Annotated in this window: 84 protein-coding genes, 1 tRNA gene, 2 pseudogenes and 1 riboswitch; of the genes and pseudogenes, 58 read left to right on the top strand and 29 right to left on the bottom strand. The window is 65.8% G+C overall.

Features of this window, described 5'->3' with window-relative positions; all coding sequences use genetic code 11:
* Positions 1-109: 109 nt before the first annotated feature.
* Together DDZ14_RS13105 and glyA are read right to left on the bottom strand one after the other, a co-directional pair.
* Entirely contained in the window at positions 110-616 is a 507-nt protein-coding gene (locus tag DDZ14_RS13105; RefSeq protein WP_109425441.1) for a hypothetical protein, read from the bottom strand.
* 161 nt (positions 617-777) lie between these two features.
* Positions 778-2,073, bottom strand: a complete 1,296-nt coding sequence (gene glyA / locus DDZ14_RS13110) for a serine hydroxymethyltransferase (protein WP_109425442.1) — start codon at positions 2,071-2,073, stop codon at positions 778-780.
* 186 nt (positions 2,074-2,259) lie between these two features.
* Here glyA and DDZ14_RS13115 point away from each other — a divergent pair, with 186 nt between their 5' ends.
* The 9 genes from DDZ14_RS13115 to DDZ14_RS13155 all read left to right on the top strand — a co-directional run bounded on the left by DDZ14_RS13115 (position 2,260) and on the right by DDZ14_RS13155 (position 13,550).
* Positions 2,260-3,027 carry an NAD kinase gene (locus DDZ14_RS13115; RefSeq protein ID WP_109425443.1) on the top strand — a complete coding sequence of 256 codons (768 nt, stop codon included), beginning with the start codon at positions 2,260-2,262 and terminating at the stop codon, positions 3,025-3,027.
* A 61-nt stretch (positions 3,028-3,088) separates the two neighbouring features.
* Positions 3,089-4,156 (top strand): AI-2E family transporter, encoded by a 1,068-nt coding sequence (locus tag DDZ14_RS13120; RefSeq protein WP_109425444.1) that lies wholly within the window; start codon positions 3,089-3,091, stop codon positions 4,154-4,156.
* Between the two features lie 3 nt (positions 4,157-4,159).
* The gene (locus DDZ14_RS13125; RefSeq protein ID WP_109425445.1) at positions 4,160-4,846 is read left to right on the top strand and encodes a DnaA ATPase domain-containing protein; all 687 of its coding nucleotides are present in this window, start codon (positions 4,160-4,162) and stop codon (positions 4,844-4,846) included.
* 41 nt (positions 4,847-4,887) lie between these two features.
* The gene (locus DDZ14_RS13130) at positions 4,888-7,065 is read left to right on the top strand and encodes an RNA degradosome polyphosphate kinase (protein ID WP_109425446.1); all 2,178 of its coding nucleotides are present in this window, start codon (positions 4,888-4,890) and stop codon (positions 7,063-7,065) included.
* Between the two features lie 46 nt (positions 7,066-7,111).
* Complete coding sequence (locus tag DDZ14_RS13135) at positions 7,112-8,677, top strand: Ppx/GppA family phosphatase (protein WP_109425447.1); 1,566 nt, start codon at positions 7,112-7,114, stop codon at positions 8,675-8,677.
* Positions 8,678-8,732: 55 nt separating this feature from the next.
* Entirely contained in the window at positions 8,733-9,533 is an 801-nt protein-coding gene (locus DDZ14_RS13140) for a crotonase/enoyl-CoA hydratase family protein (RefSeq protein ID WP_109425448.1), read from the top strand.
* A 101-nt stretch (positions 9,534-9,634) separates the two neighbouring features.
* Positions 9,635-10,984 carry a proline--tRNA ligase gene (proS, locus tag DDZ14_RS13145; RefSeq protein WP_109425449.1) on the top strand — a complete coding sequence of 450 codons (1,350 nt, stop codon included), beginning with the start codon at positions 9,635-9,637 and terminating at the stop codon, positions 10,982-10,984.
* Between the two features lie 606 nt (positions 10,985-11,590).
* Positions 11,591-12,877, top strand: coding sequence for a lipoprotein-releasing ABC transporter permease subunit (locus tag DDZ14_RS13150; protein ID WP_109425450.1), 1,287 nt, complete (start codon positions 11,591-11,593; stop codon positions 12,875-12,877).
* Positions 12,870-13,550, top strand: a complete 681-nt coding sequence (locus DDZ14_RS13155; RefSeq protein ID WP_109425451.1) for an ABC transporter ATP-binding protein — start codon at positions 12,870-12,872, stop codon at positions 13,548-13,550. The genes DDZ14_RS13150 and DDZ14_RS13155 overlap by 8 nt, the downstream gene beginning before the upstream one ends.
* Before the next feature lie 19 nt (positions 13,551-13,569).
* Here the strand turns inward: DDZ14_RS13155 and DDZ14_RS13160 are convergent, their stop codons facing one another.
* Genes DDZ14_RS13160 through clpS form a run of 3 tightly spaced genes read right to left on the bottom strand, consistent with a single transcriptional unit; the run spans position 13,570 to position 15,784 of the window.
* The gene (locus DDZ14_RS13160) at positions 13,570-14,379 is read right to left on the bottom strand and encodes an SDR family NAD(P)-dependent oxidoreductase (RefSeq protein ID WP_109425452.1); all 810 of its coding nucleotides are present in this window, start codon (positions 14,377-14,379) and stop codon (positions 13,570-13,572) included.
* Positions 14,380-14,383: 4 nt separating this feature from the next.
* Positions 14,384-15,442, bottom strand: coding sequence for a class I SAM-dependent methyltransferase (locus DDZ14_RS13165; RefSeq protein WP_109425453.1), 1,059 nt, complete (start codon positions 15,440-15,442; stop codon positions 14,384-14,386).
* A gap of 21 nt (positions 15,443-15,463) precedes the next feature.
* Positions 15,464-15,784: an ATP-dependent Clp protease adapter ClpS gene (gene clpS, locus DDZ14_RS13170; protein WP_199221344.1), complete on the bottom strand. Its 321-nt coding sequence runs from the start codon at positions 15,782-15,784 to the stop codon at positions 15,464-15,466.
* 119 nt (positions 15,785-15,903) lie between these two features.
* Here clpS and DDZ14_RS13175 point away from each other — a divergent pair, with 119 nt between their 5' ends.
* Complete coding sequence (locus DDZ14_RS13175) at positions 15,904-16,617, top strand: HAD family hydrolase (RefSeq protein ID WP_109425455.1); 714 nt, start codon at positions 15,904-15,906, stop codon at positions 16,615-16,617.
* A 180-nt stretch (positions 16,618-16,797) separates the two neighbouring features.
* The gene (locus DDZ14_RS13180; RefSeq protein WP_109425456.1) at positions 16,798-18,366 is read left to right on the top strand and encodes a D-alanyl-D-alanine carboxypeptidase family protein; all 1,569 of its coding nucleotides are present in this window, start codon (positions 16,798-16,800) and stop codon (positions 18,364-18,366) included.
* Positions 18,367-18,382: 16 nt separating this feature from the next.
* On the opposite strand, the gene DDZ14_RS13185 is transcribed toward DDZ14_RS13180, so the two are convergent.
* The 3 genes from DDZ14_RS13185 to DDZ14_RS13195 are packed head-to-tail and all read right to left on the bottom strand — an operon-like array spanning position 18,383 to position 20,517.
* Positions 18,383-19,384: a P1 family peptidase gene (locus DDZ14_RS13185; RefSeq protein ID WP_109425457.1), complete on the bottom strand. Its 1,002-nt coding sequence runs from the start codon at positions 19,382-19,384 to the stop codon at positions 18,383-18,385.
* A gap of 4 nt (positions 19,385-19,388) precedes the next feature.
* Positions 19,389-19,739 (bottom strand): cupin domain-containing protein, encoded by a 351-nt coding sequence (locus DDZ14_RS13190; protein ID WP_109425458.1) that lies wholly within the window; start codon positions 19,737-19,739, stop codon positions 19,389-19,391.
* Positions 19,740-19,749: 10 nt separating this feature from the next.
* Positions 19,750-20,517, bottom strand: coding sequence for a glucose 1-dehydrogenase (locus DDZ14_RS13195; protein WP_109425459.1), 768 nt, complete (start codon positions 20,515-20,517; stop codon positions 19,750-19,752).
* A 310-nt stretch (positions 20,518-20,827) separates the two neighbouring features.
* Between DDZ14_RS13195 and DDZ14_RS13200 the strand changes: the two genes are divergently transcribed.
* From DDZ14_RS13200 to panC, 4 genes are all read left to right on the top strand, one after another.
* Complete coding sequence (locus DDZ14_RS13200; RefSeq protein ID WP_109425460.1) at positions 20,828-22,042, top strand: aminopeptidase P family protein; 1,215 nt, start codon at positions 20,828-20,830, stop codon at positions 22,040-22,042.
* Positions 22,043-22,207: 165 nt separating this feature from the next.
* Positions 22,208-22,471 (top strand): hypothetical protein, encoded by a 264-nt coding sequence (locus DDZ14_RS13205; RefSeq protein WP_233252577.1) that lies wholly within the window; start codon positions 22,208-22,210, stop codon positions 22,469-22,471.
* Positions 22,472-22,553: 82 nt separating this feature from the next.
* A complete protein-coding gene (panB, locus tag DDZ14_RS13210) occupies positions 22,554-23,390 on the top strand; it encodes a 3-methyl-2-oxobutanoate hydroxymethyltransferase (protein WP_109425462.1) in 837 nt (278 codons plus the stop codon).
* Positions 23,387-24,241, top strand: coding sequence for a pantoate--beta-alanine ligase (gene panC, locus DDZ14_RS13215; RefSeq protein WP_109425463.1), 855 nt, complete (start codon positions 23,387-23,389; stop codon positions 24,239-24,241). Before panB ends, panC begins: the two co-directional genes overlap by 4 nt.
* A gap of 61 nt (positions 24,242-24,302) precedes the next feature.
* Here panC and DDZ14_RS13220 read toward each other — a convergent pair whose 3' ends face one another.
* Complete coding sequence (locus tag DDZ14_RS13220) at positions 24,303-25,592, bottom strand: acetylornithine deacetylase/succinyl-diaminopimelate desuccinylase family protein (RefSeq protein ID WP_109425464.1); 1,290 nt, start codon at positions 25,590-25,592, stop codon at positions 24,303-24,305.
* Between the two features lie 130 nt (positions 25,593-25,722).
* On the opposite strand from DDZ14_RS13220, the gene DDZ14_RS13225 reads away from it, so the two are divergent.
* Positions 25,723-26,313: a DUF1523 family protein gene (locus tag DDZ14_RS13225; RefSeq protein ID WP_109425521.1), complete on the top strand. Its 591-nt coding sequence runs from the start codon at positions 25,723-25,725 to the stop codon at positions 26,311-26,313.
* A gap of 12 nt (positions 26,314-26,325) precedes the next feature.
* On the opposite strand, the gene DDZ14_RS13230 is transcribed toward DDZ14_RS13225, so the two are convergent.
* From DDZ14_RS13230 to DDZ14_RS13250, 5 genes are all read right to left on the bottom strand, one after another.
* Complete coding sequence (locus DDZ14_RS13230) at positions 26,326-28,266, bottom strand: aldehyde dehydrogenase family protein (protein ID WP_158275526.1); 1,941 nt, start codon at positions 28,264-28,266, stop codon at positions 26,326-26,328.
* 5 nt (positions 28,267-28,271) lie between these two features.
* Positions 28,272-29,282: a deoxyribose-phosphate aldolase gene (gene deoC, locus DDZ14_RS13235; protein ID WP_109425466.1), complete on the bottom strand. Its 1,011-nt coding sequence runs from the start codon at positions 29,280-29,282 to the stop codon at positions 28,272-28,274.
* 80 nt (positions 29,283-29,362) lie between these two features.
* Entirely contained in the window at positions 29,363-30,157 is a 795-nt protein-coding gene (locus tag DDZ14_RS13240) for a metal ABC transporter permease (RefSeq protein ID WP_109425467.1), read from the bottom strand.
* The gene (locus tag DDZ14_RS13245; RefSeq protein ID WP_109425468.1) at positions 30,157-30,948 is read right to left on the bottom strand and encodes a metal ABC transporter ATP-binding protein; all 792 of its coding nucleotides are present in this window, start codon (positions 30,946-30,948) and stop codon (positions 30,157-30,159) included. The genes DDZ14_RS13240 and DDZ14_RS13245 overlap by 1 nt, the downstream gene beginning before the upstream one ends.
* On the bottom strand, positions 30,945-31,430 hold the full coding sequence (locus DDZ14_RS13250) for a transcriptional repressor (RefSeq protein ID WP_109425469.1): 486 nt from the start codon (positions 31,428-31,430) through the stop codon (positions 30,945-30,947). Before DDZ14_RS13250 ends, DDZ14_RS13245 begins: the two co-directional genes overlap by 4 nt.
* An 81-nt stretch (positions 31,431-31,511) precedes the next feature.
* On the opposite strand from DDZ14_RS13250, the gene DDZ14_RS13255 reads away from it, so the two are divergent.
* Together DDZ14_RS13255 and DDZ14_RS13260 are read left to right on the top strand one after the other, a co-directional pair.
* Positions 31,512-32,525 (top strand): zinc ABC transporter substrate-binding protein, encoded by a 1,014-nt coding sequence (locus DDZ14_RS13255; RefSeq protein ID WP_109425470.1) that lies wholly within the window; start codon positions 31,512-31,514, stop codon positions 32,523-32,525.
* 70 nt (positions 32,526-32,595) lie between these two features.
* The gene (locus DDZ14_RS13260) at positions 32,596-33,438 is read left to right on the top strand and encodes a 2-dehydro-3-deoxygalactonokinase (RefSeq protein WP_146193141.1); all 843 of its coding nucleotides are present in this window, start codon (positions 32,596-32,598) and stop codon (positions 33,436-33,438) included.
* Between the two features lie 125 nt (positions 33,439-33,563).
* On the opposite strand, the gene DDZ14_RS13265 is transcribed toward DDZ14_RS13260, so the two are convergent.
* Genes DDZ14_RS13265 through DDZ14_RS13275 form a run of 3 tightly spaced genes read right to left on the bottom strand, consistent with a single transcriptional unit; the run spans position 33,564 to position 36,057 of the window.
* Complete coding sequence (locus DDZ14_RS13265; RefSeq protein ID WP_109425472.1) at positions 33,564-34,547, bottom strand: threonine/serine dehydratase; 984 nt, start codon at positions 34,545-34,547, stop codon at positions 33,564-33,566.
* Positions 34,529-35,368 carry an alpha/beta fold hydrolase gene (locus tag DDZ14_RS13270; RefSeq protein ID WP_369915028.1) on the bottom strand — a complete coding sequence of 280 codons (840 nt, stop codon included), beginning with the start codon at positions 35,366-35,368 and terminating at the stop codon, positions 34,529-34,531. Before DDZ14_RS13270 ends, DDZ14_RS13265 begins: the two co-directional genes overlap by 19 nt.
* The gene (locus DDZ14_RS13275) at positions 35,368-36,057 is read right to left on the bottom strand and encodes a haloacid dehalogenase type II (RefSeq protein ID WP_109425474.1); all 690 of its coding nucleotides are present in this window, start codon (positions 36,055-36,057) and stop codon (positions 35,368-35,370) included. The genes DDZ14_RS13270 and DDZ14_RS13275 overlap by 1 nt, the downstream gene beginning before the upstream one ends.
* Positions 36,058-36,236: 179 nt before the next feature.
* Between DDZ14_RS13275 and DDZ14_RS13280 the strand changes: the two genes are divergently transcribed.
* The gene (locus DDZ14_RS13280) at positions 36,237-36,665 is read left to right on the top strand and encodes a peptidylprolyl isomerase (protein WP_109425475.1); all 429 of its coding nucleotides are present in this window, start codon (positions 36,237-36,239) and stop codon (positions 36,663-36,665) included.
* A 73-nt stretch (positions 36,666-36,738) separates the two neighbouring features.
* Here DDZ14_RS13280 and DDZ14_RS13285 read toward each other — a convergent pair whose 3' ends face one another.
* Genes DDZ14_RS13285 through fabA form a run of 3 tightly spaced genes read right to left on the bottom strand, consistent with a single transcriptional unit; the run spans position 36,739 to position 39,296 of the window.
* Entirely contained in the window at positions 36,739-37,527 is a 789-nt protein-coding gene (locus tag DDZ14_RS13285; RefSeq protein ID WP_109425476.1) for an enoyl-ACP reductase, read from the bottom strand.
* 4 nt (positions 37,528-37,531) lie between these two features.
* On the bottom strand, positions 37,532-38,755 hold the full coding sequence (fabB, locus tag DDZ14_RS13290; protein WP_109425477.1) for a beta-ketoacyl-ACP synthase I: 1,224 nt from the start codon (positions 38,753-38,755) through the stop codon (positions 37,532-37,534).
* Positions 38,756-38,789: 34 nt separating this feature from the next.
* Positions 38,790-39,296: a bifunctional 3-hydroxydecanoyl-ACP dehydratase/trans-2-decenoyl-ACP isomerase gene (gene fabA / locus DDZ14_RS13295; RefSeq protein WP_109425478.1), complete on the bottom strand. Its 507-nt coding sequence runs from the start codon at positions 39,294-39,296 to the stop codon at positions 38,790-38,792.
* Positions 39,297-39,467: 171 nt separating this feature from the next.
* On the opposite strand from fabA, the gene irrA reads away from it, so the two are divergent.
* Both irrA and DDZ14_RS13305 read left to right on the top strand, forming a co-directional pair.
* Positions 39,468-39,884: an iron response transcriptional regulator IrrA gene (gene irrA, locus DDZ14_RS13300; RefSeq protein ID WP_109425479.1), complete on the top strand. Its 417-nt coding sequence runs from the start codon at positions 39,468-39,470 to the stop codon at positions 39,882-39,884.
* Between the two features lie 92 nt (positions 39,885-39,976).
* Complete coding sequence (locus tag DDZ14_RS13305) at positions 39,977-40,711, top strand: glutamine amidotransferase (protein ID WP_109425480.1); 735 nt, start codon at positions 39,977-39,979, stop codon at positions 40,709-40,711.
* A 22-nt stretch (positions 40,712-40,733) separates the two neighbouring features.
* Here the strand turns inward: DDZ14_RS13305 and DDZ14_RS13310 are convergent, their stop codons facing one another.
* A complete protein-coding gene (locus DDZ14_RS13310; RefSeq protein WP_109425481.1) occupies positions 40,734-41,597 on the bottom strand; it encodes a hypothetical protein in 864 nt (287 codons plus the stop codon).
* Between the two features lie 161 nt (positions 41,598-41,758).
* On the opposite strand from DDZ14_RS13310, the gene miaB reads away from it, so the two are divergent.
* The 18 genes from miaB to trpB all read left to right on the top strand — a co-directional run bounded on the left by miaB (position 41,759) and on the right by trpB (position 58,852).
* On the top strand, positions 41,759-43,081 hold the full coding sequence (gene miaB, locus DDZ14_RS13315; protein WP_109425482.1) for a tRNA (N6-isopentenyl adenosine(37)-C2)-methylthiotransferase MiaB: 1,323 nt from the start codon (positions 41,759-41,761) through the stop codon (positions 43,079-43,081).
* Positions 43,082-43,301: 220 nt separating this feature from the next.
* Positions 43,302-43,877: an OmpA family protein gene (locus DDZ14_RS13320; RefSeq protein WP_109425483.1), complete on the top strand. Its 576-nt coding sequence runs from the start codon at positions 43,302-43,304 to the stop codon at positions 43,875-43,877.
* A 15-nt stretch (positions 43,878-43,892) separates the two neighbouring features.
* A complete protein-coding gene (locus DDZ14_RS13325; protein WP_109425484.1) occupies positions 43,893-44,192 on the top strand; it encodes a hypothetical protein in 300 nt (99 codons plus the stop codon).
* Positions 44,193-44,344: 152 nt separating this feature from the next.
* Complete coding sequence (locus DDZ14_RS13330) at positions 44,345-45,364, top strand: PhoH family protein (RefSeq protein ID WP_109425485.1); 1,020 nt, start codon at positions 44,345-44,347, stop codon at positions 45,362-45,364.
* Positions 45,357-45,860 carry an rRNA maturation RNase YbeY gene (ybeY, locus tag DDZ14_RS13335; protein WP_109425486.1) on the top strand — a complete coding sequence of 168 codons (504 nt, stop codon included), beginning with the start codon at positions 45,357-45,359 and terminating at the stop codon, positions 45,858-45,860. The genes DDZ14_RS13330 and ybeY overlap by 8 nt, the downstream gene beginning before the upstream one ends.
* 38 nt (positions 45,861-45,898) lie before the next feature.
* Positions 45,899-46,792 carry a hemolysin family protein gene (locus tag DDZ14_RS13340; RefSeq protein WP_109425487.1) on the top strand — a complete coding sequence of 298 codons (894 nt, stop codon included), beginning with the start codon at positions 45,899-45,901 and terminating at the stop codon, positions 46,790-46,792.
* A gap of 2 nt (positions 46,793-46,794) precedes the next feature.
* Positions 46,795-48,336, top strand: a complete 1,542-nt coding sequence (gene lnt, locus DDZ14_RS13345) for an apolipoprotein N-acyltransferase (RefSeq protein ID WP_233252578.1) — start codon at positions 46,795-46,797, stop codon at positions 48,334-48,336.
* Between the two features lie 34 nt (positions 48,337-48,370).
* A riboswitch (SAM-SAH riboswitch) is annotated at positions 48,371-48,420 on the top strand.
* 6 nt (positions 48,421-48,426) lie between these two features.
* Positions 48,427-49,593, top strand: coding sequence for a methionine adenosyltransferase (metK, locus tag DDZ14_RS13350; protein ID WP_109425488.1), 1,167 nt, complete (start codon positions 48,427-48,429; stop codon positions 49,591-49,593).
* Positions 49,594-49,625: 32 nt separating this feature from the next.
* Entirely contained in the window at positions 49,626-50,375 is a 750-nt protein-coding gene (locus DDZ14_RS13355) for a tRNA (guanosine(46)-N(7))-methyltransferase TrmB (RefSeq protein WP_109425489.1), read from the top strand.
* A 32-nt stretch (positions 50,376-50,407) separates the two neighbouring features.
* Positions 50,408-51,487, top strand: a complete 1,080-nt coding sequence (locus DDZ14_RS13360) for an amidohydrolase family protein (protein WP_109425490.1) — start codon at positions 50,408-50,410, stop codon at positions 51,485-51,487.
* A 137-nt stretch (positions 51,488-51,624) separates the two neighbouring features.
* The gene (gene aroA / locus DDZ14_RS13365) at positions 51,625-52,977 is read left to right on the top strand and encodes a 3-phosphoshikimate 1-carboxyvinyltransferase (protein WP_109425491.1); all 1,353 of its coding nucleotides are present in this window, start codon (positions 51,625-51,627) and stop codon (positions 52,975-52,977) included.
* Complete coding sequence (locus DDZ14_RS13370) at positions 52,974-53,384, top strand: GFA family protein (protein ID WP_109425492.1); 411 nt, start codon at positions 52,974-52,976, stop codon at positions 53,382-53,384. The genes aroA and DDZ14_RS13370 overlap by 4 nt, the downstream gene beginning before the upstream one ends.
* Positions 53,381-54,022, top strand: coding sequence for a d(CMP) kinase (locus DDZ14_RS13375; protein WP_109425493.1), 642 nt, complete (start codon positions 53,381-53,383; stop codon positions 54,020-54,022). The genes DDZ14_RS13370 and DDZ14_RS13375 overlap by 4 nt, the downstream gene beginning before the upstream one ends.
* Positions 54,023-54,291: 269 nt before the next feature.
* A complete protein-coding gene (rpsA, locus tag DDZ14_RS13380) occupies positions 54,292-55,977 on the top strand; it encodes a 30S ribosomal protein S1 (RefSeq protein ID WP_109425494.1) in 1,686 nt (561 codons plus the stop codon).
* Positions 55,978-56,290: 313 nt separating this feature from the next.
* Positions 56,291-56,578 (top strand): integration host factor subunit beta, encoded by a 288-nt coding sequence (gene ihfB / locus DDZ14_RS13385; RefSeq protein ID WP_109425495.1) that lies wholly within the window; start codon positions 56,291-56,293, stop codon positions 56,576-56,578.
* Between the two features lie 22 nt (positions 56,579-56,600).
* Positions 56,601-56,942: a LapA family protein gene (locus DDZ14_RS13390; RefSeq protein WP_109425496.1), complete on the top strand. Its 342-nt coding sequence runs from the start codon at positions 56,601-56,603 to the stop codon at positions 56,940-56,942.
* A 28-nt stretch (positions 56,943-56,970) separates the two neighbouring features.
* On the top strand, positions 56,971-57,618 hold the full coding sequence (locus tag DDZ14_RS13395) for a phosphoribosylanthranilate isomerase (protein WP_109425497.1): 648 nt from the start codon (positions 56,971-56,973) through the stop codon (positions 57,616-57,618).
* A gap of 1 nt (position 57,619) precedes the next feature.
* Positions 57,620-58,852 carry a tryptophan synthase subunit beta gene (gene trpB / locus DDZ14_RS13400; protein WP_109425498.1) on the top strand — a complete coding sequence of 411 codons (1,233 nt, stop codon included), beginning with the start codon at positions 57,620-57,622 and terminating at the stop codon, positions 58,850-58,852.
* An 82-nt stretch (positions 58,853-58,934) separates the two neighbouring features.
* Here trpB and DDZ14_RS13405 read toward each other — a convergent pair whose 3' ends face one another.
* Genes DDZ14_RS13405 through pth form a run of 4 tightly spaced genes read right to left on the bottom strand, consistent with a single transcriptional unit; the run spans position 58,935 to position 61,515 of the window.
* On the bottom strand, positions 58,935-60,092 hold the full coding sequence (locus tag DDZ14_RS13405) for a serine hydrolase (protein WP_109425499.1): 1,158 nt from the start codon (positions 60,090-60,092) through the stop codon (positions 58,935-58,937).
* Between the two features lie 52 nt (positions 60,093-60,144).
* Positions 60,145-60,549: a DUF2237 family protein gene (locus tag DDZ14_RS13410; RefSeq protein ID WP_109425500.1), complete on the bottom strand. Its 405-nt coding sequence runs from the start codon at positions 60,547-60,549 to the stop codon at positions 60,145-60,147.
* A gap of 1 nt (position 60,550) precedes the next feature.
* Positions 60,551-60,793, bottom strand: a complete 243-nt coding sequence (locus tag DDZ14_RS13415; protein ID WP_109425501.1) for a CDGSH iron-sulfur domain-containing protein — start codon at positions 60,791-60,793, stop codon at positions 60,551-60,553.
* Positions 60,794-60,828: 35 nt separating this feature from the next.
* On the bottom strand, positions 60,829-61,515 hold the full coding sequence (pth, locus tag DDZ14_RS13420; RefSeq protein ID WP_109425502.1) for an aminoacyl-tRNA hydrolase: 687 nt from the start codon (positions 61,513-61,515) through the stop codon (positions 60,829-60,831).
* A 102-nt stretch (positions 61,516-61,617) separates the two neighbouring features.
* On the opposite strand from pth, the gene DDZ14_RS13425 reads away from it, so the two are divergent.
* Positions 61,618-62,295, top strand: coding sequence for an FkbM family methyltransferase (locus DDZ14_RS13425; protein ID WP_233252579.1), 678 nt, complete (start codon positions 61,618-61,620; stop codon positions 62,293-62,295).
* A gap of 89 nt (positions 62,296-62,384) precedes the next feature.
* On the opposite strand, the gene DDZ14_RS13430 is transcribed toward DDZ14_RS13425, so the two are convergent.
* Complete coding sequence (locus DDZ14_RS13430; protein WP_109425504.1) at positions 62,385-63,056, bottom strand: 50S ribosomal protein L25/general stress protein Ctc; 672 nt, start codon at positions 63,054-63,056, stop codon at positions 62,385-62,387.
* Between the two features lie 229 nt (positions 63,057-63,285).
* Here DDZ14_RS13430 and DDZ14_RS13435 point away from each other — a divergent pair, with 229 nt between their 5' ends.
* Together DDZ14_RS13435 and bfr are read left to right on the top strand one after the other, a co-directional pair.
* Entirely contained in the window at positions 63,286-63,537 is a 252-nt protein-coding gene (locus tag DDZ14_RS13435; RefSeq protein ID WP_109425523.1) for a bacterioferritin-associated ferredoxin, read from the top strand.
* Entirely contained in the window at positions 63,527-64,012 is a 486-nt protein-coding gene (gene bfr / locus DDZ14_RS13440) for a bacterioferritin (protein WP_109425505.1), read from the top strand. The genes DDZ14_RS13435 and bfr overlap by 11 nt, the downstream gene beginning before the upstream one ends.
* 19 nt (positions 64,013-64,031) lie before the next feature.
* Here bfr and DDZ14_RS13445 read toward each other — a convergent pair whose 3' ends face one another.
* From DDZ14_RS13445 to DDZ14_RS13455, 3 genes are all read right to left on the bottom strand, one after another.
* A complete protein-coding gene (locus tag DDZ14_RS13445; protein WP_109425506.1) occupies positions 64,032-65,195 on the bottom strand; it encodes an alpha-hydroxy acid oxidase in 1,164 nt (387 codons plus the stop codon).
* 82 nt (positions 65,196-65,277) lie between these two features.
* Positions 65,278-66,069 carry a tryptophan synthase subunit alpha gene (gene trpA, locus DDZ14_RS13450; RefSeq protein ID WP_109425507.1) on the bottom strand — a complete coding sequence of 264 codons (792 nt, stop codon included), beginning with the start codon at positions 66,067-66,069 and terminating at the stop codon, positions 65,278-65,280.
* A gap of 88 nt (positions 66,070-66,157) precedes the next feature.
* Positions 66,158-66,640 (bottom strand): acyloxyacyl hydrolase, encoded by a 483-nt coding sequence (locus tag DDZ14_RS13455; RefSeq protein ID WP_109425508.1) that lies wholly within the window; start codon positions 66,638-66,640, stop codon positions 66,158-66,160.
* 158 nt (positions 66,641-66,798) lie between these two features.
* Between DDZ14_RS13455 and ychF the strand changes: the two genes are divergently transcribed.
* From ychF to DDZ14_RS13530, 16 genes and pseudogenes are all read left to right on the top strand, one after another.
* Positions 66,799-67,896 (top strand): redox-regulated ATPase YchF, encoded by a 1,098-nt coding sequence (gene ychF, locus DDZ14_RS13460; RefSeq protein ID WP_109425509.1) that lies wholly within the window; start codon positions 66,799-66,801, stop codon positions 67,894-67,896.
* A gap of 113 nt (positions 67,897-68,009) precedes the next feature.
* Positions 68,010-68,099: transfer RNA gene (locus DDZ14_RS13465), tRNA-Ser, on the top strand.
* Positions 68,100-68,247: 148 nt separating this feature from the next.
* On the top strand, positions 68,248-69,459 hold the full coding sequence (locus tag DDZ14_RS13470) for a site-specific integrase (RefSeq protein ID WP_109425510.1): 1,212 nt from the start codon (positions 68,248-68,250) through the stop codon (positions 69,457-69,459).
* A gap of 103 nt (positions 69,460-69,562) precedes the next feature.
* Complete coding sequence (locus tag DDZ14_RS13475) at positions 69,563-70,384, top strand: hypothetical protein (RefSeq protein ID WP_109425511.1); 822 nt, start codon at positions 69,563-69,565, stop codon at positions 70,382-70,384.
* 88 nt (positions 70,385-70,472) lie between these two features.
* Entirely contained in the window at positions 70,473-70,682 is a 210-nt protein-coding gene (locus DDZ14_RS13480) for a helix-turn-helix domain-containing protein (RefSeq protein ID WP_109425512.1), read from the top strand.
* Positions 70,682-71,107: a hypothetical protein gene (locus tag DDZ14_RS13485; protein WP_109425513.1), complete on the top strand. Its 426-nt coding sequence runs from the start codon at positions 70,682-70,684 to the stop codon at positions 71,105-71,107. The genes DDZ14_RS13480 and DDZ14_RS13485 overlap by 1 nt, the downstream gene beginning before the upstream one ends.
* Before the next feature lie 51 nt (positions 71,108-71,158).
* Positions 71,159-72,217, top strand: a complete 1,059-nt coding sequence (gene xerC, locus DDZ14_RS13490; RefSeq protein WP_109425514.1) for a tyrosine recombinase XerC — start codon at positions 71,159-71,161, stop codon at positions 72,215-72,217.
* Between the two features lie 20 nt (positions 72,218-72,237).
* Entirely contained in the window at positions 72,238-74,103 is a 1,866-nt protein-coding gene (locus DDZ14_RS13495) for a site-specific DNA-methyltransferase (RefSeq protein ID WP_109425515.1), read from the top strand.
* Complete coding sequence (locus tag DDZ14_RS13500) at positions 74,103-76,712, top strand: DEAD/DEAH box helicase (RefSeq protein WP_109425516.1); 2,610 nt, start codon at positions 74,103-74,105, stop codon at positions 76,710-76,712. Before DDZ14_RS13495 ends, DDZ14_RS13500 begins: the two co-directional genes overlap by 1 nt.
* A gap of 353 nt (positions 76,713-77,065) precedes the next feature.
* On the top strand, positions 77,066-77,821 hold the full coding sequence (locus tag DDZ14_RS13505) for a DUF5131 family protein (RefSeq protein WP_109425517.1): 756 nt from the start codon (positions 77,066-77,068) through the stop codon (positions 77,819-77,821).
* Entirely contained in the window at positions 77,818-78,699 is an 882-nt protein-coding gene (gene tcmP, locus DDZ14_RS13510; RefSeq protein WP_158275527.1) for a three-Cys-motif partner protein TcmP, read from the top strand. The genes DDZ14_RS13505 and tcmP overlap by 4 nt, the downstream gene beginning before the upstream one ends.
* A 1,029-nt stretch (positions 78,700-79,728) precedes the next feature.
* Positions 79,729-80,187 (top strand): annotated as a pseudogene (locus DDZ14_RS13515) (transposase); the annotation flags it as partial.
* Positions 80,188-80,285: 98 nt separating this feature from the next.
* Entirely contained in the window at positions 80,286-80,762 is a 477-nt protein-coding gene (locus DDZ14_RS19410) for a hypothetical protein (protein WP_146193143.1), read from the top strand.
* A gap of 188 nt (positions 80,763-80,950) precedes the next feature.
* A pseudogene (locus DDZ14_RS13520) lies at positions 80,951-81,657 on the top strand (IS6 family transposase).
* 103 nt (positions 81,658-81,760) lie between these two features.
* On the top strand, positions 81,761-82,186 hold the full coding sequence (locus DDZ14_RS19415) for a hypothetical protein (RefSeq protein ID WP_146193144.1): 426 nt from the start codon (positions 81,761-81,763) through the stop codon (positions 82,184-82,186).
* A gap of 68 nt (positions 82,187-82,254) precedes the next feature.
* Positions 82,255-82,959: an IS6 family transposase gene (locus DDZ14_RS13530; protein ID WP_109425520.1), complete on the top strand. Its 705-nt coding sequence runs from the start codon at positions 82,255-82,257 to the stop codon at positions 82,957-82,959.
* The last annotated feature ends 320 nt before the right edge of the window (positions 82,960-83,279 follow it).

Raw genomic sequence — 83,279 nt, forward strand, 5'->3', positions numbered from 1 at the left:
GCCCGACAAGCACCTCAACCTGCCTCAGTTTCGTGACAATCTCCTCAGGCTTGTGCCGCTTCGTAGCCATTCCGGTCCTCCGTTTTCCTAAACATTACGGCGGACCACTTTAGTGGGGGAAGATCACTAGACTGCCCGGTTCGCGCAGAATTCTCGCGTTGAATGCCTGCTGTGTCCGTGTTCTCGCCTCTGATCGTAGAGCATAATAATAAAGAACATTGTCTGACAAGACCAACCCCAATTCAGAGAAGTACTCCAAGCAACCCATGGATGCGGCGCAATCGCGATAATTGTCAATACGTACTAACCCACACCTGCCCAGTCCCTTGTCTTTCAGACGCAGCAACGCCTGATACGAGCGGTTCGCAGCCGCCCTTTGGGTTAAGTCCGGCCTGACCTGCCGCATGGCCTCACCTAGCTGCGTGTACGTCCTGGGGCCGTCCCTGAGCGCGGCCAGAACGATCCGCTTGGTCTCGCCCCGCCGCAACGGGCTGTCCTGGTAATAGGCGGGCGGCTTAACACCCCGCATGTCCAGCAGCACGTCCGCCAGCTTGCCTTGGATTCCGCCCTGCTTTCTCAGCGCCAGCAGCGCATTGTCTATCGTCTTGTCCTGCATGGGGGAAGACTAGCGCAAGAGGTTGGAAGGCCGTAGGATTTCCTTGGTGCGCTTGATACATAAGGCCGGATATTTGGAGCAAGAAGAAAGCGGGGTTGCGCCGGCACGCCCGGCGGTGCGCGTGCGGCGCGGGGGACGTCCCGCGCCGCCGCGGCGGTGTGTCAGAGCGTTTCGTAGATCGGAAAGCGCGCGCATAGGTCGAGGGCCTTCGCCTTCACCGCCTCTTCGACGGCGCTGTTGCCGTTCTCGCCATTGGCGGCGAGCCCGTCCACGACCTCGACGATCATCCGGCCGATCTGGCGGAACTCGGCCTCGCCGAAGCCCCGCGTGGTGCCCGCGGGCGTGCCGAGCCGCAGCCCCGAGGTGACGGTCGGCTTTTCGGGATCGAAGGGGATGCCGTTCTTGTTGGCGGTGATATGGGCGCGGCCCAATGCCTTGTCGGCCTGGTTGCCCTTCACGGCCTTGGGCCGCAGGTCGACCAGCATGACATGGGTGTCGGTGCCGCCGGTGACGATGTCGAGACCGCCCTTCATCAACTCGTCGGCCAGCGCCTGGGCATTGGCGACCACCTGTTGCTGGTAGGACTTGAACTCGGGACGCAGCGCCTCGCCGAAGGCCACCGCCTTGGCGGCGATCACATGCATCAGCGGGCCGCCTTGAATGCCGGGGAAGATGGCCGAGTTGACCTTCCTGGCGATCTCCTCGTCATTGGTCAGGATCATGCCGCCGCGCGGGCCGCGCAGTGTCTTGTGCGTGGTGGTGGTGGCGACATGGGCATGCGGGAAGGGCGAGGGGTGCACGCCCGCGGCCACGAGCCCGGCGAAATGGGCCATGTCCACATGCAGCCAGGCGCCGACCATGTCGGCGATTTCGCGGAACCGGGCGAAGTCGATGTGCCGCGGGATGGCCGAGCCGCCGGCGATGATGATCTTCGGTTTGTGCTCCCTGGCCAGCGCCTCCACCTGGTCGTAGTCGATCCGGCTGTCCTGCTGGCGCACGCCGTACTGAATCGCGTTGAACCACTTGCCCGACTGGTTGGGCGCCGCGCCATGCGTCAGATGCCCGCCCGAGGCCAGGTTCATGCCCAGGATCGTGTCGCCGGGCTGGATCAGCGCCTGCATCACGCCCTGGTTCGCCTGGCTGCCGGAATTGGGCTGCACATTGGCGAAGCCGCAGCCGAAAAGCTCCCTGGCGCGCTCGATCGCCAGATTCTCGGCCACATCGACGAACTGGCAGCCGCCGTAATAGCGCCGTCCCGGATAGCCTTCCGCGTATTTGTTGGTCATCACCGAGCCCTGCGCCTCCATCACGGCGCGGCTGACGATGTTCTCGGAGGCGATCAGCTCGATCTCTTCGCGCTGGCGGCCGAGCTCATCGGTGATGGCGCCGAAAATTTCGGGGTCGCGGGTGCTGAGCGGTTCGGTGAAGAAACCGGTGGAGCGGTGCGGAGCGTTCATAGGCGGGACTCCTTTTGGAGAATGGGAGGGATAAACCAATGATCGGCTGTTTAGCGCAGCAGGGGCGCTGTCAAAACCCTGAAAGCGACCACGGCGGCGATATGCGCGCCATATCGCGGGGCTTGCGGGCCTTGTGTTTCCGATAGTCGCAGGTGAAGACTGGCAGGCATGAAACGGGGATTGCCGATGGCCGAGAGACGCCGGATTGCCTTCATGGCAAGCAATGTCGATATTGCCCAGGCCGCCGAGGCGCGCCTGACGGCGCGCTACGGCTCGGTCGCGCCGGGCGACGCGGAGGTGATCGTGGCGTTGGGCGGCGACGGGTTCATGCTGCACACGTTGCACGACACGCAGGCGATCGACGCGCCGGTCTACGGGATGAATTGCGGCACGATCGGCTTCCTGATGAACGAATATGCCGAGGACGAACTGCTGGAGCGTCTGGCGGAAGCGGAACTGGCGACGATCAATCCGCTGCGGATGCAGGCCGAACACGCCGACGGGCGCGTGACCGAGGCGCTGGCGATCAACGAGGTGTCGCTGCTGCGCGCCGGTCCGCAGGCGGCGCGGCTGCGGATCAGCGTGGACGGCAAGATGCGCATGGAGGAGCTTGTCTGCGACGGCGCGCTGGTCGCCACGCCGGCCGGGTCCACCGCCTATAACTACTCCGCCCACGGGCCGATCCTGCCCATTGGCGCGGATGTCCTGGCGCTGACCGCGATGTCGGCCTTCCGGCCGCGGCGCTGGCGCGGCGCGCTGCTGCCCAAGACCGCCCATGTGCGCTTCGATGTGCTCGACCCGGTCAAGCGCCCGGTGATGGCCGATGCCGACAGCCGCAGCGCGGGCATCGTCACGGCGGTCGAAATCCGCAGCGCCGCCGACGTGACGCATGAGATCCTTTTCGATCCCGGCCACGGGTTGGAGGAGCGGCTGATCCGCGAGCAGTTCACGTGAGGCGGGGCTTGCAAATCGTGCCTCTCGCGGCCAGATAACGCGCGCAGACGAGGGGAGAGATATGGGCCTGCCGGTTCAGCAACAGGCGAAATACTGGGGGATCGCTGCGGCGATCTTTCTCGGTCTGCTGTGGTTCCTGGGCGACGTGATCCTGCCCTTCCTGGTGGGTAGCGCGATCGCCTATTTCCTGGACCCGGTGGCCGACCGGCTGCAACGGATGGGGCTGGGGCGCACGCTCTCGACAGTGGTGATCTCGCTTGCCGCGATCTTGGCCTTCGTGGTGATCGGGCTGCTGGTCATCCCGCTTCTGGTGCAGCAGCTCGGCGACCTGATTTCCGCCGCACCGCGACTCTCGAGAAGCCTTCAGGACTTCCTGTCGGAACGTTTCCCCGCGCTGGTCGACAGCGAATCGGTGCTGCGCCGGTCGCTCGACGGGCTGGGAGAGACGATTCGTTCCAAAGGGGGAGAGTTGATCAACGGCGTGCTGGCCACGGCCGTGTCGGTTATCAGCGGGCTGGTCTTCCTGGTGGTGGCGCCGGTCGTGGCCTTCTACATGCTGCTCGACTGGGACAACATGGTGGCGCGGATCGACGATCTGCTGCCGCGCGACCACGCCCCGGTGGTCCGCCGCCTGGCGGGCGAGATCGACGCGGTGCTGGCCGGTTTCGTGCGCGGCCAACTTTCGGTCTGCCTGATCCTGGGTACCGCCTATGCGGTGGCGCTGATGGTGGCGGGGCTAAATTTCGGGCTGGTGGTGGGGCTGGTGGCGGGGCTGCTGACCTTCATCCCCTATGTTGGCTCCATCGTCGGCGGCACTCTGGCGATCGGACTGGCGCTCTTCCAGTTCTGGGGCGACCCGCTGATGATCGTCGCGGTTGCGGCGATCTTCGCCGCGGGCCAGATGATCGAGGGCAATCTCCTGACCCCCAAGCTGGTCGGCGGCTCGGTCGGACTGCACCCGGTCTGGCTGCTCTTCGCGCTTTCGGCCTTCGGGTCGCTCTTCGGCTTCGTGGGGATGCTGGTGGCCGTGCCGGTCGCCGCGATGCTGGGCGTGCTGACCCGGTTCGGGGTGGAGCAGTACAAGGACGGGCGGCTCTACCGCGGCCTGTCGGGCGGCGGCGAGGGCTGATCCATGGGCCGCCAACTCGCCTTCGATCTGCCCGTGCGGCCGGCGCTGGGACGCGCCGAGTTCTTCGTCTCGCCTGCGAACGCGCTGGCCGTCCATGCGGTGGACGGCTGGGCGGGCTGGCCGCTGGGCAAGCTGGTGCTGACCGGGCCGCCGGGTTCCGGCAAGACCCATCTGGCGCATGTCTGGGCCGCCGAGGCGGGGGCGCGCATCGTCGCCGCGCGCGATCTGGCGGGCATGGACATCCCCGCGCTCGCTGCGGCGCGCCGCGTCGCGGTCGAGGACGTGCCGGACATTGGCGGCGACGCCGCGGCCGAGGAGGCGCTTTTCCATCTGCACAACCTGCTGGCCGAGGCGGGCGGGCGTCTCCTGCTGACGGGTGCGGGCCAGCCCGCGCGTTGGCCCATCGCGCTGCCCGACCTAGCCAGCCGCGTACAGGGGGCGTCGGTTGCGACGCTCGAGGCGATGGACGACCAGCTTCTGACCGCGCTTCTGGTCAAGCTCTTTGCCGACCGGCAGCTCAATGTCGGCCACGGCGTGATCGCCTGGCTGGTCAGGCGTATGGAACGCTCCTTCGCCGAAGCGCGGCGGATCGTGTCGGAGCTGGACCGCCGGGCCTTGGCCGAGAAGCGCAAGGTCACGCGGGATATGGCCGCCGCCGTGGTGGACAATCCCGGCGATGAAGCGCAATAACTGTCATCGTTTTGTCACGTCCCCGACCGATAAGGCACCGCATGGTGGATGCAGATTTCCTGAAGGCGCCCTTCGCCACCGCCGTCGAGCTTCCGGCGGACGAGACCGAGGGCCCGAAACGCTTCTTCAACCGCGAGCTGAGCTGGGTCGCGTTCAACTGGCGTGTGCTGGAAGAGGCGTCCAATCCCAGGGTGCCGCTGCTGGAGCGGCTGCGCTTCCTGTCGATCTCGGCCACCAATCTCGATGAATTCTACACCGTGCGCGTGGCCGGTCTCTGGGAACTGGCGCGCGCCGGCAACACAACGCCCGCCGCGGACGGGCTGAGCCCGGCCGAGCAGCTTATCCTGATCGACAAGGATGCGCGCGAACTGATGAAGACGCAGCAGGATGCCTGGATCACCCTCAAGGCGGAGATGGAGGAGGCCGGCATCAGCCTGCTGGCCCGCGGGGACATGACCAAGGCCGACCGGCAGGAGATGGAGAGCCATTTCCTAGACAAGGTGTTCCCGGTTCTCTCGCCGCTGGCGATTGACCCGGCGCATCCCTTCCCCTTCATCCCCAATGCCGGGTTCTCGCTGGCGCTCCAGATGGAGCGCAAGGCCGACGGGCGGCTCTTGCAGGCGCTGCTGCCGATCCCTAACCAGATCGACCGTTTCGTGGCCCTGCCGGACGGCCCCGAGGGCCAGCACCGCTTCCTGCCGCTGGAGGAGCTGCTCCTGCAGCATCTTGGCGATCTCTTTCCCGGCTACACCGTGAAAGGGCATTGCGCCTTCCGGGTGCTGCGCGACAGCGACCTGGAGGTGGAGGAGGAGGCCGAGGACCTGGTGCGCGAATTCGAGACCGCGCTCAAGCGCCGCCGCCGGGGCGAGGTGATCCGCCTCACCGTCTCGGCCGGCGCGCCCGAGAAGCTGCGCTGCCTGGTGACCGAGGCGCTGCATGTCAGCGACGGCGAAGTGATCGAGATGGCCGGGATGATCGGTATCGCCGATGTCAGGGAACTGGTGATCGACGCGCGGCCCGACCTGCAATGGCCTTCCTTCACGCCGCGGGTGCCGGAACGGGTGCAGGACCATGACGGCGACATGTTCTCGGCCATCCGGCAGAAGGACATGCTGCTGCACCACCCCTACGAGACCTTCGACATGGTGGTCCGGTTCCTCGCGCAGGCTGCGCGCGATCCGGACGTGGTGGCGATCAAGCAGACGCTCTACCGAACGTCGCGCGACAGCCCGATCGTCGAGGCGCTTTGCGAGGCGGCGGAGGCGGGCAAGTCCGTCACCGCGCTGGTGGAACTCAAGGCACGTTTCGACGAGGCGGCGAATATCCGGCAGTCCCGCCGGCTGGAGCGCGCGGGCGCGCATGTGGTCTATGGCTTCATCAACTACAAGACCCATGCCAAGATCAGCACGGTGGTCCGCCGCGAAGGCGAGAACCTGGTGACCTATTCGCATTTTGGAACCGGCAATTACCACCCGATCACTGCGCGCATTTATACCGATCTGAGCCTCTTCACCTGCGATCCGGCGCTGGGCCGGGACGCCACGCGGGTCTTCAACTATGTCTCGGGCTACGCGACCCCCGCGGCGCTGGAGAACCTGGCGATCTCGCCGCTGACGCTCAAGACGCGGCTGATCGAGAGTATCGAGGCCGAGATCGAACATGCGCAGGCCGGCCGCCCGGCGGAGATCTGGGGCAAAGCCAATGCGCTGGTCGAGCCCGACGTGATCGACGCGATGTACCGCGCGAGCCAGGCGGGGGTGCGCATCCACCTGGTGATCCGCGGCATCTGCGGGCTTCGGCCCGGCATCAAGGGCCTGTCGGAGAACATCCGGGTGAAATCCATCGTCGGCCGCTTCCTGGAACATTCGCGCATCATCTGCTTCGGCAACGGTCACGGCCTGCCGTCGAAGAAGGCGCGCGTCTACATGTCCTCGGCCGACTGGATGGGCCGCAATCTCAACCGCCGGGTGGAGACGCTGGTGGAGATCACCAACCCCACCGTGCATGCCCAGATCATGAGCCAGATCATGGCCGCCAACCTGGCCGATCAGGCGCAAAGCTGGGTGTTGCAGCCCGACGGGCGCTTTCTGCGCCACGATGCGGAGCCGGGCGCGCATCTCTTCAACTGCCATCGGTTCTTCATGGAGAACCCGTCACTTTCCGGGCGCGGCTCGGCCGGGGCCAAGGACGCGCCCAAGCTTGCCCATTCCAGAGATTGACGCGCCCGCGCCCGTCAGGGCAGGCTGCGTCACGCGGAGGACGGTCATGGATGGCGCATCGGACGGGCATCGCGGCAACGGCGGCGGCATATTCGACAAACCCCTGTTCGAGGACCCGTCCGCGCGGGCACTTTCGCGCGTTGGCGTCGTGGATGTCGGCTCCAACTCGGTCCGTCTAGTCGTCTTCGACGGCGCCGCGCGATCGCCCGCCTATTTCTACAACGAAAAAATCCTTTGCGGGCTGGGCACCGGGCTGACGCAGACCGGGCGGCTCCATGCCGAGGGGCGGGTGCGCGCGCTGGCGGCGCTGCGCCGCTTCGCCGCCGTGGCCGAGGCGATGGACATCGCTCCGCTGACCGGCGTGGCCACCGCCGCCGTGCGCGAGGCCGAGGATGGCCCGGATTTCTGCGCCGAGGTGGAGCGCGAGACCGGCCTGAAGCTCTGGGTCGCAAGCGGCGAGGAGGAGGCGCGGCTCTCGGCGCAGGGCGTTTTGCTGGGCTGGCCGGGCGCGCGCGGGCTGGTCTGCGACATCGGCGGCGGCTCGATGGAACTGGCGGAGCTTTCGGGAGGCGATACCGGGCGCTGCCTGACCAGCCCGTTGGGACCGTTTCGCCTGGAAGCCGTTCCCGGCGGCAAGAAGGGGCTCAAGGCCTATCTCAAGGCCACGATGGCCGATCTTCGCGCGCGGATGGATGGCGAATACGGCACGCTCTACCTGGTCGGCGGCTCCTGGCGGGCGATCGCGCGGCTCGACATGGAGCGGCGCAATTATCCGCTGAAGGTGCTGCATGAATACGCGATGACGCCGAAATCGGTGCGCGATGTCGTCAAATGGATCGAAAAAACCGATCTGGACGCCGCCCGCGCCCGCACCGGTACCTCCGCAGAACGCATGCGGCTCGTTCCGACGGCTGCGCAGGTGCTCAAGGTGCTGGTGCAAACATTCAAGCCCAAGCGCATCGCGATCTCCAGCTATGGCATCCGCGAAGGGCTGCTCTACGGGCAGATGCCCGAGCGGCTGCGCGCCCGCGATCCGCTGATCGAGGCGGCGCGTTTCGCCGAGGCGACCTCGGCCCGGATGCCGGGCTTCGGCAAGACGCTCTACCGGTTCCTCCAGCCGCTCTACCGCAATGCGCGGCCCGACCGGCTGCGGCTGGTGCGCGCGGCCTGCCTTCTGCACGATACCACCTGGCGCGCGCATCCCGACTATCGCGCCGAGGTCTGTTTCGACAATGCCACCCGCACCAACCTTGGCGGGCTCAACCATGCCGAGCGTGTCTTCCTGGGTCTGGCGCTGCTGCATCGCTACAAGAACTCCCGATCCGAGAGTTTCGATGCCGTGGCGGGGCTTCTGAGCCCGCGCGTGGTGCAGGAGGCCGAGGTTCTGGGCAAGGCGATGCGTTTCGGCGCGATGATCTCGGTCAACCGGCCCGAGGATATGGGTCAGCTCAGATACTACCCGAAGAAGAAGGTGCTGGAGCTGGTGGTGAACCCCGCTTCCGAGGATCTTTTCGGGGAGGTGGTGATGGCGCGCTTCGCCTCGCTCGCCGTGGCGCTGGGCTGCGAGACGAAGGTCTCGAAACGCCGGGTGCCGCCGCCCCGGCAGGCTTGACCGCGCCGCCCGTGCGGCGTCTGATCGGGCAGCGCCGCGATCGGGAGGGGAACGCATGCCGGACAAGCTGGTACTGGTCGAGCACGCCGAGGATCCGGTCGCGCATGTGCGCCTGAACCGCCCGGCCAAGAAGAACGCGATGACGCTGGAGATGATGGACGCGCTGGTGGAGGCCGGACGCGGCCTGATGCAGCGCCCCGGCTTGCGGGCGGTCATCCTTTCGGGGGCGGGCGGGGATTTCTGCGCCGGGCTCGACACCGGCGCACTGATGGGCATGGCCACGCAGATCCACGCGCTGAAGGCACAGATGCTCAATCCCGCGCCGGGCGAGCTTGCCAACCGCTTCCAGCTTCCCTGCACGATCTGGTCGGCCCTGCGCGTTCCGGTGATCGCGGCACTGGATGGCGTCTGTTTCGGGGCCGGCGCGCAGCTCGCGCTGGGCGCCGATTTCCGGATCATGGCGCCGGGCGGGCGCTTCTCGGTGATGGAGGCGAAATGGGGCCTGATCCCGGATATGGGCATCACCCAGTCGCTGCCTGCGCTCGTGTCCGCGGATCGCGCCAAGGAGCTGATCCTGACCGCCCGCGTGCTCGATGCGGCGGAGGCGCAGGAGGCGGGCCTGGTGACGCGGCTGGCCGACAACCCGTATATGGCTGCGCGGGAGCTGGCGGACGAGATCGCCGCGCGCTCGCCCGACGCGGTGGCCGCGGGCAAGCAGCTTGTCGATGCGGTGTGGGGCCGGGACACGGCGGGCCTGCGGCTGGAGGCGGAATTGCAGGCCGCGCTGATCGGCGCCCCCAATCAGGTGGAGGCCGTGATGGCCAACATGCAGCGCCGCGCGCCCGTCTGGAAATAGCGCTCGCCGCGGGGCCGCGCGGAAAACCGGGTCTTGTCCGCGGCCTGTGGCTCGCCTAAACCGCCCCCTAGCCGTTTCACACTGTCCGAAGGACCCAAGCGATGCGCCTGTCCCGTTACTTTCTGCCTGTCCTCAAGGAAAACCCCGCCGAGGCGCAGATCGTCAGCCACCGCCTGATGCTGCGCGCGGGCATGATCAAGCAGGCGGCCTCGGGCATCTATTCCTGGCTGCCGCTGGGCTACCGGGTGCTGCGCAATATCGAGCGGATCGTGCATGAGGAACAGCAGCGCGCGGGCCATATCCCGATGCTCATGCCGACGCTGCAATCGGCCGATCTGTGGCGCGAGAGCGGGCGCTACGACGATTACGGCGAGGAGATGCTGCGCGTCACCGACCGGCACGGGCGCGACATGCTCTACGGACCCACCAACGAGGAGCTGATCACCGACATCTTCCGCTCCCATGTCGGCAGCTACCGCGACCTGCCGCTGACGCTCTATCACATCCAGTGGAAATTCCGCGACGAGGTGCGCCCGCGTTTCGGCGTGATGCGCGGCCGCGAATTCTACATGAAGGACGGCTACAATTTCGACCTGACCGAGGCCGACGCCAAACACGCCTATAACCGCCATCTGGTCAGCTACCTGCGCACCTATGAGCGCATGGGGCTCCAGGCGATCCCGATGAAGGCCGAGGGCGGGCCGATCGGGGGCGACTACACGCATGAATTCCTGGTGCTGGCGGAGACCGGCGAGTCCGGCGTCTTCTACGACAGCGAGATCACCGATCTCCGCTTCGGCCACCGCGAGATCGACTATGACGACGCCCCGGCCTGCCAGGCGGTGCTGGAGGAGTTCACCTCGCGCTACGCGCGCACCGACGACACCCATGACGAGGCGGTGTTCAACGAGCGCGTGCCCGAAGCACGCCGCCGGCAGGCACGCGGGATCGAAGTGGGGCAGATTTTCTATTTCGGCACCAAGTATTCCGAGCCGATGGGCGCCACCGTGGCCGATAAGGACGGCAACCGCGTGCCGGTCCACATGGGCAGCCACGGCATCGGGGTCAGCCGTCTCACCGGCGCGATCATCGAGGCCAGCCACGACGACAAGGGCATCATCTGGCCCGAGGGTGTCACGCCCTTCCATTGCGGGATCGTCAACCTCAAGCAGGGGGACACCAAGGCCGACGCGGCCTGCGAGGCGCTCTATGCCTCTGTCGCGGCACTGGGGCTGGAGGCGCTCTATGACGACACCGAGGAACGCGCGGGCGCGAAATTCGCCACCCAGGACCTGATCGGTCTGCCGTGGCGGATCACGGTCGGCCCGCGGGGGCTTAAGAACGGCGTCGTTGAACTGACCAGCCGCCGGACCGGCGAGAGCGAGGAAATGCCGCCCGCGGCCGCCATCGAACGGATCGCGCAGGTATACGGCAAGGCGGCTTCTATCTGATCCGCAACATATGGTCTTGGGCGGAGATACGTCTTTTGCCGCCCGCGCGGATCAAGGCCGCAGACCGCCCCGACGGGCTGGCGATATCGTGACGCCCGGTCAAAGCCTCGATCATTTTCGGATGCAACTGGGATAAAGCGCGCGGCTCAGGCGTTGGATCGCCATCCCGCGATCTGGCGACCGCTCGGCTCGTCTCCGGGCGGGCCAGTGCCCGAAAGAGCCGTCGACACTGGGCCTGCCTCTGGGGCGGGCTGCTCCCGGCGGATCGGCACGCTAGTGGCAGTGAACCCGGCCGGTACTCGTCTGCATGTGGCAGCATTGCCCCGGCGGCGAGCTTTTCCGGCATCCGCCGCCATGTCCTGCCTCGCGTGGCGCGTCCGTCTGGACACCTGCCGCAGGCAGCGCGGCCAATACGGCGCAGATCATGTATTTCAACATCGGGCGGGCCCCCCCATCCCTTGGCGACGCCGGGAAGCTTGACAGTTCGAAGCATTATGTCAATGACGCCGCCACGCGATTTGCGGGCCGGCAGGGTCCCCCGCGAGACGCCCTTGACCCCGGTCGCTGCCCGGCGCAGTGTCCCGCAACTTTTCTTCGGGAGGTCCGATGAGCGGCCGCACACGCCCCTTCGCGGGTTTCGAATGGATGATCGCCGCCCGTTACTTGCGGGCGCGCCGCGCCGAGGGCGGGGTCAGTGTGATGACCTGGATCAGCTTCATCGGCATTGCGCTGGCGGTCTTTGCGCTGATCGCCACGCTGGCGGTGCGCTCGGGCTTCCGGCATGAATTCGTGGCGACAATCCTGGGCGCGAATGCCCATGTCACGGTTTATTCCGCAACCCGCGTTACCGATACCGGCCAGGAGGTCCGCGTGCTGGAGGATTTCGACGCCGCCGCCGCGCGGGTCGCGGAACTGCCCGGCGTCACCCGCGTGGCGCCGCTGATCAAGGGACAGGTGATGGCGGCCAGCACCAGCCGCAACGCCGGGGTCGAGGTCTTCGGGATGCGCGCGGAGGATTTGCGCACGCTGCCGCTGATCTCCGATCCGCCGGAATCAGCCGGCGATCTGGACCGCTATGGCGAGGGCATCGCCATCGGCTCGGGCGTGGCGCGCGAACTTGGCGTCGGCGTGGGAGACCGGGTGCGGCTGATCTCGCCCAACGGGGTGAAGACGGCGTTTGGCACCTCGCCCCGCGTCAGCGCCTACGAGGTGGTCTATATCTTCTCGGTCGGCCGCTACGACATCGACCGCACCCGCGTCTACATGCCCTTCTCCGAGGCGCAGAGCTACTTCAACCGCGAGGGCGTGGCCGACGAGCTGGAGGTGATGGTGGCCGACCCCGACCGTGTCGACGCGATGGCGCCGCAGCTTTTGCAGGCGGCGGGCGAACATGCGCTGGTCTGGACCTGGCGCGACGCCTCGGGCGCCTTCCTGCGCGCGCTGGAGATGGAGGACAACGTGATGTTCATCATCCTGTCGATCCTGGTGCTGATCGCGGCGATGAACATCGTCTCGGGGCTCATCATGCTGGTGAAGAACAAGGGCCGCGACATCGGCATTCTGCGAACGATGGGCCTGACCGAGGGCGCGGTGCTGCGCGTATTCTTCATCTGCGGTGCGTCGGTGGGCGTGGCGGGCACGGTGCTGGGCGTCCTGCTGGGCTGCCTCTTCGCGATCTATATCGACCCGATCTTCAACGCCGTGAACTGGTTCGCCGGCGGCGGCGTCTGGGACCCGTCGGTGCGCTTCCTGTCACGCCTGCCCGCGCGGCTGGAATGGGGCGACGTGCTCTCGGCGGTGGCGCTGTCGCTGGGCCTGTCTTTCGGGGTGACGGTCTTTCCCGCGCGCCGGGCGGCGCGGATGAACCCGGTGGAGGCCCTGCGCTATGAATGACGCGCCGATGCTGCGGCTCGACGGGATCGGGAAGGTCTTCAACCGCGGCCTGCCGGGGGAGGTGCGCGTGCTCGATGGCGCGAGCCTCGACGTGGCCAAGGGCGAAGTCGTGGCGCTGGTCGCGCCGTCGGGCGCGGGCAAGTCAACGCTCCTGCATATCGCCGGGCTGCTCGACACCTGCGACCGGGGGCAGGTCGCCATCGGCGGGCAGGCGATGACGGGCATGAACGATGCCGCGCGCACCCGCGTGCGCCGACAGGCGGTGGGCTTCATCTACCAGTTCCATCACCTGTTGCCCGAGTTCAGCGCGGCCGAGAATGTAATGCTGCCGCAACTGGCCAACGGCGCCACGAAATCGGAGGCCGCAGCGCGCGCGGCGCGGCTGCTGGACCGCGTCGGTCTGGCGCCGCGCGCTGGCCACCGCCCGGCCGAGATGTCGGGCGGTGAGCAACAGCGCACCGCCTTTTGCCGGGCGCTGGCCAACAGCCCGCGCGTGCTGCTGGCGGACGAGCCCACGGGCAACCTCGATCCGGCCACCTCGGATCAGGTCTTCGACGCGCTGATGGAACTGGTGCGCGAGACCGGGCTCTCGGCGCTGATCGCCACCCACAACGCCGATCTGGCGGCGCGCATGGACCGCGTCGTGCATCTGGAGGACGGGCGGGTCTTGTGACGCACCACGCCCGCGCGCGTCAATGCGCCGAGGCCACCACCGCGTCCAGGATCGACCGGCCGCCATCCACCCGCAACACCTCGCCGGTGATGAAGCACGCGCTGTCGGAGGCCAGGAACTGCGCGGCCTCCGCGACCTCGCTGGCCGGGGCGATCCGCCCCAACGGGGTCGCGTCGCAGATCGCGTCGCGCAATCCCTTGTCGTCCTTCAGCGCCTTTTGCAGGCTGGCGCTCATCACCGAGCCGAAGGCGATCGCATTGACGCGGATGCGGTGCGGGGCCAGCGCCACGGCGAGTGAGCGCGTGGTCTGGTCCAGCGCCGCGCAACTGACGGAATAGGCCATCAGGTCTGGCCGGGTGCGCTGCCCCGCGACCGAGGAGAGGTTGACGATCGCGCCCACGCTGCCCTCGGTCTCGCCGGCTTCTTCGGCCTGCTGGATCATCCGTTCCGCCACCAGTTGCGAGAGCCGCAGGTTTGACAAGAGGTTCTGTTGCAGGAGGATGTCCATCGACTCGTCATTGCGGTCGAGCGGATCGGAGAACAACACCTGCCGGCTGCCGTTCACCAGGATGTCCACATGCTCGAACGCGTCGATCGTGGCCGAAAGCAGATTGGCCTGGGTCAGCTTCTCGCGGATGTCCCCGGCGAAGTAGCGCGCGGTGGAGGCGTCGGCGTCGGATTTGCCGATCTCGTCGCGCAGGCGCTCCTCGTCCATGTCGGCGAACATGACGTTGGCCCCGGCGTCGAGGAACTTGCGGGCGATGGCCAGGCCCACGCCATTGGCGGCCCCGGTTACGATGGCCGTCTTTCCGGCGATGGAGAAGGACATGGGATCAGGCTCCTGCTTTGTGTCCGCGGGGCGAGCTTACGGGCTTGCCGGCGCCCGCGCGAGAGGCGGATTTCGGGCGCCCGGCCTGGAGGATCTTGAAGGCGGGCGTTTCCCGCAGCGTGGCGAGTTCGGAAAAGCACTCGGCCAGCGTGCGCTCATAGGGCAACTGGCGGTTGGCGACCATCAGGAAGCGTCCGCCGGGGCGCAGCACGGCGGCGGCGGTCCGGATGAAGGCCTGACCCAGCCCCGGATCGGCGGCGCGGCCCTGGTGGAAGGGCGGATTGGAGATCACCCAGTCATAGGTAGCGCCGGTCCGCCACCCTGCCACGTCTTCCCAGAGAAACCGCGCGCGGGCGTCGCTGACGTTGCGGCGCGCGGCCTCCAGCGCGTCGTGCTCGCCCTCCACCAGGTCGAGCCCGGTAACCCCCGGATGGGCCAGCACGGCGGGCGCCAGCGCGCCCCAGCCCGCGCCCAGATCGGCCACAAGGCCCTTGAGCGATTGCGGCAGGCACTCGGCCAGCAAGGCGCTGCCCGCGTCGAGCCTGCCGGCCGAGAAGACGCCAGCCTGCGTCACCGCGCCGTCCGCGCCCGCGGTGGGTGCCGCGGCCGTGGCCCAGTCGGCGACCGCACCGGGCAGGGCGGCGGGGCGGGTCAGAACAAAGAGCTTGCCATGCGCCTTGGCGACCACGGCGGTCTCGCCCAGCGCGCGCTTGCAGGTCTTGAGCAAACTGTCGATCCCGTCGGTCTTCTGCCCGTCCACCGCGATGGGCGCATCGGCGGGCACCAGATGCAGCGCCGTGGCGATCAACCCCAGCGTCTGGGGCTTGGACCGGGTCGCGGCGACCAGCGCTGCGGCGTAAGGCCCCTCGGGCGCCACGGCACAATCGAAGCGGCGCGCCAGCGCGTCGAAATGCGGGCGGAAGCCCTGCACCACATGTAGCCGCTCGGCCGGAAGCGCCGAGAGGTCATGGTCGGGCCGCACGCGCAGCGCCGCAATGCGCCCTGCCGGTGGCACCGGGAATGTGCCGGTTTCCACGGCGAGGCTGATTCGGGAGGCTGTCATGGCCGGACGGCGCGGCGGCGCCTATTCCTTCTCCATCGTGCATTGCAGCGGATGCTGGTTGCGGCGTGCGAAATCCATCACCTGTGCCACCTTGGTCTCGGCGATCTCGTAGGAGAACACGCCGACCACCGCCACGCCCTTCTTATGGACGGTGAGCATGATCTCGACCGATTGCGCGTGGTTCAGGCCGAAGAAGCGTTCGAGCACATGCACAACGAACTCCATCGGCGTGTAGTCGTCGTTGAGCAGCAGAACCTTGTAGAGCGGCGGACGCTGGGTCTTCGGCTTGGTCTTGGTGATGACGGCCGATTCGCTGTCGCCGTCGCCGTCTTTGTCAGACATCAGGATCGGGGACAGTTTCACGCTGAGTTCTCCGTGGTAAAGGCTGCGAGTCACAAGGCCACTATATATTCTCGGGGAAATCCCTGAAAAGGGGCAGTGAAAGATTAGCCGGAGGTCCGATGCCCGCCCTCACCACGATCGGCTTCGACGCCGATGACACGCTTTGGCATAACGAGCGGTTCTTCCGCATGACGCAGGACCGCTTTCGCGCGCTGCTGGCAGATTTCGCCGCACCCGAGGATCTCGACGCGCGGCTCCTGGCGGCGGAGCGGCGCAACCTCGGCCATTACGGCTTCGGGGTGAAGGGTTTCACGCTTTCCATGATCGAGACCGCGGTCGAGGTGACCGAGGATCGCGTGCCCGCCGCAGTGATCCGCGAGATCATGTATTCCGGGCGCGAGATGCTGCGCCACCCGATCGAGCTTCTGCCCCACGCGGCAGAGGCCGTCGCGGCGCTGGCGGGCGAATTTCGGCTGGTGCTCATCACCAAGGGTGATCTTCTGGACCAGGAGCGCAAGCTCGCTCAGTCGGGGCTGGGGGAGATGTTCGATGCCGTCGAGATCGTGTCGGAGAAGACTGCCGGGACCTATACTCGCGCCTTCGCTACGCATGGCGACGGCGCGGAGCGTGCGATGATGGTGGGCAACTCGCTGCGCTCGGACGTGGTTCCGGCGATCGCGGCGGGATCCTGGGGCGTTCATATCCCGCATGAGATGACATGGGAGCTGGAGCACGATGAGCCGCCGCATGGCGCGCCGCGCTTCCGGGAACTCGGCGATCTGGGCGACTTGCCCGAACTGATCGGAACGCTCACCGGCCGATCGCCCATCTAGAGGTGACGCGGCCGGGAGTGCCCAGATATTGAAGTTGGGTGAGCGTTGGGTCAAAACCCATTGAAATTTAATATTTTCGCCCCTCTCTTCCTGTGCTAGTGTAATTTCAAATCAATGCGCCCACCGCGGCAAACGCGGGGGCCGAGGCAGGAACGAGCAGGTGCCTTGAAAAATCGGTGTATGCAGATTGCCCGTTGCGGGCTGATGGTCGTTGCGTTCTGCGTGGCGGCCGCGTCGTCACAGGCCGCACCCTATGCGGCAATTGTCATGGATGCGCGCAGCGGCGAGGTGCTCCATTCCCGCAATGCCGATACGCGGCTGCATCCGGCGTCGCTGACCAAGATGATGACGCTTTACGTGGTGTTCGAGGCAATCCGCAACGGCGAGATCACGCTCGACACGGAGGTGACGATCTCCCGCAAGGCCGCGGCCGAGCCGCCCTCGAAACTGGGTCTGCGCGCCGGGCAGAAAATCAAGCTGCGCTACCTGATCCGCGCGGCCTCGGTGAAATCCGCGAATGACGCCGCTACGGCGCTGGGCGAGGCCATCGAGGGCAGCGAGGCGGCCTTCGCGCGGCGCATGAACCGCACCGCGAAGGCGCTGGGAATGACGCGCACCACCTTCAAAAACGCCCACGGGCTGACCGAATCCGGGCATCTCTCCACTGCACGCGACATGACGATCATGGGCCGCAGCCTGTTCTACCATTACCCGGAATACTACAATCTCTTTTCACGCCATTCGACCCATGCCGGGTTGAAGACCGTCTACAACACCAACCGCCGTTTTCTGGCCGCATATCGTGGCGCCGACGGGATCAAGACCGGATATACGCGCGCGGCGGGCTTCAACCTGGTCTCCTCGGCCGAACGCGGCGGCGAGCGGATCATCGCCACGGTCTTCGGGGGACGCTCCACCGCCGACCGCAATGCGCGGGTGGCGGAGTTGCTGGACATGGGCTTCAAGCGCGCGCCAACGCGCGTCGCCGTGCGCGAGCCCGCGCGGCCCTCCTATTCCGGCAGTGGCACCCGGTACGCGCTGGCCGTCCCCCAGAGCCGCCGTCCCGCGCCGCGTCCGGTGGCACCCTCGGCGGTGCTGGCGGCGATGCAGAGCGATATCGAGAGGGCCGTGGCCGAGGCCGCAGCCGCACCGGCGCCCGCCGCGGTGGCGCAGGCGGCCGAATCCGACGCGCGGCCCGAAAGCGTGGTCGCCGAGGTGGAAGCGGTCGTGCAGGTCGAGGTGGCCGAAGCGGCACCTTCCGATCCGGCGCCGGAACCGCGTCCGTCGGACACGGCCTCGACGCAGGACGCGCCGCTGGTGGTCGTGCAAGCCGCCACGAAAAACTCGCCCAGCCCCGCGCCGCGGCCGCAGCGGATCGCCAGTGCCGAGCCGGTGGAGGCCCAGGGCAGCGCGCAGCCGCAGCCGGTCGCCCGGCCGGAGGAAGAGGCGCTCGTCCAACAGGCCGCGCTCGCCGAGCCCGAGCAGGAGGTTGTTACCCGCGCTTCGTCCTCCGGCGGGCGGCTCTGGGCGATCAACCTGGGCGAGCAGCCCTCGCGCTACCATGCCGAGAAACTGCTGCTGAAGACGGCGCTTCAGGAACTCGACACGCTCGACGAGGCGCTGCGCAAGGTCGTCAAGCGGCCCGGCGGCTACGAGGCGCGTTTCGTAGGGCTGAGCCAGACCGAGGCCGAATATGCCTGCGCGCGGCTCTCGGCGCGTAGCGTGAGTTGCAGCACCGACGGGCCCTGAGCCGCCGAGCCCGCCCTCAGTTCTCGGAAAACCGCGCCTGCCAGCACGGCACGGTATCGCCTGGCGCGGGCCGGGCTGCGTGAACCCCGCGCGCGATCGCCCGAGTCAGGCAGAGCGCCGCCGCATGGCCGAGCCGCAGCGTATCGCCGGCGGGATCGCCCAGCGCCCGCGCCCCCGTCGCCGCCACGAAGACCAGATCGCCGTCGAAGGGCGTGTGACTGGGCACAATCGCGCGCGACATGCCGTCATGGGCGGCGATGGCCAGGCGCGTGGCCTCGGCCTTGCGCAGCGCGGCATCGGTGGCCACGATGGCAATGGTCGTGTTGCCGCCCGCCGCACCCGGTCCGGGCAGCGCGGGTTCGGCAAAGGGATTCCAGCTTGGCGCGGGGCCCAGGCCGCCGAATTCCGTGCCCATCTCGAAAGGCGCGGCCCAGAAATTGCGCTGCCCCTGCTGCACCACCGAGCCCAGCGCGTTGACCGCCACCAGCGCGCCCACGGTGTGGCCGCTCTCCAGCACCACCGACGCCGAGCCGAGCCCGCCCTTCAGATCGAGCGTCGTGGCCCCCAGCCCGGCGCCGGCACTGCCGATCTCGAAGGTCTCCGCGGCGGCCTCGAGCGCGGCGGCGCCCAGCGCCTTGTAGGGGTTCTCCGTCCAGTTCTTGTCGCCGCCATTGAGTAGGTCGAAAAGGATCGCGCCGGGTACGATGGGCACCCGCGCCGCACCCACGGGGAAGCCCCGTCCCTGTGCGGCCAGCGCGTCGGCTACGCCCGAAGCCGCGTCGAGCCCGAAGGCCGAGCCCCCGGCCAGCACCAGCGCGTCGGCCTTCTGCACCAGCCGGTCGGGAGCAAGGAGATCCGTCTCCCGCGTGCCGGGCGCCCCGCCCATCACATGCACGGCGGCGGTGAAGGGCGCGTCGCCCACCAGCACGCTGACCCCGGATTTGAGCCGCTCGGATCCCGCGTTGCCGACCTTCAGGCCGGGCACGTCGGTAATCAGGTTGCGCTGTCCGGGGCGCATCGGTTCAGATCCGCGGCTTCGGCGCAGCGGTGGCCGGATCGCCGGTATTGGGCGTGCCGCGCGGCTCGATCAGTAGAAGCTTTGCCTCGGTCTCGGCGCGGGGCCGGTGGCGAACGCCCGCGGGGACCACGAAAAGCTCGCCGGGGCCGAGCCTGTGGGTCGCGTCGGCCACATCCAGCAGCACCTCGCCTTCCAGAACCAGGAAGAAATCATCGGTGTCGGGATGTTCGTGAAACGGAAATTCCCCCTGGACCTTCACCACCATCACGTCATTGCCATTGAAATCCGCGACCACGCGGGGGCTCCGGTGGTCGTCGAACGCGGCCAGTTTGCGGGCCAGGTTCACTTTCTCCATGGTCTCTTCCTCATATGCAGCGCCCGCCGTCCACTTCCAGCACCGCACCGGTGATCATGGATGCCTCGTCGGAGCACAGGAACACCGCCGCATTACCCATGTCGGCGGGGGTGGAAAAACGTCCGAGCGGGATCGTGGCGAGGAACTTCGCGCGCATCTGTGGCGTATCCTCGCCCAGGAATTGCGGCAGAAGCGGCGTGTCCCCGGCCACCGGGGCCAGTGCGTTGACGCGGATGCCCGCTTCCGCAAGCTCCACAGCCATCGTCTTCGTTGCAGTGATCATCCAGCCCTTGGAGGCATTGTACCAGTTCAGCCCGGTGCGCGGGCTGATCCCGGCGGTCGAGGCCATGTTCAGGATCGCGCCGCCCCCCGTCGCCTTCATCGCCGGCACCAACGCCCGCGCGGCCAGGTAGACGGATTTGCAGTTCACCGCGAAGACCCGGTCGAAGGCGTCTTCGTCCACCTCTTCCAGCGGGCCGCGGCGATGGGTGATCCCGGCATTGTTGACGAGGATATCCATCCGGTCCCAGGCCGCAAGCGCGGCACGCGCCAGTCCCGCCATGCTTTCGCCATCGGCCACGTCTACCGTCTGCGCCCGCCCGCCGATCTCCGCCGCGACGGCGGCGGCAGATTCGGCGTCGATATCGGCCACCATGACACTTGCGCCCTCGGCCGCGAACTTGCTTGCGATCCCGGCGCCGAAACCCGACCCGCCGCCGGTCACGATCGCGGTCTTTCCGGCAAGCCGTCCTCTACGGGGGGCGCGGGTCTCAGTCATCGTCGGTCACCTGCCAGGTCTCGGGGCTGAGCGTGGGTGTGGGCCCGCAGCGGGGAGGGTCCGGTGCCGAACCTAGCAGCAACGCGCCGCTGCCGTCCATCTTATCGAACCTGGCCATGGTCCGCGTGGCGCATGTCGCAAACAGGCTTGCGCGCTTGTGCAGCCCGGTCTAGATCGGCCCCGAGCCTGTGGCGATGGCGTCGCCACACCGGACATGTCCGGCAGCTCGCGGGCCGCGCGCCCGCCTGCGTCCTGAACGCCGGGACCTCTTCAATGGGGCCCGGTGCGGCCTCGATACCGGAGGTCGAACATGACTGATACCCAACGTCCCGAATTCTACCGTTTCCACAATGGCGAGAAGGCCCCGCTGCCCTTCGAGGCCGTGGAATACGAGGCCCGTCTGGACGGGCTGCGCCGGATCATGCGGGCCGACGGGGTGGAGGCCGCAGTGTTCACCTCGATGCACAATATCGCCTTTTACTCGGGCTTTCTCTACTGTTCCTTCGGGCGGCCCTATGGCCTTGTAGTGACGGAAAGCGATTGCGTCACGATCAGCGCGGGCATCGACGCGGGCCAGCCCTGGCGGCGCTGCCACGGCGACAATCTCACCTATACCGACTGGGCGCGCGACAATTACTGGCGCGCGATCCGATCGGTCACGGGCGAGGGGCGCGTCGTGGGATATGAGGGCGATCATCTGACGCTGATGCAGCGCGACAAGCTGGAGGGTTTCCTGAAACCCGCCGCCATGCACGATCTGGCCCCGGCCACCATGCGCCAGCGAATGCGCAAATCCGAGGCCGAGATCGCGCTCATACGTGCCTGCGCGCAGGTGGCGGATGTGGGCGGCTATGCAATCCGCGACGCGGTCACGATCAGCGCGCGCGAGATCGACATCGCCATGGCCGGGCGCGACGCGATGGAACTGGAGATCGCGCTTCGCTTTCCCAATGCCGAATATCGCGACACGTGGGTCTGGTTCCAGTCCGGCATCAACACCGACGGCGCGCATAATCCGGTGACGGCGCGCAAGATCGAGCGCGGCGATATCCTGTCCCTCAACACCTTCCCGATGGTCTCGGGCTATTACGTGGCGCTCGAACGCACCATGTTCGCGGGTGAGGTGGACGCGGCCAGCCTGAAGATCTGGCAGGCCAATATCGCCGCCCATGAATACGGTATGTCGCTGCTGAAACCCGGTGTGAGTTGCGCCGAGGTGACGTATCGGATCAACGCCTTCCTCGCCGAACGCGACCTGCTGCAATACCGCACCTTCGGCTACGGCCATTCCTTCGGCATCCTCAGCCATTACTACGGCCGCGAGGCGGGGCTGGAACTGCGCGAGGATATCGACACGCTGCTGGAGCCCGGCATGGTCATCTCGATGGAGCCGATGCTGACGCTCGGCGCGGACCTGCCGGGCGCCGGCGGCTACCGCGAACACGATATCCTGGTGATCACTTCGGATGGCAACGAGAACATCACCGGTTACCCCTACGGCTCCGGGTTCAACGTGGTTGGGTGATCCACGGCGTGCGCGGGTCCCGCATGCGCTTAGGCGAAGCCTCGCTTGTGTGGTAAGATAGCGGGCCGCCTTTGCCGCGGCCCGTTTCCCATTTCCGTTGTGTGGTTCTTTTCCAATCATCGAGAGAGCGAGGACGCCATGTTTGCACGCGTAACCGAATACCGCATGAAACCGGATTCAATCGAAGCTGCCGAAGCCCTGCTCAACAAGCTCAAGTCGCGGATCATGTCGATGAAGGGCATGCATCAGTTCATCAACGTGATGGGCGAGGATGGCCGCGGCTATGTCGTGGCCCTCGTCGAGAGCAAGGAAACCTCCGACGCCAACCTGGAAACCGTCCGGGCCATCTGGGGAGAGTTCGCCGACATGCTGGCGGAACCCCCGAAGCCTGCAGGCTTTCATGTGCTGATGAACGAGACGCGGGCCTGACCAATCCCGCGCTGGGCTCTGGTTTCTTCTGCGCCGCGGCGTTAAAAGGGCGGTAAGCAGACGCATGCCCCGGAGCCTTTCCATGAGCGTATCGAAGAGCCTGCGCGCGCCGACCCCGGCGGACATTCTCGCCCGCAAGGGCGGCGACCCCCTGGTGGTGCTGACCGCCTATACCACGCCGATCGCGCGGCTGGTGGACCCGCATTGCGACATCGTGCTGGTGGGCGACAGCCTGGGCATGGTCGTGCACGGGATGGACAGCACGCTGGGCGTGACGATGGAAATGATGATCCTGCACGGCCAGGCCGCCGCGCGCGGGACGAAATCGGCGATGCTGGTCATCGACATGCCGTTCGGCAGCTACGAGGAAAGCCCCGAGCAGGCCTTCGCCAATGCCGCCGAAGTGATGCGGCAGACCGGCTGCGCCGCGGTCAAGCTCGAAGGCGGGCAGCACATGGCCGACACGATCCGTTTCCTGACCGCCCGTGGTGTGCCGGTGATGGCGCATGTGGGGCTCACCCCGCAGGCCATCAACACGCTGGGCGGCTACAAGGTGCAGGGCCGCGACGCGGATGCCGCGCGCGTGCTGGAGGATGCCCGCGCCGTGGCTGCCGCCGGCGCCTTCTCGGTGGTGCTGGAGAAAGTCACCGCGCCGCTGGCCACCGAGATCACCCGCGCCATCGCCATCCCCACGATCGGCATCGGCGCCTCGGTCGATTGCGACGGGCAGGTTCTGGTGGTCGATGACATGCTGGGGCTCTTCACCGAGTTCAAGCCGAAATTCGCCAAGCGCTACGCTGAACTGGGCGATCACGCCTCCGACGCCATCGCGCGCTACGCCGCCGAGGTGCGCGCCCGCACCTTCCCCGCGCCGGAGCATGTCTACGGCCTCGAGACGTCCGGGGCGCCGAAGCCGTGAGCGTGCCGATCGAGCGCAGTCGCGCGCGCCTCAGGGCGGCGGTCGCGGGCTGGAAGGCTGCGGGCGCGCGGGTCGGCGTGGTGCCCACGATGGGGGCGCTCCATGCCGGTCACATAAGCCTGGTGGAGGCCGCCCGCGCGGCCTGCGACCGGGTTGTCGTGACGCTCTTCATCAATCCCCGGCAGTTCAACAACCCCGCCGACCTGGAAAGCTATCCGCGCACCGAGGTCTCCGATGCCGCCAAGCTGGCGCCGCTCGGGGTCGATCTGCTCTATGTCCCCGACCCCGACCAGATCTATCCCGAGGGCTTCGCCACGAATGTCTCTGTGGGGGGGATCAGCGACGGGCTGTGCGGTGCGCACCGGCCCGGCCATTTCGACGGGGTGGCCACGGTCGTCACCAAGCTCCTGTTGCAAACCGGGGCCGAGCGCGCCTTTTTCGGCGAGAAGGACTACCAGCAACTCCTGATCGTGCGCCGGCTGGTGCGCGACCTGGACATTCCCTGCACGATCACCGGCTGTCCGACGGTGCGTGAGCCCGACGGTCTGGCGCTGTCATCGCGCAACGCGCGCCTCGACGCGACCGCGCGCGCCATCGCGCCGGCGCTCAACTGCGCCATGCTTGGCGCGGCGGCGGCGCTGGCACAGGGCGCAGCCGCGGCGCCCGCGCTCGCGGCCGCCCGCCAGGACATCCGCGCCGCCGGCTTCGACGAGGTGGAATATCTGGAGCTGCGCGATGCCGCCACGCTCGCCCCCGTCGAAACCGCCGACCGGCCCGCCCGGCTCCTCGCCGCCGCCTGGGTGGGCGGGGTACGGCTCATCGACAATATCGCCGTGCCGCCGGACACCTGACCTCCCTTCATCTTTCCAAAAATACTCAAACCCGCGGCCGCCTCCCGCGCGACGGGGAGGATCAGCGCACGAGCAGTTCCGCCAGCGTCAGCGCCATGACCCCGGCGCTGTCGACCATGTCGTCGATGCCGACCCATTCGTCGGGCTGATGCGCGAGGTCGAGGATGCCCGGCCCGTAGGCGATGCAATTATGCATCCGCCCGATCCGGTCGATGTGCTTCTGGTCATAGGTGCCGGGCGAGACCACGTATTCGGGCGCGCGCGCCAGAACCCGCTCGATCGCGGCGGCCACGCTTGTCACGATCGGTGCCTCGCGCGCGGTCATGCTGGGCAGCACCTCGAACATGTCCCGGATCTCGTAGGAAAAGTCGGGTCGCTCGGCTTTCACATGCTCCATCATGGCGGCGATCTCGGCCTTGACGGTGGCGATATCCTCCTCGATCAGGAAGCGCCGGTCGATCACGATGCGGCAGCGGTCGGGCACGCAGGGCGCCGGGAAGCCGTCATAGCCCGGTTCCGGTTCCGGCTCGCCGCCATGGATCGAGTTGATGTTGAGCGTGGAGTGCCGCGCGCCCTCGGGCACCACCGGCATCGCCGTGCGGCGCGAAGCCAGGAGCGGCATGAGGTGGCGCTCGATCTCCTCCAGGACGGCGCCCATGTGGCGCACCGCGCAATCGCCCAGGAACGGCATCGAGCCATGCGCGATCCGGCCCTGCGTCTCGATCTCGGCCCACCAGACGCCGCGATGCCCCAGGCAGATGCGATCCTTGCCCAGCGGTTCGGGGATGATGACATGCTGCACGCGCTCCGGTGTGAAATAGCCTTTCTCGGCCAGCCAGGCGACACCGCCATAGCCCCCCGATTCCTCGTCCGCCGTTCCCGATATCTCGATCGCGCCTGCGAAATCCGGGTGCCGCGCCAGGAAGGACTCGGCCGCCACGATGGAGGCGGCGAGCCCGCCCTTCATGTCGCAGGCACCGCGGCCGTAGACGCGGCCGTCCCTGAGTTCGCCGCCGAAGGGATCGACGCTCCAGCCGTGGCCGACCTCCACCACATCGGTATGACTGTTGAAATGCACGCAGTCGCCGGGTCGCGCGCCGTCGCGCCGGGCGATGATGTTCCAGCGCGGGTGGCGGTCGCTGTCGGCGCGCGCGCCGGTGGCGCGGACAAGTTCGGTCTTGAAGCCCGCGCGCCGCAGCCGCGCATCCAGATATTCGCAAATATCGCGATAATGCCGCCCCGGCGGGTTCAAAGTGGGGATGCGGATCAGTTCCTGCGTGAGCGTCACCAGATCGTCGCGCCGCCGCGCGATCTCGGCCAGGAGCGGGTCTTGGGGTCTGTCGGCATCCATGGTCCGAACCTAGCCCCGCGCCCGTCCTGCGACAATCGCCTTCTTCCCGATCGCCGCGCCGACCCCATATCGCCCACTGGCGGAGATGCGGGCGCTCTGGTATCGAACGCGGCAAGGCATGGAGGCGTCGATGCGTTACGTGAAATTCGGAATATCCGCGGTCCTGATCCTGATCGTGGCAGGCTTCCTGCATTACATCCTGCCGCAGCGCGACGTGGTGCAGATCGTCGGCACCGATGTCATCCGCCGCGACGTGGAAAGCTCAGATGGGCGGATCCTCTCGCAGGACGTGCGCTACATCAACGCGCGCACCGATGGCGGCGAGAGCCGCGAGTACCGCAACGAGGATACCGGCTGGGGTTTTCCCTTCTACTTCAAGTTCGACAGCGGCAAGCTGGCCGCCGAGGCGCAATCCATGGCCAAGGATGACGGCTGGGTTGCCGTGACCCATTACGGCTGGCGCATCACCTTCCTGTCGATGTACCCGAACGCGGTGAAGCTCAAACCGGTGGCCGGGCCGGATGTCCGGCTGATCCCGTGGTTCAACATCGTCTTCCTGATCGTTCTGGCGGCGGCGATCTTCGCGATCTGGCGGCGCATCCAGCGTTTCCGCGAGAACCGGATCGACCCGGTTCTCGATGATCTCGACCGAAGCTGGGACGAGACCACGGAAAGCGCGAGCGGATTCTGGCAACGGCTCAGGGACCGTTTCCGCAGGTAGCGGTGCGCGGGCTCAGCCGCCCGGCAGCCAGAGGCGCTGCCGCCGGTTGGCGCGGCGCATGAGTTCCGCGTCATCGCGTAGCGCACTGGCATCGGCGCACCAGGTTGCGCACTCCCGCGTCTGAGCGTCAGCGTCGGGACAGAAGCACCAGAGCGCATCGAGCCCCCGCGCGGCGGCAAGCCGTCCGGGCGTAAGCGGCAGGAGCTGGACCAGCCCCTCGGGCAGCCCTCTCATAATGGCGCTGGACAAGGCCTGCGGACCCTCACTGCTGACCGAGACGACCAGCCCGTTACCGCAGCCCGCCGCGATGGCGACCAGACTTGCGATATCTGCCGCGCTCGTGTCCGATCCCAGGATCGCGCCGATCACCCCATGCGGCCGCGCGATCTCCAGTGCCAGCCCCCCGCCGGGCGCAAGCAGGGCCGCGGAGGGCGGCATGGTGGCCAGAGCCGCGCCCGCGCAAAGCCGCGCGGCGGCGTCGGGGTCGGACGCGGCGAGTGCCTCGGCGCAGGCGGCCAGCCGGTCGGCGCGCGCCCCGGCATCGAGCGCCGCCCAGCCGGGCTGCGCCGCACGGGCGGCCGCACTCGCAGCGGCCCCGTCCCCGGTTCCCGCCGCGGGTGGGCCGCTCGGGACATCGGGCATCCCGTCGGGCCGGGTGAAGGCGGCCGGCTCCTCCGGCATGATCGACCCCAGGCCGTCATTCACCACGACCTTCCGTGCGGCCAGCGCCAGCGCGGTCGTCTGCGCGGTGGCGCCGCATTCGCTCCAGACCCAGGCGTTGCGCGCAGGCTGCATCCCGCCTGCCAGCGCGATGGCCTCGCCAAGGGTGCGGAACGTCATGCTGCGCAGCACCGGCCCCCGGATGCCGGACTGCATCGCGGCGGCGGCGGGCGCGAGCCCCGTCAGCAGCACCGGGGCGTGGTAGCGGCCTGTTTCGGGCAGGGGCAGGGCGGCCCGATACACCTCCGCGCCCTCGTCACGGGCCACATCGCAGAACTCGTCGAGCGCTCCGGCATGTGCCAGCGGGCCGAGATCCGTGCCTTGATCCAGCGGATCGCCGGGGCAGAGCCGCGCCATCCGGTCGCGGAGGCGGCTGTGAAACGCCTCTGCCACGCCCTCCTGCACCAGGAGCCGCGTCGCGTCCGCCGCCTTCTGTCCGCCCGTGGCCCAAAGCGTGTCGTCGAGCGCGGCCACGGCGCTGTCCAGATCGGCATCGGCATGGACGATGGTCAGCCCGGAGGCCGGGCCGGGGGCGGGCGTGTCCGGGCAGATCACGCCCTCCGCCGTCGCCAGCGCGTCGGCCTCGCAGCAGAGGACGCAGAAGACCCCGCCCGGCAGCCCCGCCGCGCGGGCGAGCCCGGCGACGCAGAACGCGGCCAGTGCGGCGCCCGGCGGCGTGTGCAGGACCGCCGCATTGCCTGCCGCGAGCGCGGGCGCGGCGCGTGCCAGCCAGTCCTCCGGGCCGTCGAGCGGGTCGGAGAGCAGCCCGACCACGCCGAGCGCCTGCCGGCCGGTCCCCGGTGCCCGCCCGCCTTCGGCGGCGCGCGCGGCGGCGTGCAGATGATCCAGCGCGCGAGGCAGGTCGCGGCCCCGCGTCACACGCCAGGGCAGGCCGGTCTCCAGGCTGCGGAGCACTGCCAGCAAATCGAGCTCCGCCTTGAGCGCCGCGCCGAAGGCCCGCAGCGCCCCGGCCCGCGCGAAGCCCGGCAGCGCCGCCCAGCCCGCCTGCGCGCCGCGTGCCCCGGCGATGGCGTTGGCGATGTCGGACGCTCCGGCTTGCGTGATCCGCGCCAGCACCACGCCGGTTGCGGGATTGGCGATCTCCACCGCCGCGCCGCCGCCCGCGCACGGCCCTTCCACCGTCACCATGCCCAGCTGTCCGGCATGGTCCGCCAGCCAGCCAATGGCGGGCTTTGCGCCGACGGGGTGCGTGCCCCTTTCCAGTCTCTCCATCCCGGTCATCCCATCGGCATCTGCCAGGGTGCCGGGGCATGCCCCCAGACCAGCACACCCAGCCGTTTCTCGATAGCGCCCAGAAGGCTCGACGCGCCGAAGCGGAAGAGGCCGGGCGTCAGCCAGTCGTCGCCCGCCTCCGCCTGTACCAGCGCCATCCAGGACAGCGCGTCCGCGGCCTTTGATATCCCGCCCGCGGGCTTGAAGCCCACACGCGCGCCGGTCTCTGCCTCGTAGGCGCGGATCGCGCGCAGCATGGTCAGCGAGACGGAAAGGGTGGCGTTGACCGGCTCCTTGCCGGTCGATGTCTTGATGAAATCCGCCCCGGCCATCATCGCGACCATGCTGGCGCGCGCGACATCGGTGAGGCTGCCCAGTTCGCCGGTGGCCAGGATCGCCTTGAGATGCGCAGGGCCGCAGGCTTCGCGGAAGGCGCGGATCTCGGCGTGGAGGGCGGCCCAATCGCCCAGCAGGACATGGCGGCGGGAAATCACGATGTCGATTTCGTCTGCGCCCGCGGCGACGGAGCGGCGCACCTCGTCCACCCGCAGGTCGAAGGGCGAGAGCCCTGCCGGGAAGCCCGCCGAGACCGCCGCCACCGGGATGCCGCTACCCGCGAGGGCCGCGCGCGCCGCCGGGATCATCTCGTGATAGACGCAGAGCGCGGCGGTGTGCAGCCCCTCCGCCGCCGGTCCCAGTGCCCCGGTCAGCGCGGGGCCCAGCGGGGCGCGGGCCTTGGCGGCCAGGCGGCGCACCCGGCCGGGCGTGTCATCGCCCGAGAGCGTGGTCAGATCGGTCAGCGCAATGGCGCGCATCAGCCAGGCGGGCTCCTGCGCGGGCGCCACGGGGCGGCGCGTGGCGATGGTATGGGCTTGCGATGCGGTTGCGCGGGCATTGACGCGGATCGCCGCGATCCGGTCGGCATCGAAGGCCAGGCCCGGATTGCGCACGGGCGGCGGCGGGTCGGTGTCGCCGCCGACCGGGCGGAGCGGTGCGCGCGCGCGCTCGTCGGGCATGGGGCGGGTTCCTTCGCGGCCACGTGCGGGGCCACGAGGGTTGCATGACCGACGGGCGCGCGCAAGCGCGGGCGTGCGGTTCAGCCCCGGTCCAGAAGCGCCGAGACGCCGGCGACCAGCGCGAAGCCCCCGGCGGCCACGGCGACCATGCTGGGGCCGGTGGGCGTGTCGGCCATCCAGGAGAGCCAGAGCCCCGCCAGCGCCGCGCCTCCCGCCAGAAACACCGCCGCTGCCGCCATCGCCTCGGGCGAGCGCGCGAGCCCCCGCGCGGTTGCCGCCGGGATGATCAGCATGGCCGAGATCAGCAGCGCCCCCACAACCTTGATGGCGACCGCCACGACCAGCGCCAGCGCCAGTGTCAGCACCATCCTCTCGCGCCGCGGGTCGAGCCCGGCGGCAAAGGCCAGATCGGCGTTGAGCGTGGCGGTCAGAAGCGGCGACCAGCGCCAGACCAACAGCGCCAGGACCGCTCCCGCGCCGGTCCAGATCACCGCCAGGTCGGTGCGGCTGACGGCCAGGATGTCGCCGAAGAGATAGGCCGTCAGATCGACCCGCACACCGTGCAGGAGCGACACCGCGACCAGCCCCAGCGCCAGCGCCGCATGGGCGGTCACGCCCAGCAGCGTGTCGGTCGAGTGCTGCCGCCCACTCAGCGCCGCGACCAGACCCGCCGCCGCCAGCGCCACCGCCAGAACGCCGGTGAAGATCGACAGGTCGAAGGCCAGCGCAAGCGCCACGCCCAGCAACGCGGCATGGGCGGTGGCGTCGCCGAAATAGGCCATGCGCCGCCAGACCACAAAACAGCCCAGCGGGCCGGCAGCCAGAGCAAGCCCCAGCCCTGCAAGCCCGGCGCGGATCAGGAAATCGTCCAGCATCACGGCGCCCGCCCGTTCGTGGAATGCTCGTCCGCGGAATGGTCGTGTCTGCAGTCCCCGGCGTCCTCTCCCTGCGGAGCGGCGCCGTGGCTGTGGTCGTGCTCATGTCGGTAGAGCGCCAGCGTGCCGCCGGTACCCGGCCCGAAGAGCGCCCGGTATTCCGGCGCCTCCGACACGACGGTCGGCGTACCCTCGCAGCAGACATGGCCGTTGAGGCAGATCACCCTGTCGGAGGCGCTCATCACCACATGCAGGTCGTGGCTGACCATTAGCACCGCCGCGCCGGTCTCCGCGCGCAGGGTCTCGATGAGCTGGTAGAAGGCCGCGGTGCCGGGCTGGTCGAGCCCCTGCGTTGGTTCGTCGAGCACCAGGATATCGGGGCGGCGCAGGATGGCGCGTGCCAGCAGCACGCGCTGGAACTGGCCGCCGGAAAGCTGCGCCATGTCGCGGGTGCCGATCCCCTCCAGCCCGACGCGGTCCAGCGCGGCGGCGACCTGCGCGGGCGGCTGCCGGTCCGGCAGGTCGAGGAAACGCGCGACGGTCACGGGCATGGTGCGGTCCACCTCCAGCCGTTGCGGCACATAGCCGATGCGCAGCCCCGGCGCGCGGCGCAGCCGGCCGCGTGCGGGCCGGAGCGCCCCGATCAGGCAGCGGATCAGCGTCGACTTGCCGGACCCGTTGGGGCCGACGACGGTGACGATCTCGCCGCGTTCGATGCTGAAATCGACATCGCGCAGCACCACCATCCGGCCCAATCGAACGGTCACGCCTTCTGCGTCGATCAGGCTCATGCCTCCTCCGCGCCGCGGCAGGCGGGGCAGAGGCCGACCGCCTCGATCACTGCGCGTTCCACCGTGAAGCCCGCATCGCCGGCGGCCTGGTCCAGCGCCCCGCGCACCGCCGCCGTATCGGCTTCGGCCACCGTGTCGCAGCCACGGCAGATCAGGAAAGCGGGGTCGTGGCGCTCGCCCGGATGCATGCAGGCGGTGAAGGCGTTGAGACGGCGGATGCGGTGGGCAAAGCCGTGATCGACGAGGAAATCGAGCGCCCGGTAGGCCACCGGCGGCTGGGTGCCCAGCCCTTCGTCGGACAGCCGCGCCAGCACGTCATAGGCGCCGGTCGCGGCATGGGCCTCGAGCAGGATTTCCAGCACCCGGCGGCGCACCGGTGTCAGGCGCAGCCCCTCGCGCTTGCAGATATCCTCCACCCGGCCGAGCACGCCGCGCACACAGCCCGTGTGGTCGTGGCGTTCGAATGCGGAATGGTCGGGCATGGCGCTGGTTTTCCCGGTTGTGTTATAATATTACATACCATATGTTGGTGACGAACCCCTGATAGGCAAGGACAGGATGCAATGAAAGCGATTTTTTTGGCGATTGCGGCCGGGGCGCTGCTGGCGGGTGCGCGTGCCGGGGCCGAGCCTCCGCGCGTGGTGGCCGATATCGCGCCGGTCCATTCCCTCGTCGCGCAGGTGATGGCGGGCGTGGGCGAGGCGGAGCTGCTGTTGCCGCCGGGGGCCTCGCCGCACGGCTACGCGCTGCGCCCCTCCCAGGCCCGCGCACTTTCCGAGGCCGATCTGGTCTTCTGGGTCGGTCCCGGCCTCACGCCCTGGCTGGAGGACGCATTGAAAACGCTGGCGGGAGATGGCGCGACGGTGGCGCTGCAGGAGGCCGAAGGCGTGCGCCTGCTGGACTATCGCGAGGGCGCGACATTCGCCGCGCATGACCACGGGGACGATGAAGGGCACGGGGAACACACGGGTCACGACAATCACGATGCCGATGACGCCCATGAGGACCACGACGACCGTGCGGCGCAGGACGACCACGACGCGCATGATCACGGCGACCACGATCCGCATATCTGGCTCGACCCGGTTAACGCCGCCGCGATCGTCGATGCCGCCGCCGCGCATCTGGTGGCGGCCGATCCCGGCAATGCCGAAACCTACCGCGCCAATGCGCGCGCAGCGCGGGCGCGGCTTGACGCGCTCAATTCAGAGATCGCCGCGCAGCTTGCACCGCTGCGTGGCCGGCCCTTCGTGGTGTTCCACGACGCCTATCACTATCTCGAGGCGCGCTACGACATCGAGGCCGCCGGGGCACTCTCGGTTGGGGACGCCGCCGATCCCGGCGCCGCGCGGGTGGCGCGCATCCGCGACGCGATCCGCGATCTGGGCGCGCGCGGCGTCTTCGCCGAGCCGCAATTCGATCCGCGCCTCGCCGATAGCCTTGCCGAGGCCGGCGGCGCGCGGCTGGGCGTTCTGGACCCGCTGGGCGCGGAGATCGCGCCGGGACCGGACCATTACGCGACGTTGATGCGCGGGATCGCGGGAGCCATGACCGCCTGCCTGGCGGAGGGCGGCTGATCCCCGCCGGGCTGGACAATCGGCCCACGGGCAGGCATCCCGGCCGGGAAGCTTGAAGAAGGAGCGCACGATGGCGCAACCGGACTGGATCGCGGCGGATGCCGGCGCCGGCGGGGCAGGGGCCTGGGCCATGACGGAAGCGGGCGAGGTTCTGGACCGGGCCGAACCGCCGCCGGGCGGCAGGGTCACGCTGGCCGATCTGAGTTCGCGCTGGCTGGTTTCCGGCGCGCGGGTGCCGGTGCTGGCCTGCGGTCTGACCGCGGCGGAGGCAGCGCGTAAGCTGCCTTGCGCGCCGCTGGAGCCCGGCCCGCCGCTTGCCGTCGGCGCCGACGACCCGAGCATGGCATTGCGCCTCGTGCCGGGGCTGCGGCAGGACAACCCGCCGGTGCTGACCGAAGGCGCGGAGACCCGGATCGCGGGCTTTCTGGACGGGCGCCCGGATTTCGACGGTGTGCTCTGCCTGACCGGCGCCATGAGCCTCTGGGCGCATGTCAGCGCGGGCGAGGTTGTCAGCATGCGCGCCTTCCTGAGCGGTGAGTTGGCCGGGGCTGCCGGCGTCGCGGCCATGCCCGACCCTGCCGCGGTGGCCGACGCGGCGGCCGATACGATTTCGCGCCCCGAGGCGTTGGCCGCGAAACTGGCCGAAGCCCGGACCGCGCTGCGTCTGGGCCTGATGGTGCCGGAGGCCGCGCAGGCGGGGATCGCGGGCGCGCTGATCGGCGCGGAACTGGCGGCCGCGCGGCCCTATTGGCTGGGCCAGGAGCTGGTGCTGGTCGGATACCCCGCGGAAACCGCGCTCTACAGCGCCGCACTGGCCGCGCAGGGGCTCGCGCCCCAGGCGTTGGACGGCGCCGGCATGGCGCTGGCCGGGCTTTGCGCAGCCTGGCGCGGCCTGGTCGGGACGCGCGCTTGACGGGTCAACCCCGCAGCCGTGGATGCGCCATGATCCGGGCTTGGTCGGTGGCTAGCGTGCCATGCGGCGCCCGCGGGTACGAGCCAGTCAGTCCCAGAGGTTGAATCTGGCGATGCTGACGTCTGTCATGTTGCCGCCTCGTGGCGATCCAGCGCCATCGCGAAGACAGCGGCATCGACATTGCCGCCGGTCGCCACTGCGACCACCGCGTCGCCCGTAATGGCCTCGGGACGGAAGAGCGCGGCGGCCAGCGCCACCGCCCCGCCGGGTTCCAGGACCAGTTTGAGCCGCAGGAAGGCGAGCGCCATTGCGCGCAACGCCTCGTCCTCGGTCACGACGAGGCCCGGACCGCAGAGCCGGCGCAGGATCGGGAAGGTGATCTCGCCGGGGCTGGGCGTGAGGATCGCATCGCAGAGCGATCCACTGCGGCGGCTGTTGACCTCGCGCCGGTCGGAGGCGAGCGAGCGCGCCATATCGTCGAACCCCTCGGGCTCCGCCGTACGGACGCGCAGGCCGGGCGCGCGGGCCTCCAGCGCCAGCGCGATGCCACTGCTCAGCCCGCCGCCGCCGCAGCAGACAAGAACATCGGCCTGCATCACGTCCCTCGCCTGCGCCTGCGCGGCGATCTCCAGCCCCGTGCTGCCCTGTCCCGCGATCACCTGCGGATCGTCGTAGGGCTTGACCAGGGTCAGGCCACGATCCCCTGCGATCCGTGCGCCGATTGCGTCGCGGTCCTCGCCCTCACGGTCGTAGAGCACCACCTCCGCGCCGAGCGCGCGGGTGTTCTCGATCTTCAGGAGCGGTGCGTCCGAAGGCATGATGATGACCGCCGGTGCGCCCAGCGCGGCGGCCGCACGCGCCACGCCCTGCGCGTGGTTGCCCGAGGAATACGCGATCACGCCGCGCCGGCGCGCGGCCTCGTCCAGCGCCGAGATCGCCGCCCAGCCGCCACGCGCCTTGAAGGAACCGGTATGTTGAAGGCATTCCGCCTTGACCAGAACCCGCCGGCCCGCGATCCGGTCGAGAAAGGGTGAGGAGAGGAGCGGTGTTTCCCGGACATGCCCGTCCAGCCGCCGCGCGGCGGCCTCGATCAGCGCAATGTCGACCATGCGGTCTGCTCCAGGAATTCGCCGATCGCGGCCAGGCTCTCGGCCTCGTCGAGGAAGGGGATATGCCCCCGGTCGGGCACTTCGGCAAAGATCATGTCGGGGCGGCGGCGGCGCATCTCGGCCGCCGTTTCGGGTGCGAGCAGGTCGGAATTCGCGCCACGGATCAGGCCGACGGGCAGTCCCTCCAGTGCGTCGAAGAGTGGCCAGAGGTCCGGCGCATCGCCCTCGAAGGCGGCCAGGAAAGCGGTGCGCAGCACCGGGTCGTAATTGATCCTCAGCCCGTTCTCGGTCTGCACGAAATGCCGCGCCGCCTCTTCGCGCCAGCGGCCCGGCGGCAGGTCGGCGAAACCGTCCATCGTGCGCGCCAGCGCCTCGGCGGCGTCGTCCAGCGTCTTGGCCGTCGGATTGCGCCCGACATATTCGCGAATGCGCTCCAGCCCGGCGGGGGCGATGTCCGGGCCGACATCGTTCAGCAACAGTCCAGCCATCCGGTCTTTCGCCGTGGCCGCCATCATCATCCCGATCAGCCCACCGCGCGAGGTGCCGATGATCGCGGCGCGCGGCACGTCCAGATGGTCGAGCAGTTCGACGACGTCGCGTGCCTCCACCGGGACGGTATAGCTGGTATGGTCGGGCGCCCAGTCGGAGGCCCCGCGGCCGCGATAATCGGGCCGGATCAGCCGCACGCCGGAGATATGCGCGGCCATGTAGTCGAAATCGCTGGAATTGCGGGTGAGGCCGGGCAGGCAGAGCACCGCTTGCCCCTCGCCTTCGTCCCGATAGGCCAGGCGCAGGCCGTCGGAGGAGGTGTAGACCCCCATCAGAGCGACTCGGCCAGCCCGGCGATCCCGGTCAGGTCTTCGAGCACATGGGCCGGTTGCCAGGGCAGGCGGTCCATCGGGTCGCCCGCGCGGTTGACCCAGGCGGAGATGAAGCCGTAGCCCGAGGCCGCCGCCGCGTCCCAGCCGTTGGAGGACACGAAGAGCACGTTGCCGGGCGCGCAGCCGAAGCGCTTGCCCACGAGGTCATAGACGCTGCGATGTGGCTTGAAGACGCCGACGCTCTCGACGCTCAGAACGTCGTCGAGATGCCCGCCGATCCCGGCGGAATTCACCGCTCCCGCCAGCATGTCGGGCGATCCGTTGGACAGAATCGCCGTCTCCCGGCCCGCCGCCTTCAGGTCGGCCAGCATCTTCGGCACTTCCGGATAGGCGGCCAGTTCCCAGTAGAGCGCGAGCAGCCTCTCCCGCAGGTCCGGGTCGCCCGAAAGGCCGGTGGCCTCCAGCGCCCAGTCCAGCCCCTGCTGCGTGACCTCCCAGAAATCGGTATGGGCGTCGGCCACGGCGCGCAGCCAGGTGTATTGCAACTGCTTGAGCCGCCAGTGCTCGGCCAGTTTCGGCCAATGTTCGGCGAAGGCCTCGCGGCCGGGTTCGCGGGCCGCCTGCCGCGCGGCGGCGGCCACGTCGAAGAGCGTGCCATAGGCGTCGAAGATGCAAGTTGTGATGGGCATGTGTCGGTCTCCTTCGGCGCGACTTTGGCACAGCCTGAACCGGCTTTGTATCCCCGATTTTCGGCTTCGGGGTTCACATCCGCGCCATGTCCCTTATGTTGGGTTCCACAGCCGGAGTACCTGCGCGAATGGCGCGCGGCCTCTGAAATCAACACCTCCCAGACAAAAAGAGAGTTGCCATGACACAGGCACAAACGGGCGACAAAGTCCGTATCCACTACACCGGCACGCTGGATGACGGGAGCACCTTCGACAGTTCCGAAGGGCGCGATCCGCTGGAATTCACCGTCGGCTCGGGCGAGATCATTCCAGGTCTCGACAACGAGATCGCCGGCATGGAAGTGGGCGAGAAGAAAAGCGTCAAGGTCGACGCCACGGAAGCCTATGGCCCGCACGATCCGAACCGCACGCAGGCGGTCCCGCGCGAAACCGTGCCCGATCACATCCCGCTCGATATCGGCACGCAGCTTCAGATGCAGACGCCCGACGGCCAGGCCGTGGCCGTGAGCGTGGCGGAAGTGACCGAGAACGAAGTCGTGCTCGACGCCAACCATCCGCTGGCCGGCAAGGATCTGAATTTCGCGGTCGAACTGGTCGAAATCGTCTGACGGCGATGCGGGCGGCGGACGCCCACGCGCCGCCGCCCGGTTCCCACGGATCGAAGCCCGGTCCGGGTCCGGATCAGAGGTTGTCCACCTGCGGCATGCCCAGCACGTGGAAGCCGCCATCCACCATGACGATCTCGCCCGTCGTGCAGGCGCCGTAGTCGGAGGCCAGCCACACGGCGGTGCCGCCCACGGCCTCAAGCGTGGCATTGGCGCGCAGGGGCGCGTTGAGTTCCGTCGTGCGGAAGGTCTTGCGGGCGCCGCCGATGGCCGCCCCGGCCAGTGTGCGCATCGGCCCCGGGCTGATCGCATTGACGCGGATGCCTTCCGGGCCAAGGTCGTTCGCCAGGTAGCGCACCGCCGATTCCAGCGCCGCCTTGGCCACGCCCATCACGTTGTAATAGGGCGTCACCTTGTTGGAGCCCTGATAGGTCAGCGTCAGGATCGTCCCGCCATCCTTCATCAACGGCCGCGCCCGGCGCGACACGTCGATCAGCGAATAGCAGGAGATCGTCAGCGAATTGCGGAAATTCTCGCGCGTGGTGTTGATGAACCGGCCCGACAGTTCGTTCTTGTCAGAATAGGCGATGGCATGCACCAGGAAGTCGATGGAGCCCCATTCCTCGGCCAGCCGGGCAAAGGCGCGGTCGAGCGAGGCATCGTCCATCACGTCGGCATCCACGATCAGGTCCGAGCCCAGGCTCTGCGCCAGTGGCTCCACCCGCTTGCCGAAGGCCTCGCCCTGATAGGTGAAGGCAAGCTCCGCGCCTTCGGCCGCCAGCGCCTTGGAAATTCCCCAGGCGATCGACTTCTCGTTCGCGACGCCCATCACAAGCCCGCGCTTGCCTTTCATCAGATCTGCCATCTGCTCATCCGTGATATTTGCTGAAAACAAGCGTCGCGTTGGTGCCGCCGAATCCGAAGCTGTTGGACAGAACCGTGTCGAGCTCCGTCTCGCGCATTTCGGTGACGATTTCCTCCGGCCGTAGTGCCGGGTCGAGTTCCGTGACGTTGGCCGAGGCGGAGATGAACCCTTCCTGCATCATCAGGATGGAATAGATCGCCTCCTGCACGCCGGTGGCGCCTAGGCTGTGGCCCGTCAGCGACTTGGTGGAGCTGATCGGCGGGACGGCGTCCTCGCCGAAGACCTCGCGAACGGCCTTCACCTCGATCACGTCGCCCGCCGGGGTCGAGGTGCCATGCGCGTTGATATAATCCACCTTGCGCTCGCCTATGGTGGAGAGCGCGAGTTTCATCGAGCGTATGCCACCCTCGCCCGATGGGGCCACCATGTCATAGCCGTCGGAGGTTGCGCCATAGCCAGTCAGCTCGGCATAGATCCTAGCGCCGCGCGCCTTGGCGTGCTCCAGATCCTCCAGCACGACGACACCACCGCCGCCGGCGATCACGAAACCGTCGCGCGTGGCGTCGAACGGGCGCGAGGCGGTCTCCGGCGTGTCGTTGTACTTGCTCGACATCGCGCCCATCGCGTCGAAGAGGCAGGAGAGCGTCCAGTCCAGTTCCTCCCCGCCGCCGGCGAAGACGATGTCCTGCTTGCCAAGCTGGATCTGCTCCATGCCGTTGCCGATGCAATGCGCCGAGGTGGAGCAGGCCGAGGTGATGGAATAGTTCACGCCCTTGATCTGGAACGGCGTGGCCAGGCAGGCGGAATTGGTTGAGGACATGCAGCGCGTGACCATGAAGGGTCCCATCCGCTTGGGGCTGCCCTTTTCCAGAACGGCCTTGTGCGCGGTCAGGAAATTCGAGGTCGATGGCCCGCCCGAACCCACGACGAGCCCGGTGCGTTCATTGGAGACATCGCCCGGCTCCAGCCCGCTGTCGGCGATCGCGCGTTCCATCGCGATGTAATTGTAGGCCGCGCCGGGTCCCATGAAGCGAAGCTGGCGCTTGTCGACCTGGTCCTCAAGCACGATGTCGGGCTTGCCGTGGACCTGGTTGCGGAAGCCCAGTTCCGCATATTCCGGTGCAAAGACGATCCCCGACCGGCCCTCGCGCAGGGAACGGGTGACTTCTTCCTTGGTATTCCCGATCGCGGAGACGATCCCGATACCGGTGACGACGACTCGACGCATAGATATTCCCCCTTCGCCTGGCGCTGGCGCGTATTCAGTCCGTGAACAGGCCGACCTTCATGGCTTCGGTCGTGTAGATCTCCTCGCCATCGGCCAACATCCGGCCATTGGCGATGCCCATCTTCAGCTTGCGGTCGATGACCCGTGTGAAATCGACCAGATAGGTCACTTTCCTCGTCTCCGGTGTCACCATCTGCTTGAACTTCACTTCGCCGACGCCCAGCGCCCGGCCGCGTCCGGTCATCCCGCGCCACCCCAGGTTGAACCCCGTCAGTTGCCAGAGCGCGTCGAGCCCCAGGCAGCCCGGCATGACGGGATCACCCGGAAAATGGCAGGCGAAGAACCACAGGTCGGGATGGATGTCGAGTTCCGCCACGACGTGACCCTTGCCGTGCAGCCCCCCGTCCGACGAGATCTCGGTGACGCGGTCCATCATCAGCATCGGCGGTTCGGGCAGTTGCGGATTGCCGGGGCCGAACAACTCGCCGCGCGCGCATTGCAGCAGACCGTCCTTGTCAAAGCTCGTCGGGTAGTCCGGCATCCACAGTCTCTCCCTGGATATTCCCTCTCTGCTCCGTTCCTCCTATCATCGGGTTCGGATGGGTGGCAATAGCCACGCATGCGCGCGCCCGGCCCGCAACTGCGGGATTCCGTTTGAAATGATGCGCACTTGGCTCCATATTATAGCGCAGGATGACAAGTGGTTCGAACGATGAAACCTGAGACGGCGGAGCAGGGTACAAGTTGGCTGCGCGGCGCCGGACTGCGCCCGACGCGCCAGCGTGTCGCGCTCGCGGCGCTCTTGGTGGGCGACGGACAGGACAGGCACGTCACGGCCGAGAGCCTCTATGAGGACGCGCGCTCGTCAGGGGCGGGCGTGTCGCTTGCGACGGTCTATAACACTCTGCGCGCCTTCCGCGATGCAGGGCTCATCAAAGAGATCACGGTCGACGGGACGAAATCCTATTTCGACACCCGCACCGATGACCATCCGCATTTCTTCTGGGAAGACACCGGCGCGCTGACTGACGCACCCAAGGAAGAATTGCGGATCGAAAGCCTGCCCACCGCCCCCGAAGGCACGACCATTTCCAAGGTCGATGTGGTGGTGCGGTTGCGCCGCGACTGACGCGCGCGCGCCGCGGCGGCGTGATGCACGGCATTGACCCCGGACGGCATTGACGGCATCTGAGGGCATCCTCGCCCATCGGTAAGAGCCGCATGTCCCGTTTCCTTGTCCTGCAACTGCGCCCCGAGACGGCGGCCTCCGACGACGAATTCGCGGCCATCCTGCGCAAGGGCGGCCTGTTGCCGGCGCAGGTCCAACGCGTCCGGCTCGATTGCGAGAGCCTGCCGGGGGATCTGCGGCTCGACGACTACGCTGGCGTAATCGTGGGCGGCGGGCCGGGCTGCGTCAGCGACGCGCCGGAGCAGAAATCCCAGACCGAAGCGCGCATCGAGGCCGCGGTGCTGGGCCTCATGCCCGAGATCGCCTCGCGAGATTTCCCCTATCTCGGCTGCTGCTACGGGATCGGCATCCTGGCCCATCATCTGGGTGCAGCGGTCGGCAAGGCGCGCTATTCGGAACCCGTGGGCGCAGTGGACTGCACCCTGACCGATGCCGGCATGGCCGACCCGCTGCTGACCGGCATCGCACCGCGCTTCCGCGCCTTCGTGGGCCACAAGGAGGCGGTGCAGGAATTGCCGCCGGGCTGCGTTCACCTGGCGGCGTCCGGTCCCTGTCCGTTCCAGATGATCCGCTTCGGCAGGAACGTCTATGCCACGCAGTTTCATCCCGAGGCCGACAGCGACGGGTTCGAGACCCGCATTCGCATCTACCGCAACAAGGGCTATTTCCCGCCCCAGGACGCCGAGCGGCTGATCGACATGTGCCGGGCCGAGGACGTTCACATGCCCGAACGCATCCTGCGCAACTTCGTCGTCCGTTATGGCTGACCGCCGGGCCGGTGTGCCCTTCTCAGAACCATTGTCCCGGCTCCATCAGCCCCAGATCCATAAGTTGCTGGGAGTGCCATTCGAAACGCCCGGAATTGTACCAGGCAAAGCTGGGTATCTCGAAGGTCGAGCCGGCGTTGGTCTTCAGCGCCTTGGCGGTGCGGAAGGAACAGACCGCGGCGGTCAGGTTGTTGTGCCAGGGGCAGGCATAGGTGTTGTATTCGGGATCGCTGAACGTGTGGTCGTCGAGCAGTTCAAGCCCCTCTTTGGCCACGAAGAGGCCGATCCGGTCGATCCGGCGGCGCGGCGGCGGGATATGTTCCTCGAAGCGCCAGCGCAACCCGCCGAAGAAATCGAGCTGCCGCTCCTTCGGGTGGCCGTTCTCGTCGGGACGGGCAAGTGCGTAATACCCGGCCAGATCCAGATGCGCGTCGTCGCGCGACACGGCGTCGGGATGCCGGCTCAGATCCGAGGCATAGAGGTCGATGACATAGGTCAGGACCGAGGCGCGCCGTTCCTCGGCGACGAAACCCAGCATTTCGCCGATGGTACGGCTCTCGCAGAACGGGAAGAACAGGTATTCCGCGTTGTAGCAGTAATAGATCCAGTGGCCCGGAAAGGCTGCAATCAGCCGGTTGACCGCGCGCGGCGTCATGCCGTCGGCCAGCGTGTCGAAGGGGATGCGGTCGATCCACTCGCGCAAGTCGGGGTCGATCTCGACGTGGTCGGGGGCCAGCACCAGCGGGGTCCGGAAACCCAGGCCCATATGGTGGCGTATTGTGCTGTCCACTTCCGCCCGGTCTTCGACCAGGATGACCGCGACGGGCCCGGCGCCGCGCGCCCGCGCGCCGCGCGCCAGATAATCGTCGAGATCGGCATAGGTCATGGGCAGTGGATATCCGGAAACCTCAAAGCGTCGCTTAACCTCTACCCGCTTGGCCGGGTTTTTCAAGCAGCCCGGTCCGCGCCCGCGCCGGGGATCGGCGATTGCGGCGAAGGCGGCGATTGTGTAGACGCCGGACGAGCGCGCTCGGAAAGGCGAAGGACATGTCCGACCCGAAGAAACTCTTCATCAAGACTTACGGCTGTCAGATGAACGTCTACGACAGCGAACGCATGGCCGAGGCGCTGGGTCCGTCGGGCTACGTCACCACCGACGCGCCGGAAGACGCCGACATGATCCTGCTCAACACCTGCCATATCCGCGAGAAGGCGGCCGAGAAGGTCTATTCCGAACTGGGCCGGCTGAAGCGGCTGAAGGACGCCAACCCGGCGCTGAAGATCGGTGTGGCGGGCTGTGTCGCGCAGGCCGAGGGCGAGGAGATCATGCGCCGCCAGCCGTTGGTCGATCTGGTCGTGGGTCCGCAGAGTTATCACCGCTTGCCCGCACTGGAGGCCCGCACGCGCGAAGGCAGCAAGGCGCTTGATACGGAGTTCCCGCAGGAGGACAAGTTCGATCACCTCCCCGCGCGGCCCGCCCCGGCGCGCGGCCCCACCGCCTTCCTGACGGTGCAGGAAGGCTGCGACAAGTTCTGCGCTTTCTGCGTGGTGCCCTATACCCGCGGCGCGGAGGTCAGCCGCCCGGCGGCGCGGCTGATGGCCGAAGCCCGCGATCTGGTGGCGCGCGGCGTGCGCGAAATCACGCTGCTGGGCCAGAACGTCAACGCCTATCACGGCGAGGGGCCGGACGGCGCGGACTGGTCGCTGGCCCGGCTCATCCGCGAGATGGCCGACATTGACGGGCTGGCGCGCATCCGCTTCACCACCTCGCATCCCAACGACATGGATGACGACCTGATCGCCGCGCATGGCGATTGCGACAAGCTGATGCCCTATCTGCACCTTCCGGTGCAGTCCGGCTCGGACCGGATCCTGAAGGCGATGAACCGCAAGCATACCGCCGAGAGCTATGTCCGGCTGGTCGAGCGCATCCGCGCGGCGCGTCCCGACCTGCTGCTTTCCGGGGATTTCATCGTCGGCTTTCCCGGCGAGACCGAGGCCGATTTCCGCGACACGCTGGCGCTTGTGGAGGCGGTGGGTTACGGCCAGGCCTATTCCTTCAAGTATTCCGCCCGCCCCGGAACCCCTGCGGCGGAACGCGCCGAGTTGCCCGAGGACGAGAAATCCGACCGGCTGGCGCGGCTCCAGGCGCTGCTGAACCGGCAGGCCCGCGCGGCGCAGGACGCGATGGTCGGGCGCGAGTTGCGGGTGCTCTTCGAAAAGCCGGGCCGCCTTGAAGGACAACTCGTCGGCAAGTCGGAATACCTGCACGCGGTGCATGTGCCCGGCGGCGAGGTCCGAATCGGGGATATCGCCCGCGTCCGGATCGTCAACTCAGAGGCGCATTCTCTCTCTGGTGCTCTCGTTTAGGTTCCGGCACCCTTCTGCCCCTAAATCCCATTGGAACGACTCCGGCAACAGTGATGCGCCGGACCGTGTTATGTTTCTGAAATAGGGGAAGAAAATCGAATAACACCCTTCACGGACGTTCGAAATATGTCCAAAATCGGGCGGGTTTGGGAATTTTTTGTGCCCGCGGCCGGTGTCCATTTTCCGTCCGCGGAATGGGTAAGCCGAGGGGGTATCAACCATGCTTGGAGCAGCCTTCAGGATGGGCGGCGTCTGGGTGCCGGCCGCAGTCGCGGCGTCGCTGGCGCTGCTGCTGAATGCCGGCGCGGTCGACGCGGGGGAGCGGCGCGTCGTATCGGGCGAACGCTACACGCCCGGTATCTGGGTCGATCCGGACGGATGCGAACACTGGGTCATGGATGACGGGGTGGAAGGCTTCATGACCCCGCATGTGACCCGCGACGGCATTCCGGTCTGCAAGCGCGGCACGCCCTGCGGCACGCTGGAGACGGATCAACTCTTCGCCACCGACCGGCACAGTATCAACGCTGCCGGGCGGGAGCGGCTGAAGCGTTTCTTCCGCAGCGTCGGGGCAACCTCCTACATCATCGAGGGCCATACCGACAGCCGCGCCAGCGACGCCTACAATTTGGCCCTGTCGGACCGGCGCGCCCGCGCCGTGGCCGTGGTGGCGCAGAGCACCGGCGCCCGCATTGCGGCAGTCCGCGCTTATGGCGAGCGTAACCCGCGCGCCACCAACCGCACCGCGGCCGGCATGCAGCAGAACCGCCGTGTCGAGATCTACTGCATCCGCTGAAGGAGGGGAGTGCCCATGAAACCCATTGCGATTCTGCCCCTGCTGGCCGCCGCCCTTGCGCTGTCGGCCTGTGACATACCGAAGAAGAACAAGACCGTGGACCGATTCTACGACCACGGACATCTGAGCCAGCTCAAGGCGGGCATCTGGGTGGACCCGCGCGGTTGCGACCATTGGATCATCGACGATGGCGTCGAAGGGTACCTGTCGGCGCGGCTCGACCACCGCGGCAAGCCGGTCTGCTCGGGCAGCGCGCCGCCGGAAATGGCCGTGGGCCCGTTCAAGGACGGCAGCGGCTTCCCGGATCCGATCTGATAATTGCCGTAATTCCGTGCAGGTTCCGGCGGCTTCGTGCCGCCGGGCGCTCAATCTTCGTGTCGGTCGCGTGACAATCGCCGAACGGCCCTTGATTGCGGCGCGGAGAGTTGGCACCCTCAAGATATGGAAACCCCGGAACGGAATCGTTTTTGACGACCAGCGCGCTGACCCCCCCGCAGATACCCCAGGATGCCCCTGAAACGGCGCTGGAGTTTCCCGACAACCGTTTGCTGATCGACCTCTGCGGAGAGTTCGACCGCAACCTCGCCCAGATCGAGGACAAGCTCAGTGTGCAGATCATGCGCCGCGGCAACCATCTGTCGGTGCTGGGCGACGAGGACGACCGCAACCAAACCGCCGACGTGCTGGGCGCGCTCTATGAGCGGCTGGAACAGGGCCGCACGCTGGAGCCCGCCGATATCGACGCAGCCATCCGCTTCGGCAACTCGGCGCAGGACACCGGAACGCGCCGTGGCGATCAGTTGGAGATGTTCCAGGGCGGGCGGATCGAGATCAAGACCCGCAAGAAGCTGGTGGAGCCACGCACCGAGACCCAGAAGGCCTATGTCCATGGGCTCTTCTCGCATGAGTTGTGCTTTGGGATTGGCCCGGCGGGCACCGGCAAGACCTACCTGGCCGTCGCCGTCGCCGTGTCGATGTTCATCGACGGACACGTGGACCGGATCATCCTCTCTCGCCCCGCGGTGGAGGCGGGCGAACGGCTGGGCTTCCTGCCCGGCGACATGAAGGAGAAGGTCGATCCCTTCATGCAGCCGCTCTATGACGCGCTGCACGATTTCCTGCCCGGCAAGCAGCTTGCCCGGCTGATGGAGGAGAAGCGGATCGAGATCGCACCGCTCGCCTTCATGCGCGGGCGCACGCTCTCCAATGCCTTCGTCGTGCTGGACGAGGCGCAGAACGCCTCGGCCATGCAGATGAAGATGTTCCTCACCCGGCTGGGCGAGGGGTCGCGCATGGCGATCACCGGCGACCGCAGCCAGATCGACCTGCCGCGCGGCCAGATGTCGGGCCTGGTGGAGGCCGAGCGCATCCTGCGCGACGTGAAGGACATCTCCTTCACCTATTTCACCGCACGCGACGTGGTGCGTCACCCGATGGTGGCCCGGATCATCGAGGCTTATGACGCCGACAGCGGCGAGGATGCCTGACCTGGTCGAAACCGTGTCGGAGGACGCGCGCTGGGACGCCGCCGGTATCGAGGCCCTGGCGGCGCGCGCCTGTGGTGCGGTGCTGGAAGAGCTGCGTCTCGACCCGTTGGCGTTCGAGATCGGGTTCCTGGCCTGCGACGACGCGCGCATCGCCACGCTGAACGCCGATTTCCGCGGCAAGCCGGCCCCGACCAACGTGCTCTCCTGGCCGGCCGAGGATCTTGCCTCCGAAATCGAGGGGGACGATCCGCACCGCCCCGACACCTCGCCGGGGGGGCCGCCCGCGCATCTGGGCGACATCGCGATCGCCTGGGAAACCTGCGCCGCCGAGGCCGCCGATCAGGGCAAGCCTTTCGAGGCGCATTGCCTGCATCTTCTGGTGCATGGCTGCCTGCACCTGTTGGGCTACGATCACATTTCCGATAAAGATGCGGCCCTTATGGAGGGTCTGGAGCGGCGTATACTTGCAAAAATGGGCCTTCCCGACCCATATTGAACGGGTCCGCATGGACGGATGTTGGTTTGGAAAGAGAAATGGGCGAGACGAGCGACGGGTCCTCTAGCGCAGCGCAGGGCGCGCAGGATTCCGAAGGATCAAGTAACAAGAGCCTTTTCGAACGGCTCTTCGGCACGTTCGGCGGCGACGACGATGACGACGCGCAGGACGAAGTGAACGGACACAGCGACAATGACGTGGCGCAGGTTTTCGCGCCCGATGGCCATATGGGGCATCTGCGGCGCATGCGCGTGGATGACGTGGCGATCCCGCGCGCCGAGATCGTCTCGGTGCCGGTCGATATCGAGCTTCCCGACCTGGTGGAAGTGTTCCGCGAGAGCGGGCTGACGCGGCTGCCGGTCTATGATGGCACGCTCGACAACCCGCTGGGGCTTGTGCATCTCAAGGATCTCGCGCTCAAGCACGGGTTCACTTCCGACGGCCCTACCTTTGGTCTGTCCGGCATGGTGCGCCCGCTGATCTATGCGCCGCCCTCGATGCCCATCGCGGTGCTCTTGCAGAAGATGCAGACCGACCGGCAGCACATGGCGCTGGTCATCGACGAATATGGCGGCGTGGACGGGCTGGTGACGATCGAGGATCTGATCGAACAGATCATCGGCGAGATCACCGACGAGCACGATATCGAGGAAGACAAGTTCTGGACGGTGGAGAAGCCCGGCGTCTACCTGGCGCAGGCGCGCACGCCGCTGGAGGATTTCGAGGCCGAGATCGGTTGCAAGCTGGTCGAGGGCGAGGACGTGGAGGAGGTCGACACGCTGGGCGGCCTGGTCTTCATGCTCACCGGGCGGGTGCCCGCGCGCGGCGAGGTCATCACCCACCCCGCCGGTGCCGATTTCGAGATCGTCGAGGCCGATCCGCGCCGGATTCAGAGGTTGCGCGTGCGCTATCCCGCGCCGCGCGGCGTCTGAACGTGACGGTGGCCGGGGCGCTGCGGCCCGTGGCCGCCGGCGGCTGGCGGCTGCGTATGGGCTGCGTGGCGGCGGGCCTGATGGCCGCCGCCGGCCATGTGCCCCTGGCGCTGCCGGTATTGGGTTTCCCCGGATTTGCGCTGGTGATCTGGCTCGTCTCTGCCGCGCCCGCCGCACGGGCGGCGATGTGGCGCGGCTGTTTCGCCGGGCTGGGCTATTTCGCCGCGACGCTGTTCTGGATCGTGGAACCTTTCCTGGTCGATGTCGCGCGGCATGGCTGGATGGCGCCTTTCGCGCTGGTTTTCCTGGCCGCGGGCATGGCGCTCTTCTGGGGCGCGGCGGCCTGGCTGGGCGCGGCGCTGGGACGCGGACCCGCGGCGCGCGCGGGGGTCTTTGCCGCGGCGCTGGCTCTGGCGGGGCTGGGGCGGGCGTATCTGCTGACCGGCTTTCCCTGGGCGCTTCCCGCTTACATCTGGACCGAAACGCCGGTTATCCAGCTTGCCGCCTGGACCGGCGCGCATGGGCTGGGACTGCTGACGCTTCTGGCCGCCGCGCTGCCGGGAATGGCGGCGGCGCGCGGGCGCCGTGCTATTGCACTGGGCGGCACGGCGGCGCTGGGCCTGGTGGCGCTGGGCTGGGGCATGGGCGCCGCCCGTCTGGCCGAAGACATGCCCGCGCCGCGCGATCTGCGTGTGCGGCTGGTCCAGCCCAATGCGGCGCAACACCTCAAATGGAAGCCCGCGATGATCCCGGTCTTCTTTGAGCGCGCGCTCGCGCTCACCGCCGCCCCGGCGGCACGCGCGCCCGATCTGGTGGTCTGGCCGGAGACCGCGATGCCCTGGCTGCTCTCCACCGCGGGGCCGGCGCTGGAGGAGATGCGCGCCGCCGCAGGGCCGCGGGCCACAGTGGCCTTCGGCGCGCAGAGGCGCGGGGATGCGGGCGGCTTTCACAACAGCCTCGTGGTCATGGAAGCAGGCACGGCGGTGCCCGGCACGATCTACGACAAACACCACCTGGTGCCCTTCGGGGAATACATGCCGTTCTCGGACCTGGCGGCGCGGCTGGGCATCCGCGGGCTGGCCGAACAACTGGGCGGCGGCTATGCGCCGGGGCCGGGGCCGCGGCTGGTGCCCACAGGCGGCGGGCTGACCGCGCTGCCGCTCGTCTGCTACGAGGCGGTCTTCCCGCAGGATGTCTTCCGCGCGCCCGTCCGGCCCGACTACCTGCTGCATGTCACCAACGATGCCTGGTTCGGTCAGCTTGCGGGGCCGTGGCAGCATCTCGCGCAGGCACGCGTGCGGACGATCGAGCAGGGGCTGCCGATGCTGCGCGCCGCCAATACCGGCATCTCGGCCGTGATCGACGCGCGCGGCCGGATGCTGGACACGCTGGCATTGGGGCAGGCGGGGCATGTCGATGCCGATCTGCCCGGCGCGTTGCCTCCCACATTCTACGCGCGCTGGCGCGACATGCCTGCCTTTTGGGCCGTGGCGCTGCTGTTACTGGCGCTCGCCGCGATGCGGCTTCGACGCATATCAAGTTGACCATTTCCGCGCCGCGCAGTATCGGAGATGCCATTGCCTGTCACAACGGCTTCCTGGCGTGACAGGGACATTTCCAATGGAGCACTTCCCATGCCGCGTCAGAATTACATCTTCACTTCGGAGTCCGTGTCCGAGGGCCACCCCGACAAGGTCTGCGACCGTATCTCGGACGCAGTCCTCGATGCCTTCCTCGCGGAGGATCCGCATGCCCGCGTCGCCTGCGAGACATTCGCCACCACCGACCGGGTCGTGATCGGCGGCGAGGTGCGCGGTCCGGGCGCGGTGATCAAGCGGGTGGAAGAGATCGCCCGAGATTGCGTGCGCGACATCGGCTACGAGCAGGAGGGCTTCCATTGGGCCAATCTGAAGGTGGACAGCTACCTGCACGCGCAATCCGCAGATATCGCGCAGGGCGTGGATGCGGACGGCAACAAGGACGAGGGCGCGGGCGACCAGGGCATCATGTTCGGTTATGCCTGCAACGAGACGCCCGAACTCATGCCCGCGCCGATCCTCTTTGCCCATGCGATCCTGCGGCGGCTGGCGGAGGCGCGCAAATCCGGGGCGGAGCCCGCGCTCGGCCCTGATGCGAAATCGCAGCTCACCGTTCGCTACGAGAACGGCAAGCCGGTCGGGATCACCTCGGTCGTGCTTTCAACCCAGCACACGGACCCGGCGCTGACCTCGGACGACGTGCGCGCCATCGTGGAGCCGCATATCCGCGACGTGCTGCCCGAGGGCTGGCTGCTGCCGGAGACCGAATGGTGGGTCAACCCGACCGGGAAATTCGTCATCGGCGGGCCGGACGGCGATGCCGGGCTGACCGGGCGCAAGATCATCGTGGACACCTATGGCGGCGCCGCGCCACATGGCGGCGGCGCGTTCTCGGGCAAGGACCCGACCAAGGTGGACCGCTCGGCCGCCTATGCGGCGCGCTACCTGGCCAAGAACGTGGTTGCCGCCGGGCTGGCCGAACGCTGCTGCCTCCAGCTTTCCTATGCGATCGGCGTGGCCAAGCCGCTGTCGATCTATGTCGATACCTACGGCACCGGCGAGGTTGACGAGACCCGGATCGAGCGCGCGGTCAACGAGGTGATGAACCTGACCCCGCGCGGCATCCGCGAGCATCTGAGCCTGAACCGCCCGATCTTTCAGCGGACCGCCGCCTATGGCCATTTCGGCCGCGCGCCGGAGCCCGATGGCGGCTTCAGCTGGGAAAAGACCGATCTCGTCGATGCGCTGAAGGCCGCTGTCTGACGCGCAGCCCTGCCGCAGCGGGAGAGACGCCCATGACCGAGCGACGCTCCGCGAAAGCCGCGCCCTGGCGCAATTTCTACGGTCGCCGCCGGGGTAAGGGCCTTCGTGACAGCCAGAAGACCTATTTGCGCGAGGATCTGGCTCAGCTTGCGACGCCCAGCGTGGACTGGGATGAGAACCCGGAGCGCGCGTCGCTCGATCTGGCCGCGCTCTTCGGCGAAAGCCGCCCGGTCTGGCTGGAGATCGGCTTCGGCGGCGGCGAGCATATGGTCCATCAGGCGGCGCTCAACCGCGATGTCGGGCTGATCGGCTGCGAGCCCTATATCAACGGCGTGGCGATGCTGCTGGGCAAGATCCGCGCGGCCGGGGTCACCAACCTGTCGGTGCATCCGGGAGATGTGCGCGATCTCTTCGACGTGCTGCCGGATGCGAGCATCGCGCGGGCTTTCCTGCTCTATCCCGATCCCTGGCCGAAGAAGCGCCACCACCGCCGCCGCTTCGTCACTCCCGAACATCTGGAGCCGCTGGCGCGCGTGCTGGCGCCGGGCGCGATCTTCCGCGTGGCGACCGACATCCCGGACTACGTGCGCCAGACCATCGAACAGGTGCCGCGCCACGGCTTCACCTGGCTGGCGGAGGGTCCCGAAGACTGGCGCAGGCCCTGGGACGACTGGTTGTCCACGCGCTACGAGCAGAAGGCCCTGCGCGAGGGCCGGGAGCCGCATTACCTGACTTTCCGGCGCGACGGGCCCCCGCGCATGAGCGCGGCGATTGTGCTATGATTATATGATTAAATGAAGGAGGGAGGTGCAAGATGGCGGCCCTGCGCATCACCAACACGCATATCCACACCTTCACCGCGGCGCATGTGCCGCGTTACTATCCGCATCCCGCGCTTTACGTTTTCAAGCGGGTGCCGGGGCTGGTCCGCGGGCTGGCCTGGCTCCTGAGGGTTGCCGGGCATCCAGCCGCCGAAACGCTGGAGCGGCTCCTGCAGTTCCAGAAGGAAGCCTATCGCGGCGGGCAGGCGGAAATATTCGCCTCTGTCCGCCGCCAGTACCCGCCCGATACCCGTTTCGTGGTCCTGCCGATGGACATGGCCCCGATCGGGCACGGGCCGGTGGAGGCCGATATCGAGGCCCAGCACGACGAGTTGTCGCGCTTGGCGCGCTCGGACGCCTTCCGGGGCAGCGTGATCCCCTTCGCCAGCATCCATCCCGACCGTCCCGGCGCCGCGGCGGAGGTGCGGCGCGTCGTCGAACGGCTGCATTTCCGGGGCCTCAAGCTCTATCCCCGACTTGGGTTTCCGCCCGACCACCCGGTCCTGATGAACGAGATCTATCCGTTTCTGGTGGAGCATGACCTGCCGGTGATGAGCCATTGTTCGCGCGGCGGGGTGCGCGGGCGCGACGTCTCGGTCCACGCCGCGGACCGGTTCACCGAGCCCGCGGCCTTCATTCCGGTAATGCGCAAGTTCCCCGATCTGCGCATCTGCCTTGCCCATCTCGGCGGCGTGGAGGATTGGCGACGCTATGCCGAGGACGGGATCGACCCCGACGACCCGGCAGCGCGGGCGGCCAACTGGCAGGTGGCGATCCGCGACATGATCACCAGCGGCGACTGGCCGAACCTCTGGACCGACATCTCCTATACGCTTTTCCGCTTCGAGGAGAACATTGCCTTCCTGCGGCTCTTCCTGAGCGGCGGCGCGCGGGCCGAGGCGCTCTCGCGGCGGGTGCTCTTCGGCTCGGATTTCTACATGACCCGGCAGGAGGCGCTGTCGGAACGCGCGGTCTGCTTCCGGTTGCGCAACGCGCTGGGCGAGGAGACCTTCCGTCGGATCGCCGAGACCAACCCAGAGATCTGGCTGGGCGAGCGCGGCGGGGACGCCTGAGACCGCGACCGTGCCGAGTGCAGCGGGCCTGCGCCTCCGGCGGGAGTATTTTTCGGAAAGATGAAAGCCGATTTCCGCGATGGACGCGCGGCGGCGGCTTCGGTATCAGGCCGGTATTGCAGCAAGAGGGACATGCGATGTCGGGCCATGGGAAAGCGATTCCGATGACGGCGCGCGCAGGCGGCAGGCTGAGCGGGCGCGCCGAGGTGCCGGGCGACAAGTCGATCAGCCACAGGGCGCTGATCCTGGGCGCGCTGGCGGTGGGCGAGACGCGGATCACCGGGCTTCTGGAGGGACAGGACGTGATGGACACGGCCCGTGCGATGGCGGCCTTCGGCGCTGAAGTGACCGATCACGGCGGCGGTGCCTGGTCGGTGCATGGCCTGGGCACCGGAGGCTTCGCCGAGCCCGAGGATGTGATCGATTGCGGCAATTCGGGCACCGGCGTGCGGCTGATCATGGGGGCGATGGCGACCTCGCCAATTGCCGCGACCTTCACCGGCGACGCGAGCCTGCGCGCGCGCCCCATGGGCCGGGTGACGGACCCGCTGCGGCTTTTCGGGGCGGAGGCGCATGGCCGCGCCGGGGGGCGGCTGCCGCTGACGCTCAAGGGCGCGGTGACGCCTGTGCCGGTGCGCTACACCGTCCCGGTGCCTTCAGCGCAGGTGAAATCGGCGGTGCTGCTGGCCGGGCTCAACGCGCCGGGCGAGACCATGGTGATCGAGGCCGAGGCGACTCGCGATCACACCGAGCGCATGCTGGCGGGCTTCGGCGCGGCGATCCGCACCGAGACGACGACCGAGGGCCGGGTCATCACCCTGACCGGACAGCCGGAACTGCGTCCGCAGACCATCGCGGTGCCGCGCGACCCGAGTTCCGCGGCCTTTCCCGTCTGCGCGGCGCTGATCGTGGAGGGTTCGGACGTGCTGGTGCCGGGGATCGGACTCAACCCGACGCGGGCGGGGCTATACGAGACCCTGATCGAGATGGGCGCCGATCTGAGCTACGAAAACATGCGCGAGGAGGGCGGCGAGCCGGTTGCCGATCTGCGCGCGCGCTTCTCGCCCGACCTGCGCGGCATCGAGGTGCCGGCGGAGCGCGCGCCCTCGATGATCGACGAATACCCGATCCTGTCGGTCGTCGCCTCCTGCGCCACGGGCGCGACCGTGATGCGCGGGGTGGCGGAGCTCAGGGTGAAGGAAAGCGACCGGATCGACGCGATGGCCCGCGGGCTGGAAGCCTGCGGCGTCCGGGTGGAGGAGACGCGCGACAGCTTCACTATCCACGGCATGGGCGCGGGCGGCGTGACGGGGGGTACGGTCTGCGCGACCCATCTGGACCATCGGATCGCGATGAGCTTCCTCTGCCTCGGTCTGGCCACGCGCCGGCCCGTCGGTGTCGATGATGCCGGCCCCATCGCCACATCCTTCCCGGTCTTCGAGCCGTTGATGCGGGCCCTCGGCGCGACACTGGAAAGGGGCGCGGCATGAGCGTGGAGGGCGGTTGCCTTTGCGGTGCGGTCCGCTACCGGGTGGACGGGCCGCTGCGCCCGATCATCGCGTGCCACTGCCTGCAGTGCCGCAAGACCAGCGGACACCATGTCGCCGCGACCTCGGCGCAGCGCGGTCAGGTGGAGATCGCGGGCGAAGTGCAATGGTACGCCTCCTCCGACACGGCGCGGCGCGGCTTCTGCTCGGTCTGTGGCTCCAATCTTTTCTGGGACGGGCCAAGCGCGAACCTGTCGATCTTCGCGGGCACGATCGACGGCGATCCGGGGGTGCGGCTGACCGGGCATATCTTTTGTGCCGACAAGGGCGATTATTACGAGATCGGGGACGGGCTGCCGCAGGCCGAGGCCGCCGATCCGGCGCTGACCACGCAGGTGGGCGGGGCATGAGCGCGCGTGCGGGTTTCACGGTCGCCATCGACGGCCCGGCGGCGGCGGGCAAGGGCACCGTGTCGCGCGCGGTGGCCGGGCATTTCGGTTTTGCGCATCTGGATACCGGGCTGCTATACCGCGCTGTGGCCCGGCGGATGCTGGACGCGGGAGGCGGGTATGACGCCGGACGGGCCGAGGCCATAGCCGCCGCGCTGGAGCCGGCCGATCTGGACCGCGGCGACCTGCGCACCGCCGAGGTGGCGCAGGCGGCGAGCCGGGTGGCGGCCGTGCCGCAGGTGCGCGCCGCGCTTCTGGAGTTTCAGCGGGCATTTGCCGCGCGGGCGGGCGGCGCGGTGCTCGACGGGCGCGATATCGGCACGGTGATTTGTCCCGAGGCGGATGTGAAGCTCTTCGTCACCGCCAGTGACGCGGTGCGCGCCGGCCGGCGCTTCCGGGAGTTGACGGAAAAGGGTTTCGACACCGATTTCGACACGGTGCTCGCCGATCTGCGCGCCCGCGACGCGCGCGACGCCGACCGCATCGACGCGCCGCTCAAGCCCGCCGGGGACGCCTTGCTGCTCGACACCTCGGAGATGTCGATAGAACAGGCGGTCGCGGCGGCGATCGCGGCGGTGGAGGCGCGGCTGACCGGTTAGCGGCTCGGCCCGTCGTCAGTGCGCGCCTGGCATGGGCGGGGTCTTGCGTGCAACGCCCCACACGGCGGTTTGGCCTTGCCTCGCAGGGCCGGGGCGTCTATAGACCACCCCGTCGACAAGGCGGGAAACACCGCAGAACAAGAGAGAGCGAGCAGGGTCGGGTCTACCGGCCCTCTTTGTTTTGCGAACCGTCTGACCAACGAAACCCCAAGACCGGCGGAGACAACCGCACGGCCGGAAAAATACGACTGCAAAGGAAATCGACTTACATGTCAGCGAACGTATCCATGGAGGAATTCGAAGCCCTCCTCAACGAAAGCTTCGAGATCGACACGCCCGAGGAAGGGACCGTCGTCAAAGGCAAGGTCATCGCCGTGGAGGCGGGGCAAGCCATCATCGACATCGGCTACAAGATGGAAGGCCGCGTCGAACTCAAGGAATTCGCAAATCCCGGCGAAGCGCCCGAAATCTCCCCCGGTGACGAGGTGGAGGTGTTCCTGGAGCGCGTCGAGAACGCCCGGGGCGAGGCCGTCATCAGCCGCGACAAGGCCCGCCGCGAGGAAGCCTGGGACCGTCTGGAAAAAGCCTACGCCGACGATGCTCGCGTCGAGGGCGCGATCTTCGGCCGCGTCAAGGGTGGCTTCACCGTCGATCTGGGCGGCGCCGTGGCCTTCCTGCCGGGCAGCCAGGTCGATGTGCGTCCGGTGCGCGATGCCGGCCCGCTGATGGGCCTCAAGCAGCCGTTCCAGATCCTCAAGATGGACCGCCGCCGCGGCAATATCGTTGTGTCGCGCCGCGCCATCCTGGAAGAAAGCCGCGCCGAGCAGCGCGCCGAAGTGATCGCGCAGCTCACCGAAGGCCAGGTCGTGGACGGCGTGGTGAAGAACATCACCGAATACGGCGCCTTCGTCGATCTGGGCGGTGTGGACGGCCTGCTGCATGTCACCGACATGGCCTGGCGGCGGGTCAACCATCCCTCCGAGATCCTGTCGATCGGCGAGACCGTCAAGGTGCAGGTCATCAAGGTCAACAAGGAAACCCATCGCATCTCGCTGGGCATGAAGCAGCTTCAGGAAGACCCCTGGACCAATGTCGAGGCGAAATTCCCGCTGGGCACCGTCCACAAGGGCCGCGTCACCAACATCACCGACTACGGCGCATTCGTCGAGCTGGAGCCGGGTGTCGAGGGGCTGGTCCATGTCTCCGAGATGTCCTGGACCAAGAAGAACGTGCATCCCGGCAAGATCGTCTCCACCTCCCAGGAAGTTGAGGTCATGGTGCTGGAGATCGACACCGCCAAGCGCCGCGTGTCGCTGGGTCTCAAGCAGACCATGCGCAACCCGTGGGAGCTTTTCGCCGAGACCCATCCGATCGGCACCGAAGTCGAGGGCGAGGTCAAGAACACCACCGAATTCGGGCTCTTCATCGGTCTGGATCAGGACATCGACGGCATGGTGCATCTCAGCGATCTGAGCTGGGACGAACCGGGCGAGCAGGCGATCCAGAACTACTCGAAAGGCGATGTGGTCAAGGCCGTCGTCACCGAGGTCGACACCGAGAAGGAGCGCATCTCGCTCTCCATCAAGGCGCTGGACGGCGATCCCTTCGCCGATGCCGTCGCCGGCGTGAAGCGCGGCGCGATCATCACTGTCGCGGTTACCGCGATCGAGGATGGCGGGATCGAGGTGGAATACGAGGGCATGAAATCCTTCATCCGCCGCTCGGACCTCAGCCGCGACCGCGCCGAACAGCGCCCCGAGCGGTTCCAGGTCGGCGACAAGGTCGATGTGCGCGTGACCAACGTGGACAGCAAGTCGCGCCGCCTGGGCCTCAGCATCAAGGCGCGCGAGATCGCCGAGGAAAAAGAGGCGGTGGAACAGTACGGCTCTTCCGACTCCGGTGCTTCGCTGGGCGATATCCTGGGCGCTGCGCTCAAGCAGCAGGACGACAAGTGATCCTTGTCCCCTGACCGGGGATAGACAAAATCACGGGCGGCTCCTGTCGGGGCCGCCCGTTTCCTTTTCGTCGGCGGGATACCGCGAATCACTGTGTCTGATCTGCCGGGAGCGTGGCGGGCGAGACGCGGCCAAGCGTGCCTGCGGACCGGCTTTGCGCCGATAATCCCTTGAAATAGATGGGTTTGCGACGGATTTAACGGGAAATGTCGGCTCTTGGTATTTCCAGCTTACCAAATTTCCGACTATAGTCTCCGCTTGTATGCGCATGGTTTTCATTTGCCGTGATCGTGAATTGGGGGGACGGAACCGTATGATACGCTCTGAACTGATCCAGAAGATCGCCGAAGAGAATCCCCACCTCTACCAGCGCGATGTCGAACGCATTGTGAACACCATATTCGAGGAAATCATCGAGGCCATGGCGGAGGGCAACCGGGTGGAGTTGCGCGGCTTCGGGGCGTTTTCGGTCAAGAGCCGCGACGCGCGCATCGGCCGCAATCCGCGGACCGGCGAGGCTGTTCAGGTCGAGGCCAAATGTGTACCCTTCTTCAAGACGGGCAAGCTGCTGCGCGACAGGCTCAACGGTGGCACGTCCTGAGATCTGACAGGGAACGACGTCGATGCGCTATATCCGCCTGGTCTTTCTGGCCATCCTCGGCATTCTTCTGCTGACCCTCGCGCTGGCCAATCGCGGGCCAGTCACGCTGCATATGCTGCCCGAAAGCATCGCGGGCTTCGTGCCGCTGCCAAACGCGATCTCGCTGCCGGTCTTCGTGGTGATCTTCGCCGGTATCGTGCTGGGCCTGCTGATCGGCTTCGTCTGGGAATGGCTGCGCGAACACAGGCACCGCGCCGAGGCCGCACGCCAGAGGCGCGAGGCCGCGAAGCTCAAGCAGGAAGTGTCGAGCCTGCGCGAGAAAAAGGCGGATGGCCGCGACGACGTACTCGCACTGCTTGAGTGATCGGCCCGGATCGGGCAGAAGGCCCGCCATGAGCAATGATATTCGCGTCAAGATCTGCGGACTGACCACCAGCGCCGACATTCCGGCCGCGCTTCTGGCGGGGGCGAGCTATCTGGGTTTTGTCTTTTTCCCGCCGTCGCCGCGCCATCTGGAACTGGACCATGCCAGCTTCATGGCCGGCACGGTACCCGAGGGCATCTGCAAGGTGGCGCTGACGGTCGATCCCGACGACTCTGCACTCGACAAGTTGCTCGACATGGTGCCGATCGACATGTTGCAGCTACACGGCAAGGAGACGCCCGAGCGGGTCGAGGCGATCCGCGCTCGATACGGGCTGCCGGTGATGAAGGCGGTGGGTATCGGGGACGAGGGCGACCTGCCGAAACTGGCGGAATATGCGCGCGTCGCGGACCAGCTTCTGGTGGATGCCAAGCCGCCGCGGGGCTCTGCCGTTCCGGGCGGCAATGCGCTGGCCTTCGACTGGCGGCTGATCGCCGGACGGCGCTGGGTGGTGCCCTGGATGCTGGCGGGCGGCCTGACGCCAGAGAACGTGGCCGAGGCGATCCGGTTGACCGGTGCGCGGCAGGTCGATGTTTCCTCGGGCGTGGAAAGCGCGCCGGGGGTCAAGGATGCAGAGAAGATGGCGGCATTCGTGCGCGCCGCGCAAGGAGAGTGAGATGGCGGACGACCTCGTGAATTCCTATCGCACCGGCCCCGACGAGCAGGGCCGTTTCGGCATTTTCGGCGGGCGTTTCGTGTCCGAAACGCTGATGCCGCTGATCCTGGAACTGGAAGAGCAATATGAGCGGGCCAAGACCGACGACAGTTTCTGGGCCGAGATGAACTTCCTGTGGAAGCATTACGTGGGCCGGCCCAGCCCGCTCTATTTCGCCGAACGCCTGACCGACCGGCTGGGTGGCGCGAAGGTCTACATGAAGCGCGACGAGTTGAACCACACCGGTGCCCACAAGATCAACAATGTGCTGGGCCAGATCATCCTGGCCCGCCGCATGGGCAAGTCCCGTATCATCGCGGAAACCGGCGCGGGCCAGCACGGGGTGGCCACCGCCACGGTCTGCGCCAAGTTCGGGCTGAAATGCGTGGTCTACATGGGCGCGCATGACGTGGAGCGGCAAAAGCCCAACGTTTTTCGCATGCGCCTTCTGGGGGCCGAGGTGATCCCCGTCACGTCGGGGCGTGGCACGCTAAAGGACGCGATGAACGACGCGCTGCGCGACTGGGTGACCAATGTGCGCGACACCTTCTACTGCATCGGCACCGTGGCGGGGCCGCATCCCTATCCTGCGATGGTCCGCGACTTCCAGGCCATCATCGGCAAGGAAGCCAAGGAACAGATGCTGGAAGCCGAAGGCCGCCTGCCCGACACGATCATCGCCGCGATCGGCGGCGGCTCGAACGCGATGGGGCTCTTCTACCCGTTCCTCGACGACAAGGACGTGAACATCATCGGCGTGGAGGCCGGCGGCAAGGGCGTCAACGCCAAGATGGAGCATTGCGCTTCGCTGACCGGCGGGCGGCCCGGCGTGCTGCACGGCAACCGCACCTACCTGCTTCAGGACGACGATGGGCAGATCCTCGAAGGCTATTCGATCTCCGCCGGGCTCGACTATCCGGGCATCGGGCCGGAGCATTCCTGGCTCCACGAGATCGGCCGCGCCAAGTACGTCTCGATCACCGACAAGGAGGCGCTTGCGGCTTTCACGCTCTCCTGCGAGACCGAGGGCATCATTCCCGCGCTCGAGCCCTGCCACGCGCTGGCCCATGTCGCCAAGATCGCACCGGATCTGCCGGCCGATCACATCATCTGCATGAACATGTGCGGACGCGGCGACAAGGATATATTCACGGTCGCGCGGGCGCTGGGCTTCGAGATGGGCGAGGGCGACTGATAAATCACGGCTTGCGGATTTTCAGGCGTTTAGCCGTGCATACCCTGAAAGCCTGGCGGAGGCCGGCATGCCGCGCCGAGCGTCAGAGGACATCGCGGATTTCGCGGAACATCGCGATATTGCTTTCATGGGCGCCCGGCGCCCGGAATTCCCTGTCCGCCCCGTTGACTGCGATCACCACGCCCCGCGCCCGGTCGATAAAGATATATTGCCCATAGACGCCGCGCGCGAAGACTTCGCCCTTTGGCGCGTCGGGGGCGATCCACCATTGGTAGCCGTATTGCGTGGCCCCCGGATCGGTGGGCGCGGAGGGGGTCGTGGAGACCGCGATCCAGTTCTCCGGCACCACCCGCCGGCCGGCGATCCGCCCGCCCTGTGCCACCATCAGTCCGAAGCGCGCGAAATCGCGCGTCGTCATGTTGAGCCCGCCCAGAACGAAGGCCACGCCTTCGCCGTCGGTCAGGTAGTAGGGCGCGCGTTCCAGGCCCAGCGGTGCGATGACCTTTTCAGCCATCAACTCGTGAATGCTGCGGCCGGTCGCGCCGCGGATCACCATCCCGATCACATGCGTGTCGATGGAGACGTAATGCCAGTCCGCGCCCGGTGCGGCGCGGGTCCGGTCCAGCCCGGCGGCGAAGCCGTCCATGGAAGACCCCAGCGCCAGAACCCGGCCCATGCGGTTGATGTCGGACCAGAAATCGAAATAGTCCTCGTTGAACTCGACCCCGCTGGCCATCTGCACGACGTCGCGCAGCCGGGCACCGTCATAGGCCGAGCCGCGCAGGTCCGGTGCATAGTCGGTCACCGGCACGTCGAGCGAGGCGACCGCGCCTTCCTCCAGCAGCACGCCCAGAAGGATGGAGAGGTAGCTCTTGGCCACCGACCAGGAGATGCGCCGGTCATCGGGCGCCGTGCCCAGCCGGTAGCGCTCCGCCGCGATCCTCCCGTCCTTGAGCACCACCAGCCCGGTGACGGCGCGCGCCTCCATCCAGGCGTCGAGGCCCGCGGGCATCGGGCGCGGGTCTTCGGGCAGGGCGGTGACGGGATGCGGGCCGCGCGGTAGCTCGCGATGAAGGAAGAGCCCGTCCATATTGCTGAAATTCTGAACGATCCGATCCTCGGCGAATAGCGAATTGACCGCCAACAGCCGGGTCACCTCCTCGCGTTTCCAGAGCGCCGCCGCGGCCAGAACCAGCAGGACCACCAGCCCGGCGCGCAGGATCTTCTTCACGAGCCGCATGTTCCGTCCTCCCCGGCGGAAGAAAAGCACCGGGGTCCGGGGCGGGCAAGCGTTACTCTGCGGCAGGTCCGCCATCCGTGCCCGCGAGGGCGTGTTCGCGGAGCACCTCAAGCGGCACGATGTCGAGCGCGGCGGCATGGGTGGCCGTGAGCTTCACCTTCGGCGCGCAACCCTCGTCATGGGCTTGCAGGAAGCGCCCTGCGCAGAGGCACCACTGATCGCCGGGCTTCAGACCGTTGAAGCCGAACTCGGGCCGCGGCGTGGACAGGTCGTTGCCGACATATTTGGAATAGGCCAGAAACTCTGCGGTCATCACCGCGCAGACAGTGTGGCTGCCCCTGTCCTGCGGCCCGGTATCGCAGCAGCCGTTGCGGAAGAACCCGGTCACGGGTGCGGTGGAGCAGAGCGTCAGCGGTCCGCCCAGCACGTTCACCGAGGGCGTTTTGTCCGGCAGCATGTCAAAGCCCCTTGTGGCTGCCGTCGCAGAGCGGCGCGCCGGCCGACCGCTTGCAGCCGCAGAAAAAGACGCGGCGGCTCTCGGGGGCCTGCCATTTCACCGGCTGGAACCCGGTGCCCTTGTGGCTGCCGTCGCAGAACGGCTGGTTCGCGGAGCGGCCGCAGGCGCACCAGAAGTAGTTCTTCCCGGCCTCGACCTCGATGGGGTAGGGCGCCTTCTGTGCGATCTCGGGCGTGTCGGACATCTCGTGATCCTCCTCTGGGTATCCGGCCCGGTGGGTCACCGGAACCTGTCGACCAGCTTTTGCAGGGCCGAGCGCGGCGGCTCTCGCGGCTCCGCTTCCGGCTTCGGCGCGGGTTCCGGGCCGCGTTCCGGCTTCGGGGTGGTGGACGATCGCGGCGGCGCGGTGCGCAGCGCGACCGCGTTCATGAACCGCCCGCCATCGCCCTCGGCCAGCGCGGCGGCGCCGTCGCTGATGCCACGCAGCAGATCGTCCAGCCAATCGCGGTCGGACTGCGCGAAATCGTGCAGCACATAGCCCGAGACCAGTTCCTTGCGGCCCGGGTGCCCGATGCCCAGCCGCACGCGGGTGAAGTCCGGCCCGACATGCGCATGCATCGAGCGCAACCCGTTATGCCCGGCATGGCCGCCGCCCTGCTTGACACGCAGCTTGCCGGGGGCAAGGTCCAGTTCGTCATGGAAGACGATCACATCCTGCGGGTCGAGCTTGAAGAAACGCATCGCCTCGCCCACGGACTGGCCCGAGAGGTTCATGAAGGTCTCGGGCTTGAGCAGTATGACCTTCTCGTGGCCCAGACGGCCTTCGGCGATCTGGCCCTGGAACTTGGCGCGCCAGGGCGTGAACCCGTGATCGGCGGCGATCCGGTCCACGGCCATGAAGCCGATATTGTGCCGGTTGGCGGCGTATTTCCGGCCGGGATTTCCCAGCCCGACGATCAGTTTCACCGCGCGCGCTCCTTCATGTTTCCCGGCCGCCGGGATAGTGTGAACATATTGGCCCGCCCGCCGCGATGCAATGCGCGGGCCGGCGGCAGCGAGGGCGCCCGGATGGCTGAGTTCCAGATCGACGGCATCGCCTTGGAGGTGCCGGACGCGCAGTTGACGGACGCGCTGCGCAAGGCGATGGGCGCCGGTCTCTACGAGCATGTCGAGGCCCGCGCGGTGGCGCAGCATGTCCGGCCCGGCGACCGGGTGCTGGAACTGGGGGCCGGTGCGGGCTTCATCGCGGCGCAGATTGCACGGCGTGCGGGCGCGGCGGGGCTGCTGAGCGTGGAGGCCAACCCGGCGATGATCCCGGTGATCAAGGGCAATCTCGCCCGCAACGGGGCGCAGGCGGTATCGCTGCTGCACGGGGCAGTGGTGCCCGACGGCTATGAGGGCGACGAAATCGGCCTGCACGTGCCGGCGGGGTTCTGGGCCGCATCGCTCGCCGCGCCGGCGCTGAAGTCGCGCCGGACCGTGCAGGTGCCGGCGCTGCGCCTCGGGCAACTGCTGGAGCGTCACCGCCCCGACGTGGTCGTCATGGATATCGAGGGCGCCGAGGAGTTTCTTTTCGAGCAGCCCTGGCCCGGCTATCTCCGGGTGCTGGTGCTGGAGTTGCATCCGCGCCGCTATCCCGCCTCCACCGTGCAGCGCATCTTCGACTGCATGTCCGCATCGGGCCTGTGCTATGTGGCGGACGGCTCGCGCGGGGCCGTGGTGGTGTTCAGCCGGGTGACGGAGTAGGTCTCCGCCGGATCGCGCGGGGCGCGGGCATGAAAGAAGGGCGCGAAACCCGGTTCCGCGCCCTTTCCCAATTCCAGTGCGGTGCGTTTCTACGCCTCGTCGCCGGCCTCTTCCTCGGTCTCGGCCTCGGGCGCCTCGTCCGCTGCCGCCGCCTCTTCTTCGGCTTCCTCGTCCTCTTCGGAGCGCAGGCTCGACGGGGCGGAGATGCTGGCGATCACGAAATCGCGGTCGGTGATCATCGGGCGCGTGCCCTCGGGCAGGGTGATCATCGAGATGGTCGCAGTGTCGCCGATCTCCATTTCCGAAATGTCGAGCGTGAGGCTCTCGGGGATGTCGCCCGCGGTCACTTTCAGCTCGACTTCCGGGCGCATGACGGTCAGCACGCCGCCCTTGCGGAGGCCGGGGGCGGTGTCCTCGCCCACGATCTCGACCGGGATGAAGAGGTTGACGCGCGAGGTCCGGCGCAGGCGCATCAGGTCAAGATGGGTCGGCAGATCCTTCACCACGTCGCGCTGGACGCCGCGGCAGATGACCCGAACGTCCTCCAAGCCTTCGACCTTGAGGTTGAAGAGCGTGGACAGGAACCGGCCCGCCTTCAGGCGCTTCACGAGTTGGTTGTACTGGATGTTGATCGGCTGCGGATCGCCGCCGCCGCCATATACGATGCCGGGTACGAGATGCTCGCGGCGAGCTTGACGGGCGGCCCCCTTGCCTGTCCCCGTTCGTACCGTGGCGATGAGATCCGGGATCTGTCCGGCCATGGTCGTTCTCCTGAGTTTGAAAGGGCATCCTCCAAGGGTGTATGCCCGGTGAAACCGCGCGTATAGGCGGTTTGGCGTGGTTTGAAAAGGGGCGAAATCGGCCAAGCGGATCATTTGCGGCGCTTTGGCGTTGACAATGCAAAGTGAAATAGTCAGGTATGGAGCGAAATCGCCCTCTGCCGCGCGCCATTCCGTACCGCCCGCGCGCGGCCGCAACCCCGAGGTGGCCATGATCGTATGCCATTGTACCGGTATCACAGACCGCGAGATACGCGAAGCGGTGGACTGGATGCGTCTCGCGGACCCATATGGTATAGTGACGGCGGGCAGGGTCTACCGGGCGCTGGGTAAGCGCCCGGAGTGCGGCGGATGTATGCCGCTCTTCCTTGAAGAAATGTCGGAGAACAATAGTTTTTCGGTTCCGGCCACGCCGCAAGTCCCGAACCTCGCAAGCACAGGAGATGCCAGCAATGAAGGGTGACGCCAAGGTAATCGAATATCTCAACAAGGCCCTGCGGAGCGAATTGACAGCGGTCAGCCAGTATTGGCTGCATTACCGGTTACAGGAAGACTGGGGCTATGGCCACGTCGCGTCCAAGTCGCGTGAGGAAAGCATCGAGGAGATGCACCATGCCGACAAGCTGATCGAGCGCATCATCTTCCTGGGCGGGCATCCCAACCTCCAGAAACTTGACCCGCTGCGCATCGGCCAGAATCTCAAGGAGACACTGGATGCCGATCTGGCAGCCGAGCACGACGCGCGCACGCTCTATATCGAGGCGCGCGATCATTGCGACAGCGTGAGCGACTACGTGTCGAAGAATCTGTTCGAGGAACTGATCGCCGACGAGGAAGGCCATATAGACTTCCTGGAAACCCAACTCGACCTTTACGGAGATCTGGGCGCGGAACGCTACGCGCTGCTCAACGCCAGTCCCGCCGACAGCGCGGAATGAGACTACGGCGCGGGTGCGGCTATTGCCAGTCGCCCGCGAAATCCTTCGGGATCAGCAGGTCGCCGCGGTCGAGCGCGGTCACGTCGCGCTTACCGCTGAGCGCCATTGAGGTGTCCAGTTCCTTGTGGATGATCTCCAGCGCCTTGGTCACACCGGACTCGCCCATCGCGCCCAACCCGTAGACGAAGGCACGGCCGATATAGGTGCCTTTCGCGCCCATCGCGATGGCCTTGAGCACATCCTGCCCGGACCGGATGCCGCTGTCGAAATGCACCTCGACCTTGTCGCCGACGGCGTCCACGATCTCCTGCAACATGCGGATGGACGAAAGCGCGCCATCCTGCTGGCGCCCGCCGTGGTTCGACACGACGATGGCGTCGGCGCCCATCTCGGCTGCGCGGCGGGCGTCCTCGACATCGAGAATGCCCTTCAGGATCACCTTGCCGTCCCACATCTCCATGATCTTGCCGATCCGTACCCAGTCGAGCGAGGGATCGAATGCCTCGGCCGTCCAGGACGACAGCGAGGCCGGGTCGCTCACACCCTTGGCATGGCCCACCACATTGCCGAAGGAATGGCGCTTGGTGCCCAGCATGCCGAGCCCCCATTGCACCTTGGTCATCATGTTGGCGATGGATCTGGGCGTCAGCTTGGGCGGCGCGGAGAGGCCGTTTTTCAGGTCCCGATGCCGCTGGCCGAGGACCTGCAGATCGACGGTGATGACCAGGGCCGAGCACTTGGCGGCCTTCGCGCGGTCGATCAGGTTCTTCATGAACGTGTCGTCGCGCAGCGTGTAGACCTGAAACCAGAAGGGCTTTTCAGTATGCGCGGCCACGTCCTCGATCGAGCAGATCGACATCGTCGAGAGTGTGTAAGGCACCCCGAACTTTTCGGCCGCCCGGGCGGCCTTGATCTCGCCATCGGCGCATTGCATTCCCGTCAGCCCGACCGGGGCCAGGGCCACGGGCATGGTCACATCCTCGCCGATCATCCGGCTGGCGGTGGAGCGCCCGGCCATGTCCACCGCGACGCGCTGGCGCAGACGGATGCGGTCGAAATCCGTGATGTTTTCGCGGAAGGTCTGTTCCGTCCAGCTTCCCGACTCGGTGTAGTCGTAGAACATGCGTGGGGTCTTGCGGGCATAAACGCGGCGCAGGTCTTCGATGCAGGTCATCACGGGCATAGGCTGGCTCCTATTATTGGTAAAATGTTTTTACCGCTTGGGGGCCATTCCCGCAATGCGACAGGATGTGCCCCCACGGATGTCAGGCCCGGTGCGCGCCCTCGGCCAGCCCGCGCACGAAATCGAGAACCTCGGCCGGGCTGCGGCCCGCCGCAATTTCACCGACGATGGCCGATCCCACCACCGCGCCATCGGCCACGCGCGCGATCACCTCGGATCTCTCCGGTGTGCGGATGCCGAAGCCCACGATCACCGGCAGGTCGGTCTGTGCCTTGATCCGGGCGACTTCCGGGCCGACATCGGCGGCCTCGGCCGCGGCGGCGCCGGTGATCCCGGTGATCGAGACGTAATAGACGAAGCCCGACGTATTGGTCAGCACCTTGGGCAGGCGCTTTTCGTCGGTGGTGGGGGTGGCCAGGCGGATGAAATTGAGCCCTGCGGCCTGTGCGGGAATGCAGAGTTCGCTGTCTTCCTCGGGCGGCAGATCCACCACGATCAGCCCGTCGATGCCGGCGGCCCTGGCATCCTTCAGGAACCTGTCCACGCCGTGATTGTAGATCGGGTTGTAATAGCCCATCAGCACGATCGGCGTGGTATCGTCTTCCTCCCGGAAGGCGCGCGCCATCGCCAGCGTCTTCTTCAGTGTCTGCCCGCCGGCCAGTGCCCGTTGTCCGGCAAGCTGGATCGTCGGGCCGTCGGCCATCGGGTCGGTGAAGGGCTGGCCGAGTTCAATGATGTCGACGCCCGCGCCGGGCAGCCCTTTGATGATCTCCAGCGAGGTCGCGTAATCCGGGTCACCGGCCATGACATAGGCCACGAAAGCCTTCCGGCCCTCGGCATTCAGGGCGGCGAACTTGGCGTCTATACGGGTCATGCGGTATCCTCGGGCTGCGTCCGCACCGGCTTGCCGGAACTGGCGAGGAAAATCAATTCCTCTTGAACACGGTCCCGGCGCGCGTGTCCTAGAAGGCCCGGTGGAGCCGCAGAGAGACGGTGTTGACCCCCGGATTGAAATCTTCCGTGCCCGCGTTTGACTTATGGTCGATCGACAGCGACAGGCCATAGCCGCCGTCCAGCCTGTAGCCCAGCGCCGCGAGGCTGCGGATCTGGAAATGCCCGCCCAGGCGGGACTCGCGCTCACCGGCCTCGTAGTAACCCGGCAACACGCTGCCTTCCACGAACCAGCGCTCGCCCAGATCGGCGCGCGCCGCGATCCCTGCGCCGACCCAGACATCGCCATTGCCGTGGAGGCCGGCGGCGACGCCGAAATTCAGGCCGATGGCGCCCAAGCGCGTGAAGGGATCGGCGTGATACTCGCCCGTCAGGCCCGCCTCGTCCCCCGCGCCGCGCGAGAAATCGACATAGCCGGCGCCCAGGATGAATTCCCCGGCCGCCGCGGGTTGAAATCCGGCCAGCAGGAAGGCCAGGGTCAGCATGCGTTTCATTGGAGGTCTCCGACAGGTTTTCGAATGCATACCCAAAGCGCCCAGCGCTGCACAATCACAATACCGTCCCGCCTGCGCGATTGGCCGCGCCGCTTGCGCCCCGCGGGCGGGTTTCGTAGAAGCGCCCGGACAGGAAACCGACCAGCCGGGGAGCGCGCATGGGGTTCAAGACGGGTATCGTGGGGCTTCCCAATGTGGGCAAGTCCACGCTCTTCAATGCGCTGACGCGTACCGCGGCGGCGCAGGCGGCCAATTTTCCCTTCTGCACCATCGAGCCCAATGTGGGCGAGGTCGCGATGCCGGACACGCGGCTGGAAGTGCTCGCCGAAATCGCGGGCTCCAGGCAGACCCTCCCGACGCGCATGACCTTCGTCGATATCGCGGGGCTGGTAAAAGGCGCCAGCCGGGGTGAGGGTCTGGGCAACCAGTTCCTGGCCAATATCCGCGAATGCGACGCCATAGCCCATGTGCTGCGGTGCTTCGAGGATGACGACGTCACCCATGTGGACGGCCGTGTGGACCCGGTGGAGGATGCTCGCACCATCGAGACCGAGCTCATGCTGGCCGATCTGGAATCGATCGAGAAGCGCCGCGCGGGGCTCGTGCGCAAGCTCAAGGGCAACGACAAGGAGGCGGTGACCCAGGACCGGCTGCTCGCGGCCGCGCAGGAGATGCTGGAGGCTGGCAAGCCCGCCCGCCTGGTCGAGGTGGCGGCCGAGGACGCGCGCGCCTGGAAGCTGCTGCAACTCCTGACCGCCAAGCCCATCCTCTATGTTTGCAACGTGGCCGAGGAGGACGCCGCGACCGGCAACGCGCTTTCCGCCCGCGTGGCCGAGATGGCCGCCTCCGAAGGCGCGGCGCATGTGGTGATCTCCGCGCGCATCGAGGAGGAGATAAGCCAGCTCGACCCCGAGGAAGCCCAGATGTTCCTGGCCGAACTGGGCCTGGAGGAAGCGGGGCTCGACCGGCTGATCCGGGCGGGCTATGCGCTGCTGGGGTTGCAGACCTTCTTCACCGTCGGCCCCAAGGAGGCGCGTGCCTGGACCATTCCCGCCGGCACCACCGCGCCGCGTGCGGCCGGGGTGATCCACGGCGATTTCGAGCGCGGCTTCATCCGCGCGGAGACCATCGCCTATGAGGATTTCGTGGCCCTCGGTGGCGAGCAGGGCGCCAAGGATGCGGGAAAGATGCGGGTCGAAGGCAAGAGCTACGTGGTCTGCGACGGCGACGTGATGCATTTCCTGCACAGCGGCTGACGGGCCGGCGCGCGCCGGCAATCCGCGCCACCCGCACCGGACCCGCGTATTTTTCCCCGGCGGCGCGATTTCGGCCTTGTTTCTCAACAGGCCAATCGGATAGACGGGTCGGCGGAGACGTGGCCGAGTGGTCGAAGGCGCTCCCCTGCTAAGGGAGTAGGCGGGAAACCGTCTCGAGGGTTCGAATCCCTTCGTCTCCGCCACCCTACTTCAAATTTCAATCTCTTGGGATGGCGCCTGATGCGCGCTGGACAATGAAAACAAGGCGTATTGCGCACTTGTGCTTGCATCCGAGTTTTCTTCGATTATCTTCGCTTCATCCCATTCCGTGGTATGAAACGAGGTATTGAAGTGACTTACATCTCCGGCAAATTGACGAAGGCACTGGTCAAGGCCCTCGGGCCGGGGCGGCATGCGGACGGGAACGGACTTTACCTCGTGGTCGATCCTTCGGGCGCGCGGCGGTGGGTGGTACGCGTGACGGTGAAGGGTCAGAAGAACCGGGCAGGCAAGCCGCTGCGGACGGATTTCGGGCTGGGTGGGGCCGACCTGGTCACGCTTCCCGAGGCGCGGGCGCGGGCGCTGGAGTATCGCAGGTTGGCGCGCGCGGGGCTGCATCCCAAGTATCACGGCGTCAAGGACATCCCCAGTTTTGAGGAAATCGCGCGGCAGGTCCACATTGAACGTGTGCCGACATGGAAGAACGCGAAACATGGGGCGCAATGGATCAACACGCTGGCCGAGTATGCCTTTCCGAAGATCGGCCGATTGCCCGTAGATTCCATCGGTCAGCCCGAAGTTTTGTCTGTCCTCTCGCCGGTCTGGACCGAGAAACATGAAACCGCGCGCCGCTTGTCCCAGCGGATCAAGACCGTGCTCGACGTGGCCCGCTCCAGAGGCTTCCGCGAAGGCGAAAATCCGGTGACGGCAATTCGCGACGGTGGTGTGCTGCCGAAAGTGAAGGCCAAGCCCAAGCACCACAAGGCGATGGACTGGCGCGACGTGCCCGCGTTCTATGCCGATCTGCGCGGGCGCTCGGCAATGGCGGCGAAGGCGCTGATGTTCACCTGCCTTGCAGGTTCGCGCACCGGCGAGGTGCTAGGAATGCGCTGGGCGGAAATCGACGTTGAGCAGCGTCTCTGGACTTGCCCGGCAGAACGGATGAAAGGCGGGGCGGAACACCGCGTACCGTTGACCGATGAAATGTTGGCGATCATCGAGCCATTGCGCGCGATGAAGTCGGAATACGTCTTCGAGGGTCAGAAGCGCCATCGGCCTTTGTCGAACATGGCGATGTTGATGCTTCTGCGGCGGATGAAGGTCGAAGGCGTCACCGTGCATGGGTTTAGATCGACGTTCCGCGACTGGGCGTCAGAAGTCGCCAATGCGCCACGGGAGGTTTCTGAAATGTCCTTGGCGCACCGAATCGGTTCGAAGGTGGAACATGCCTACTCCCGCTCCGACCTACTCGAAAAGCGCCGATCCTTGATGGATCGCTGGTCGCAACATGTGACCGGCGGAAGCGGCGACGTCATAAGTTTGCCAGATCGGAAGAAAATTTAGGCAAGAAGGCCGCGGACTTCCGTGCTTTTTCCCAAGTGCGCCAAATTGAAACAAACCCGGAACAACTCTTGCTGTGCAAAAAGGCCCGTGGCATGGTACCTTCATGCTTAACGCGCTCATGCCTGGCTATCCGGACCCCGAACTTCGGGAACAGCTTCACACCATTGTCGACGAAATGCTCCTGCCCTTCGGCAAGACAAGTCCGCGCCATGGTTTTTCCTTGCTGGCAGGCCCGCAGCCCTTCGATAGCTCCAAGCCCAATATGCACGACACGAAGGCGGAATTCTCTCGCGAATTGGCGCTTGTCTCAAAGAACTTGAAGCGGATTGACGCCATCGTGGACAGTCTTGTCGGAGACGAGTCGGATGCTGAAATGGCTGCGGCGGCGAAGAGGTTGACGGCCGTGATCGACGCCAAGATGAAGGTCAACGCGCAGAATCTCTCCGTCGCGAAAACGCGGGATCTGATCCGAAAAAATGTCGCCGATTGTGGAGGTTGCGTAGGAAGCCTGTTCATTCTGCTGGACTTCAGGCAGGCACTAGCTTCGCGTCTCGAAGAGTTGAACGAGCAGCGCGAGCGGTTCTGGTCGATCCGTCACCGTGCGCCGGACTACTACGCGCGAGCCATTGCGAACAGGTTGGCCAAGCTCTATGCCCGAGAAACCGGACAGCGCCCGACTGTGGGCGCGCACCCGGATACGGGACAGCCTTCGACTGGTTTCACCCGCGCATTGCAACAGGTCTTTGCATTGCTGGAAATCTCAAGCGACGTTCGGTCTCCTGCCAAATGGGCTGTCGACAACCTTAAGGACGAAGACCTCGGCGAGCCTCACAACGCCTTGGCCGCGATGTTTGAGGAAGGCAATCAGCCAAAGTCTACTCGGGAGGAAATCGTCGAATTGCTGGCAAAAAGGCCCGAACAATAAGGGCTTCCAGTTCGCGGCCATCGCGCTTTTTACAGATTTGATCGAGAATGCTTGAAAGGTCTCACGTCAACATGATGGAGACCAAGAAATGGCGAACCTTTTCGAGCAGAACCGCAGTTATGTGCTTGGCGATCCCGAACTCGATATCATCGGCGACCGCGCAAAGCTCGCGCAATGGCGTCACAAAGGCATTGGTCCTGCATATTATCGGCTGGGCCGCAAGATCATCTATCTTGGTTCGGACCTCAACGCCTGGGCGGAAGCCAACCGCGTCGAGCCTGGACAGGAGGCAGACTGATGGCGCGGCGGGCGGATGTTCGCCGCGTGAAGCTACATCGCAGCTACACATTGGAGCAGTTGGCAGACTTGTCGGGCGTCACCATCGGCACGGTCAGGCGCTGGTGCAAGGCGGGACTGCCGTGCCTTACGGACGCGCGACCCTTTCTTGTAGAAGGCCGCAAGTTCAAGCTTTTCCATGCTGAGAAACTGGCCGTAGCGAAGACGAAGCTTCAGCCTTTCGAGGTCTATTGCCTGGGCTGCAAGAAACCCCGCGTGCCACAGCCCGGATTGGTTGACTTTGAACCAATGGGCGCGACGCGGGCGCGGATCATGGCCATTTGCCCGGCCTGCACACGCATGACGCGGCGCATCATCCGGCGGGACGACTTGCGGAAATGGGCGGTGAAGTTTGGTTTCGCCATCAACACGCGGGAAGACGCCTAAGCGAACCCCGCCCGTTCAACTTGAATGATCACATCAGAGGGGGTTTTGAAAATGCCCAGAAACACCACATCGAATGTTCGGATGAAGCACCGGTATCTGGACTATCTCAAGCAGGCTCGTGGCAGGGACGAAAAGACGCTCGACAAGATTGCGGCGGCGCTTTCCGAATTTGAGCAGGCCATCGGCCACAAGGACTTCAAGCAGTTCAATCGCGGTTGGGGTGAACGTTTCAAGATGCACCTCTCGAAGGCGCGCAACCGGCGCACCGGCAAACCTCTCAGCCCGGCAACGGTCGATGCCGCGCTGGCCCACGTCAAGGGCTTCGTCCTGTGGCTCGCCGATCAGTCCGGCTTCAAGTCGCGCGTCACCTATTCGGACGCCGAATACTTCAACAACTCTCGCAAGGGCTCGCGGGTTGCCCATGCGGCGCGCCCAGTTCCCTATCCGTCTATGGAGCAGGCTTTCCATGCCTTTCAGGCCATGCCGCAGGGCAACAAGTTTGAGCGCCGAGACAAGGCGCTCTTTGCTTTCTTCATGCTGACCGGCGCACGCGTCGGGGCCGTCTCGACCTTGCTTCTGAAGCACGTCAATCTCTTCGATGGGCACATCTACCAAGATCCCCGCGACGTGGCCACGAAGAACGCGAAACCCATCGACACATGGCTGCTGCCGGTCGATCCGACTTACCGCGAGTGCTTCGAGCAATGGGTGACCTACCTGCGTGAGGTCGAATTGTTCGGTGACACTGACGCGGTCTTTCCGAAGATCGAAATCGGCTGCGTCGATGGCAGTTTTGTACGGGTCGGGTTTGCGCGAGAAGGCTATGCGAATGGCGGCAAGCTGAACGCCATTATCCGGGTTGCCTTCGCACGCGTGCAACTGCGCGAGTTCACACCGCACGCGTTTCGCAAGACCCTGGCGCGCTATGGCGACAGCATTTGCAGATCGCGCGAGCAGTTCAAGGCGTGGTCGTTGAACCTTGGTCACGAACACATGGCGACCACCATCGACAGCTATATTCCGGTTTCGCGCGAGAGGCAGGGCGAGCTGATCAAGGCATTGGGTCAAGCGCCCTATGGTGCCGGGGCGCAGTCTGTGCCAACTTCCTGAAAAACGCGAAGGTAGGCCGCATGACCGAACTGAATTTCAAGGGCAAGGAATTCGTCTGGAATCACCACCTTGCGGTGCCGTTCCGGCCCTTGGTCATGCAGCCCGACAAGGGCATTGGCGACCCGCGCCTTGACGGCAACCTGATCGTGCAAGGCGACAACCTGCACGCGCTCAAGGCGCTGTTGCCGATGTATGCGGGCAAGGTGGACTGCATCTTCATAGACCCGCCCTACAATACCGGGAACGAAGCCTGGGCCTACAACGATAACGTTAACGCGCCGATGATCCGGGAATGGCTGGAGGCCAACCCCATCGGGATCGAAGACGGGCTGCGCCACGATAAATGGTGCGCGATGATGTGGCCGAGGCTGCGGTTGCTAAACGAACTCCTTTCTGAAAGCGGAAGTCTTTGGATTACTTGTGACGACAACGAGGTTCATAGACTTCGGGCGATGCTGGACGAAGTATTCGGCGTTGATGCATTTTCTGCGATCTTCGTGATTGAAAACAACAGGAAAGGCAGAAACGACAAGGAGAACGTGGCGCTTACCCATGAATACATGATCGTGTATTCGCATGACGAGTTCCTAAGCCGCGGCCTTGAACTTACAGAAGATCAGATCGCTGAATTCAATCAGGTTTCTTCGGATGGGCGTAGGTTCATGCCGCGCGATCTGAGGAAGCGCGGCAGCGAGGATCGCCGTGAAGACCGAGAAAGCATGTTCTTTCCGATTTTCTGGAATCGCGAAACTAACACTCTTTCAATCGAGCGGTTGGCCGACTCCGATGTTGAAGTTCTTCCGAAACGTGGCGACGGGTCAGATGGTCGCTGGCGTTGGGGGAAACGGCGAGTAGCAGACAATATCGGGGATTTGATTGCGCGCGAAAGCGAGCGCGGACGGTTTGACGTTGAGTATCGAGTTTATCTGGATGAAGCTGACGACGAGACCGCCGGAACTAGAAAAAAACCAAAATCTGTGTGGTTTGGACCGGAATATTCAACCGATCATGCGACCACTCTCATAAAGAGTATTTTTGGGTCTAACCCACTGAAGCACTCCCCAAAGCCGCTAGAGCATGTCGTTCGGGTTATTCAGCTTGCAGCACATAAAGCTTCGGTAGTTTTGGATTCCTTCGCCGGTTCGGGCACCACGGCCCATGCCGTTCTGGAAGCCAACAAGCGCGATGGCGGAAACCGGCATTTCATTCTGGTGGAGATGGAAGACTATGCTGACCGACTGACCGCCGAACGGGTGCGCCGTGTGATCAATGGCTATGACTTCACCGGCACGCAACGCACAGAGCTTCTGCGCGAAAGGCTGAACTGGTCCAAGTTGCAGCGGGCCGACCGGCTGACCGAACAGGTGGAAAAGATCGAAAACCTGCACGGCCACGAATACGACCGCATCGCCAAGCAGGTGAAGGACAGTGAGTTGATCGTCACCGGCGAAAAGCGGGTGGAGGACCGGGCCGAGGGGCTGGGCGGTGCATTCACCTATTGCACGTTGGGCGAGCCGGTGGAGCTTGACCACATCCTGACCGGTGAAGACCTACCCGACTTCGCGGCGTTGGCGGGCGTGCTGTTCCACATGGCGACCTCGCAACCGCTCGACCCCGCGCAAATGGATGAAGGCCGCGCTTACGTGGGCGAGGCAGGTGGCACCCATGTCTGGCTGATCTACCGCCCCGATCTGGACTGGCTGAAATCGCCCGAGGCGGCGTTGACGCTAACCTTTGCGCGCACCGTGGCCGAAACGCAGCCCGACGCCCGCCACCTTGTCTTTGCCCCCGCGCGCTATGTCTCGCAACGCCTGCTGGATGCCGAAGGCTTACCGGTTGAATTCGCGCCGCTGCCCTTCGCGCTCTACCGGGTGGAGCGCACCTGATGCGCACGCTCGATTATCAGGTGCGGGTGCTGGACACGCTTGATGCGTATCTGGACGAATTGAAGTCGAGAAAGGCCGAAGCTGACGAGATTGACGCACTTCGCGCTGCAAAGCCAAATCTACCCATTCCGGCGATGGATTTCACGGAGACCGCGTGGGCGAATCTGAAAACCGCCGGGCGCTTGCCTGCGTCTCGCGCCAATGTGCCCTTTTCCCCGCGCAAGGACGGCGTGGGCCGGGCGGTGCCGAACGTCACGCTAAAGGTGCCTACGGGCGGCGGCAAGACCTGGCTGGCGGTGAACGGTGTGAGCCGGATCATGGGGCGGTATCTGGCGAAGAACACCGGTTTCGTGCTGTGGATTGTGCCGAACGAGGCGATCTATTCCCAGACTCTGAAGGCGCTGAAGAACCGCCAGCACCCCTATCGGCAGGCGCTTGACCGCGCAGCAGCGGGTCGGGTGAAGGTAATGGAGAAATCCGACCGGTTGGACGCGCGCGACGTGGAAAGCAACCTCTGCGTCATGGTGCTGATGTTGCAGGCGGGGAACCGGCAGAACAAGGAAACGCTGCGCATGTTCCGCGACCGGGGCGACGTGCACGGCTTTTTCGCGCCCGAGGGAGATCAAGCCGCACACGCACGGGAACTGGCGGGGGTGCCGAACCTCGACGGCTATCAGGGCATGTTCCCCGTGGTGAAGGACTCGCTGGGGAACGCGCTGCGGAAAATCCAGCCTGTCGTGGTGATGGACGAGGGGCAAAAGGCCACATCCGAGTTGGCGCATGACACGCTCTACGGCTTCAATCCGATCTTCGTGCTGGAACTGACGGCGACGCCAAAGGATGTGGCGGCAAGGGGCGGCGCGAAACCGCGCCCAGCGCGCTATGCGAACCTTCTGGTGGAGGTGACGGGGCGCGAGTTGCACGCCGAAGACATGATCAAGATGCCTCTGAACCTCGACCCGAGGCAGGGCACAGACTGGCGCGGGACGCTCACGGCGGCGCTGGGCAGGTTGAACACCCTGGACGCCGAAGCGCGCACCTACCGGGCTGACAGGGGCGCTGCGGGCTATATCCGGCCCATCATGCTGGTGCAGGTGGAGCGGACAGGCAGGGATCAGCGCGACGGTCGGCACATACACGCGGATGATGTAAAGGAATGGCTGCTGGCTGCTGGGCTGGATGACGCGGAAGTGGCGATCAAGACCGCCGAACAGAACGACCTGAACCAACCCGAGAACCAAGACCTGTTGTCGCCCACCAACCGGGTGCGTGTGATCGTGACCAAGGCGGCGCTGCAAGAGGGTTGGGATTGCCCTTTCGCCTATGTGCTGTGTTCGCTTGCGGCGGCGTCCAACCGTTCCGCCATGACGCAGCTTGTGGGGCGTATCCTGCGCCAACCCTACGCGCTGAAGACCGGCGTGGCGGCGCTGGACGAATGCTATGTGGTGACGCATCACGCAGCGACCCGCGACGTGGTGGAAGCGATAAAGACCGGGCTGGAACGCGACGGCCTAGCCGATCTGGTTATCGAGGTGCCGCAAGAGGGCGGCACACCCAACCCCGGCACGGCGCGGCGGGTGAAAAGGCGCGCGGCGTTCAATAGCTTGAAAATCTACCTGCCCAAGGTCCTGCGAGTGGAAGGCAGCGAAGTGCGCGACCTCGATTACGAAACCGACATTCTGTCGGCTATCGATTGGCGGGATTTTTCTCCGGCTGATGTGGTGGCCGACATACCGGACAACCCGGCGCAGGTGGCCGCGCAGTTGCAGCGCATTGCCCTGACCGATGCCGGGGAGGACGAATTTTTTCGGGGCGAGGTTGTCGCGGCCGCGGCGGAAACCCTGCGCTTCGATCCGACCTACGCGGTGCGGGTGATCTCCGATCTGGTGCCCAATCCCTTCGTGGCACGGGGTATCGTGGCGGAACTGCTGAAAGGGCTGGAATCGCGGGGCTTCGACGCTGCGAAGCTGGGGGCCGCATCTGGCTTGATTATAGACCGGCTGCGGGTGGCCCTGACCAAGGAACGCGATGCCCGTTCCGAAGCCATGTTCCGCGCGGCGGTGAAGGCCGGTGACATTCAATTCCGGCTGCGGATGGACGGGAACAACTGGCCGATGCCCGACCACGTGCTGACGACCGAACCGTTGAACTCGCCTCACCTAACGGGTGCCGACGGTGGCGCATTGAACCGTAGCCTGTTTTCCCCGGTTTTCCGAAACGAGTTGAACGGCGAAGAACAGAACGTGGCAGTGCACCTCGACGGGGATGGCACGGTGAAATGGTGGCACCGCAACGTAGCAAAGGCCGGATACGGTATGGGCCTGCAAGGCTGGAAGCGCGGGCGCATCTACCCGGACTTCATTTTCGCCACGGGCGGCAAGGCAGGTGCCGGGCGGGTCGTGGTCCTGGAAACCAAGGGGGACCACCTGCAAAACCCCGACACCGACTACAAGCGCGACGTGCTGGACTTCCTGACGCAGAATTTTTCTTGGGATCAGGCGGTACCGGCTGGCCAACTGCAGATTGCAATGACCGGCGAAACGGTAGAGTGCGCTTTGGTGCTGATGGAGGACATATCCAAAAAACTGCCCGACCTCATTCAGCCATGATTGGTGAAGCAGTTCCTAGTGTTCGCCACCTGACATAAGATACCCGATGGAAGCAGGGTATCGGGCATTGGTCCAGCATCCTTGAGCGAATCTGTCAGATGACGGTTAGGAGCCCTTCGCTACGGTTTCCACACGGCGTGGATGCTGCAAGCGCACGCCGCCGCTCGCAGCCCGGAGCGGACATGATACCCGGTCTTGGGCGATCACGGATGCTCATGCAGGACCGGCGGACGGGAGACCTTCGCTGCGGTCTGCGCATACGTCCGCTTTTCTCTCCAAAATCAGCCTACGAATACTTGTTCACTGTTTGTTTGACTTGTTGTAGCATCGCCAGCAAAAAGAGGACGAGCAGGATGGCACAGAAATCGGAAATTGAATGGACCGACGCTACGTGGAATCCCGTGACAGGATGCACCAAGGTCGGTCCCGGCTGCGACCACTGTTACGCTGAACGGTTCGCGGAACGTTGGCGCGGCATCAAAGGACATCCATACGAACAGGGCTTCGATTTGCGCCTCTGGCCGTCACGCCTGCGGCAGCCAGCGCTGTGGAAGAAACCGCGCATGATTTTCGTCAACTCCATGAGCGACCTGTTCCACAAGGACATTCCGCGTGAGTTCATCGACTGCGTATTCGATGCGATGGAGGCTGCAGACTGGCACGTCTATCAGGTGCTAACTAAGCGGTCGTCACTGATGCGCAACTACGTCCGAAGCCGCTACGATGGCAGGCGAGTGCCGACGCATATCTGGCTCGGCGTGTCCGCCGAAGACGCTGCCCACAAAGGGCGGATCGAACACCTGCGGCAGATCAACTCGGATGCACGTTTTATTTCTTTCGAACCACTGCTCGGCCCGATTGGTGAGGTCGACCTGACTGGCATCGCGTGGGCGATTGTCGGCGGCGAAAGCGGACCTGGCGCGCGTCCGATGGAAGCGGCATGGGCGACCGAATTGCGCATCGCCTGCGAGCGATACGACGTGGCTTTCTTCTTCAAACAATGGGGCGGTGCGCGTCCGAAATCCGGCGGTCGCCTGCTCGAAGGCGAAGAATGGAACGGGTTCCCGTGGCAGATCGTGCCGAAGTCGATCATGGCGGAGCTTGCATGAAGAAGGATCACCGCGAAAGCACGGTCGGGCCGTGGGCCGCGGCGAAACTCGACGCTCTGGAAGCCTATCTGAAATTCTACGGAACGGCGCTGAGCAAGCAGTCGTTCACACGAGTCTATATCGACGCCTTTGCGGGTGCCTGCATCACCAAGGTGCGCGGCTCGATCGTGACGGTGGAAGCTTCGCCGTTTTTCAACGAGGCGGAGGACACCGAGGCGCAGGAGGAGTTCATCCTTGGCTCGCCAGTGCGAGCGCTGAATGTGCCGAATGGATTTCACCAGCACTATTTCTTCGATCTCGACGAGACTCGCGCGGAGACGTTGCGCGCTGTCAGCGAAGGAAGGAACGGCGTGACTGTTCAGGTGGGCGATTGCAATCCGCTGATCCGCAACCTCGCGCCGTCGCTCAAGGCGCGCAACATTCGCGGTGTCGCTTTCCTAGACCCCTACGGCGCTCATCTGGAGTGGGCGACCCTTGAGGCGCTGGCAGAAACTGGCACGATGGAGGTGGTGATCAATTTCCCGCTGGCGATGGCGATAAATCGCCTGATCACCCGTTCCGGTGATGTGCCGGAACGTTGGGCCGATCAGTTGACCGCCTGTTTCGGAACAAATGAATGGCGCAACATCGCATATAGTCGCGAAGTCGATCTGTTCGGCAACGAGGTCACGACCAAATACGGCGACGTAGCCGAAAGGTTGCTCGACCTTTACGTCGGTCGGCTCAAAATGCTTTTCCCTTTTGTCGCCAAGCCCCACTTGATCCGCAACACGCGAAACGCACCCCTCTATTACCTGATCTGGGCTGGGCCGAACAAACTCGGATTGAAAGGCGCGGACTACATCCTGCGCCAAGGAGAGAGAGTTCAAATACGCTGAGCGGCAATGGCTCAATGTGGCGGGGCATATATGAAGCGGACAATTTCTATTCGTTCCTTCTACGAACGCTCTGACCCAGTCACGTCAAGGTACGACCTTCTTTGACCCCGACTTTGCAAAGCCCGCTCCCTGCGCATAGCCGCCGCTCTGTTCGACCAAGTCAGCACGTGCGGCGAACGGTAGTTTTCCCGCATAGCCGCCCCTCGGACCTTCGTCCGAGCGACCGATAGCGCACCAGAGGCAGACTGGGAACCATTTGTCAGGTGGCGAGCACTAGATAAGGTCAGATATGGCCGTTTCGCAGCTGCCGGGTGGTAAGAATCGTGGTATCAACTTAGTCGGTTAAGAAAAGTTATATAATTTTCAGTTTACTATCCACATAGTTCGGCGGACTTCGTCTCCGCCACCGACCCCCTACACCTGTCTTCGCGTCATTCAAGGCTACCTAACCTGCGGAAACAGGGCGGTTATTTCGTGGCCAATCCGTGCATTGCTCTATCCAAATGGCGGTCTTCCGAGGTCTTTCGGCGGGTCTTGGGGCGCGGGTCTCCCGGGGTCCGATGGTCGGGTGAGTTTCGGCAGGAACAGGGAATTTTTCCTGATTTCGGCCGAAAACAGGGAAGCGATGGCTGAGAGGTCACTTCGCCGTGCGAACTTTCCACGTCTTGTCAGACCGTTAACGCGTCGGGCTTTGCTTTCCTGTTTTTCTGCAAAACAGGGAACGAGAAGTGCAGAACAGGGATGCGGATTGCGCAATTACAGGGGCCGGGTTTTGCGGAACAGGGTAGAGGCTACGTGATTTGCGGCGGGGGGCGCCGGCGGTCTTGCGGGGCTATCAGCCTGCGGGCGCGCCGAAGCGCCGGACCGGTATTGTCAGAAGAACTTCGTTTGCTAAGCTGACAATGGCTCGTTTGTTGGTCTCGTCGGCGCTCTGAAAGGTGTTTCTCCTTACAGAACAATATTTTGTGCCCTCTCGTCAGTGGGGACCGTGGGGAAGGAAGGCCAGACGCGATTCTTCTGACAGTGCCCGACGAGATCTTCGTGAAGATCAACGGCGAGCGGCACTACCTGTGGCGGGCCGTCGATCACGAAGGTGAGGTCCTGGAAAGCTTCGTCACGAAGACGCGCGACAGGAAGGCCGCATTGAAATTCCTAAGAAAAGCAATGAGGAAACATGGCCGACCCGAGGTGATCGTGACCGATCGGCTCCGGTCTTACGGCGCCGCCTTGAAGGAGATCGGCGCGTCTGATCGGCAGGAAACCGGCCGCTGGATGAATAACCGCGCGGAGAATTCGCACCTGCCGTTTCGACGACGCGAGCGAGCGATGCTCCGGTTCCGGCGGATGCGATGTTTGCAGAAATTCACCGCCGTCCACTCTTCCGTCTACAACCATTTCAACCAGGAACGCAGTCTCTCCAGTCGGGACAATTTCAAGACCAACCGCGCCGCCGCTCTTGCCGAGTGGCGTCAACTCGGCGCGGCATAGGGACAGTCATACTGTCCTTGTGGAGACTGGTTCGAATTGATCTGACACCACCTACCAGAGAGTTTGAGATGAACCGAGTCGAGGATGCATGGAGGGCCGTGAAAAGTGAACTGGAGTTTCTTCATGCGTCAAAATTACCACGATTAATCAGTAAATGTGATGCGCTCTCCTTCTATGACCTCTTGGAGGGGTTTTTTCCGGTGAGCGTTGATGTGTCTAGACACGCAGAGGAAATTCGTGACGAATTGGCGTCTAAAGAGATTGATTTAAAATCACTTTTCAGTGAGAAATCATACTTCCACCTGCTTTCAAATTTTACTGAACGTGATCTTGAGGGTGTGATAATTTTGCTCTCAGATAGAATTGACGCTGAATTGTGCAATAAGTATATGAAGGCAATGAATTACAACTTTACCTCTTCCAGCGACGCTAAATTAATTGAGGCGCTCCGAAAAAATAAATTTGTAGCAGAGGCGGCGGCTAGTCAGATACGAAAAAACCGCGGTAGTTCTGATGGACGCCGCAGTTTTATTCCTAAAGAATACAATACTGTTCTTGAATTTGTGAAAAACTGAGTTGTCGTGATTTGAAATGCCTCTGGCACAACCGGGGCCAGCGTCAAGGTGCGTTACAACTATAGAACGTCTAAAAAGCGGATTTCACAATGCGGTCCATCCGCTTGCGATCAAGCGCTTTGGGCTCCAAGGGGCGGTGTCAAGTTGAGGTGCTTGAACGGGGCAGGGTGGCAGCGTAGCTTTCGACGATGACCAAATCGAACCTTTTCCGTGGCTTCCGCACCAGCCCAGAAGTCATCCGCTTGGCGGTGATGCTATACGTTCGCTTCCCGCTCTCGCTTCGCAATGTCGAAGATCTGCTGCACGAGCGCGGGATCGACGTGAGCCACGAGACGATCCGGTTCTGGTGGCACAGGTTTGGCCCGATTTTCGCCACCGAGATCCGGCGCAGCCGCGCTGAAAGCATGCGTGCAGTCAGTCGCTGGCGCTGGCATCTGGACGAGATGTCGTGCGGGTCAACGGCGAGCGGTGGTATCTCTGGCGCGCTGTCGATCACGAGGGCGAGGTGCTTGAGAGTTTCGCGACAAAGACGCGGGACAAGAAGGCCGCATTGAAATTCTTGAAGAAATCCATGCGGCGGTATGGCCGTCCCGAGGTTATCGTGACGGACAAGTTGCGCTCCTACGGCGCGGCCCTGAAAGAACTCGGCGCTGTGGACCGGCAGGAGACAGGTCGCTGGCTGAACAATCGGGCGGAGAACTCGCATCTGCCGTTCCGAAGGCGGGAGCGGGCGATGCAGCGGTTCAGGCGACTGCGAAGTCTGCAGAAGTTCGCCACCGTCCACGCCTCCGTCACCAACCATTTCAACTCCGATCGGAACCTCACCTCACGCGCCATCTTCAAGAAGAACCGCGCCGCCGCTCTCTCCGAGTGGCGTCAACTCGGCGCAGCATAGAGACAGTTATTCTGTCCTTGTGGAGAGCAGTTCGAATCGTCTGACGGCACCACGATCGATATTCCCGCGGCTGTTGCAGGTTGATTTAGAAGGGAGCTCAAGTTTGAATAGCGCTGCAAATATTAAGTTGATCGAAGAAGTGATTGACAGTAATTATGAAGAAATAATATCGAACTGCTTTGGATTGTGGATAAATTGCCTTTGGATTCGATATGAGGAACTATCTTCGTTCGATGAGTATCGGGAGGCTTTCTTTCTTTTGCTCCGGCGGTTGCTTGATGAAGGGCACGTTCGTTTTATAAAGCCAGATATTGATATATATTTTGTGGCTGGAAAGCCGCCCCCAAACTTGTCGATTGACGACGAAGAAAACCACTGGATTGCGGATACCGATGGTATCTTGGAGCATTTACGTAAGTCTTGGCCGGAATGTGCAAATAATTTTAATGATGAATCCGTAAGTTTGTTTTTCTTCGAGATACCGCCGTTGATTTGGAAGGATGAAAATGGGGTATGGCGTGGGTCGTGATTGAGAAGCAGGGCGTTGTCAAAGGAACTTGGCTTGCGGCGGGGCAGGGTGCTGAGTAGCGTCTCCAGATGACCAAACCCAGCCCCTTCAAGTGGTTCAAGACCAGCCCGGAGATCATCCGTCTGGCGGTGATGCTCTACGTTCGCTTCCCGCTCTCGCTCCGAAATGTCGAGGACCTGCTCCACGAGCGCGGCATCGACGTCAGCCATGAGACGGTCCGCTTTTGGTGGCACAGGTTCGGTCCTATGTTTGCAGTCGAGATCCGGAAACGCCGCATAGAGGGCATGCGATCGAGCCGCTGGCGATGGCATCTCGACGAGATGTTCGTGAAGATCAACGGCGAGAGGCACTACCTGTGGCGGGCCGTCGATCACGAGGGAGAAGTGCTTGAGAGTTTCGTGACGAAGACACGAGACAGGAAGGCCGCATTGAAATTCCTAAGAAAAGCAATGAGGAAGCATGGCCGACCCGAGATCATCGTGACCGATCGGCTCCGGTCTTACGGCGCCGCCTTGAAGGAGATCGGCGCGGCAGACCGGCAGGAAACCGGCCGATGGAAGAATAACAGGGCGGAGAATTCGCACCTGCCGTTCCGAAGACGCGAGCGAGCGATGCTCCGGTTCCGGCGCATGCGAAGTTTGCAGCAATTCGCCGCCGTCCACGCTTCCGTCTACAACCATTTCAACCAGGAACGCAGTCTCTCCAGTCGGGACATTTTCAAGACCAACCGCGCCGCTGCTCTTGCCGAGTGGCGTCAACTCGGCGCAGCATAGGGACAGTCATGCTGTCCTTGTGGAGACCAATTCGAATCCGTCTGACAGCACCATCATGACTATTCACTCGCCATGCACCTATACGATCGATCCCAACCACCTGAGGAACCAAACTCTGCAAACGTGCTCGATTTCGCACGGCGTGGAAAATGTGCAAGCTACTACTACCGCACGGGTTCCTAACAGGTGCAATTGATCTTCCCCCACTAAAGTGGTCCGCCGTAATGTTTAGGAAAACGGAGGACCGGAATGGCTACGAAGCGGCACAAGCCTGAGGAGATTGTCACGAAACTGAGGCAGGTTGAGGTGCTTGTCGGGCA

This window comes from Maritimibacter sp. 55A14 (genome assembly GCF_003122205.1).
Classification (GTDB): domain Bacteria; phylum Pseudomonadota; class Alphaproteobacteria; order Rhodobacterales; family Rhodobacteraceae; genus QEYE01.

Excerpts from the sequence above, each read along its gene's own strand:
- proS (WP_109425449.1), top strand. The coding sequence starts at position 9,635 with ATGCGCCTGTCCCGTTACTTTCTGCCTGTCCTCAAGGAAAACCCCGCC.
- DDZ14_RS13275 (WP_109425474.1), bottom strand. The coding sequence starts at position 36,057 with ATGCCCATCACAACTTGCATCTTCGACGCCTATGGCACGCTCTTCGAC.
- DDZ14_RS13415 (WP_109425501.1), bottom strand. The coding sequence starts at position 60,793 with ATGTCCGACACGCCCGAGATCGCACAGAAGGCGCCCTACCCCATCGAG.
- DDZ14_RS13265 (WP_109425472.1), bottom strand. The coding sequence starts at position 34,547 with ATGGTCGACATTGCGCTGATCGAGGCCGCCGCGCGGCGGCTGGACGGG.
- DDZ14_RS13485 (WP_109425513.1), top strand. The coding sequence starts at position 70,682 with ATGGCGCGGCGGGCGGATGTTCGCCGCGTGAAGCTACATCGCAGCTAC.
- DDZ14_RS13175 (WP_109425455.1), top strand. The coding sequence starts at position 15,904 with ATGCCCGCCCTCACCACGATCGGCTTCGACGCCGATGACACGCTTTGG.
- DDZ14_RS13180 (WP_109425456.1), top strand. The coding sequence starts at position 16,798 with ATGCAGATTGCCCGTTGCGGGCTGATGGTCGTTGCGTTCTGCGTGGCG.
- ybeY (WP_109425486.1), top strand. The coding sequence starts at position 45,357 with ATGCCTGACCTGGTCGAAACCGTGTCGGAGGACGCGCGCTGGGACGCC.
- DDZ14_RS13445 (WP_109425506.1), bottom strand. The coding sequence starts at position 65,195 with ATGCCCGTGATGACCTGCATCGAAGACCTGCGCCGCGTTTATGCCCGC.
- DDZ14_RS13340 (WP_109425487.1), top strand. The coding sequence starts at position 45,899 with ATGGGCGAGACGAGCGACGGGTCCTCTAGCGCAGCGCAGGGCGCGCAG.
- DDZ14_RS13435 (WP_109425523.1), top strand. The coding sequence starts at position 63,286 with ATGATCGTATGCCATTGTACCGGTATCACAGACCGCGAGATACGCGAA.
- DDZ14_RS13320 (WP_109425483.1), top strand. The coding sequence starts at position 43,302 with ATGCTTGGAGCAGCCTTCAGGATGGGCGGCGTCTGGGTGCCGGCCGCA.
- DDZ14_RS13505 (WP_109425517.1), top strand. The coding sequence starts at position 77,066 with ATGGCACAGAAATCGGAAATTGAATGGACCGACGCTACGTGGAATCCC.
- DDZ14_RS13205 (WP_233252577.1), top strand. The coding sequence starts at position 22,208 with ATGAAACCGGATTCAATCGAAGCTGCCGAAGCCCTGCTCAACAAGCTC.
- DDZ14_RS13165 (WP_109425453.1), bottom strand. The coding sequence starts at position 15,442 with ATGACAGCCTCCCGAATCAGCCTCGCCGTGGAAACCGGCACATTCCCG.
- glyA (WP_109425442.1), bottom strand. The coding sequence starts at position 2,073 with ATGAACGCTCCGCACCGCTCCACCGGTTTCTTCACCGAACCGCTCAGC.
- DDZ14_RS13140 (WP_109425448.1), top strand. The coding sequence starts at position 8,733 with ATGCCGGACAAGCTGGTACTGGTCGAGCACGCCGAGGATCCGGTCGCG.
- DDZ14_RS13480 (WP_109425512.1), top strand. The coding sequence starts at position 70,473 with ATGGCGAACCTTTTCGAGCAGAACCGCAGTTATGTGCTTGGCGATCCC.
- DDZ14_RS13455 (WP_109425508.1), bottom strand. The coding sequence starts at position 66,640 with ATGAAACGCATGCTGACCCTGGCCTTCCTGCTGGCCGGATTTCAACCC.
- DDZ14_RS13115 (WP_109425443.1), top strand. The coding sequence starts at position 2,260 with ATGGCCGAGAGACGCCGGATTGCCTTCATGGCAAGCAATGTCGATATT.
- DDZ14_RS13355 (WP_109425489.1), top strand. The coding sequence starts at position 49,626 with ATGACCGAGCGACGCTCCGCGAAAGCCGCGCCCTGGCGCAATTTCTAC.
- DDZ14_RS13495 (WP_109425515.1), top strand. The coding sequence starts at position 72,238 with ATGACCGAACTGAATTTCAAGGGCAAGGAATTCGTCTGGAATCACCAC.
- DDZ14_RS13195 (WP_109425459.1), bottom strand. The coding sequence starts at position 20,517 with ATGACTGAGACCCGCGCCCCCCGTAGAGGACGGCTTGCCGGAAAGACC.
- DDZ14_RS13475 (WP_109425511.1), top strand. The coding sequence starts at position 69,563 with ATGCTTAACGCGCTCATGCCTGGCTATCCGGACCCCGAACTTCGGGAA.
- DDZ14_RS13410 (WP_109425500.1), bottom strand. The coding sequence starts at position 60,549 with ATGCTGCCGGACAAAACGCCCTCGGTGAACGTGCTGGGCGGACCGCTG.
- ychF (WP_109425509.1), top strand. The coding sequence starts at position 66,799 with ATGGGGTTCAAGACGGGTATCGTGGGGCTTCCCAATGTGGGCAAGTCC.
- DDZ14_RS13190 (WP_109425458.1), bottom strand. The coding sequence starts at position 19,739 with ATGGAGAAAGTGAACCTGGCCCGCAAACTGGCCGCGTTCGACGACCAC.
- metK (WP_109425488.1), top strand. The coding sequence starts at position 48,427 with ATGCCGCGTCAGAATTACATCTTCACTTCGGAGTCCGTGTCCGAGGGC.
- deoC (WP_109425466.1), bottom strand. The coding sequence starts at position 29,282 with ATGCCCGACGAGCGCGCGCGCGCACCGCTCCGCCCGGTCGGCGGCGAC.
- trpB (WP_109425498.1), top strand. The coding sequence starts at position 57,620 with ATGGCGGACGACCTCGTGAATTCCTATCGCACCGGCCCCGACGAGCAG.
- DDZ14_RS13395 (WP_109425497.1), top strand. The coding sequence starts at position 56,971 with ATGAGCAATGATATTCGCGTCAAGATCTGCGGACTGACCACCAGCGCC.
- DDZ14_RS13155 (WP_109425451.1), top strand. The coding sequence starts at position 12,870 with ATGAATGACGCGCCGATGCTGCGGCTCGACGGGATCGGGAAGGTCTTC.
- DDZ14_RS13390 (WP_109425496.1), top strand. The coding sequence starts at position 56,601 with ATGCGCTATATCCGCCTGGTCTTTCTGGCCATCCTCGGCATTCTTCTG.
- DDZ14_RS13425 (WP_233252579.1), top strand. The coding sequence starts at position 61,618 with ATGGCTGAGTTCCAGATCGACGGCATCGCCTTGGAGGTGCCGGACGCG.
- xerC (WP_109425514.1), top strand. The coding sequence starts at position 71,159 with ATGCCCAGAAACACCACATCGAATGTTCGGATGAAGCACCGGTATCTG.
- DDZ14_RS13150 (WP_109425450.1), top strand. The coding sequence starts at position 11,591 with ATGAGCGGCCGCACACGCCCCTTCGCGGGTTTCGAATGGATGATCGCC.
- DDZ14_RS13185 (WP_109425457.1), bottom strand. The coding sequence starts at position 19,384 with ATGCGCCCCGGACAGCGCAACCTGATTACCGACGTGCCCGGCCTGAAG.
- panB (WP_109425462.1), top strand. The coding sequence starts at position 22,554 with ATGAGCGTATCGAAGAGCCTGCGCGCGCCGACCCCGGCGGACATTCTC.
- DDZ14_RS13405 (WP_109425499.1), bottom strand. The coding sequence starts at position 60,092 with ATGCGGCTCGTGAAGAAGATCCTGCGCGCCGGGCTGGTGGTCCTGCTG.
- DDZ14_RS13530 (WP_109425520.1), top strand. The coding sequence starts at position 82,255 with ATGACCAAACCCAGCCCCTTCAAGTGGTTCAAGACCAGCCCGGAGATC.
- DDZ14_RS13250 (WP_109425469.1), bottom strand. The coding sequence starts at position 31,430 with ATGCCCGACCATTCCGCATTCGAACGCCACGACCACACGGGCTGTGTG.
- DDZ14_RS13240 (WP_109425467.1), bottom strand. The coding sequence starts at position 30,157 with ATGCTGGACGATTTCCTGATCCGCGCCGGGCTTGCAGGGCTGGGGCTT.
- trpA (WP_109425507.1), bottom strand. The coding sequence starts at position 66,069 with ATGACCCGTATAGACGCCAAGTTCGCCGCCCTGAATGCCGAGGGCCGG.
- DDZ14_RS13375 (WP_109425493.1), top strand. The coding sequence starts at position 53,381 with ATGAGCGCGCGTGCGGGTTTCACGGTCGCCATCGACGGCCCGGCGGCG.
- miaB (WP_109425482.1), top strand. The coding sequence starts at position 41,759 with ATGTCCGACCCGAAGAAACTCTTCATCAAGACTTACGGCTGTCAGATG.
- DDZ14_RS13245 (WP_109425468.1), bottom strand. The coding sequence starts at position 30,948 with ATGAGCCTGATCGACGCAGAAGGCGTGACCGTTCGATTGGGCCGGATG.
- DDZ14_RS13105 (WP_109425441.1), bottom strand. The coding sequence starts at position 616 with ATGCAGGACAAGACGATAGACAATGCGCTGCTGGCGCTGAGAAAGCAG.
- DDZ14_RS13125 (WP_109425445.1), top strand. The coding sequence starts at position 4,160 with ATGGGCCGCCAACTCGCCTTCGATCTGCCCGTGCGGCCGGCGCTGGGA.
- DDZ14_RS13200 (WP_109425460.1), top strand. The coding sequence starts at position 20,828 with ATGACTGATACCCAACGTCCCGAATTCTACCGTTTCCACAATGGCGAG.
- aroA (WP_109425491.1), top strand. The coding sequence starts at position 51,625 with ATGTCGGGCCATGGGAAAGCGATTCCGATGACGGCGCGCGCAGGCGGC.
- DDZ14_RS13280 (WP_109425475.1), top strand. The coding sequence starts at position 36,237 with ATGACACAGGCACAAACGGGCGACAAAGTCCGTATCCACTACACCGGC.
- DDZ14_RS13310 (WP_109425481.1), bottom strand. The coding sequence starts at position 41,597 with ATGACCTATGCCGATCTCGACGATTATCTGGCGCGCGGCGCGCGGGCG.
- DDZ14_RS13270 (WP_369915028.1), bottom strand. The coding sequence starts at position 35,368 with ATGGGGGTCTACACCTCCTCCGACGGCCTGCGCCTGGCCTATCGGGAC.
- DDZ14_RS13285 (WP_109425476.1), bottom strand. The coding sequence starts at position 37,527 with ATGGCAGATCTGATGAAAGGCAAGCGCGGGCTTGTGATGGGCGTCGCG.
- tcmP (WP_158275527.1), top strand. The coding sequence starts at position 77,818 with ATGAAGAAGGATCACCGCGAAAGCACGGTCGGGCCGTGGGCCGCGGCG.
- DDZ14_RS13255 (WP_109425470.1), top strand. The coding sequence starts at position 31,512 with ATGAAAGCGATTTTTTTGGCGATTGCGGCCGGGGCGCTGCTGGCGGGT.
- clpS (WP_199221344.1), bottom strand. The coding sequence starts at position 15,784 with ATGTCTGACAAAGACGGCGACGGCGACAGCGAATCGGCCGTCATCACC.
- rpsA (WP_109425494.1), top strand. The coding sequence starts at position 54,292 with ATGTCAGCGAACGTATCCATGGAGGAATTCGAAGCCCTCCTCAACGAA.
- DDZ14_RS13130 (WP_109425446.1), top strand. The coding sequence starts at position 4,888 with ATGGTGGATGCAGATTTCCTGAAGGCGCCCTTCGCCACCGCCGTCGAG.
- DDZ14_RS13305 (WP_109425480.1), top strand. The coding sequence starts at position 39,977 with ATGTCCCGTTTCCTTGTCCTGCAACTGCGCCCCGAGACGGCGGCCTCC.
- DDZ14_RS13370 (WP_109425492.1), top strand. The coding sequence starts at position 52,974 with ATGAGCGTGGAGGGCGGTTGCCTTTGCGGTGCGGTCCGCTACCGGGTG.
- DDZ14_RS13120 (WP_109425444.1), top strand. The coding sequence starts at position 3,089 with ATGGGCCTGCCGGTTCAGCAACAGGCGAAATACTGGGGGATCGCTGCG.
- DDZ14_RS13360 (WP_109425490.1), top strand. The coding sequence starts at position 50,408 with ATGGCGGCCCTGCGCATCACCAACACGCATATCCACACCTTCACCGCG.
- irrA (WP_109425479.1), top strand. The coding sequence starts at position 39,468 with ATGAAACCTGAGACGGCGGAGCAGGGTACAAGTTGGCTGCGCGGCGCC.
- DDZ14_RS13220 (WP_109425464.1), bottom strand. The coding sequence starts at position 25,592 with ATGGATGCCGACAGACCCCAAGACCCGCTCCTGGCCGAGATCGCGCGG.
- DDZ14_RS13325 (WP_109425484.1), top strand. The coding sequence starts at position 43,893 with ATGAAACCCATTGCGATTCTGCCCCTGCTGGCCGCCGCCCTTGCGCTG.
- DDZ14_RS13500 (WP_109425516.1), top strand. The coding sequence starts at position 74,103 with ATGCGCACGCTCGATTATCAGGTGCGGGTGCTGGACACGCTTGATGCG.
- bfr (WP_109425505.1), top strand. The coding sequence starts at position 63,527 with ATGAAGGGTGACGCCAAGGTAATCGAATATCTCAACAAGGCCCTGCGG.
- DDZ14_RS13430 (WP_109425504.1), bottom strand. The coding sequence starts at position 63,056 with ATGGCCGGACAGATCCCGGATCTCATCGCCACGGTACGAACGGGGACA.
- DDZ14_RS13225 (WP_109425521.1), top strand. The coding sequence starts at position 25,723 with ATGCGTTACGTGAAATTCGGAATATCCGCGGTCCTGATCCTGATCGTG.
- fabB (WP_109425477.1), bottom strand. The coding sequence starts at position 38,755 with ATGCGTCGAGTCGTCGTCACCGGTATCGGGATCGTCTCCGCGATCGGG.
- ihfB (WP_109425495.1), top strand. The coding sequence starts at position 56,291 with ATGATACGCTCTGAACTGATCCAGAAGATCGCCGAAGAGAATCCCCAC.
- DDZ14_RS13135 (WP_109425447.1), top strand. The coding sequence starts at position 7,112 with ATGGATGGCGCATCGGACGGGCATCGCGGCAACGGCGGCGGCATATTC.
- DDZ14_RS13230 (WP_158275526.1), bottom strand. The coding sequence starts at position 28,266 with ATGGAGAGACTGGAAAGGGGCACGCACCCCGTCGGCGCAAAGCCCGCC.
- DDZ14_RS13260 (WP_146193141.1), top strand. The coding sequence starts at position 32,596 with ATGGCGCAACCGGACTGGATCGCGGCGGATGCCGGCGCCGGCGGGGCA.
- DDZ14_RS13160 (WP_109425452.1), bottom strand. The coding sequence starts at position 14,379 with ATGTCCTTCTCCATCGCCGGAAAGACGGCCATCGTAACCGGGGCCGCC.
- fabA (WP_109425478.1), bottom strand. The coding sequence starts at position 39,296 with ATGCCGGACTACCCGACGAGCTTTGACAAGGACGGTCTGCTGCAATGC.